At 51.6% G+C, this 115,343-nt stretch carries 91 protein-coding genes, 1 tRNA gene and 5 pseudogenes (2 of these 97 only partly in view); 56 read left to right on the forward strand and 41 right to left on the reverse strand.

Translation table 11 applies throughout. The annotated features are described in order from the left end of the window. The 3 genes in view from glpC to glpA are tightly spaced (each overlapping or abutting the next) and all read right to left on the reverse strand, a layout consistent with a single transcriptional unit that may run on beyond the window. Positions 1-904: the 5' portion of an anaerobic glycerol-3-phosphate dehydrogenase subunit GlpC gene (gene glpC / locus ACU8XX_RS07850; protein ID WP_001000379.1), read on the reverse strand. The gene continues 287 nt to the left of window position 1, outside the view; the window shows 904 of its 1,191 coding nt (coding positions 1-904); it begins with the start codon at positions 902-904; its stop codon lies off the left edge, out of view. Then, a complete protein-coding gene (glpB, locus tag ACU8XX_RS07855; protein ID WP_001209902.1) occupies positions 901-2,160 on the reverse strand; it encodes a glycerol-3-phosphate dehydrogenase subunit GlpB in 1,260 nt (419 codons plus the stop codon). The genes glpC and glpB overlap by 4 nt, the downstream gene beginning before the upstream one ends. Then, entirely contained in the window at positions 2,150-3,778 is a 1,629-nt protein-coding gene (gene glpA / locus ACU8XX_RS07860; RefSeq protein ID WP_000857257.1) for an anaerobic glycerol-3-phosphate dehydrogenase subunit A, read from the reverse strand. Before glpA ends, glpB begins: the two co-directional genes overlap by 11 nt. Positions 3,779-4,050: 272 nt before the next feature. Between glpA and glpT the strand changes: the two genes are divergently transcribed. Both glpT and glpQ read left to right on the forward strand, forming a co-directional pair. Continuing rightward, on the forward strand, positions 4,051-5,409 hold the full coding sequence (glpT, locus tag ACU8XX_RS07865; protein WP_000948732.1) for a glycerol-3-phosphate transporter: 1,359 nt from the start codon (positions 4,051-4,053) through the stop codon (positions 5,407-5,409). Positions 5,410-5,413: 4 nt separating this feature from the next. Next, positions 5,414-6,490 (forward strand): glycerophosphodiester phosphodiesterase, encoded by a 1,077-nt coding sequence (gene glpQ, locus ACU8XX_RS07870; RefSeq protein WP_001638145.1) that lies wholly within the window; start codon positions 5,414-5,416, stop codon positions 6,488-6,490. A 41-nt stretch (positions 6,491-6,531) separates the two neighbouring features. Here the strand turns inward: glpQ and ACU8XX_RS07875 are convergent. After that, a pseudogene (locus ACU8XX_RS07875) lies at positions 6,532-6,774 on the reverse strand (LysR substrate-binding domain-containing protein); the annotation flags it as partial. Between ACU8XX_RS07875 and ACU8XX_RS07880 the strand changes: the two are divergent. Next, positions 6,769-6,873: pseudogene (locus ACU8XX_RS07880) on the forward strand (hypothetical protein); the annotation flags it as partial. The pseudogenes ACU8XX_RS07875 and ACU8XX_RS07880 overlap by 6 nt on opposite strands. Positions 6,874-6,952: 79 nt before the next feature. Further along, positions 6,953-7,603: a lipopolysaccharide kinase InaA gene (gene inaA / locus ACU8XX_RS07885; protein ID WP_000301049.1), complete on the forward strand. Its 651-nt coding sequence runs from the start codon at positions 6,953-6,955 to the stop codon at positions 7,601-7,603. A gap of 53 nt (positions 7,604-7,656) precedes the next feature. Here the strand turns inward: inaA and yfaE are convergent, their stop codons facing one another. The 3 genes from yfaE to nrdA all read right to left on the reverse strand — a co-directional run bounded on the left by yfaE (position 7,657) and on the right by nrdA (position 11,568). Continuing rightward, positions 7,657-7,911 (reverse strand): ferredoxin-like diferric-tyrosyl radical cofactor maintenance protein YfaE, encoded by a 255-nt coding sequence (gene yfaE / locus ACU8XX_RS07890; protein WP_000135039.1) that lies wholly within the window; start codon positions 7,909-7,911, stop codon positions 7,657-7,659. Further along, positions 7,911-9,041: a class Ia ribonucleoside-diphosphate reductase subunit beta gene (gene nrdB / locus ACU8XX_RS07895; protein WP_000332037.1), complete on the reverse strand. Its 1,131-nt coding sequence runs from the start codon at positions 9,039-9,041 to the stop codon at positions 7,911-7,913. The genes yfaE and nrdB overlap by 1 nt, the downstream gene beginning before the upstream one ends. 241 nt (positions 9,042-9,282) lie before the next feature. Beyond that, positions 9,283-11,568, reverse strand: coding sequence for a class 1a ribonucleoside-diphosphate reductase subunit alpha (gene nrdA, locus ACU8XX_RS07900; protein WP_001075164.1), 2,286 nt, complete (start codon positions 11,566-11,568; stop codon positions 9,283-9,285). Between the two features lie 127 nt (positions 11,569-11,695). Between nrdA and ypaB the strand changes: the two genes are divergently transcribed. Both ypaB and yfaL read left to right on the forward strand, forming a co-directional pair. Continuing rightward, positions 11,696-11,839 (forward strand): protein YpaB, encoded by a 144-nt coding sequence (gene ypaB, locus ACU8XX_RS07905; protein WP_001753443.1) that lies wholly within the window; start codon positions 11,696-11,698, stop codon positions 11,837-11,839. 424 nt (positions 11,840-12,263) lie between these two features. Beyond that, the gene (gene yfaL, locus ACU8XX_RS07910) at positions 12,264-16,016 is read left to right on the forward strand and encodes an AIDA-I family autotransporter adhesin YfaL/EhaC (protein WP_240765441.1); all 3,753 of its coding nucleotides are present in this window, start codon (positions 12,264-12,266) and stop codon (positions 16,014-16,016) included. 127 nt (positions 16,017-16,143) lie between these two features. Here the strand turns inward: yfaL and ubiG are convergent, their stop codons facing one another. Then, on the reverse strand, positions 16,144-16,866 hold the full coding sequence (gene ubiG, locus ACU8XX_RS07915; protein ID WP_000990753.1) for a bifunctional 2-polyprenyl-6-hydroxyphenol methylase/3-demethylubiquinol 3-O-methyltransferase UbiG: 723 nt from the start codon (positions 16,864-16,866) through the stop codon (positions 16,144-16,146). 146 nt (positions 16,867-17,012) lie between these two features. Here ubiG and gyrA point away from each other — a divergent pair, with 146 nt between their 5' ends. From gyrA to ACU8XX_RS07945, 6 genes are all read left to right on the forward strand, one after another. Next, entirely contained in the window at positions 17,013-19,640 is a 2,628-nt protein-coding gene (gene gyrA, locus ACU8XX_RS07920) for a DNA topoisomerase (ATP-hydrolyzing) subunit A (protein WP_001281254.1), read from the forward strand. Positions 19,641-19,788: 148 nt separating this feature from the next. Beyond that, on the forward strand, positions 19,789-21,477 hold the full coding sequence (locus tag ACU8XX_RS07925; RefSeq protein ID WP_021575256.1) for a DUF2138 domain-containing protein: 1,689 nt from the start codon (positions 19,789-19,791) through the stop codon (positions 21,475-21,477). Further along, on the forward strand, positions 21,474-22,097 hold the full coding sequence (locus tag ACU8XX_RS07930) for a DUF1175 domain-containing protein (RefSeq protein WP_001295211.1): 624 nt from the start codon (positions 21,474-21,476) through the stop codon (positions 22,095-22,097). The genes ACU8XX_RS07925 and ACU8XX_RS07930 overlap by 4 nt, the downstream gene beginning before the upstream one ends. A 23-nt stretch (positions 22,098-22,120) precedes the next feature. Next, entirely contained in the window at positions 22,121-26,635 is a 4,515-nt protein-coding gene (locus ACU8XX_RS07935) for an alpha-2-macroglobulin family protein (RefSeq protein WP_199270879.1), read from the forward strand. Next, on the forward strand, positions 26,636-28,285 hold the full coding sequence (locus ACU8XX_RS07940) for a YfaQ family protein (RefSeq protein WP_001104537.1): 1,650 nt from the start codon (positions 26,636-26,638) through the stop codon (positions 28,283-28,285). Positions 28,286-28,289: 4 nt separating this feature from the next. Continuing rightward, positions 28,290-29,066: a YfaP family protein gene (locus ACU8XX_RS07945; RefSeq protein ID WP_001225852.1), complete on the forward strand. Its 777-nt coding sequence runs from the start codon at positions 28,290-28,292 to the stop codon at positions 29,064-29,066. A gap of 73 nt (positions 29,067-29,139) precedes the next feature. Here the strand turns inward: ACU8XX_RS07945 and atoB are convergent, their stop codons facing one another. The 6 genes and pseudogenes from atoB to atoS form a co-directional block, all read right to left on the reverse strand. Continuing rightward, the gene (gene atoB / locus ACU8XX_RS07950; protein WP_000786544.1) at positions 29,140-30,324 is read right to left on the reverse strand and encodes an acetyl-CoA acetyltransferase; all 1,185 of its coding nucleotides are present in this window, start codon (positions 30,322-30,324) and stop codon (positions 29,140-29,142) included. A 30-nt stretch (positions 30,325-30,354) separates the two neighbouring features. Next, entirely contained in the window at positions 30,355-31,677 is a 1,323-nt protein-coding gene (locus tag ACU8XX_RS07955; RefSeq protein ID WP_016242277.1) for a TIGR00366 family protein, read from the reverse strand. Then, complete coding sequence (atoA, locus tag ACU8XX_RS07960) at positions 31,674-32,324, reverse strand: acetate CoA-transferase subunit beta (protein WP_000339065.1); 651 nt, start codon at positions 32,322-32,324, stop codon at positions 31,674-31,676. Before atoA ends, ACU8XX_RS07955 begins: the two co-directional genes overlap by 4 nt. Then, positions 32,324-32,986, reverse strand: coding sequence for an acetate CoA-transferase subunit alpha (gene atoD, locus ACU8XX_RS07965; protein ID WP_000850540.1), 663 nt, complete (start codon positions 32,984-32,986; stop codon positions 32,324-32,326). Before atoD ends, atoA begins: the two co-directional genes overlap by 1 nt. Before the next feature lie 195 nt (positions 32,987-33,181). Next, positions 33,182-34,566 (reverse strand): annotated as a pseudogene (gene atoC, locus ACU8XX_RS07970) (acetoacetate metabolism transcriptional regulator AtoC). Next, a complete protein-coding gene (gene atoS, locus ACU8XX_RS07975) occupies positions 34,563-36,389 on the reverse strand; it encodes a two-component system sensor histidine kinase AtoS (RefSeq protein WP_000559135.1) in 1,827 nt (608 codons plus the stop codon). Before atoS ends, atoC begins: the two are co-directional and overlap by 4 nt. A gap of 166 nt (positions 36,390-36,555) precedes the next feature. On the opposite strand from atoS, the gene rcsC reads away from it, so the two are divergent. After that, positions 36,556-39,405: a two-component system sensor histidine kinase RcsC gene (rcsC, locus tag ACU8XX_RS07980; protein WP_000876026.1), complete on the forward strand. Its 2,850-nt coding sequence runs from the start codon at positions 36,556-36,558 to the stop codon at positions 39,403-39,405. A gap of 199 nt (positions 39,406-39,604) precedes the next feature. Here rcsC and rcsB read toward each other — a convergent pair whose 3' ends face one another. Both rcsB and rcsD read right to left on the reverse strand, forming a co-directional pair. Further along, entirely contained in the window at positions 39,605-40,255 is a 651-nt protein-coding gene (gene rcsB, locus ACU8XX_RS07985; protein ID WP_001061917.1) for a response regulator transcription factor RcsB, read from the reverse strand. Between the two features lie 16 nt (positions 40,256-40,271). Continuing rightward, complete coding sequence (gene rcsD, locus ACU8XX_RS07990) at positions 40,272-42,944, reverse strand: phosphotransferase RcsD (protein WP_001249083.1); 2,673 nt, start codon at positions 42,942-42,944, stop codon at positions 40,272-40,274. 738 nt (positions 42,945-43,682) lie between these two features. Between rcsD and ompC the strand changes: the two genes are divergently transcribed. The 6 genes from ompC (at position 43,683) to mqo (ending at position 51,327) form a co-directional block, all read left to right on the forward strand. Then, entirely contained in the window at positions 43,683-44,789 is a 1,107-nt protein-coding gene (gene ompC, locus ACU8XX_RS07995; protein ID WP_000865597.1) for a porin OmpC, read from the forward strand. Positions 44,790-44,900: 111 nt separating this feature from the next. Next, entirely contained in the window at positions 44,901-45,956 is a 1,056-nt protein-coding gene (gene apbE / locus ACU8XX_RS08000; protein ID WP_000406064.1) for an FAD:protein FMN transferase ApbE, read from the forward strand. A 73-nt stretch (positions 45,957-46,029) separates the two neighbouring features. Next, on the forward strand, positions 46,030-47,094 hold the full coding sequence (gene ada / locus ACU8XX_RS08005; RefSeq protein ID WP_000710375.1) for a bifunctional DNA-binding transcriptional regulator/O6-methylguanine-DNA methyltransferase Ada: 1,065 nt from the start codon (positions 46,030-46,032) through the stop codon (positions 47,092-47,094). After that, complete coding sequence (gene alkB, locus ACU8XX_RS08010) at positions 47,094-47,744, forward strand: DNA oxidative demethylase AlkB (RefSeq protein ID WP_000884957.1); 651 nt, start codon at positions 47,094-47,096, stop codon at positions 47,742-47,744. Before ada ends, alkB begins: the two co-directional genes overlap by 1 nt. Positions 47,745-47,819: 75 nt before the next feature. Continuing rightward, positions 47,820-49,463: a microcin J25 efflux ABC transporter YojI gene (gene yojI, locus ACU8XX_RS08015; RefSeq protein WP_000422181.1), complete on the forward strand. Its 1,644-nt coding sequence runs from the start codon at positions 47,820-47,822 to the stop codon at positions 49,461-49,463. A gap of 217 nt (positions 49,464-49,680) precedes the next feature. Further along, positions 49,681-51,327 carry a malate dehydrogenase (quinone) gene (gene mqo / locus ACU8XX_RS08020; protein ID WP_000758069.1) on the forward strand — a complete coding sequence of 549 codons (1,647 nt, stop codon included), beginning with the start codon at positions 49,681-49,683 and terminating at the stop codon, positions 51,325-51,327. 377 nt (positions 51,328-51,704) lie between these two features. On the opposite strand, the gene eco is transcribed toward mqo, so the two are convergent. Together eco and yojO are read right to left on the reverse strand one after the other, a co-directional pair. Continuing rightward, entirely contained in the window at positions 51,705-52,214 is a 510-nt protein-coding gene (gene eco, locus ACU8XX_RS08025; protein ID WP_023157469.1) for a serine protease inhibitor ecotin, read from the reverse strand. A 113-nt stretch (positions 52,215-52,327) separates the two neighbouring features. Continuing rightward, positions 52,328-52,492 (reverse strand): protein YojO, encoded by a 165-nt coding sequence (yojO, locus tag ACU8XX_RS08030; protein WP_001296837.1) that lies wholly within the window; start codon positions 52,490-52,492, stop codon positions 52,328-52,330. A gap of 108 nt (positions 52,493-52,600) precedes the next feature. On the opposite strand from yojO, the gene napF reads away from it, so the two are divergent. Genes napF through ccmH form a run of 15 tightly spaced genes read left to right on the forward strand, consistent with a single transcriptional unit; the run spans position 52,601 to position 64,740 of the window. Next, entirely contained in the window at positions 52,601-53,095 is a 495-nt protein-coding gene (gene napF, locus ACU8XX_RS08035) for a ferredoxin-type protein NapF (RefSeq protein WP_000686723.1), read from the forward strand. Then, positions 53,085-53,348 carry a chaperone NapD gene (napD, locus tag ACU8XX_RS08040; RefSeq protein ID WP_000557378.1) on the forward strand — a complete coding sequence of 88 codons (264 nt, stop codon included), beginning with the start codon at positions 53,085-53,087 and terminating at the stop codon, positions 53,346-53,348. The genes napF and napD overlap by 11 nt, the downstream gene beginning before the upstream one ends. Next, on the forward strand, positions 53,345-55,831 hold the full coding sequence (napA, locus tag ACU8XX_RS08045; protein WP_000778067.1) for a periplasmic nitrate reductase subunit alpha: 2,487 nt from the start codon (positions 53,345-53,347) through the stop codon (positions 55,829-55,831). The genes napD and napA overlap by 4 nt, the downstream gene beginning before the upstream one ends. Positions 55,832-55,837: 6 nt before the next feature. Next, on the forward strand, positions 55,838-56,533 hold the full coding sequence (gene napG, locus ACU8XX_RS08050; RefSeq protein ID WP_000091291.1) for a ferredoxin-type protein NapG: 696 nt from the start codon (positions 55,838-55,840) through the stop codon (positions 56,531-56,533). Then, on the forward strand, positions 56,520-57,383 hold the full coding sequence (gene napH / locus ACU8XX_RS08055) for a quinol dehydrogenase ferredoxin subunit NapH (RefSeq protein WP_000013508.1): 864 nt from the start codon (positions 56,520-56,522) through the stop codon (positions 57,381-57,383). The genes napG and napH overlap by 14 nt, the downstream gene beginning before the upstream one ends. Then, on the forward strand, positions 57,380-57,829 hold the full coding sequence (napB, locus tag ACU8XX_RS08060; protein WP_000835174.1) for a nitrate reductase cytochrome c-type subunit: 450 nt from the start codon (positions 57,380-57,382) through the stop codon (positions 57,827-57,829). Before napH ends, napB begins: the two co-directional genes overlap by 4 nt. A 9-nt stretch (positions 57,830-57,838) precedes the next feature. Then, entirely contained in the window at positions 57,839-58,441 is a 603-nt protein-coding gene (napC, locus tag ACU8XX_RS08065) for a cytochrome c-type protein NapC (RefSeq protein ID WP_000528376.1), read from the forward strand. A 12-nt stretch (positions 58,442-58,453) separates the two neighbouring features. Then, positions 58,454-59,077 (forward strand): cytochrome c biogenesis heme-transporting ATPase CcmA, encoded by a 624-nt coding sequence (ccmA, locus tag ACU8XX_RS08070; RefSeq protein ID WP_000525588.1) that lies wholly within the window; start codon positions 58,454-58,456, stop codon positions 59,075-59,077. Then, positions 59,074-59,736: a heme exporter protein CcmB gene (gene ccmB, locus ACU8XX_RS08075; protein ID WP_077759925.1), complete on the forward strand. Its 663-nt coding sequence runs from the start codon at positions 59,074-59,076 to the stop codon at positions 59,734-59,736. The genes ccmA and ccmB overlap by 4 nt, the downstream gene beginning before the upstream one ends. Positions 59,737-59,777: 41 nt before the next feature. Beyond that, positions 59,778-60,515: a heme exporter protein CcmC gene (ccmC, locus tag ACU8XX_RS08080; protein WP_001295447.1), complete on the forward strand. Its 738-nt coding sequence runs from the start codon at positions 59,778-59,780 to the stop codon at positions 60,513-60,515. After that, positions 60,512-60,721, forward strand: coding sequence for a heme exporter protein CcmD (gene ccmD / locus ACU8XX_RS08085; RefSeq protein WP_000186540.1), 210 nt, complete (start codon positions 60,512-60,514; stop codon positions 60,719-60,721). Before ccmC ends, ccmD begins: the two co-directional genes overlap by 4 nt. Next, complete coding sequence (gene ccmE / locus ACU8XX_RS08090; protein WP_001026418.1) at positions 60,718-61,197, forward strand: cytochrome c maturation protein CcmE; 480 nt, start codon at positions 60,718-60,720, stop codon at positions 61,195-61,197. The genes ccmD and ccmE overlap by 4 nt, the downstream gene beginning before the upstream one ends. Next, a complete protein-coding gene (ccmF, locus tag ACU8XX_RS08095) occupies positions 61,194-63,137 on the forward strand; it encodes a cytochrome c-type biogenesis heme lyase CcmF (protein ID WP_000982457.1) in 1,944 nt (647 codons plus the stop codon). The genes ccmE and ccmF overlap by 4 nt, the downstream gene beginning before the upstream one ends. Beyond that, positions 63,134-63,691, forward strand: coding sequence for a thiol:disulfide interchange protein DsbE (gene dsbE, locus ACU8XX_RS08100; protein ID WP_000824441.1), 558 nt, complete (start codon positions 63,134-63,136; stop codon positions 63,689-63,691). The genes ccmF and dsbE overlap by 4 nt, the downstream gene beginning before the upstream one ends. Beyond that, positions 63,688-64,740 (forward strand): cytochrome c-type biogenesis thiol:disulfide oxidoreductase CcmH, encoded by a 1,053-nt coding sequence (gene ccmH, locus ACU8XX_RS08105; RefSeq protein WP_240765445.1) that lies wholly within the window; start codon positions 63,688-63,690, stop codon positions 64,738-64,740. Before dsbE ends, ccmH begins: the two co-directional genes overlap by 4 nt. Before the next feature lie 210 nt (positions 64,741-64,950). Here the strand turns inward: ccmH and narP are convergent, their stop codons facing one another. Next, complete coding sequence (narP, locus tag ACU8XX_RS08110) at positions 64,951-65,598, reverse strand: nitrate/nitrite response regulator protein NarP (protein ID WP_001113637.1); 648 nt, start codon at positions 65,596-65,598, stop codon at positions 64,951-64,953. Positions 65,599-65,917: 319 nt separating this feature from the next. On the opposite strand from narP, the gene yejO reads away from it, so the two are divergent. Continuing rightward, positions 65,918-68,509 carry an autotransporter YejO gene (gene yejO / locus ACU8XX_RS08115; RefSeq protein WP_000554226.1) on the forward strand — a complete coding sequence of 864 codons (2,592 nt, stop codon included), beginning with the start codon at positions 65,918-65,920 and terminating at the stop codon, positions 68,507-68,509. A 102-nt stretch (positions 68,510-68,611) separates the two neighbouring features. Here the strand turns inward: yejO and ACU8XX_RS08120 are convergent. The 3 genes from ACU8XX_RS08120 to ACU8XX_RS08130 all read right to left on the reverse strand — a co-directional run bounded on the left by ACU8XX_RS08120 (position 68,612) and on the right by ACU8XX_RS08130 (position 70,770). Next, a tRNA-Pro gene (locus tag ACU8XX_RS08120) sits at positions 68,612-68,688 on the reverse strand. Between the two features lie 74 nt (positions 68,689-68,762). After that, a complete protein-coding gene (yejM, locus tag ACU8XX_RS08125; RefSeq protein ID WP_000256203.1) occupies positions 68,763-70,523 on the reverse strand; it encodes an LPS biosynthesis-modulating metalloenzyme YejM in 1,761 nt (586 codons plus the stop codon). A 19-nt stretch (positions 70,524-70,542) separates the two neighbouring features. Next, complete coding sequence (locus tag ACU8XX_RS08130) at positions 70,543-70,770, reverse strand: YejL family protein (protein WP_001135667.1); 228 nt, start codon at positions 70,768-70,770, stop codon at positions 70,543-70,545. Positions 70,771-70,951: 181 nt separating this feature from the next. On the opposite strand from ACU8XX_RS08130, the gene yejK reads away from it, so the two are divergent. After that, positions 70,952-71,959 carry a nucleoid-associated protein YejK gene (gene yejK / locus ACU8XX_RS08135; protein WP_000050793.1) on the forward strand — a complete coding sequence of 336 codons (1,008 nt, stop codon included), beginning with the start codon at positions 70,952-70,954 and terminating at the stop codon, positions 71,957-71,959. Positions 71,960-72,097: 138 nt separating this feature from the next. On the opposite strand, the gene rplY is transcribed toward yejK, so the two are convergent. Both rplY and ACU8XX_RS08145 read right to left on the reverse strand, forming a co-directional pair. After that, the gene (gene rplY, locus ACU8XX_RS08140) at positions 72,098-72,382 is read right to left on the reverse strand and encodes a 50S ribosomal protein L25 (protein WP_000494183.1); all 285 of its coding nucleotides are present in this window, start codon (positions 72,380-72,382) and stop codon (positions 72,098-72,100) included. A 124-nt stretch (positions 72,383-72,506) separates the two neighbouring features. Then, positions 72,507-74,267 carry a DEAD/DEAH box helicase gene (locus ACU8XX_RS08145; RefSeq protein ID WP_000578061.1) on the reverse strand — a complete coding sequence of 587 codons (1,761 nt, stop codon included), beginning with the start codon at positions 74,265-74,267 and terminating at the stop codon, positions 72,507-72,509. A gap of 148 nt (positions 74,268-74,415) precedes the next feature. Between ACU8XX_RS08145 and rsuA the strand changes: the two genes are divergently transcribed. The 3 genes from rsuA (at position 74,416) to ACU8XX_RS08160 (ending at position 77,006) form a co-directional block, all read left to right on the forward strand. After that, a complete protein-coding gene (gene rsuA, locus ACU8XX_RS08150; RefSeq protein WP_001234850.1) occupies positions 74,416-75,111 on the forward strand; it encodes a 16S rRNA pseudouridine(516) synthase RsuA in 696 nt (231 codons plus the stop codon). Between the two features lie 27 nt (positions 75,112-75,138). Then, positions 75,139-76,329, forward strand: a complete 1,191-nt coding sequence (gene bcr, locus ACU8XX_RS08155) for a multidrug efflux MFS transporter Bcr (protein WP_000213361.1) — start codon at positions 75,139-75,141, stop codon at positions 76,327-76,329. Positions 76,330-76,661: 332 nt separating this feature from the next. Further along, positions 76,662-77,006 carry a YejG family protein gene (locus tag ACU8XX_RS08160; protein ID WP_000202798.1) on the forward strand — a complete coding sequence of 115 codons (345 nt, stop codon included), beginning with the start codon at positions 76,662-76,664 and terminating at the stop codon, positions 77,004-77,006. A gap of 3 nt (positions 77,007-77,009) precedes the next feature. Here the strand turns inward: ACU8XX_RS08160 and yejF are convergent, their stop codons facing one another. The 5 genes from yejF to ACU8XX_RS08185 form a co-directional block, all read right to left on the reverse strand. Further along, the gene (gene yejF, locus ACU8XX_RS08165) at positions 77,010-78,599 is read right to left on the reverse strand and encodes a microcin C ABC transporter ATP-binding protein YejF (RefSeq protein ID WP_000194927.1); all 1,590 of its coding nucleotides are present in this window, start codon (positions 78,597-78,599) and stop codon (positions 77,010-77,012) included. Position 78,600: 1 nt separating this feature from the next. Next, a complete protein-coding gene (locus ACU8XX_RS08170; RefSeq protein WP_000088916.1) occupies positions 78,601-79,626 on the reverse strand; it encodes an ABC transporter permease in 1,026 nt (341 codons plus the stop codon). Next, complete coding sequence (locus ACU8XX_RS08175; protein WP_000501604.1) at positions 79,626-80,720, reverse strand: microcin C ABC transporter permease YejB; 1,095 nt, start codon at positions 80,718-80,720, stop codon at positions 79,626-79,628. Before ACU8XX_RS08175 ends, ACU8XX_RS08170 begins: the two co-directional genes overlap by 1 nt. Next, a complete protein-coding gene (locus tag ACU8XX_RS08180) occupies positions 80,721-82,535 on the reverse strand; it encodes an extracellular solute-binding protein (RefSeq protein ID WP_000637034.1) in 1,815 nt (604 codons plus the stop codon). A gap of 81 nt (positions 82,536-82,616) precedes the next feature. Further along, on the reverse strand, positions 82,617-84,173 hold the full coding sequence (locus ACU8XX_RS08185) for a cyclic di-GMP phosphodiesterase (RefSeq protein WP_000470560.1): 1,557 nt from the start codon (positions 84,171-84,173) through the stop codon (positions 82,617-82,619). Between the two features lie 132 nt (positions 84,174-84,305). On the opposite strand from ACU8XX_RS08185, the gene ACU8XX_RS08190 reads away from it, so the two are divergent. Further along, positions 84,306-85,003 (forward strand): IS1-like element IS1A family transposase gene (locus tag ACU8XX_RS08190; protein WP_103215986.1). Its coding sequence is split into 2 segments (ribosomal slippage): positions 84,306-84,555 and positions 84,555-85,003, totalling 699 coding nucleotides; the frame shifts between segments, so codons are not numbered across the junction. A 127-nt stretch (positions 85,004-85,130) separates the two neighbouring features. On the opposite strand, the gene mepS is transcribed toward ACU8XX_RS08190, so the two are convergent. The 4 genes and pseudogenes from mepS to ACU8XX_RS08210 all read right to left on the reverse strand — a co-directional run. Further along, complete coding sequence (gene mepS, locus ACU8XX_RS08195; protein ID WP_000241011.1) at positions 85,131-85,697, reverse strand: bifunctional murein DD-endopeptidase/murein LD-carboxypeptidase; 567 nt, start codon at positions 85,695-85,697, stop codon at positions 85,131-85,133. A 411-nt stretch (positions 85,698-86,108) separates the two neighbouring features. Further along, positions 86,109-86,822: a Kdo(2)-lipid A phosphotransferase gene (gene lpxT / locus ACU8XX_RS08200; RefSeq protein WP_089640287.1), complete on the reverse strand. Its 714-nt coding sequence runs from the start codon at positions 86,820-86,822 to the stop codon at positions 86,109-86,111. 38 nt (positions 86,823-86,860) lie between these two features. Beyond that, entirely contained in the window at positions 86,861-87,847 is a 987-nt protein-coding gene (gene yeiR / locus ACU8XX_RS08205) for a zinc-binding GTPase YeiR (RefSeq protein WP_000198822.1), read from the reverse strand. A 117-nt stretch (positions 87,848-87,964) separates the two neighbouring features. Beyond that, positions 87,965-89,122, reverse strand: a pseudogene (locus ACU8XX_RS08210) (mannitol dehydrogenase family protein); the annotation flags it as partial. Positions 89,123-89,179: 57 nt separating this feature from the next. Between ACU8XX_RS08210 and ACU8XX_RS08215 the strand changes: the two are divergent. Further along, a protein-coding gene (locus ACU8XX_RS08215) for an IS1-like element IS1A family transposase (protein ID WP_103215986.1) occupies positions 89,180-89,877 on the forward strand; the annotation gives its coding sequence in 2 pieces (ribosomal slippage) (positions 89,180-89,429 and positions 89,429-89,877; 699 coding nt in all). 15 nt (positions 89,878-89,892) lie between these two features. On the opposite strand, the pseudogene ACU8XX_RS08220 reads toward ACU8XX_RS08215, so the two are convergent. Then, a pseudogene (locus ACU8XX_RS08220) lies at positions 89,893-90,207 on the reverse strand (mannitol dehydrogenase family protein); the annotation flags it as partial. Between the two features lie 222 nt (positions 90,208-90,429). Then, entirely contained in the window at positions 90,430-91,002 is a 573-nt protein-coding gene (gene yeiP, locus ACU8XX_RS08225) for an elongation factor P-like protein YeiP (protein ID WP_001136827.1), read from the reverse strand. Between the two features lie 154 nt (positions 91,003-91,156). On the opposite strand from yeiP, the gene ACU8XX_RS08230 reads away from it, so the two are divergent. After that, a complete protein-coding gene (locus ACU8XX_RS08230; protein ID WP_001446648.1) occupies positions 91,157-91,411 on the forward strand; it encodes a YkgJ family cysteine cluster protein in 255 nt (84 codons plus the stop codon). Here the strand turns inward: ACU8XX_RS08230 and setB are convergent. Beyond that, positions 91,408-92,589 carry a sugar efflux transporter SetB gene (gene setB, locus ACU8XX_RS08235; RefSeq protein WP_112034023.1) on the reverse strand — a complete coding sequence of 394 codons (1,182 nt, stop codon included), beginning with the start codon at positions 92,587-92,589 and terminating at the stop codon, positions 91,408-91,410. The genes ACU8XX_RS08230 and setB overlap by 4 nt on opposite strands. Before the next feature lie 367 nt (positions 92,590-92,956). Between setB and fruB the strand changes: the two genes are divergently transcribed. The 6 genes from fruB to ACU8XX_RS08265 all read left to right on the forward strand — a co-directional run bounded on the left by fruB (position 92,957) and on the right by ACU8XX_RS08265 (position 100,401). Then, the gene (fruB, locus tag ACU8XX_RS08240) at positions 92,957-94,087 is read left to right on the forward strand and encodes a fused PTS fructose transporter subunit IIA/HPr protein (protein ID WP_000487232.1); all 1,131 of its coding nucleotides are present in this window, start codon (positions 92,957-92,959) and stop codon (positions 94,085-94,087) included. Beyond that, positions 94,087-95,025 carry a 1-phosphofructokinase gene (gene fruK, locus ACU8XX_RS08245; RefSeq protein WP_000091263.1) on the forward strand — a complete coding sequence of 313 codons (939 nt, stop codon included), beginning with the start codon at positions 94,087-94,089 and terminating at the stop codon, positions 95,023-95,025. Before fruB ends, fruK begins: the two co-directional genes overlap by 1 nt. Before the next feature lie 16 nt (positions 95,026-95,041). After that, a complete protein-coding gene (gene fruA / locus ACU8XX_RS08250) occupies positions 95,042-96,733 on the forward strand; it encodes a PTS fructose transporter subunit IIBC (RefSeq protein ID WP_000854465.1) in 1,692 nt (563 codons plus the stop codon). 456 nt (positions 96,734-97,189) lie between these two features. Then, positions 97,190-98,131 carry a pseudouridine kinase gene (locus ACU8XX_RS08255; protein WP_001207098.1) on the forward strand — a complete coding sequence of 314 codons (942 nt, stop codon included), beginning with the start codon at positions 97,190-97,192 and terminating at the stop codon, positions 98,129-98,131. Continuing rightward, a complete protein-coding gene (gene psuG / locus ACU8XX_RS08260; protein WP_001293147.1) occupies positions 98,119-99,057 on the forward strand; it encodes a pseudouridine-5'-phosphate glycosidase in 939 nt (312 codons plus the stop codon). Before ACU8XX_RS08255 ends, psuG begins: the two co-directional genes overlap by 13 nt. 93 nt (positions 99,058-99,150) lie before the next feature. Beyond that, positions 99,151-100,401, forward strand: a complete 1,251-nt coding sequence (locus ACU8XX_RS08265) for a NupC/NupG family nucleoside CNT transporter (protein WP_014641002.1) — start codon at positions 99,151-99,153, stop codon at positions 100,399-100,401. A 67-nt stretch (positions 100,402-100,468) separates the two neighbouring features. Here ACU8XX_RS08265 and ACU8XX_RS08270 read toward each other — a convergent pair whose 3' ends face one another. Next, positions 100,469-101,167, reverse strand: coding sequence for a transcriptional regulator YeiL (locus tag ACU8XX_RS08270; protein ID WP_000658603.1), 699 nt, complete (start codon positions 101,165-101,167; stop codon positions 100,469-100,471). Between the two features lie 129 nt (positions 101,168-101,296). Between ACU8XX_RS08270 and rihB the strand changes: the two genes are divergently transcribed. Continuing rightward, the gene (gene rihB, locus ACU8XX_RS08275; RefSeq protein ID WP_000415455.1) at positions 101,297-102,238 is read left to right on the forward strand and encodes a ribosylpyrimidine nucleosidase; all 942 of its coding nucleotides are present in this window, start codon (positions 101,297-101,299) and stop codon (positions 102,236-102,238) included. A 99-nt stretch (positions 102,239-102,337) separates the two neighbouring features. Continuing rightward, the gene (locus ACU8XX_RS08280; RefSeq protein ID WP_000382943.1) at positions 102,338-103,588 is read left to right on the forward strand and encodes a NupC/NupG family nucleoside CNT transporter; all 1,251 of its coding nucleotides are present in this window, start codon (positions 102,338-102,340) and stop codon (positions 103,586-103,588) included. Positions 103,589-103,643: 55 nt separating this feature from the next. On the opposite strand, the gene ACU8XX_RS08285 is transcribed toward ACU8XX_RS08280, so the two are convergent. The 3 genes from ACU8XX_RS08285 to ACU8XX_RS08295 all read right to left on the reverse strand — a co-directional run bounded on the left by ACU8XX_RS08285 (position 103,644) and on the right by ACU8XX_RS08295 (position 106,716). After that, positions 103,644-104,732 (reverse strand): sugar kinase, encoded by a 1,089-nt coding sequence (locus ACU8XX_RS08285; protein ID WP_000999819.1) that lies wholly within the window; start codon positions 104,730-104,732, stop codon positions 103,644-103,646. A gap of 3 nt (positions 104,733-104,735) precedes the next feature. Next, entirely contained in the window at positions 104,736-105,593 is an 858-nt protein-coding gene (gene nfo / locus ACU8XX_RS08290; protein ID WP_000873890.1) for a deoxyribonuclease IV, read from the reverse strand. Positions 105,594-105,666: 73 nt separating this feature from the next. Continuing rightward, the gene (locus ACU8XX_RS08295) at positions 105,667-106,716 is read right to left on the reverse strand and encodes a YeiH family protein (RefSeq protein ID WP_000182053.1); all 1,050 of its coding nucleotides are present in this window, start codon (positions 106,714-106,716) and stop codon (positions 105,667-105,669) included. A 98-nt stretch (positions 106,717-106,814) separates the two neighbouring features. Here ACU8XX_RS08295 and yieE point away from each other — a divergent pair, with 98 nt between their 5' ends. From yieE to cirA, 3 genes are all read left to right on the forward strand, one after another. Then, positions 106,815-107,696 carry a DNA-binding transcriptional regulator YeiE gene (gene yieE, locus ACU8XX_RS08300; RefSeq protein WP_121869138.1) on the forward strand — a complete coding sequence of 294 codons (882 nt, stop codon included), beginning with the start codon at positions 106,815-106,817 and terminating at the stop codon, positions 107,694-107,696. Positions 107,697-107,900: 204 nt separating this feature from the next. Further along, positions 107,901-109,370, forward strand: a complete 1,470-nt coding sequence (lysP, locus tag ACU8XX_RS08305; RefSeq protein WP_000253273.1) for a lysine-specific permease — start codon at positions 107,901-107,903, stop codon at positions 109,368-109,370. Between the two features lie 293 nt (positions 109,371-109,663). After that, on the forward strand, positions 109,664-111,655 hold the full coding sequence (gene cirA / locus ACU8XX_RS08310; RefSeq protein ID WP_000489247.1) for a catecholate siderophore receptor CirA: 1,992 nt from the start codon (positions 109,664-109,666) through the stop codon (positions 111,653-111,655). 31 nt (positions 111,656-111,686) lie between these two features. Here cirA and yeiG read toward each other — a convergent pair whose 3' ends face one another. Beyond that, entirely contained in the window at positions 111,687-112,523 is an 837-nt protein-coding gene (yeiG, locus tag ACU8XX_RS08315) for an S-formylglutathione hydrolase (protein WP_000425438.1), read from the reverse strand. A gap of 257 nt (positions 112,524-112,780) precedes the next feature. Between yeiG and folE the strand changes: the two genes are divergently transcribed. The 3 genes from folE to galS all read left to right on the forward strand — a co-directional run. Then, the gene (gene folE / locus ACU8XX_RS08320) at positions 112,781-113,449 is read left to right on the forward strand and encodes a GTP cyclohydrolase I FolE (protein WP_001139613.1); all 669 of its coding nucleotides are present in this window, start codon (positions 112,781-112,783) and stop codon (positions 113,447-113,449) included. Positions 113,450-113,465: 16 nt separating this feature from the next. Beyond that, complete coding sequence (gene yeiB, locus ACU8XX_RS08325; protein ID WP_000440919.1) at positions 113,466-114,623, forward strand: DUF418 domain-containing protein YeiB; 1,158 nt, start codon at positions 113,466-113,468, stop codon at positions 114,621-114,623. Between the two features lie 141 nt (positions 114,624-114,764). Further along, a protein-coding gene (gene galS, locus ACU8XX_RS08330) for an HTH-type transcriptional regulator GalS (RefSeq protein ID WP_000628659.1) crosses the window boundary here: on the forward strand, positions 114,765-115,343 show its 5' portion. Its footprint extends 462 nt past the window's final position; the window shows 579 of its 1,041 coding nt (coding positions 1-579); it begins with the start codon at positions 114,765-114,767; its stop codon lies beyond the right edge, outside the window.

Here is a 115,343-nt window from a genome sequence, read left to right on the forward strand (position 1 = left end):
CCATATGGCACGGAGTGTGATAAACCACTTTCAGCGGCAGCGGTTTCAGCGGTAACGTTTTGCCTTCGTCCAGCTTGCGCCACAGCCAGCGGGTTGCCAGTTCGATATGATCGCGCAAGCCTTTGTTGTCGACATTCAGCACTTCCGGGTATTCGTCGCGCAGGGCAAATGTACAGGTTGAGGAGGTGGCAATCACCGGAATGCCTTTTACTCCCACAGCTTCGCGGATCGACTCTACATTCGTAATTGCCTGTTTGCGTGCTTTATCGGTAAAGCCGTTGGCGATTAGCGGTACGCCGCAGCATTTTTCTTTGCTGAGCAGTTGTACACCGGTACCCATTGCGTTGAGCACTTTAATTAAATCTTTACCTAACTGCGGATGGTTGTAGTTAACGAAGCAGCCGTGAAAGAAAGCGACCTGGTCTTTATATTGTGCTTGCTGAGCCGCCACGCTGCGATACCAGCGACGGAACGTGCCGAAGGAGTATTTCGGTAGCGTGCGGCGATGATCGATTTTTAACGCCGCATCAAGCAGCTGCCGCACCGGTTTCAGCGAGGTAGCGGTGTTGACGATTGGTGCGAACGGCGTGGAAACGCTACCCATCAGGTCGGTATGACTCAACACAAAATTACGCAGCGACGGGCGCGTGGTGTCATATTTTGCCCGCGCGCGCTGGATAATATCGCCAATCTTCACATCGGACGGGCAGGCGACTTCACAACGTTTGCAGTTGATGCAATATTTCAGCGCCTCGTCATACAGTGCGCCATCTTTCAAACGCAGACGCTCGCCATCCGGCCCGGCTTGTTTTGGCCCTGGATAACCGGGATTCACCCGGCTCACCGGGCAGGCGGTGGTGCAGACGGTGCACTTAATGCAGTTTTCGAAGCTGGTGTCGTTCATTGTTGGCCTCCTGCGCGTTGGGCAATCTGTTGAGCGGCATGTAAAGCACTGACGGCACAAACACCGCCGCCGCATCCCTGGGCGATGGGATCAAATCCGCCCAGCACCGAACCGATGGCAAACAGGTTCTCAATGGTTTGCCCTGCCTGCGACGGGCGTAGCGTCTCATCAGTGGTTACACCGAACTGCTGCCACGGTTGCGGCGCAAAAAAATCGCCCTTATACCATTCACCCCGCGTGGCGGTTTGTAGCACATCAAGGCCGAGAATCGGCTCGCGAATGCCGTTACGTTCCGCTACCAGTCCGCCACTAAAGAAACTGCCGCTGGCGAGAACCGCGAAACGTGGACGTAGCGGAATATCGGCGTGATTGCGGGTCCAGATTTCATTCACTACGCCATTTTTACAGGTCACTTTTTTCACTTCATCGCCCGGCATCCACACGCCACCCTGGTGCACAAACTGGCGCTGTAACTGGTTTTGCAGACGAATGCCCAGCACGGAAGGCGGCAGCGTTGGCAAAAGCATCAGTGAACAAGGTAGTTTTTCATTCAACCAACGCCACAGTTTGTCATCGGCCAGGCCGAAGCAGGCGGGCATCAGGATCATTTCGCAGGTATTGGCGACAGGAATAAGCGCATCAAGTAACAGCGGCCAGTTTTCTTCATTATCAAGGAAACGGGCGATATTCACAGCGCGAAATTCGGTGGCGTTATTGCGCAGGACATCCAGTTCCGGCAGCTCTATTTCTGCGGTTTCAACCGAAAGATCCAGTTCGCGCAACGAAGCCGCCGCAAGATGCGCCTGAAAATCCATCAGGCCGCTTATCCCGACCACACATATTTTCTTCGCGGGCAACGGCCAGACGGGGACTTCTGGCGAACTTAGCCAGGTAGAGCGCAGAGTGCCGAGCGGCGTAATCCGCTGGTGAGCCAGTTCTACGCTGCCCTGCAATTGCGCACCGCTTTCAGCGATTAATGCCTGCGCCTGGCAAGCGAGATCGAGCACGCGTTGTGGCCCGAGAAGGGAGTAAGGATGTGCAGGTGCCTGCTGACGCAAAGATTCCAGTCCACTGTGAATGTCTGCCACGGGTTGACCATCTGGCAGATGGCTCAGCAAATCCAGCGAACCGGATGAGAAATGCAACGCGCTTTGACCACGCGTGACAATGGCACAGCGCAGGCCGTGTTTTTGCAGTTGCAGGCCACAGAGTAATCCGGCGAGGCCGCCGCCCATAATGACAGTATCAAAGCGCATCTTTCTGCTCCTTCTCCAGACCACACAATCCCTGATAAACCCAGCGGGTAAATTCGCTTTCGCGCAGTGCATCTCCCCAGGCGATGGGTTGCACGCCTTTCCAGCGTTCGTTAAGGAAGGTGGAAAGTTGCTCGATAGATTGCGCGGACGTCGTGACGTTAAAACGTTGCAGCAGTCCGGCAGCGCGGCAGGCGCAGAGTTCGCCCTGGCAGGTGCCCATCCCCACACGGGTACGACGGCGTAAATCCAGCAGGCTATTAACGTTTAAATTTTCTACCGCGTACTGCACTTCACCCGCAGTTACCGCTTCGCACTCACATACCAGGCTACGGTGCAGACGGCCTTCGCTCAGCCAGGCAGGCGTGCGATCGCCATGACGATAAACCGCAGAACCGCGCAGCGGGGCAGGCAGGGAGATGACTTTACGCAAGGTAACTTCAGCGGGTTCTTGTGAACCAGGCAGTGCCAGATCGGCAGTCGTACAGGGGCGCGTGTTGCCCAGTTTGCGGCATACCGCGTCGGTAGCCCATTCAGCCATCAGCCGATAGGTCATCAGTTTGCCACCGGTGATGGTGATAAATCCGTCCAGACCATCGCGTTCAGCATGGTCGAGCAGCACGATGCCACGGCTGACGTTACGTCCGCTCGGGTCGTCATCGCTGGCAACCAGCGGGCGCACGCCAGAATAGGCCCGCAAAATGCGCGTTTTCGCCATCACGGGGGCCAGTTTTTCCCCTTCACGCAGCAGAATATCAACCTCTTCTGCCGTCACTCGATTATCGTCAATCTCGTTGTAATCAATACGTAAAGAGGTGGTACCAATCAGCGAAATGGTATCGCCAGGCACCAGAATATCGGCGTCGGAAGGTTTACGGCAGCGGTTGATCACATGCTGGTTAATGCGGTGATCCATGATCAGCAGCGATCCTTTCGCCGGGAACATGCGAATGCGCAGATCGGCATATTCGGCAATGTGTTGCCCCCAGATCCCAGCGGCATTAACCACGACAGGTGCATGAAGGGCCTGAGTTTCGCCGGTGAGATGGTTACGTACACGAACACCGCACACCGTCGCGCCTTCACGAATCAGCCCCGTGACTTCATGAGCGGTAAGGATAACGGCACCGTGTTCTTTGGCATCCAGCATGTTTGCTGCGGTCAGACGAAATGGATCAACGGTGCCATCCGGAACTTTCACCGCGCCAATCAGTGCCGGGTTAACGGCAGGTTCGATAATGCGCGCTTGCTGCGGGTCTATAGCTTCTGCGCTGATCCCTGCTTCTTCGCAGGCGCGAATAAAAGTGGCCTGGAAGGAGAGGTCATCTTCCGGCAGGGTGATAAACAGGCCGTTGGTTGGTTCAACGCAGTGACGTGCAATGCGTTTCAGGATCTGGTTTTCACTAATGCATTCGCGGGCCGATTCCGCATCGGTTACCGCATAGCGCGCACCGCTGTGCAGCAGGCCGTGGTTACGCCCGGTGGCACCGGTTGCGATGTCGTGGCGCTCAACCAAAATCACGCGCAGCCCGCGCAGGGCACAGTCGCGGGCAATCCCGGCTCCCGTTGCGCCGCCGCCAATGATAATCACGTCACTTGATTGCGAGTCGCGAGTTTTCATTGTTATCCCTCTGAAGTTCGTTTTTTACCATTTAGCCATAGTAAAAACATGAATTGTTTGATTTCGCGCATATTCGCTCATAATTCGAAAGTGAAACGTGATTTCATGCGTCATTTTGAACATTTTGTAAATCTTATTTAATAATGTGTGCGGCAATTCACATTTAATTTATGAATGTTTTCTTAACATCGCGGCAACTCAAGAAACGGCAGGTTCTCTCACTGAATCAGGCTGTTAATCATAAATAAGACCACGGGCCACGGAGGCTATCAATGTTGAGTATTTTTAAACCAGCGCCACACAAAGCGCGCTTACCTGCCGCGGAGATCGATCCGACTTATCGTCGATTGCGCTGGCAAATTTTCCTGGGGATATTCTTTGGCTATGCGGCTTACTATTTGGTTCGTAAGAACTTTGCGCTTGCTATGCCTTATCTGGTTGAGCAGGGATTCTCACGCGGTGATTTAGGTTTTGCCCTTTCGGGGATCTCGATTGCTTATGGATTTTCGAAATTCATCATGGGTTCGGTATCGGATCGCTCGAATCCGCGCGTTTTCCTGCCCGCAGGTTTGATTCTGGCGGCGGCAGTGATGTTGTTTATGGGCTTTGTGCCATGGGCGACGTCGAGCATTGCGGTGATGTTTGTACTGTTGTTCCTCTGCGGTTGGTTCCAGGGGATGGGGTGGCCGCCGTGTGGTCGTACTATGGTGCACTGGTGGTCGCAGAAAGAACGTGGCGGCATTGTGTCAGTGTGGAACTGTGCGCACAACGTCGGTGGTGGTATTCCGCCGCTGCTGTTCCTGCTGGGGATGGCCTGGTTCAATGACTGGCATGCGGCGCTCTATATGCCTGCTTTCTGCGCCATTCTGGTGGCATTATTCGCCTTTGCGATGATGCGCGATACCCCGCAATCCTGTGGCTTGCCGCCGATCGAAGAGTACAAAAATGATTATCCGGACGACTATAACGAAAAAGCGGAACAGGAGCTGACGGCGAAGCAAATCTTCATGCAGTACGTACTGCCGAACAAACTGCTGTGGTATATCGCCATCGCCAACGTGTTCGTTTATCTGCTGCGTTACGGCATCCTCGACTGGTCACCGACTTATCTGAAAGAGGTTAAGCATTTCGCGCTGGATAAATCCTCCTGGGCCTACTTCCTTTATGAATATGCAGGTATTCCGGGCACTCTGCTGTGCGGCTGGATGTCGGATAAAGTCTTCCGTGGCAACCGTGGGGCAACCGGCGTTTTCTTTATGACACTGGTGACCATCGCGACTATCGTTTACTGGATGAACCCGGCAGGTAACCCAACCGTCGATATGATTTGTATGATTGTTATCGGCTTCCTGATCTACGGTCCTGTGATGCTGATCGGTCTGCATGCGCTGGAACTGGCACCGAAAAAAGCGGCAGGTACGGCAGCGGGCTTTACCGGGCTGTTTGGTTACCTGGGCGGTTCGGTGGCGGCGAGCGCGATTGTTGGCTACACCGTGGACTTCTTCGGCTGGGATGGCGGCTTTATGGTAATGATTGGCGGCAGCATTCTGGCGGTTATCTTGTTGATTGTTGTGATGATTGGCGAAAAACGTCGCCATGAACAATTACTGCAAAAACGCAACGGAGGCTAATGGCATGAAATTGACGCTGAAAAACCTTAGCATGGCGATCATGATGAGCACTATAGTCATGGGAAGCAGTGCAATGGCGGCGGACAGCAACGAAAAAATAGTCATCGCCCATCGCGGTGCCAGTGGATATTTGCCGGAGCATACGCTGCCAGCAAAAGCGATGGCGTATGCGCAGGGAGCGGATTATCTGGAACAGGATTTGGTGATGACCAAAGACGACAATCTGGTTGTTCTGCATGACCATTACCTCGATCGTGTTACTGATGTTGCCGATCGTTTCCCGGATCGGGCGCGCAAAGACGGTCGTTACTACGCGATAGATTTCACGCTGGATGAAATTAAGTCGTTGAAATTTACCGAAGGTTTCGATATTGAAAACGGTAAAAAAGTGCAGACTTATCCGGGGCGTTTCCCAATGGGTAAGTCCGACTTCCGGGTGCACACCTTTGAAGAAGAGATTGAATTTGTTCAGGGGTTAAATCACTCTACCGGGAAAAATATCGGTATTTATCCAGAAATCAAAGCGCCGTGGTTCCATCATCAGGAAGGGAAGGATATTGCGGCAAAAACGCTGGAAGTGCTGAAGAAATATGGTTACACCGGTAAGGACGATAAAGTTTATTTGCAATGTTTTGATGCTGATGAGCTGAAGCGTATTAAGAATGAGCTGGAACCCAAAATGGGCATGGAGCTCAATTTGGTACAGCTGATTGCCTATACCGACTGGAATGAAACGCAGCAGAAACAGCCGGACGGAAGCTGGGTTAATTACAACTACGACTGGATGTTTAAGCCGGGTGCCATGAAACAGGTGGCGGAATATGCAGATGGTATTGGTCCGGATTACCATATGTTGATTGAGGAGACATCGCAGCCGGGTAATATCAAACTCACTGGCATGGTGCAAGATGCTCAGCAGAACAAGCTGGTAGTGCATCCTTATACCGTGCGGTCAGATAAACTGCCTGAATACACAACTGATGTGAATCAGTTATATGATGCTCTGTATAACAAAGCGGGTGTAAATGGGTTGTTTACTGATTTCCCTGATAAGGCAGTAAAATTTCTTAATAAAGAGTAATGTTACTGCAGGATGGCGTTCATGCGCCATCCTGTCTCATATCAAATTTTTCCAATCGCCACTAATTGTTCCATGCACATTTGTAGTAAAAACAGTGGACTGCCTTCTACCGGCTTTTCTTTAGCCAGCAACGAAATCTGTCGATAGAAAGTTGGTTCGAGAGGAACGGAACACAATTCACCTGCAATGCGTTTCAGCGTTAACTCTGGTTGTAAGGCGATGCCTAATCCCTGTCGAATAAAATTCATCGCTGTATCCGCCTGATTAAATTCACATTTTATCTGCTGGGCGCACTATTAGTGGTAGTGGCTGGTGGAATCTATGCGCTGCAAATGAAGGGTAAAAGCGGTGTCAAGCTAGTAGTGGCAAAAGAAATTCATTAATACGACACGTTTCATTAAGATTTTCCTCAGGTAACCACCTATAGTCATTGTCGTTAATAAAAACGACAGGCGATAGGGTATGGCAGTTTCAGCAAAGTACGACGAATTTAATCACTGGTGGGCAACAGAGGGCGACTGGGTTGAAGAGCCTAACTATCGCCGTAATGGTATGAGCGGGGTGCAATGCGTCGAGCGCAACGGCAAAAAGCTGTATGTAAAGCGCATGACGCATCATCTGTTTCATTCCGTACGTTATCCGTTCGGCCGACCGACGATTGTCCGTGAGGTTGCGGTAATTAAAGAACTGGAGCGGGCCGGTGTCATCGTGCCGAAGATCGTTTTTGGTGAAGCGGTGAAAATTGAGGGTGAATGGCGTGCGTTGCTGGTGACTGAAGATATGGCGGGGTTCATCAGCATTGCTGACTGGTATGCCCAGCATGCAGTATCGCCTTATTCTGACGAAGTACGGCAAGCCATGTTGAAAGCAGTGGCGCTGGCGTTTAAGAAAATGCATAGCATTAATCGTCAGCATGGCTGTTGTTATGTTCGCCATATCTATGTGAAAACAGAAGGTAAGGCAGAAGCTGGTTTTCTTGACCTGGAGAAAAGTCGTCGCCGCTTGCGTCGCGATAAAGCGATTAATCATGACTTCCGCCAGCTGGAAAAATATCTGGAGCCAATCCCCAAAGCGGACTGGGAGCAGGTGAAAGCGTATTACTACGCCATGTAATCGTTGTAGGCCAGATAAGACGCATAAGCGTCGTATCTGGCGCTAGTACCCGATCACAACTCGATTTCAATATCGCCTTTTGCCCGGCAACAACAGGGCAAAATTTCCCCCGGCTGAATAAAGGCTAACGGTTCGGCAATCCAGTCAACCTGACCTGCAACCAGGCGTGTGCGACAGGAGCCGCAGTAACCTTCGCGACACTGGTACTCAACCGCCACATTGTGGGATTCCAGCGCTGCCAGAAGAGAAGGGTGTTCATCCTGGCACAGCAGTTGTGTGCCAGTGATGCGCAGGGTAACGCGGGCCATCAGAGCTGGAAGTTACTCAAATCGTCGGTGTCCACTTCCGAGTCAATCTGCCCGACCAGATAAGAACTGACTTCCACTTCCTGCGGAGCAACCTGCACGTTATCAGACACCAGCCAAGTGTTGATCCACGGGATCGGGTTGGAGCGCGTCTGGAACGGCAGATCCAAACCGACTGCCTGCATACGGATATTGGTGATGTATTCAACGTACTGGCAGAGAATGTCTTTATTCAGACCAATCATCGAACCGTCGCGGAACAGATAATCCGCCCAGTCTTTCTCCTGTTGAGCTGCCTGAACAAACAGGTCATAGCACTCCTGCTTACACTCTTCGGCAATTTCCGCCATCTCAGGATCGTCCGCGCCGCTGCGCAGCAGATTCAGCATATGCTGGGTGCCGGTCAGGTGCAGGGCTTCGTCGCGGGCAATCAGGCGAATAATTTTGGCGTTGCCTTCCATCAATTCGCGTTCTGCAAATGCGAAGGAACAAGCAAAGCTGACGTAGAAACGAATCGCTTCCAGCGCGTTAACGCTCATCAGGCAGAGATACAGTTTTTTCTTCAGCTCGCGCAGACTAACGGTCACAGTTTTACCGTTAACGGTGTGGGTACCTTCGCCCAGCAGATGCCAGTAGCTGGTCATTTCGATCAGCTCATCGTAATAGCTGGAGATCCCTTCCGCACGTTTCTGGATCTGCTCGTTGGTGACGATATCGTCAAACACAACAGACGGATCGTTAACGATATTACGAATGATATGAGTATAGGAACGGGAATGAATCGTTTCTGAAAACGCCCAGGTTTCGACCCAAGTCTCCAGTTCCGGGATCGAGATCAGCGGCAGCAGTGCCACGTTCGGGCTACGGCCCTGAATGGAATCCAGCAGTGTCTGATATTTCAGGTTGCTGATAAAGATGTGTTTTTCGTGTTCAGGCAGTGCCTGGTAATCGATACGGTCGCGAGAAACGTCAACTTCTTCCGGACGCCAGAAGAAAGAGAGCTGCTTTTCGATCAGCTTTTCGAAGATGTCATATTTTTGCTGATCGTAGCGAGCCACGTTGACCGGCTGACCAAAGAACATCGGTTCTTTGAGCTGATCATTTTTCGTCTGTGAAAAGGTGGTATATGCCATGAGTGTGTCCTGTTGGGAGTTTAATGCCGGATAAGGCATTTTACGCCGCATCCTGTGCCTGATGCGACGCTGGCGCGTCTTATCAGGCCTACAAATCCGAGCCGTAGAGCCGTAGGCCGGATAAGGCGTTCACGCTGCATCCGGCACCCGGAGCCTGATGCGACGCTGGCGCGTCTTATCAGGCCTACAAACCGAGCCGTAGGCCGGATAAGGCGTTTACGCCGCATCCGGCATCTCAATATCAGATCTTACATGCGCCGCTTTCGCAGCCATCGTCCTGGATTGACGGCACCAGATCGTCTTGTGCGTCTTCAGCGCCGTCACGGGTGTTCTGATAATACAGTGTTTTGACCCCGAATTTGTAGGCGGTGAGCAGGTCTTTCAGCAACTGCTGCATCGGCACTTTTCCTGACGGGAAGCGTGACGGATCGTAGTTGGTGTTGGCAGAGATCGACTGATCGATAAATTTCTGCATGATACCCACCAGTTGCAGATAACCATCGTTACCCGGCATTTCCCACAGCAGCTCATAGGCGTCGTGCAGGTGCTCGTAGTCCGGCACCACCTGGCGCAAAATACCGTCTTTCGACGCTTTGATGCTGACGTAACCGCGCGGCGGTTCAATACCGTTAGTGGCGTTAGAGATCTGCGAAGAAGTCTCGGACGGCATCAGAGCAGAAAGCGTGGAGTTACGCAGACCGTGCGTTTTGATTGACTCACGCAGAGCTTCCCAGTCGTAATGCAGCGGCTCATTAGCGATGGTATCCAGATCTTTCTTATAGGTATCGATCGGCAGGATCCCTTTCGCGTAAGTGGTTTCGTTAAACCACGGGCACGCGCCTTGCTCTTTCGCCAGCTCATTAGAGGCTTTCAGCAGGTAATACTGAATGGCTTCGAAGGTTTTATGCGTCAGGTTGTTGGCGCTGCCGTCGGAGTAGCGTTTACCGTGCTTCGCCAGGTAGTAAGCGAAGTTGATCACACCAATACCCAGCGTACGACGACCCATCGCTCCACGTTTGGCGGCCGGGATCGGGTAATCCTGATAATCCAGCAGCGCGTCAAGTGCACGAACCGCCAGAATTGCCAGCTCTTCCAGTTCATCCAGGTTATTAATTGCGCCCAGGTTGAAAGCAGACAGCGTACACAGCGCGATTTCACCGTTCTCGTCGTTGACGTCGTTCAGCGGTTTGGTCGGCAGGGCTATCTCCAGGCACAGGTTAGACTGACGCACTGGCGCGATGGCCGGATCAAACGGGCTATGGGTATTGCAGTGGTCAACGTTCTGAATATAGATACGACCGGTAGACGCACGTTCCTGCATCATCAGCGAGAACAGCTCAACGGCTTTCACACGCTGCTTGCGGATGCTGTCGTCTTTCTCATATTTGGTATACAGACGTTCAAACTCTTCCTGATCGGCGAAGAACGCGTCGTACAGCCCCGGTACGTCGGACGGGCTGAACAGGGTGATATCTTCACCTTTCAGCAGACGGGTATACATCAGTTTGTTGATTTGTACCCCGTAGTCCATATGACGCACGCGGTTGCCTTCCACACCACGGTTGTTTTTCAACACCAGCAGGCTTTCCACTTCCAGATGCCACATCGGGTAGAATAGCGTTGCCGCACCGCCGCGCACACCGCCCTGAGAGCAGGATTTCACCGCTGTCTGGAAATGTTTGTAGAACGGAATGCAGCCGGTATGGAACGCTTCACCACCGCGAATCGGGCTACCCAGCGCACGAATACGCCCGGCGTTGATGCCGATCCCGGCACGCTGGGAAACGTATTTAACAATCGCGCTGGAGGTGGCGTTGATGGAATCCAGGCTGTCACCGCACTCGATCAGTACGCAGGAGCTGAACTGACGAGTCGGGGTACGCACGCCGGACATGATTGGCGTCGGCAGCGAAATTTTAAATGTGGAAACCGCGTCGTAAAAACGCTTCACATATTGCAGGCGCGTTTCACGCGGGTAGTTCGAGAACAAGCACGCGGCAACCAGAATATAAAGGAACTGGGCGCTCTCATAGATTTCGCCGGTCACGCGGTTCTGTACCAGATATTTGCCTTCCAGCTGCTTAACGGCAGCATAAGAGAAGGTCATATCACGGTCGTGATCGATAAAGGTGTCCATCTGCTTGAACTCTTCTTCCGTGTAGTCTTCCAGCAGATGATTATCGTATTTGCCCATCTCGACCATTTTCACCACGTGGTCGTACAGCGCAGGCGGCTCAAACTGGCCGTAGGCTTTTTTACGCAGGTGGAAGATCGCCAGGCGCGCGGCGAGATACTGATAATCCGGCGCATCACGGGAGATCAGGTCTGCGGCAGCCTTGATAATGGTTTCGTGGATGTCAGAGGTCTTGATACCGTCATAAAACTGAATGTGGGAGCGCAGCTCGACCTGGGAAATCGAAACGTTATGCAGTCCTTCTGCCGCCCAATCCAGAACGCGATGGATTTTGTCGAGATTGATGCGCTCTGTGCTACCGTCGCGCTTTGTCACCAGCAGATTCTGATTCATGTATGTCGTACCTGTTTTTGGAATTCTTTCCGCAATAGTTTCATGCAGACTACCTGTAGTACGGGAAGCTGCTTAGAACACTATATATAGGGGGTATGTTTGGGATTCACTGCAAGATAGTGTGAAAATGACCCTCTTGCAAGTGCATAACTTTGTGGATAACTCAGGAAGGAAAAAGTGGCTTTCGCGCACCTTAGGTCAGACAAGGTGTCCGGGAAAGTCAATGGGAAGAGAAAAATTTGTTAAAAATAACTGTTCGGCGATTTCTTGAACGGCATAATAGGTTAGATAAATTGATATAGATGGTTTATTAATCTTTTTGCTAATGATTGCAAAAATTGATCTAAGCACGAGTCATCACATAATCTGATGTATCAGTTGTGGTCAATATATAAGCGAATGTAAGAGATTGTTGATGGCGAAATGGTTGTTTTCTATTCGGTTATTGTTAAATGCTAAGCCATTTTGTTAATTTACCTTATATTATAAGAAAATTATTCATGACTTTAATTTAGTTTAAATATAACTGATATCCCTGAAGGTTATTAACTTGAATTATGACGCACTGATATTATTCATCAAATAATAACAAAATAGCCATTGCACCGGGTTGAACAATTTACAAAAGAAAGATATTCCATATCGTATAATGCGATTAAATACGCCGTCTTATAGAAAATGATGGTTAGATTAATATGCGGATTATCTTTCTACGCAAGGAGTATTTATCTTTACTCCCGTCAATGATTGCATCTCTTTTCTCTGCTAACGGTGTCGCGGCGGTCACTGATTCATGCCAGGGATATGATGTCAAAGCGAGTTGTCAGGCCAGCAGGCAAAGCCTTTCAGGCATTACGCAGGACTGGAGTATCGCTGATGGGCAATGGCTGGTTTTTTCGGATATGACCAATAACGCCAGCGGTGGGGCCGTATTTTTGCAACAAGGAGCGGAATTTTCACTATTACCAGAAAATGAAACTGGAATGACTCTGTTTGCCAATAACACCGTTACAGGAGAATATAATAACGGCGGGGCCATATTTGCTAAAGAAAACTCAACGCTGAATCTTACTGATGTTATTTTTTCCGGTAACGTCGCAGGCGGCTATGGTGGCGCAATCTATTCTTCTGGTACTAACGATACTGGTGCCGTCGATTTACGTGTCACTAACGCCATGTTTCGCAATAACATCGCTAATGATGGCAAAGGTGGCGCAATTTATATCATTAATAATGACGTTTATTTAAGTGATGTTATTTTTGATAACAACCAGGCATATACATCAACAAGTTACAGTGATGGCGATGGCGGGGCAATCGATGTTACCGATAATAATAGCGACAGCAAGCATCCTTCAGGTTATACGATAGTAAATAACACTGCCTTTACAAATAACACTGCCGAAGGTTATGGCGGGGCGATATATACCAATAGCGTGACGGCTCCCTATCTTATTGATATTTCTGTTGATGACAGCTACAGCCAGAACGGAGGCGTGTTAGTCGATGAGAACAATAGCGCAGCAGGCTATGGAGATGGTCCTTCCTCTGCGGCGGGTGGCTTTATGTATCTCGGCTTAAGTGAAGTTACCTTTGATATTGCCGACGGAAAAACGCTGGTTATTGGCAATACAGAGAATGACGGAGCTGTTGACTCTATTGCTGGTACCGGGTTAATCACCAAAACAGGTTCCGGCGATCTGGTACTTAATGCAGATAACAATGACTTTACTGGTGAGATGCAGATTGAAAACGGTGAAGTTACCCTGGGCCGCAGCAACTCCCTGATGAATGTCGGCGATACGCATTGCCAGGACGATCCGCAAGACTGCTACGGTCTGACGATAGGGAGTATTGATCAGTATCAGAATCAGGCTGAGCTAAACGTTGGCTCGACCCAACAAACTTTTGTGCACGCATTGACGGGCTTTCAGAATGGCACTTTAAATATCGATGCTGGTGGCAACGTTACTGTTAATCAGGGCAGTTTTGCTGGCATCATCGAAGGTGCTGGTCAGCTCACCATTGCGCAAAACGGCAGCTACGTGCTGGCAGGGGCGCAGTCGATGGCGCTAACCGGCGATATAGTCGTTGATGATGGTGCGGTGCTTTCGCTGGAAGGCGACGCGGCAGATCTTACCGCTCTCCAGGACGATCCGCAGTCGATCGTGTTAAACGGCGGTGTGCTCGATCTCTCTGATTTCTCCACCTGGCAGAGCGGCACATCATACAACGATGGCCTTGAAGTCAGTGGCAGCAGCGGAACGGTTATCGGCAGTCAGGATGTGGTAGATCTTGCAGGTGGCGACAATTTGCATATCGGCGGCGACGGGAAAGATGGCGTCTACGTGGTGGTCGATGCGAGCGACGGGCAGGTAAGTCTGGCAAACAATAATAGTTATTTGGGCACAACACAAATCGCCTCCGGTACGCTGATGGTGAGCGACAACTCGCAGCTTGGAGATACCCACTATAACCGCCAGGTTATCTTTACCGATAAGCAACAAGAAAGCGTGATGGAGATTACCTCCGACGTTGACACGCGTTCAGATGCGGCAGGCCACGGACGTGATATTGAAATGCGCGCCGACGGTGAAGTGGCAGTTGATGCGGGGGTAGACACGCAGTGGGGCGCACTGATGGCTGACAGCAGCGGGCAGCATCAGGATGAGGGTAGCACATTGACTAAAACGGGGGCTGGTACACTGGAGCTGACCGCCAGCGGTACAACGCAGTCGGCGGTACGTGTCGAAGAAGGCACCCTGAAAGGTGATGTTGCTGATATCCTTCCTTATGCTTCGTCACTGTGGGTTGGTGATGGGGCAACGTTCGTTACTGGCGCGGATCAGGATATTCAGTCAATTGATGCTATTTCCAGCGGCACTATCGACATCAGCGATGGTACGGTTTTGCGCCTGACCGGGCAGGATACTTCCGTCGCCCTTAATGCCTCACTATTTAACGGCGATGGGACGCTGGTGAATGCCACCGATGGTGTGACGTTGACAGGTGAGCTTAATACCAACCTTGAAACTGACAGCCTGACTTATCTTTCCAACGTGACGGTTAATGGCAATCTGACCAATACGTCCGGTGCGGTTAGCCTGCAAAATGGCGTCGCTGGCGATACGCTGACGGTAAACGGTGATTATACCGGCGGCGGTACGCTACTGCTCGATAGCGAATTAAACGGCGATGACTCGGTAAGCGATCAATTGGTGATGAACGGTAATACTGCTGGCAACACAACTGTGGTGGTTAACTCCATTACAGGGATTGGTGAGCCGACATCGACAGGCATTAAAGTGGTTGATTTCGCAGCTGATCCCACGCAGTTTCAAAACAATGCGCAGTTCAGTCTGGCAGGCAGCGGCTACGTCAATATGGGAGCGTATGACTACACGCTGGTGGAAGATAACAACGACTGGTATCTGCGATCGCAAGAAGTAACGCCGCCATCGCCACCTGATCCAGACCCGACTCCCGATCCTGATCCCACGCCGGATCCTGATCCAACACCCGACCCGGAACCTACGCCTGCTTACCAGCCGGTGTTGAATGCCAAAGTTGGCGGTTATCTCAATAACCTGCGGGCGGCAAATCAGGCGTTTATGATGGAGCGACGCGATCACGCAGGTGGCGATGGTCAGACGCTGAATTTACGTGTTATCGGCGGAGATTATCATTACACAGCAGCGGGGCAACTGGCTCAACATGAAGACACTTCTACGGTGCAACTTAGCGGCGATCTGTTTAGCGGGCGCTGGGGCACGGATGGCGAGTGGATGCTTGGGATTGTTGGTGGCTACAGCGATAACCAAGGCGACAGCCGCTCGAATATGACCGGAACTTGCGCCGATAACCAGAACCACGGTTATGCCGTTGGGCTGACATCAAGCTGGTTTCAGCACGGTAATCAGAAGCAAGGGGCCTGGCTGGATAGCTGGCTGCAATACGCGTGGTTTAGCAATGATGTTTCCGAACAAGAAGATGGCACAGATCATTACCACTCGTCGGGGATTATCGCCTCGCTGGAGGCGGGGTATCAGTGGTTACCGGGGCGTGGTGTGGTGATTGAACCGCAGGCGCAGGTGATTTATCAGGGCGTGCAGCAGGATGATTTTACCGCCGCTAACCGTGCGCGCGTGTCACAATCGCAGGGTGATGATATTCAGACGCGGCTGGGTTTACACAGCGAATGGCGTACCGCTGTTCATGTCATACCAACATTAGATCTGAATTATTATCACGATCCCCATTCGACGGAAATTGAAGAGGATGGCAGCACTATCAGTGACGATGCGGTGAAGCAACGGGGTGAAATAAAAGTGGGAGTCACGGGCAATATCAGTCAGCGAGTGTCCCTGCGCGGCAGCGTGGCGTGGCAGAAAGGGAGTGATGATTTTGCCCAGACGGCAGGGTTTTTGTCGATGACGGTGAAATGGTAATCACTGTCTAGTCGGCACGGTTGCCGGATGCGGCGTAAACGCCTTATCCGGCCTACGGGGAGCATTTGTAGGCCTGATAAGACGCGGCAAGCGTCGCATCAGGCATTGGCGCGGCCAAACATCAACCTCACTTATTCTGCGTGTGCAGCATATAGTTCACATCCACGCCGGGGCCGAGTTTAAAAGTATTAGTGATCGGGTTGTAATGCAGCCCAGTGATATGCCGCTCTTTTAAACTGGTCTGATCCACCCAGCCCAGCAATTCTGCCGGTTTAATAAACTTCTTCACATCATGCGTGCCTTTGGGCACCATGCGCAAAATATATTCCGCACCAACCACCGCCATCAGCCATGACTTGCCGTTGCGGTTAAGTGTCGAGAAAAAGACATCGCCGCCTGGTTTCACCAGTTGCGCACAGGCTCTGACCACTGACTGCGGATCGGGGACGTGCTCCAGCATCTCCATGCAGGTCACCACATCATACTGCCCGGCATGTTTTGCCGCGTGCTCTTCCACGGTTTCCTGCACATAATCCACCTGAATGCCGCTTTCCAGCGCGTGCAGTTTTGCCACCTGCAATGGCTCAAAGCCCATATCCAGACCGGTCACCGTCGCGCCTTCGCGCGCCATACTCTCGGCCAGAATGCCGCCGCCACAACCGACATCGAGCACCTTTTTGCCAAATAAACCGCCAGCACGCTCGGCAATATAGCCCAGACGCAGCGGGTTAATGCGGTGCAACGGTTTGAACTCACCTTCAAGATCCCACCAGCGGGAGGCGACGGCTTCAAATTTAGCGATCTCTTCGTGGTCTACGTTATGGTTTTCCGGCGATTTTTCGGCATTCATTGGCACTTCTACTCCGTAATTGGCAAGACAAACGAGTATATCAGGCATTGGATGTGAATAAAGCGTATAGGTTTACCTCAAACTGCGCGGCTGTGTTATAATTTGCGACCTTTGAATCCGGGATACAGTAGAGGGATAGCGGTTAGATGAGCGACCTTGCGAGAGAAATTACACCGGTCAACATTGAGGAAGAGCTGAAGAGCTCCTATCTGGATTATGCGATGTCGGTCATTGTTGGCCGTGCGCTGCCAGATGTCCGAGATGGCCTGAAGCCGGTACACCGTCGCGTACTTTACGCCATGAACGTACTAGGCAATGACTGGAACAAAGCCTATAAAAAATCTGCCCGTGTCGTTGGTGACGTAATCGGTAAATACCATCCCCATGGTGACTCGGCGGTTTATGACACGATCGTCCGTATGGCGCAGCCATTCTCGCTGCGTTACATGCTGGTAGACGGTCAGGGTAACTTCGGTTCCATCGACGGCGACTCTGCGGCGGCAATGCGTTATACGGAAATCCGTCTGGCGAAAATTGCCCATGAACTGATGGCCGATCTCGAAAAAGAGACGGTCGATTTCGTTGATAACTATGACGGCACGGAAAAAATTCCCGACGTCATGCCAACCAAAATTCCTAACCTGCTGGTGAACGGTTCTTCCGGTATCGCCGTAGGTATGGCAACCAACATCCCGCCGCACAACCTGACGGAAGTCATCAACGGTTGTCTGGCGTATATCGATGATGAAGACATCAGCATTGAAGGGCTGATGGAACACATCCCGGGGCCGGACTTCCCGACGGCGGCAATCATTAACGGTCGTCGCGGTATTGAAGAAGCTTACCGTACCGGTCGCGGCAAGGTGTATATCCGCGCTCGCGCAGAAGTGGAAGTTGACGCCAAAACCGGTCGTGAAACCATTATCGTCCACGAAATTCCGTATCAGGTAAACAAAGCGCGCCTGATCGAGAAGATTGCGGAACTGGTAAAAGAAAAACGCGTGGAAGGCATCAGCGCGCTGCGTGACGAGTCTGACAAAGACGGTATGCGCATCGTGATTGAAGTGAAACGCGATGCGGTCGGTGAAGTTGTGCTCAACAACCTCTACTCCCAGACCCAGTTGCAGGTTTCTTTCGGTATCAACATGGTGGCATTGCACCATGGTCAGCCGAAGATCATGAACCTGAAAGACATCATCGCGGCGTTTGTTCGTCACCGCCGTGAAGTGGTGACCCGTCGTACTATTTTCGAACTGCGTAAAGCTCGCGATCGTGCTCATATCCTTGAAGCATTAGCCGTGGCGCTGGCGAACATCGACCCGATCATCGAACTGATCCGTCATGCGCCGACGCCTGCAGAAGCGAAAACTGCGCTGGTTGCTAATCCGTGGCAGCTGGGCAACGTTGCCGCGATGCTCGAACGTGCTGGCGACGATGCTGCGCGTCCGGAATGGCTGGAGCCAGAGTTCGGCGTGCGTGATGGTCTGTACTACCTGACCGAACAGCAAGCTCAGGCGATTCTGGATCTGCGTTTGCAGAAACTGACCGGCCTTGAGCACGAAAAACTGCTCGACGAATACAAAGAGCTGCTGGATCAGATCGCGGAACTGTTGCGTATTCTTGGTAGCGCCGATCGTTTGATGGAAGTGATCCGCGAAGAGCTGGAGCTGGTTCGTGAACAGTTCGGTGACAAACGTCGTACTGAAATCACTGCCAACAGCGCAGACATCAACCTGGAAGATCTGATCACTCAGGAAGATGTGGTCGTGACGCTCTCTCACCAGGGTTACGTTAAGTATCAGCCGCTTTCTGAATACGAAGCGCAGCGTCGTGGCGGGAAAGGTAAATCTGCTGCACGTATTAAAGAAGAAGACTTTATCGACCGACTGCTGGTGGCGAATACCCACGACCATATCCTGTGCTTCTCCAGCCGTGGTCGCGTCTATTCGATGAAAGTTTACCAGTTGCCGGAAGCCACTCGTGGCGCGCGCGGTCGTCCGATCGTCAACCTGCTGCCGCTGGAGCAGGACGAACGTATCACCGCGATCCTGCCGGTGACCGAGTTTGAAGAAGGCGTGAAAGTCTTCATGGCGACCGCTAACGGTACTGTGAAGAAAACCGTCCTCACCGAATTCAACCGTCTGCGTACTGCCGGTAAAGTGGCGATCAAACTGGTTGAAGGCGATGAGCTGATCGGCGTTGACCTGACCAGCGGCGAAGACGAAGTAATGCTGTTCTCCGCCGAAGGTAAAGTGGTGCGCTTTAAAGAGTCTTCCGTCCGTGCGATGGGCTGCAACACCACCGGTGTGCGCGGTATCCGTTTAGGCGAAGGCGATAAAGTCGTTTCTCTGATCGTACCGCGTGGCGAAGGGGCAATCCTCACCGCAACGCAAAACGGTTACGGTAAACGTACCGCAGTGGCGGAATACCCAACCAAGTCGCGTGCGACGAAAGGGGTTATCTCCATCAAGGTTACCGAACGTAACGGTTTAGTGGTTGGCGCGGTGCAGGTAGATGACTGCGACCAGATCATGATGATCACCGATGCTGGTACGCTGGTGCGTACTCGCGTTTCGGAAATCAGCATCGTGGGCCGTAACACTCAGGGCGTGATCCTCATCCGTACTGCGGAAGATGAAAACGTAGTGGGTCTGCAACGCGTTGCTGAACCGGTTGACGAGGAAGATCTGGACACCATCGATGGCAGTGCCGCGGAAGGAGACGATGAAATCGCTCCGGAAGTGGACGTTGACGACGAGCCAGAAGAAGAATAATTTTACTTCTTCATGCCAAAAGGGAGCTATCTCCCTTGTTTGAATTGAAAAGTCCAGGCTGCAAAGTCTGGGCTTTTGTCGTATTAGGGCACGGTAAAGTTTGGCTGTGCCCGTAAAAAATGGCTGGCTATACACAAGGAATGTGGCAATGAGTGGTGAAAAAAAGGCGAAAGGCTGGCGGTTCTATGGTCTTGTAGGTTTTGGCGCAATAGCACTGCTTTCCGCTGGCGTCTGGGCGTTGCAATATGCTGGCAGTGGGCCAGAAAAAACGTTGTCGCCGCTGGTGGTGCACAACAATCTGCAAATCGATCTCAATGAGCCGGACCTCTTTCTCGACAGCGACTCTCTGAGCCAGCTTCCCAAAGATCTCCTCACCATTCCGTTTCTCCACGATGTTCTGAGCGAAGATTTCGTTTTCTATTATCAGAATCATGCCGATCGTCTGGGCATTGAAGGCAGCATTCGTCGTATTGTCTATGAACACGATCTCACGCTGAAAGATAAGCTCTTTTCGTCACTCTTAGATCAGCCCGCGCAGGCAGCGCTGTGGCACGATAAACAAGGCCATCTTTCACATTATATGGTGCTGATCCAGCGCAGTGGTTTAAGCAAACTGCTGGAGCCATTGTTGTTTGCCGCTACCAGCGACAGCCAGTTAAGCAAAACGGAAATCAGTAGCATCAAGATAAATAGTGAAACTGTTCCTGTTTATCAGTTGCGCTATAACGGCAATAACGCCCTGATGTTCGCGACTTATCAGGACAAGATGCTGGTGTTTTCCAGCACGGATATGTTGTTTAAAGATGATCAGCAGGATACCGAAGCCACGGCGATCGCAGGTGATTTGTTGAGCGGCAAAAAACGCTGGCAAGCAAGCTTTGGCCTGGAAGAGCGTACTGCCGAAAAAACGCCAGTACGCCAGCGCATCGTAGTCAGCGCCAGGTGGCTGGGGTTTGGCTACCAGCGGTTAATGCCTTCTTTTGCTGGCGTACACTTCGAAATGGGTAACGACGGCTGGCACAGTTTTGTGGCGTTAAATGATGAATCCGCCAGCGTAGATGCCAGTTTCGATTTTACGCCGGTATGGAACAGTATGCCTGCCGGAGCCAGCTTCTGTGTGGCGGTGCCGTATTCACACGGTATTGCCGAAGAGATGCTTTCGCACATCAGCCAGGAAAACGACAAGCTGAATGGGGCGTTAGACGGTGCCGCGGGGCTGTGCTGGTATGAAGACTCAAAATTGCAAACCCCGCTGTTTGTCGGTCAGTTTGATGGCACTGCCGAACAGGCGCAATTGCCAGGGAAACTGTTTACGCAAAATATTGGTGCGCACGAAAGCAAAGCGCCAGAAGGTGTTTTGCCGGTAAGCCAGACTCAGCAGGGCGAAGCGCAAATCTGGCGTCGCGAAGTGAGTTCCCGATACGGCCAGTATCCGAAAGCGCAGGCGGCGCAACCCGATCAATTAATGTCGGATTATTTTTTCCGTGTGTCGCTGGCGATGCAAAACAAAACGCTGCTTTTCTCCCTCGATGACACGCTGGTTAATAACGCGCTGCAAACACTGAATAAAACCCGCCCGGCAATGGTGGATGTAATACCCACTGATGGCATCGTTCCGCTCTATATCAATCCACAAGGAATAGCGAAACTGCTGCGTAACGAAACGTTGACCAGTCTGCCGAAGAATCTCGAACCGGTTTTTTATAACGCCGCACAAACTTTATTAATGCCGAAGCTGGACGCTTTATCTCAACAACCGCGTTATGTCATGAAGCTGGCCCAGATGGAACCCGGTGCCGCCTGGCAGTGGCTACCCATAACCTGGCAGCCGCTATGAGGCACGGGCTGCTGGCGCTGATTTGCTGGCTGTGTTGTGTTGTTGCCCATAGCGAAATGCTGAATGTCGAACAATCCGGGCTGTTTCGCGCCTGGTTTGTACGCATTGCACAAGAACAGCTCCGCCAGGGGCCAAGTCCACGCTGGTATCAGCAGGATTGTGCGGGCCTGGTGCGATTTGCGGCGAACGAGACGCTGAAAGTTCACGACAGTAAATGGCTAAAAAGTAACGGTTTATCTAGCCAGTATTTGCCGCCAGAGATGACGCTAACACCTGAACAGCGTCAACTGGCGCAAAACTGGAATCAGGGGAACGGGAAAACCGGCCCCTATGTGACCGCGATTAATTTGATTCAGTACAACAGCCAGTTTATTGGCCAGGACATAAACCAGGCGCTGCCTGGCGATATGATTTTTTTCGATCAGGGCGATGCCCAGCACTTAATGGTCTGGATGGGGCGTTACGTCATCTACCACACCGGAAGCGCCACGAAAACTGACAACGGAATGCGCGCAGTCAGTCTGCAACAACTTATGACATGGAAGGACACCCGATGGATACCCAACGATTCCAATCCCAATTTCATTGGCATTTATCGTTTAAATTTTCTGGCGCGATAGCAGCGTGCTTGTCCCTGTCTCTTGTGGGAACAGGGCTTGCTAATGCTGATGATTCGCTTCCTTCCAGCAACTATGCGCCGCCTGCCGGGAGAACATTCTTTTTGCTTGCTGACAGCAGTTTTAGCAGCAGTGAAGAGGCGAAAGTGCGACTGGAAGCGCCGGGGCGTGATTATCGGCGCTATCAGATGGAAGAGTACGGCGGCGTGGACGTTCGCCTGTATCGTATTCCTGACCCGATGGCATTTTTGCGCCAGCAGAAAAAACTGCATCGCATTGTGGTGCAACCGCAATATCTGGGCGACGGGTTGAACAATACGCTAACCTGGCTGTGGGATAACTGGTACGGCAAATCTCGCCGCGTGATGCAGCGTACTTTCTCTTCTCAGTCACGGCAGAATGTGACTCAGGCGTTACCCGAATTACAGCTCGGCAATGCCATTATTAAACCTTCCCGTTATGTACAGAACAACCAGTTTTCCCCGCTGAAAAAATATCCCCTGGTGGAACAGTTCCGTTATCCACTATGGCAGGCTAAACCGTTCGAGCCGCAGCAAGGGGTAAAACTGGAAGGCGCATCCAGCAATTTCATCTCGCCGCAGCCGGGTAACATTTATATTCCTCTCGGCCAACAAGAGCCGGGACTGTACCTCGTCGAGGCGATGGTTGGTGGGTATCGGGCGACGACGGTGGTGTTTGTTTCCGATACCGTGGCGCTTAGCAAAGTGTCAGGCAAAGAGCTTCTGGTGTGGACCGCGGGTAAAAAACAGGGTGAAGCGAAGCCCGGCTCAGAGATCTTGTGGACTGACGGTCTTGGCGTGATGACCCGCGGTGTGACCGATGACAGCGGTACCTTGCAGTTACAACATATATCGCCAGAACGTTCATACATTCTGGGTAAGGATGCTGAAGGCGGCGTTTTTGTCTCCGAGAACTTCTTCTACGAAAGCGAAATCTACAACACCCGCTTGTATATTTTTACCGATCGCCCGCTATATCGCGCAGGCGATCGTGTCGATGTTAAAGTGATGGGCCGCGAGTTCCACGATCCGTTGCATTCATCCCCCATCGTCAGCGCCCCGGCGAAGCTTTCGGTGCTGGACGCTAACGGCAGTCTGTTGCAAACCGTCGATGTCACGCTGGATGCGCGCAATGGCGGGCAGGGAAGTTTCCGCCTGCCAGAAAATGCCGTAGCCGGAGGTGATGAGTTACGTCTTGCTTACCGCAATCAGGTCTATAGCAGCAGTTTTCGCGTGGCAAACTACATCAAGCCACATTTCGAGATTGGTTTAGCTCTCGCCAAAAAAGAGTTCAAAACTGGCGAAGCGGTCAGCGGCAAACTGCAACTTCTCTACCCGGATGGCGAGCCGGTAAAAAATGCCCGCGTGCAGTTAAGTTTGCGCGCTCAGCAATTATCAATGGTCGGTAACGATTTGCGTTATGCCGGACGTTTCCCCGTGTCGCTGGAAGGCAGCGAAACGGTGTCCGACGCCAGCGGTCATGTGGCGTTAAATCTCCCCGCCGCCGATAAACCGAGCCGCTATTTGTTAACCGTCTCCGCCAGTGACGGCGCGGCGTATCGCGTCACCACCACCAAAGAGATCCTCATTGAACGCGGTCTGGCGCATTACTCATTAAGTACTGCCGCACAATACAGTAATAGCGGCGAGTCGGTTGTGTTCCGTTATGCCGCGCTGGAATCTTCAAAACAGGTTCCTGTTACGTATGAATGGTTGCGTCTCGAAGACCGCACGAGCCATAGCGGAGAGCTACCGTCAGGCGGCAAATCCTTTACCGTCAATTTCGCTAAACCTGGCAACTACAATCTGACATTACGCGATAAAGACGGCTTAATTCTCGCTGGGTTAAGTCATGCCGTCAGCGGTAAGGGCAGCACGGCGCATACTGGTACGGTAGATATCGTGGCGGATAAAACGCTGTACCAGCCAGGCGAAACCGCGAAGATGCTGATTACCTTTCCGGAGCCAATTGATGAAGCATTATTGACGCTGGAACGCGATCGCGTGGAACAGCAGTCGCTGCTTTCGCATCCGGCAAACTGGCTAACGCTACAACGTTTAAACGATACCCAGTATGAAGCCCGGGTTCCAGTGAGCAATTCCTTTGCGCCTAACATCACTTTTTCGGTGCTGTATACCCGTAACGGTCAGTACAGTTTTCAGAACGCCGGGATCAAAGTTGCCGTTCCCCAGCTGGATATCCGGGTGAAAACGGACAAAACCCATTACCAGCCTGGTGAACTGGTCAATGTCGAATTAACCTCGTCGCTGAAAGGTAAACCTGTTTCTGCGCAGCTAACGGTAGGCGTGGTCGATGAAATGATCTACGCGCTGCAACCAGAAATCGCGCCGAATATCGGCAAATTTTTCTATCCGCTGGGGCGTAACAATGTGCGTACCAGCTCCAGTCTGTCGTTTATCAGCTACGACCAGGCGCTCTCCAGCGAGCCGGTTGCGCCTGGCGCAACTAACCGCAGCGAGCGGCGAGTAAAAATGCTTGAACGTCCACGGCGTGAAGAGGTGGATACCGCGGCATGGATGCCGTCACTCACAACCGATAAACAAGGCAAAGCGTATTTCACGTTCCTGATGCCTGATTCGTTAACCCGCTGGCGTATCACCGCGCGTGGGATGAACGGCGACGGGCTGGTCGGGCAGGGGCGTGCTTATCTGCGTTCGGAAAAAAATCTCTACATGAAGTGGAGTATGCCAACGGTGTATCGCGTGGGCGACAAACCGGCGGCAGGACTGTTTATCTTCAGTCAGCAGGATAACGAACCGGTGGCGCTGGTGACTAAATTTGCAGGCGCTGAGATGCGCCAGACGCTGACGCTGCACAAAGGGGCGAATTATATTTCGCTGACGCAGAATATTCAGCAATCTGGCTTGTTAAGTGCAGAACTGCAACAAAATGGGCAAGTGCAGGACAGCATTAGCACAAAACTGTCTTTTGTGGATAACAGCTGGCCCGTTGAACAGCAGAAAAATGTCATGCTCGGTGGTGGCGATAACGCGCTGATGTTGCCCGAGCAGGCGAGCAATATCCGGCTACAAAGTAGTGAAACGCCGCAGGAGATTTTCCGCAACAATCTTGATGCGTTAGTCGATGAACCGTGGGGTGGCGTAATCAACACCGGTAGCCGTCTGATCCCGCTCAGTCTCGCCTGGCGTTCGCTTGCCGATCATCAAAGTGCCGCCGCTAACGACATTCGTCAGATGATTCAGGATAACCGTCTGCGGCTGATGCAACTGGCGGGGCCCGGAGCGCGCTTTACCTGGTGGGGTGAAGATGGCAATGGTGACGCCTTCCTTACGGCATGGGCATGGTACGCCGACTGGCAGGCCAGCCAGGCGATCGGCGTAACGCAACAACCGGAATACTGGCAGCATATGCTCGACAGCTACGCGGAGCAGGCAGATAACATGCCGTTATTGCATCGGGCGCTGGTGCTGGCATGGGCGCAGGAGATGAATTTGCCGTGCAAAACGTTGTTGAAAGGGTTGGATGAAGCTATCGCCCGGCGCGGAACTAAAACTGAAGATTTCTCTGAGGAAGACACCCGCGATATCAATGATAGCCTGATCCTCGATACACCGGAGTCTCCACTGGCAGATGCGGTGGCAAACGTCTTAACCATGACGTTGCTGAAAAAAGCGCAGTTGAAGTCCACGGTGATGCCACAGGTTCAGCAATATGCGTGGGATAAAGCGGCAAACAGCAATCAGCCGCTGGCGCACACGGTTGTGCTGCTTAATAGCGGTGGCGACGCTACCCAGGCGGCCGCTATTTTAAGTGGTTTGACCGCTGAGCAATCCACTATTGAACGCGCGCTGGCCATGAACTGGCTGGCGAAATATATGGCGACAATGCCTCCGGTTGTGTTGCCTGCGCCTGCGGGCGCATGGGCCAAACATAAGTTAACTGGAGGGGGCGAATACTGGCGTTGGGTTGGTCAGGGTGTGCCGGACATTCTCTCTTTTGGTGACGAATTATCGCCGCAAAATGTGCAGGTCCGCTGGCGTGAACTGGCAAAAACGGCTCAACAAAGTAACATTCCGGTAACCGTTGAACGCCAGTTGTATCGGCTTATCCCTGGTGAAGAAGAGATGAGCTTTACTCTGCAACCGGTGACCAGCAATGAGATTGACAGCGATGCGCTGTATCTCGATGAAATCACGCTTACCAGCGAGCAGGATGCAGTTCTGCGCTACGGTCAGGTGGAAGTACCGCTCCCACCGGGAGCCGACGTTGAGCGCACAACATGGGGCATTTCGGTCAATAAACCCAACGCCGCGAAACAACAGGGGCAATTGCTGGAAAAAGCACGTAATGAAATGGGCGAACTGGCCTATATGGTGCCGGTGAAAGAACTGACGGGAACGGTCACTTTCCGCCATTTGCTGCGTTTCTCGCAAAAAGGGCAATTCGTTCTGCCTCCTGCTCGTTATGTGCGTTCCTATGCACCTGCGCAGCAAAGTGTTGCGGCAGGGAGTGAATGGACCGGGATGCAGGTGAAATAAGTGAACTGGCGCAGAATCGTCTGGCTATTGGCGTTGGTTACTCTGCCAACGCTTGCGGAGGAGACGCCGTTACAACTGGTGCTGCGCGGTGCGCAGCACGATCAACTGTATCAGCTGTCGTCATCAGGCGTGACCAAAGTCTCAGCATTACCTGACTCGCTCACCACGCCGTTAGGGAGTTTGTGGAAACTGTATGTTTACGCCTGGCTGGAGGATACCCATCAACCGGAGCAGCCCTACCAGTGTCGCGGAAACTCCCCGGAAGAGGTTTATTGTTGTCAGGCTGGGGAGAGCATAACGCGCGATACCGCGCTGGTACGTTCCTGTGGGCTCTATTTTGCGCCGCAGCGGTTGCATATTGGCGCAGATGTGTGGGGGCAATACTGGCAACAGCGTCAGGCACCTGCGTGGTTAGCGTCTCTTACAACGCTGAAGCCAGAAACCTCGGTAACGGTTAAATCGCTGCTCGATTCATTAGCGACGTTACCTGCGCAAAACAAAGCTCAGGAAGTCTTACTGGATGTGGTGCTGGACGAGGCGAAAATCGGTGTCGCATCCATGCTCGGTAGTCGGGTACGGGTGAAAACCTGGAGCTGGTTTGCCGATGATAAACAGGAAATCCGCCAGGGTGGTTTTGCTGGCTGGTTAACCGATGGTACACCGCTGTGGGTTACTGGCAGTGGCACCAGCAAAACGGTACTAACCCGTTATGCGACGGTGCTTAATCGGGTTTTGCCAGTGCCGACGCAGGTTGCCAGTGGGCAATGTGTAGAGGTGGAGCTGTTTGCCCGCTATCCGCTGAAGAAAATCACAGCGGAAAAGAGTACGACGGCAGTAAAACCCGGCGTACTTAATGGGCGCTATCGTGTGACGTTTACTAATGGTAACCACATTACGTTTGTCAGCCACGGTGAGACGACCTTACTGAGCGAAAAGGGCAAACTGAAATTGCAGTCACATCTCGATCGTGAAGAGTACGTTGCCAGAGTTCTGGATCGCGAGGCGAAAAGTACGCCCCCTGAGGCAGCGAAAGCCATGACCGTGGCGATTCGCACTTTTTTACAGCAAAACGCCAATCGGGAAGGCGATTGCCTGACCATCCCTGACAGCAGCGCCACGCAGCGTGTTTCGGCTTCGCCAGCTACGACGGGGGCGCGAACGATGGCCGCCTGGACGCAGGATCTCATCTATGCGGGCGATCCGGTTCATTATCATGGCAGTCGCGCTACCGAAGGGACGCTTTCCTGGCGGCAAGCCACGGCCCAGGCGGGGCAGGGAGAGCGTTACGACCAGATACTCGCGTTTGCTTATCCCGACAACAGCCTTAGCCGCTGGGGAGCGCCACGCTCAACCTGCCAGTTATTACCCAAAGCGAAAGCCTGGCTGGCGAAAAAAATGCCGCAGTGGCGGCGTATATTACAAGCTGAGACGGGGTACAACGAACCAGACGTGTTTGCGGTTTGCCGTTTAGTCTCAGGTTTCCCCTATACCGATCGGCAGCAGAAACGGCTGTTTATTCGTAACTTCTTTACGCTTCAGGATCGGCTGGATTTAACCCATGAGTATCTGCACCTGGCCTTTGATGGTTATCCCACCGGGCTTGATGAGAACTATATCGAAACGCTGACCCGACAATTATTAATGGACTAATGCTATGCGAAAGATTTTTCTTCCGTTGTTACTGGTGGCGCTTTCGCCTGTCGCTCACAGTGAAGGTGTGCAGGAAGTCGAGATTGATGCACCGCTCTCAGGCTGGCATCCGGCAGAGGGCGAAGATGCCAGTTTTTCACAATCGATCAATTACCCGGCGTCGTCCGTCAACATGGCAGATGATCAAAATATCTCAGCGCAGATCCGCGGCAAAATAAAGAATTATGCTGCGGCGGGTAAAGTTCAGCAGGGCCGGCTGGTGGTCAACGGTGCCAGTATGCCGCAGAGAATTGAATCCGATGGTTCATTTGCACGCCCTTATATTTTCACTGAAGGCAGCAACAGCGTGCAGGTCATCAGCCCGGATGGGCAAAGCCGACAAAAAATGCAGTTTTACTCAACGCCGGGTACAGGAACGATTCGTGCACGTTTACGGCTGGTTCTCTCGTGGGATACGGACAATACCGACCTCGACCTTCACGTTGTTACGCCCGATGGCGAACACGCCTGGTACGGTAACACCGTGCTGAAAAACAGTGGTGCACTGGATATGGATGTCACGACGGGGTACGGACCCGAGATTTTCGCCATGCCCGCGCCAATTCACGGGCGCTATCAGGTGTATATCAACTACTATGGTGGGCGCAGCGAAACGGAATTAACCACCGCCCAACTGACGCTGATCACCGATGAAGGATCGGTCAATGAGAAACAGGAAACATTTATTGTACCGATGCGTAATGCTGGCGAGCTGACGCTGGTGAAAAGTTTTGACTGGTGATTAATGGGGTTACCTTCGCCGTCGATGTTCAAGAAAACACCCGATAACTTTCGCTATCGGGTGTTTTTATTGATTAATTCAACCGTTCAATCACCATCGCAATTCCCTGGCCGCCGCCAATGCACAGTGTTGCCAGCCCCAGCGTTTTATCGCGTGCCTGCATGGCATGTAATAGTGTGACCAGAATACGAGCACCACTGGCACCGATAGGATGCCCGAGCGCGATGGCCCCGCCGTTGACATTCACTTTCTCAGAATCAAAGCCCAGGTTTTTCCCAACGGCAAGGAACTGTGCAGCAAATGCTTCATTAGCCTCAATGAGATCAATATCCGCCAGTTGCAGCCCCGCCAGTTGTAACGCTTTTTGCGTGGCAGGTACTGGCCCCATACCCATCAATGCGGGGGGCACGCCACCGCTGGCATAACTTTTAATGCGAGCCAGGGGGGTAAGGCCTGCTGCCAGCGCCGCAGATTCTTCCATAATCACCAGAGCGGCAGCACCGTCGTTAATACCAGACGCGTTCCCGGCGGTAACTGTTCCTGCTTTATCGAAGGCCGGGCGCAATGCGCCTAACGCTTCAGTCGTAGAATCCGCTTTCGGGAATTCGTCTTGACTGAAGACGAAGGTTTTCTTCCGAGTGACAACATTTACCGGGACGATTTCGGCTGTAAAAGCACCGGACTCAATTGCGGCTGCCGCTTTACGCTGTGAATGTAGCGCCAGTTCATCCTGCATTTCTCGGGTAATTCCGTACTCTTTGGCCACGTTCTCGGCGGTAATCCCCATATGATAACCATGGGTGGCGCACATCAGACCATCGCGCAGGATTACGTCATAAACCTGTCCGTCTCCAAGACGATAACCAGAGCGTGCTTTTGCATCGAGTAAGTAGGGCGCTAAACTCATATTTTCCATACCCCCCGCCACAATGCTTTGCGCCTGACCTGCCTGAATTGCCTGGGCGGCAAGCGCCACACTTTTAAGACCCGAACCACATACTTTATTGACCGTGAATCCGCACACCGTTTCTGCCAGCCCGCTTTTTAACAGTGCCTGACGCGCCGGATTTTGCCCCAGCCCGGCTTGCAACACGTTACCCATAATCACTTCATCAACGTGTTGTGAATCGATTTTTGCACGTTCAATGGCGGCTTTAATTACTGTCGCCCCCAGGTCGATGGCGCTGGTGGAAGCGAGTGAACCGTTAAAACTACCGATAGCAGTACGTACCGCACTGACGATGACACAATTTTTCATTTTATATTCCTTCTGTTTGTAGGGTTGCCGTCAGAACAGCGTTAAACCAATGACGAAAATGACACCGGAGAAGAGCAGGGCAGTGATGCAGTAGCCCATGATGTCGCGGACACCGAGTCCGGCGATTGCCAGTGCTGGCAGTGCCCAGAATGGTTGTGCCATGTTCATCCATTGCTCGCCGTAGGCGATCGCCATTACCGATTTACCGAGATCAGCGCCCAGCGCCTGGGCTGCGGGTATCACGAAAGGTCCCTGAATAACCCAGTGACCGCCGCCAGACGGAACGGCGAAGTTAATCAGTGCAGAACTAAAAAAGGTCATTACCGGGAAGGTGTCTTTGTTTGCAACATTGATGAAGAATTCGGTAATGAGTCCGCCCAGACCGGAATGCTCCATCATCAGTTGGATCCCAGCGTAGAAGGGGAATTGCACCAGAATACCGGCGGTACTGCGTGCTGCCGCGCTGATAGCACGCATATAAGCCATTGGCGTTTTATGTAGCAGCAGACCCGCAATCATAAACATCAGGTTGACGGTATTGATGGTGATGTTGAAGCCATGTTCGCTGAAGTACATCGCCAGGTAAGCGATACCGAGTGCGCCGATGATCAACGTCAGAATGCGGCTTTCTTCCAGTCGCTCGGACGGTGGAGCATCTTTCGGTAGCTGCTTTTGAAAATCAGCCTCTTCCATGAGTAGTTTTGGATCGATACTCACCACGTCAGACGGTTTTAGCATCATCATGCGGGTGATAAATGGCATCACCACAATCAACGCCACAGTGATGAAAATGTTAAAACCACTGAACAGAGTATCGCCCACCGGGATCAGCCCGGCGATATGCTCAACCGGGTTGCCCGGTGTTGCAGCCAACAGAGGCATTGATCCAGAGAAGCCGCCACCCCAGGTGAGAAAACCAATGTAGGCGCAGGCAATGAGCAACGGATAATCAGAACCGGGGACTCGCCGGGCGACTTCACGGGCAAACATTGCGCCGACAACCAAACCAAATCCCCAGTTGATGACACAAGCGACTGAACCGAAGAAAGTGACCAGCATGACGCCCTGTACGGGCGTCTTTGCGGCGGAGGCGGCAGTACGCAGCAAACTTTTCACCGGAGCAGAGCTGGCAAGGGCATGACCGGTAACGATGATAAGCGCCATCTGCATACCAAACGCCAGCAAGTTCCAGAAACCGTCACCCCACATTTTCACCATGCTGATCGGCGTTTGTGGTGTTAACCAAAGCGCGATCACGAATGTTAGCAATGTCAGCAACATGGCAAAGATCAGTGGATCGGGAAGCCACCGGCTGACAAAACGCGTCATAAAACGCGATATGCGACCAATCATAAATCACCCCGTTGCGTATTCAGATCGGCGGCGACTTCAAACCGAGCTTCTGTTTTGGCACGCACGGTGGCTAAATCACACCCGTCGGCAATTTCGGTGAGCCACATTTTGCCGTCAATAAAACGAAAGACAGCCAGTTCAGTAACCAGCATATGCACCGCATGTTGCGCAGTGAGTGGCATGGTGCAGCGGCGCAAAATTTTTGCTGAACCATCTTTGGCGCAATGTTCCATGGCGATGATCACTTTGCGCGACCCGGTCACCAGATCCATCGCGCCACCCATACCGGGCACCATTTTCCCAGGCACTACCCAGTTCGCGAGGTTTGCTTCTTCGTCTACTTGCAAACCGCCGAGCACGCAGGCATCAATATGACCGCCACGGATTAGCGCAAATGACATGGCGCTATCAAACATGGCTGCACCGGGTAAAACACCGCACGGTTGCCCGCCAGCGTTCACCAGATCTGGATGCGCTGTCGTGACCGGGCCTAAACCGAGGAAGCCGTTTTCCGATTGCAGAGTGATATGAATACCCTCCGGTAAATAATTGGCGACCATTGTGGGTAAACCGATCCCTAAGTTAACGATGTCACCATCACGAAGCTCTTGCGCCACACGGCGCGCAATACGTTGTTTCGCATCCATTATTTGCTCTCCTGTGAAACGATGATGTGGTCGATAACGGCACCAGGGGTGACAATATGGTCAGGTTGCAGCTCGCCGGTTTCGACCAGTTCATCTGGCTCTACCAGCGTGATATCAGCCGCAAGGGCTATCAGGGGGTTAAAGTTGCGGGCGCTAAGTTGATAGGTCAGGTTGCCAAGTGTGTCGCAACGATGAGCGCGAATTAGCGCCAGGTCGGCGCGCAGTGGGCGTTCGAGCAGCCAGGTTTTACCGTCGAGTGTCAGTGTCTGTTTGCCTTCCTCTACGACGGTGCCGACACCCGTTGGGGTGAGAAAACCACCAAGTCCAGCTCCACCACAGCGAATTTGCTCGATTAGCGTACCTTGCGGCACCAGAACGACGTCCATCTCACCAGATATCATGCGCCGACCTGTTTCCGGGTTGGTGCCGATATGTGAAGCAATCACTTTGCGGACTCGACCATTGACGATGAGCGGACCGATGCCGGTATCAACAAACGCGGTATCATTGGCTATCAATGTCAGGTCGCGAACACCAGATTCCAGTAATGCTTCAACCAGGCGGGATGGAGTGCCAATCCCCATAAATCCGCCCACCATGATGGTCATGCCGTCACGAAAGAAGCCGGTGGCGTCTTGTAATGTCATCAATTTTGTTTTCATTTTTTATCCCTCTTGCATACACCGTTGTGGGTACAGTCAGGCAATAGCAAGGGGAGTGCCAGAATGAGATTATTGGATTTAGTTATTCAACTAATTGAATATGAAGGGATAAATTGGATGGGGATTTATAAGGAGAATGAGCGGCTATGCAGAAAATTGCGCACTGTGCAAATTTCTGCATAGCAAGTTTTGGTGTTATACATCCGCCGGATCGATACCGTATTCCTGGAGTTTATACATCAATGCACGGCGACTGATGCCCAGCATTAAAGCAGTGCGGGTTCGGTTTCCTTCTTGTTGTTCCAGCACTTCCATAATGATGCGTTTTTCGACGCGTTTAATTTCCTCTTTTAAATTACGCTCACCGACAGGGGCTGTTTTTACCTCGCCAGCATTACAGACTGGCTGACGAATCTGTGGCGGAAGATCCTCAGAAAAAATGATCGGGCCTGAATTCATCACGACGGCGCGTTCAATAACGTTGGAAAGCTCTCGAATATTTCCCGGCCATGACCAGGCGGTAAGCAGTGACATTGCCATCGGATCGATGTCGATAATATCGCGCTGATTCTCACTACTGAATTTTTGCAAAAAGTGATTAGCTAACAGGGAAATATCTTCCCGGCGATCGCGCAGAGGCGGCAGTATTAAATGAATAACGTTAAGGCGATAAAAGAGATCTTCACGGAAGGTGCCTTCTTTTACCATTGCCTGCAAGTCGCGGTTGGTGGCAGCAATGATGCGGATATCAACTTTTATGGTCTGATGGCCGCCAATCCGTTCAAATTCCCGTTCCTGTAGAATGCGTAGTAATTTGGCTTGTAGTACCAGCGGCATTTCGCCAATTTCGTCGAGGAGCAGAGTACCTTCGTTGGCTCGTTCAAATAATCCCTGACGCAAGGTTTGTGCACCAGTAAATGCACCTTTTTCATGACCAAACAGTTCACTTTCGAGCAACGATTCCGGCAGCGCCGCGCAGTTGACTTTAATGAACGGCCCCTTTGCCGCCGCGAATTGTAGTGAATCGCTCTGGCAATCAACTCTTTCCCGGTGCCGCTTTCACCGCTAATCAAGACGCTGGCCTGAGAAAGGGCAATTTTGGCGGTGTCTTTGCAGATGTCCATCATCGCCGGGCTGTTGGTGAGAATGTGCCCCCATTGCCAGCTGGTGCTCAGTGCCTGGTGCAGATGACGGATCTCTTTTTTCATTGACTGGAGTTGTAAAGCGCGCTGAACGATTAAATTCAACTCATCGAGATCAAACGGTTTAATAACATAGTCGAAGGCTCCGCAGCGTAGCGCTTCGACGGCGGTTTCCACTTCCGCATAGGCCGTCATCAGAATAACGGGTGTCCGGGTCTCATGGCTGCGCATCTCCTTTAGTGCCTTGATGCCGTCCATCTCTGGCATGCGGATATCCATCAACACCACATCAGGGTGAATATCGGCAAACAGGTGTAATGCTGTGCGTCCGTTGTTCGCACAATGTGTTTCGAATCCTTGTAGTGCAAAAGCGGTGCTCAGCATACGGCGAACATTATCTTCATCATCCACAATAAGGATGCGATTAATAGCAGTCATACAGTCTGATTTCCCTGCGGGTTGATCGGTAAAATAAGCGTGAAGGTTGCGCCGTAGCCCGGCAAACTGGCGACGCGAATATCACCCTGATGGGCATTAATGATGCGTTGACTTAACGCCAGACCAAGCCCGGTTCCTGAGGCTTTGGTGGTGAAAAAGGGATCGAAGATCTTTTTTTGCAGCGAGAGATCAATGCCACAGCCGTTGTCCTCTATCGAAATGGCCTGTTGTGAGTCGCTGTATTGCCAGGTTTGAATGCGAATTTTCCCTCGTGCGCTGATAGCCTGGACGGCATTGATCAGGATATTCAGTAGTACCTGTTTGAGCAGTTCACGATCGGCGTTAATCGGGCTTAATTCATTATCCAGTTCGCTTATGAAGTCGACCCGCGCTTGTACGCCGGCGGTTTGTACCAGTACCAGAGTTTCTTCAACCAATGCATTGAGGCTGACTTGTTGCCATTGACTGTGGCGTGGACGTGAAAATTCGAGCAATTGCTGAATAACTTTGTTAATTGAATCGATTTCTTTGAGTACTACGGACAGATATTCCTGATGTATTGGGTCACTGGTTTGTTGGCGCAAGATCTGTACATAACCACGAATAGCCGTTAACGGATTACGTACTTCATGCGCGACGCCAGCCATCAGCTCACCCAGTGTGGCGAGGCGTTCTGCTTGCGCCATGCGGCGCTGGGTTTCTTTGCGGGCAGTTAAATCAGAGAAAATCACCAAAGCACCTATCATTTCACCGTGCGTGTTATGAATACGACTGGTAGTGACACTGAGTTCAATGGTGCGGTCACGACCTGGAAAACTGATCTCCAGCGCCACATGTTCGGTGCCATGTTCCAGCGTATCCAGTACTGGACTGTAGAACTGAGTATTGTCGAACAACATGGAGTAAGGCTGCCCTACCAGTTCATGGCGTTGATAGCCAGTGATAACTTCTGCTGCTGGGTTCATGGTGGTTACATCACCCTGGCGGTCAATGGCAATGACGCCATCGGCAGCGTTTTCAATAATCAGATCGTTAAGTGTCCGCGTTTCACGCAGTGCCTGGGCGAGGTTATTAACACTCTGACTGATTTGCCCCATTTCACCGGGCAATTGTGGTAATCGAGTGGGAATATTTTGTGCCAGAGTCGAGAGGCCATCGGTGATGATATCAATATTGGCGCTCAGGCGACGGGAGAAAAGGACAATCAACAGCAGGCTTATCAGCAAACCGGCGGTGAGCACAATGATAATCCTCACATCCATTTTCCAGGCCTGGCGGCGAATATCTTCGGTTAATTCATTGGCCCAGATATAGCCGAGGATTTCACCATTACGCTCAATGGGGATCATTGAATTCAAAATATCGCCGCGCACCTGCCTGCCTGAATAAACCAAAGGGGTATTTGTACGCATGACTTCGCGACCTGGGTGATCTGCGGCAATGGTAACGCCGACATTATTCTGATATAGCGCTGAAGGCGCGTAGGTGATTATCGCATCCAGCGTTTTGTTGTAATAACCAGCGCCGATGCCAGGGAAGGCGTGAGTGATATTTTCGGTAATGGGGGCAAGTTCTGCATTTAATGCGCGGATACGCTCCTCACGCGGTAAGTCGATGTAGAGATCGTAGCGATTGCCTAGCGCCTGATTAAGCAGGTTGACCACGGCAGAAAGTTTTTTCTCTTTTTCAGATAAGACTGCTGAACGTCCTTCCGTTTCTACGATATAACCAATAGTAAGCGTTGGGACAATGACCATCAGGATTGCCATCAGGATCATTTGATTGCGTAAGCGGCGTGGATAAATCCACTTCATATAATGCATGCTGAAATCCACTAGTCTTGTCCGGTATATGACGATTATCAGAGGTTAAGGTGATGATTTCTCGGCGGTGTATCATATTCCAGAGAAGAGAGAACATTGCGGTAACACGCTTTTACCGCTACCTTAACCACACTCCATCGGTCACCTGAGGCGGAGCTTCGCCCCTTTGAAATACCTTGCTTCTTTTCGTACAACCCTGAAAGCCTCGCGCTACATGTTCAGAGCATTGGCGTTAGTGCTCTGGCTGTTGATTGCTTTTTCATCCGTTTTTTACATCGTTAATGCGTTACATCAGCGAGAATCGGAAATTCGTCAGGAATTTAATCTGAGTTCCGATCAGGCTCAGCGCTTTATTCAACGCACCTCTGATGTGATGAAAGAGCTGAAGTACATCGCCGAAAATCGCTTATCGGCAGAGAACGGTGTGCTTTCCCCGCGTGGACGAGAAACGCAGGCGGATGTGCCTGCGTTTGAACCGCTGTTTGCCGACTCCGATTGTTCCGCGATGAGTAACACCTGGCGAGGTTCTCTGGAGTCATTGGCGTGGTTTATGCGCTACTGGCGCGATAATTTTTCTGCGGCTTACGATCTCAACCGGGTATTTTTAATCGGCAGTGATAACCTCTGCATGGCCAATTTCGGTCTGCGTGATATGCCAGTGGAACGCGATACCGCGTTGAAAGCTTTGCATGAACGCATCAATAAATATCGAAATGCACCACAAGATGATAGCGGCAGTAACCTCTACTGGATCAGCGAAGGTCCGCGCCCTGGCGTCGGGTATTTTTACGCGTTGACGCCAGTTTATCTGGCGAACCGGTTGCAGGCGCTTTTGGGTGTCGAGCAGACCATCCGGATGGAAAACTTTTTCTTACCGGGTACGTTGCCGATGGGGGTTACCATTCTTGATGAAAATGGTCATACCCTGATTTCGCTTACCGGACCAGAAAGTAAAATTAAGGGCGATCCTCGCTGGATGCAGGAACGCTCCTGGTTTGGCTATACGGAAGGGTTCCGGGAGCTGGTGCTGAAGAAAAATCTGCCACCCTCATCGCTAAGCATCGTGTATTCGGTGCCGGTTGATAAGGTGCTGGAACGCATTCGCATGTTGATCCTTAACGCAATTTTGCTGAATGTGCTTGCCGGAGCTGCATTGTTTACTCTCGCACGGATGTACGAGCGACGTATTTTCATTCCGGCGGAAAGCGACGCCCTGCGACTGGAAGAACATGAGCAGTTCAATCGCAAGATTGTCGCCTCCGCGCCAGTGGGTATCTGCATTTTGCGTACCGCTGATGGCGTCAATATTTTAAGTAACGAACTGGCGCATACCTATCTCAATATGCTTACGCATGAGGACCGCCAACGACTGACGCAAATTATCTGTGGGCAGCAGGTCAATTTTGTTGATGTCCTGACCAGCAACAATACCAATCTGCAAATCAGCTTCGTCCATTCGCGCTATCGTAATGAAAACGTGGCCATTTGTGTGCTGGTGGATGTTTCTTCGCGCGTGAAGATGGAAGAGTCGTTGCAGGAGATGGCACAAGCAGCGGAACAGGCGAGCCAGTCAAAATCGATGTTCCTTGCCACCGTCAGTCATGAGCTGCGAACGCCGCTGTATGGCATTATCGGTAACCTGGATCTGTTGCAAACCAAAGAGTTACCGAAAGGCGTCGATCGGCTGGTGACGGCAATGAACAACTCTTCCAGCCTGTTGTTGAAAATTATCAGCGATATTCTCGATTTCTCGAAGATTGAATCGGAACAGTTGAAGATCGAACCGCGTGAGTTTTCACCGCGTGAAGTGATGAACCACATCACCGCCAACTATTTACCGCTGGTGGTACGCAAGCAGTTAGGCTTGTACTGCTTTATTGAACCGGATGTGCCAGTGGCCTTAAATGGCGACCCGATGCGTTTACAGCAGGTCATCTCCAACCTGTTGAGTAACGCCATAAAATTCACCGATACCGGCTGTATAGTTTTGCATGTCCGCGCTGATGGCGATTATCTCTCTATCCGTGTTCGCGATACCGGCGTGGGGATTCCGGCGAAAGAAGTGGTGCGCTTGTTTGATCCCTTCTTCCAGGTCGGAACGGGCGTACAGCGAAACTTCCAGGGGACCGGTCTGGGTCTGGCGATTTGTGAAAAACTGATCAGCATGATGGACGGCGATATCTCGGTAGATTCAGAACCGGGAATGGGCAGCCAGTTTACCGTGCGTATTCCGTTGTACGGCGCTCAGTACCCGCAGAAAAAAGGCGTGGAAGGGTTGAGTGGTAAACGCTGCTGGCTGTCGGTCCGCAATGCGTCGCTCTGTCAGTTCCTGGAAACCAGTTTGCAGCGCAGCGGCATCGTCGTTACAACATACGAAGGGCAGGAACCGACTCCCGAAGATGTGTTAATTACTGACGAGGTAGTGAGTAAAAAATGGCAGGGTAGAGCGGTAGTGACCTTCTGTCGTCGCCATATTGGTATTCCGCTGGAGAAAGCGCCAGGGGAGTGGGTACACAGTGTGGCTGCCCCGCATGAGCTACCGGCATTGTTGGCGCGTATTTATTTGATCGAGATGGAGAGCGACGATCCTGCTAACGCTCTGCCGTCGACGGACAAAGCGGTCAGCGATAATGACGATATGATGATTCTGGTCGTGGATGATCATCCGATTAACCGACGTCTGCTGGCAGATCAGTTGGGATCGTTGGGCTATCAATGTAAAACCGCGAATGATGGTGTCGATGCGCTTAATGTACTTAGCAAGAATCATATTGATATCGTGCTTAGCGACGTCAACATGCCAAATATGGATGGTTACCGCTTGACGCAACGCATTCGTCAGTTGGGACTGACGTTGCCGGTAATCGGAGTAACTGCTAATGCGTTGGCTGAAGAGAAGCAGCGGTGTCTGGAGTCCGGTATGGACAGCTGCCTGTCGAAGCCGGTAACGCTGGATGTGATAAAACAGACGCTGACGGTATATGCCGAGAGGGTCAGGAAATCGCGGGAATCGTAGGACGGATAAGGTGTTTATGCCGCATCTGGCATTCAGTGCAAATGCCAGATGCGACGCTGACGCGTCTTATCTGGCCTACTTTAATGTAATCTGTTGAAATAATGGGAATCGTAGGCCGGATAAGGCGTTTACGCTGCATCCGGCAATCGGTGCAAATGCCAGATAAGACACTAACGCGTCTTATCTGGCCTACAGATGATTAGTCTTTATCTGCCGGACTTAAGGTCACAGAAGAGAGATAATTCAGCAGGGCGATATCGTTCTCGACACCCAGCTTCATCATCGCAGATTTCTTCTGGCTACTGATGGTTTTAATACTGCGGTTCAGCTTTTTAGCGATCTCGGTCACCAGGAAGCCTTCCGCAAACAGGCGCAGAACTTCACTCTCTTTTGGCGAGAGACGCTTGTCACCGTAACCACCAGCACTGATTTTTTCCAACAGGCGAGAAACGCTTTCCGGGGTAAATTTCTTCCCTTTCTGCAGCGCGGCGAGAGCTTTCGGCAGATCGGTCGGTGCACCTTGTTTCAGCACGATCCCTTCGATATCCAGATCCAATACCGCACTAAGAATCGCCGGGTTGTTGTTCATGGTCAGAACAATAATCGACAGGCTTGGGAAATGGCGCTTGATGTACTTGATTAAGGTAATGCCATCGCCGTACTTATCGCCAGGCATGGAGAGATCGGTAATCAACACATGCGCATCCAGTTTCGGCAGGTTGTTGATCAGTGCTGTAGAGTCTTCAAATTCGCCGACAACATTCACCCACTCAATTTGCTCAAGTGATTTGCGAATACCGAACAAGACTATCGGATGGTCATCGGCAATAATTACGTTCATATTGTTCATGTAATAGGCTACCTTGCTACAGCAAGCTCTTGACATAACTGTCAATGTCGCTGATGTATTTTTCTATTCCTGGAACATCCTTCTCACGAATCAGATGTTCCAGCGTTTCACATAACTGCTTGCCGGGTACCAGATTTAGCATGGCAAATACGCCTTTAAGACGATGAGCCGTTTGGGCTAACGCAGCAAAGTCACTGGTTGCTGCTTCAGTATACAGCCTCTTAACATCATCCGGTACTGTGTCTACAAAGAGCGCATAATAGCCGCTGGCATGGAGTTGCGCATTTTCATCTCCGCCCAGAGGCGATTCTGTCACCTCTTCCTGCGCCAGTTGCACTTCAATTAATTGTAAGACCGCTTCCTGCATAGCGTTGCTCATATTGAAGTTGACGCACAATTGACCAGGCCCAATTTCCCGTACGCCAGACTCATCATCGCTTAAAAGCAAGCCAGAGGCAGTAAGATTAGACGGATTATCCGTTAAAAAGATATCATAATCTTGACTAATTAATCTTTCATCGGGTGTGATACAGGTTGCACCCCAATTTTCTAACTGGCGAGTGACAATATTCCGAATTTCTGCCGAAGTAACATCCACCATTACGCAGACATCATCCAGTAAACGCTCTTCTTCCTCTTCAACTTCCGGGTCAGCTGCGAGCATTTTGATATGCACAGAGTAGCGTGTACCAAGCCCATCCCGCGTTTTGATGTTTAAATGACCGCCCAGTTTACGTGCCAGTTGATCGCTCAGCCAGAATGCCAGCGGGTCCGCCTTGCCATAGCGATCGTTTTGGGTCTGGTTGATAAACGGGAAGTGCAAATTATCCATTTCATGAATGCTTACGCCTTCTCCGGTGTCCAGAATGCGGAACGTCAGGCGGTCTTCGGAGGACTCATCCTGATCAACCTCAAGGGTGATTTTTCCCAATTGCGTTGAGGTCACGGCATATTGCATCAGTAGCAGCAAAATACGTCGTAAGGCATCGCGATCGCCGCGGCGCATATCGTGTGCTTTCAGATGATTGTTAATCAGCAGTTGCAGACCTTTACGCTTGATGGCAGGCAACACTGAAGGGACAACTTCATCAATTAAATCCTGCACGGAGAACAGCACCGTCTCACTTTTCCAGCTATCGTCCGCAAGCATGTTCGCTAACTGTATTTCATCGACCAGCCGCACCAGCACATCTGCCTGATTCGCCAGTTGTTTGCTTTCCGGGGCATTGAGTTTAGCCGCGCTCTCCGCCAGGGACTGTGCGGGTTCTTTCAGCGCATCGCCAATGTTTTTCATAAAGGTCATCCGCCCCTGCTGGTTTTTCTCATACAGACGCTGCGCCTGCTTGAGTTTCTTGTTTACCAGCACTTCGCGATCCTGATCGCGAATAATGAAAATTTGTGTGCGCGGCGCGACCTGGCTGCGGAACATGCGGATCTCATACAGCTCGTTATTGATCGTCGCCTGAATAATCCCCTGATGCTGTTCCGCCATGGTGGTGATGTTTTGCAGATTCAAATGCGGCAGCAAATGATCGGCAATTTTGTTACTTATGACAGTGCGGTTCGATTCCTGATCGTGAACCAGCAGGCCGAGCGGCAGCAGTGAGACTATCTCTTCATTGATTGCCCGTAAAATGCGCAATTCGTTATTGACCGCCGTGCTGGGGACGTTTTCTGTACTGCGGCTGGAGAAATGGCGGAATGTGGTATAGCCAAATAACGCCAGCGCCAGCAAACCGATGTTCAGCAGCAGTGGCAGCAGAATGTTTTGCAACGTATCCAGCAATAAGGTGCCATAAGGAACCTGCCAGACCAGGCGCATATCGGTAGAGTTGAGTGCCGAGGAGATTTCAATCTTCGTACTGTTAAAGTGGATACTGACGCTATCCGTCCCTTCTTTCTCATTATCATTGTTTCCCGTTGCCGTCGCGTCTGGCTCAAGGCGGAAACTGTCCAGCGGCATACCCGGTGGGATCAAATCATTAATCGGCAGATCAAAAGCCACGACCGTTGCCAGATGTCCTGGCTGGTTAAAGGTAGTACGCAATGTAAAGTAATGACCGTTCTGCCAGGCCAGGCGGCGCATGTTAGAAAAGCTTTCGCGTTCATCGAGGGCGTTGGCCTGTTGCAACATCTCTGCACGACGTGAATCAACAATGTCGCTGACGGTCGATTCTTTAAATCCGGAGGTGAGATCTTTAAGGGGTAGGGTTGAGATCAGCACCAGACTGTTATCCTGACCATTCAGGTAATACATCGACCACGGTACATTTTCTGCGCCCCACAATGTATCCAGATAAGTGGACATCCGCTGAGTCATCTCAAGCGTTGAGTTGTCGTGAGAGCCAAAGATTAACGCTTCCGTTTTGCGGCGTGGTTTCTCCAGATAGTAGACATCCTGTTTCAGGCGCGTCTCTTGTAAACCTTCGCCGGAGGAGGGGGAGGTCGTCGCGGCAATGTTGTCGTAGATCTGCCAGGTCACGTAACGCCAGTTATCGACGCGCTTTTGGATAGCATGGGTAATGTCGACAATCTGGTAACTTTTATCTTTCAGCCAGGCGTTAACGGCGCTTTGTACCATTACACCCATCGTCACCAGTAACACAATGATCAACAGTAAAAAGAAGCGGGTAATGCTCCCCGGTAGGAGTGAAAAGCGGGTCGTGGCCGTTGTCTCTTTCTGACGCATTCGTGTTTATGACCTGTTAAAACTTCGCGAAGTGATAGGGCAGTATAAAGGGTACAGTGTGAAATTCCAGACTCTTACCTGATTGATGATTCTCTATTCTCCCGTGATATTTATCATCCTGCATTGGGGGAAATAGATGTACAAGCGCCATTTTGCTGTACAAATAACCTACAAAAAGCCCAACAAAAATAATTGCAAATAAACAAAGATTGCTGGAAATTATGCGGATGTTAATTATTTGTGAAATAGTTAACAAGCGTTATAGTTTTTCTGTGGTAGCACAGAATAATGAAAAGTGTGTAAAGAAGGGTAAAAAAAACCGGATGCGAGGCATCCGGTTGAAATAGGGGTAAACAGACATTCAGAAATGAATGACGGTAATAAATAAAGTTAATGATGATAGCGGGAGTTATTCTAGTTGCGAGTGAAGGTTTTGTTTTGACATTCAGTGCTGTCAAATACTTAAGAATAAGTTATTGATTTTAACCTTGAATTATTATTGCTTGATGTTAGGTGCTTATTTCGCCATTCCGCAATAATCTTAAAAAGTTCCCTTGCATTTACATTTTGAAACATCTATAGCGATAAATGAAACATCTTAAAAGTTTTAGTATCATATTCGTGTTGGATTATTCTGCATTTTTGGGGAGAATGGACTTGCCGACTGATTAATGAGGGTTAATCAGTATGCAGTGGCATAAAAAAGCAAATAAAGGCATATAACAGAGGGTTAATAACATGAAAGTTAAAGTACTGTCCCTCCTGGTCCCAGCTCTGCTGGTAGCAGGCGCAGCAAACGCTGCTGAAGTTTACAACAAAGACGGCAACAAATTAGATCTGTACGGTAAAGTAGACGGCCTGCACTATTTCTCTGACAACAAGTCAGAAGACGGCGACCAGACCTATGTACGTCTTGGTTTCAAAGGCGAAACTCAGGTTACTGACCAGCTGACCGGTTACGGCCAGTGGGAATATCAGATCCAGGGCAATACCTCTGAAGACAACAAAGAAAACTCCTGGACCCGTGTGGCATTCGCAGGTCTGAAATTCCAGGATGTAGGTTCTTTCGACTACGGTCGTAACTACGGCGTTGTTTACGACGTAACTTCCTGGACCGACGTACTGCCAGAATTCGGTGGCGACACCTACGGTTCTGACAACTTCATGCAGCAGCGTGGTAACGGCTTCGCGACCTACCGTAACACCGACTTCTTCGGTCTGGTTGACGGTCTGAACTTTGCTGTTCAGTACCAGGGCAAAAACGGTAGCGTAAGCGGCGAAGGCATGACCAACAACGGTCGTGGCGCTCTGCGTCAGAACGGCGACGGTGTCGGCGGTTCTATCACTTATGATTACGAAGGCTTCGGTATCGGTGCTGCAGTTTCCAGCTCCAAACGTACTGATGCTCAGAACACCGCTGCTTACATCGGTAACGGCGACCGTGCTGAAACCTACACTGGTGGTCTGAAATACGACGCTAACAACATCTACCTTGCTGCTCAGTACACCCAGACCTACAACGCAACTCGCGTAGGTTCCCTGGGTTGGGCGAACAAAGCACAGAACTTCGAAGCTGTTGCTCAGTACCAGTTCGACTTCGGTCTGCGTCCGTCTGTAGCATACCTGCAGTCTAAAGGTAAAAACCTGGGTGTCGTTGCTGGTCGTAACTACGACGACGAAGATATCCTGAAATATGTTGATGTTGGTGCGACCTACTACTTCAACAAAAACATGTCCACCTACGTTGACTACAAAATCAACCTGCTGGACGACAACCAGTTCACTCGTGACGCTGGCATCAACACTGATAACATCGTAGCTCTGGGTCTGGTTTACCAGTTCTAATCTCGATGGATATCGAACAAAGGGCCTGCGGGCCCTTTTTTCATTGTTTTCAGCGTACAAACACAGTTTTTTGGTGTACTCTTGCGACCGTTCGCATGAGGATAATCACGTATGGAAATAAGCTTTACCCGCGTGGCACTGCTGGCTGCCGCGCTCTTTTTTGTTGGTTGCGATCAAAAACCACAACCCGCCAAAACCCACGCTACTGAAGTTACCGTTCTTGAAGGCAAAACCATGGGTACCTTCTGGCGTGCCAGCATCCCGGGCATTGATGCCAAACGCAGTGCCGAACTTAAAGAAAAGATTCAGACCCAGCTGGACGCCGACGATCAGCTGCTTTCGACCTATAAAAAAGATTCCGCGCTGATGCGCTTTAACGATTCGCAAAGTTTATCGCCGTGGCCGGTAAGTGAAGCGATGGCCGATATCGTCACCACCTCGCTGCGCATTGGCGCGAAGACCGATGGCGCGATGGATATAACCGTCGGGCCGCTGGTGAATCTGTGGGGCTTTGGCCCGGAACAACAGCCGGTTCAAATTCCGAGCCAGGAACAGATCGATGCGATGAAAGCCAAAACCGGCTTACAGCACCTGACGGTCATCAATCAGTCGCATCAGCAATATCTGCAAAAAGACCTGCCGGATTTATATGTCGATCTCTCCACCGTCGGCGAAGGCTATGCGGCCGATCATTTGGCACGCTTGATGGAGCAGGAAGGGATTTCCCGCTATCTGGTGTCGGTGGGCGGCGCGCTGAACAGCCGTGGTATGAACGGTGAAGGCCTGCCGTGGCGGGTAGCGATTCAAAAACCAACCGATAAAGAAAACGCGGTTCAGGCTGTGGTGGATATCAACGGTCATGGGATTAGCACCTCTGGCAGCTACCGTAACTATTACGAACTGGACGGCAAACGTCTTTCCCATGTTATCGATCCGCAAACCGGGCGTCCCATCGAACACAATCTGGTATCCGTGACGGTGATTGCTCCGACGGCGCTGGAAGCCGATGCCTGGGATACTGGCTTGATGGTACTCGGGCCGGAGAAAGCTAAAGAGGTTGTTCGCCGGGAAGGGCTGGCGGTTTATATGATCACCAAAGAAGGCGATAGCTTTAAAACCTGGATGTCACCACAGTTTAAAAGCTTCCTTGTCAGCGAAAAAAATTAAAGCGCAAGATTGTTGGTTTTTGCGTGATGGTGACCGGGCAGCCTAAAGGCTATCCTTAACCAGGGAGCTGATTATGAAAAAAGCCACATGCTTAACTGACGATCAACGCTGGCAATCTGTCTTAGCCCGCGACCCGAATGCCGACGGCGAATTCGTTTTCGCCGTGCGTACCACAGGCATCTTTTGCCGTCCGTCTTGCCGCGCCAGACATGCTTTGCGGGAAAACGTCTCCTTCTACGCAAATGCCAGCGAGGCACTCGCCGCTGGCTTTCGCCCCTGCAAACGTTGTCAGCCAGAAAAAGCCAATGCCCAGCAACATCGGTTGGATAAAATCACCCACGCGTGTCGACTGCTGGAACAGGAAACGCCTGTAACGCTGGAAGCCTTAGCCGACCAGGTGGCGATGAGTCCATTTCATCTACATCGGTTGTTTAAAGCGACTACCGGAATGACGCCTAAAGCCTGGCAACAGGCCTGGCGCGCTCGCCGTTTGCGCGAATCGCTGGCGAAAGGGGAGAGCGTGACGACGTCTATTCTTAACGCCGGATTCCCCGACAGCAGCAGTTACTATCGCAAAGCTGACGAAACGCTGGGCATGACGGCTAAACAATTCCGTCACGGTGGCGAAAATCTGGCGGTGCGTTACGCGCTGGCTGATTGTGAGCTGGGTCGTTGCCTGGTGGCAGAAAGCGAGCGGGGGATTTGCGCGATATTGCTGGGCGATGATGACGCGACACTAATCAGCGAGTTGCAGCAGATGTTTCCCGCTGCCGACAACGCGCCTGCCGATCTGATGTTTCAGCAACATGTGCGTGAAGTGATCGCCAGCCTCAATCAACGCGATACGCCGCTGACGTTACCGCTGGACATTCGCGGCACTGCTTTTCAGCAACAAGTCTGGCAGGCACTGCGCACGATACCTTGCGGTGAAACCGTCAGTTATCAGCAACTGGCTAACGCCATCGGCAAACCGAAAGCGGTACGGGCCGTTGCCAGCGCCTGTGCCGCCAACAAGCTGGCTATCATAATACCCTGTCATCGGGTGGTCCGTGGTGATGGCACACTTTCCGGTTACCGCTGGGGCGTGTCGCGTAAAGCGCAACTGCTGCGCCGCGAAGCTGAAAATGAGGAGAGGTAATGTTGGATCTGTTTGCCGATGCTGAACCGTGGCAAGAGCCACTGGCGGCTGGTGCGGTAATTTTACGGCGTTTTGCTTTTAACGCTGCGGAGCAACTGATCCGCGATATTAATGACGTTGCCAGCCAGTCGCCGTTTCGCCAGATGGTCACCCCCGGGGGATATACCATGTCGGTGGCGATGACCAACTGTGGGCATCTGGGCTGGACGACCCATCGGCAAGGTTATCTCTATTCGCCCATTGATCCGCAAACAAATAAACCGTGGCCCGCCATGCCACAAAGCTTTCATGATTTATGTCAACGTGCGGCTACGGCGGCGGGCTATCCAGATTTCCAGCCAGATGCTTGTCTTATCAACCGCTACGCTCCTGGCGCGAAACTGTCGCTGCATCAGGATAAAGACGAACCGGATCTGCGCGCGCCAATTGTTTCTGTTTCTCTGGGCTTACCCGCGATTTTTCAATTTGGTGGCCTGAAACGTAATGATCCGCTCAAACGTTTGTTGTTGGAACATGGCGATGTGGTGGTATGGGGCGGTGAATCGCGGCTGTTTTATCACGGTATTCAACCGTTGAAAGCGGGGTTTCATCCACTCACCACCGACTGCCGCTACAACCTGACATTCCGTCAGGCAGGTAAAAAAGAATAAAAATAAGAATTATTATTGCTGTGCGCGCGAAGATGTTTAAACTGCGGGCTGTAATTCATTGTCCGGGTTTTCTGCATGGAACTTCTTGTACTTGTCTGGCGGCAGTATCGCTGGCCATTTATCAGTGTGATGGCGCTAAGCCTCGCCAGTGCGGCATTAGGCATTGGCTTAATTGCTTTTATCAATCAGCGCCTTATCGAAACGGCGGATACCAGTCTGCTGGTGTTGCCGGAGTTTCTTGGATTATTACTGCTGTTGATGGCAGTCACTCTCGGATCGCAACTGGCGCTCACCACTTTGGGGCATCACTTCGTTTACCGACTGCGTAGTGAATTTATCAAGCGGATTCTGGATACCCACGTCGAGCGCATTGAACAACTCGGTAGCGCCTCGTTGCTGGCGGGATTAACCAGCGATGTGCGCAATATCACCATTGCTTTTGTGCGTCTTCCGGAACTGGTGCAGGGGATCATTCTCACTATCGGTTCCGCGGCGTATCTGTGGATGCTGTCGGGCAAAATGTTGCTGGTAACGGCTATCTGGATGGCGATCACCATCTGGGGTGGTTTTGTACTGGTGGCGCGGGTGTACAAACATATGGCGACCCTGCGTGAAACCGAAGACAAGCTGTATACGGATTTTCAAACTGTACTCGAAGGGCGCAAAGAGCTGACTCTGAACCGGGAACGCGCCGAGTATGTGTTTAACAACCTCTACATCCCCGATGCGCAAGAGTATCGCCACCATATTATCCGCGCAGACACCTTCCATCTTAGCGCCGTGAACTGGTCAAACATCATGATGCTGGGCGCAATCGGCCTGGTGTTCTGGATGGCGAACAGTCTCGGTTGGGCTGATACCAACGTTGCCGCGACCTATTCGTTGACGCTTTTATTCCTGCGTACGCCGCTGCTTTCGGCGGTTGGCGCATTGCCGACGCTGCTGACGGCGCAGGTGGCGTTTAACAAGCTGAACAAATTCGCGCTCGCGCCTTTCAAAGCAGAGTTTCCGCGCCCGCAGGCGTTTCCCAACTGGCAAACGCTGGAGCTGCGTAACGTGACGTTTGCTTATCAGGATAACGCGTTTTCCGTTGGTCCGATTAATCTCACCATCAAACGTGGCGAGCTGCTGTTTCTGATTGGCGGCAACGGTAGCGGAAAATCGACGCTGGCGATGTTGTTGACGGGCTTGTATCAGCCACAAAGCGGCGAAATCTTGCTGGATGGCAAACCTGTCAGCGGCGAACAACCGGAAGATTATCGCAAACTGTTTTCGGCAGTGTTTACCGATGTCTGGCTGTTTGATCAACTGCTGGGGCCGGAGGGTAAACCCGCTAACCCGCAACTGGTTGAGAAGTGGCTGGCGCAGCTGAAAATGGCTCATAAGCTTGAGTTAAGCAACGGGCGTATTGTTAACCTGAAGTTATCAAAAGGGCAGAAAAAACGCGTGGCGCTGTTGCTGGCGCTGGCAGAAGAACGCGATATTATCCTGCTGGATGAATGGGCGGCGGATCAGGATCCACACTTCCGTCGTGAGTTTTATCAGGTGTTGCTGCCGCTGATGCAGGAGATGGGTAAAACTATTTTCGCCATCAGTCATGATGATCATTACTTTATCCACGCCGACCGCCTGCTGGAAATGCGCAACGGGCAACTTAGAGAGCTGACGGGCGAAGAGCGCGATGCCGCTTCGCGTGATGCCGTTGCCCGGACGGCATAATATTACGACGCTGACCTGGCGGACTGCTGCCGTCAGGTCAATATGCTAAAAATCCCTTCATTTCTAATAACCCTATAATTAATCAACGAAATTATAATGTTTCTAAAATTAGAATATAATTTATAAACATTATTTAAATGTTGTTACTTAAGTGTTACCGTTGATGCCGCGCAAATCTCACCTGCAATAAAGCGACTAAAAGTAAGGCATTAACAAGATGAAAAAAGTGACTGCCATGCTCTTCTCGATGGCCGTGGGGCTTAATGCCGTTTCGATGGCGGCAAAAGCGAAAGCGTCCGAGGAGCAGGAAACTGATGTACTGTTGATTGGCGGCGGCATTATGAGCGCCACGTTGGGGACCTATTTACGCGAGCTGGAGCCTGAATGGTCGATGACCATGGTGGAGCGCCTGGAGGGTGTCGCGCAGGAGAGTTCGAACGGCTGGAATAACGCCGGAACCGGGCATTCTGCACTGATGGAACTGAACTACACCCCGCAAAACGCCGATGGCAGTATCAGTATTGAAAAAGCAGTCGCCATTAACGAAGCATTTCAGATATCCCGCCAGTTCTGGGCGCACCAGGTCGAGCGCGGCGTGCTGCGTACTCCGCGTTCATTTATCAATACCGTTCCGCATATGAGCTTTGTCTGGGGCGAGGATAACGTTAATTTCCTGCGCGCCCGTTACGCCGCGTTGCAACAAAGCTCGCTGTTTCGCGGTATGCGTTACTCTGAAGATCACGCGCAGATCAAAGAGTGGGCACCGTTAGTGATGGAAGGGCGCGATCCGCAACAGAAAGTGGCAGCCACGCGTACGGAAATTGGTACCGATGTGAACTACGGCGAGATCACCCGCCAGTTAATTGCTTCCTTGCAGAAGAAATCTAACTTCTCGCTGCAACTCAGCAGCGAAGTCCGCGCCCTAAAGCGTAATGACGATAACACCTGGACCGTTACCGTTGCCGATCTGAAAAATGGCACTGCACAGAACATTCGTGCCAAATTTGTCTTTATCGGCGCGGGCGGTGCGGCGCTGAAGCTGTTACAGGAATCGGGGATTCCGGAAGCGAAAGACTACGCCGGTTTCCCGGTGGGCGGACAGTTCCTTGTTTCGGAAAACCCGGACGTGGTTAATCACCATCTGGCGAAGGTTTACGGTAAAGCATCCGTTGGCGCACCACCGATGTCGGTTCCGCATATCGATACCCGCGTTCTGGACGGTAAACGCGTAGTGCTGTTTGGGCCATTTGCCACCTTCTCAACCAAATTCCTCAAAAACGGTTCATTGTGGGATCTGATGAGTTCCACCACCACCTCTAACGTGATGCCGATGATGCACGTCGGGCTGGATAATTTCGATCTGGTGAAATATCTGGTGAGTCAGGTGATGTTGAGTGAAGAGGATCGTTTTGAAGCGTTGAAAGAGTACTATCCGCAGGCGAAAAAAGAGGACTGGCGTTTGTGGCAAGCGGGGCAGCGCGTGCAGATTATCAAGCGTGATGCCGAGAAAGGTGGCGTACTGCGTCTGGGTACTGAAGTGGTCAGTGACCAGCAAGGGACCATTGCCGCGCTGCTGGGGGCATCGCCAGGGGCGTCAACTGCCGCGCCGATTATGTTGGATCTGCTGGAAAAAGTATTTGGCGATCGCGTTTCCAGCCCGCATTGGCAGGCTACGTTGAAAGCGATCGTTCCGTCTTATGGACGCAAGCTGAACGGTGATGTAGCGGCAACAGAACGCGAGTTGCAGTACACCAGCGAAGTGCTGGGGCTGAAATACGACAAGCCGCAGGCAGCAGATAGTACGCCGAAACCGCAGTTGAAACCGAAACCCGTTCAAAAAGAAGTGGCGGATATTGCGTTGTAATGATGTGCCACATCCGGCATGGTATGCCGGGGATGTGGCGTATGCTGATAAGACGCGCCAGCGTCTTATCAGGCAACCGGCTCGGGCGTTAGATGTCGGATGCGGCGTAACCGCCTTATCCAACCTACGGGGTGGAGCACTTCACAGCGGTGTAGGCCTGATAAGACGCGCCAGCGTCGCATCAGGCAACCGGCTTGGGCGTTAGATGTCGGATGCGGCGTAACCGCCTTATCCGACCTACGGGGTGGAGCACTTCACAGCGGTGTAGGCCTGATAAGACGCGTCAGCGTCGCATCAGGCAACCGGCTCGGGCGTTGGATGTCGGATGCGGCGTGACCGCCTTGTCTGACCTACGGGGTGCCGCACTTCACGGCAGTTTAGCGAACTACCGCGTTGTCAATTTTCTCTTCCGCCTTCCAGACGCGGTACTTCACATCTACATTGTCTGGCGTATACACCACGATCGGCAGCTTGCTGTTGTAACGCAGCATTCCAGCATCGCCCAGATACGCGGTGACAAATTTCTTCTCTTTCTTGCCATCCGGGCAGGCCATCATCGTGGAAACCGGCGAGCTAACTTTATTAAAGACATAATAATCATAGCCCCAGCCTTCCAGCGTTTTGCTTTCCAGCTTTCCGCCGAGACGATGCAAATTGCAATCGACTTCCAGCGTCTGACCGATTAACAGTTCTACTTTCAGGGTAGATTCATCTTCTTGCGGGGTTAACTGAATCACCTGACGCTTCATCCCTTTTTCAGCTTGTGGATAAGGCGCGATTTTTTCCAGTGGCTGGACGCTTTCTGCCGCCCAGGCGGAAGTGGTAGCGAAAGCGGCAAACAATACTGCAGGTAGAATGGTCTTCATTTTTTTGCTTTCCTTCTTCATTTATAGGTTTTCACCGATGATGTCGCTGAAGGTTAACATATTCATCAGATTTATTAATTTGCTTTATGAATAACTTAAAGAACATTCAGACAATTTTACCTGCTCTTTTAGTGTTAAATTCTGATGAGGGAGCAAACCAGCAGAAATATCTCTGGTGAATTAATCGCTATATAAATATGTTTATAACCATTTGAAATGTGAGCAAAAGCCCGTTTTTGCCACGCTTCCCGCCACTCTTTTGATCCTGCTACAGGTTTTACCCCGATCGGGGTATGCATCTTTGACACATCCTTTAATATCTTAGCGGCTATAAAAATGGCTTATTAATTATGCGGTTTATTTGGTCGCTCTCAATTTTCAGAGCGCGTTAATGATGGAAGGTCAATGTGAAGATTGATGCATCCCGTCGGGGCATACTCACTGGTCGCTGGCGCAAAGCCAGTAACGGTATCCGTCCGCCCTGGTCCGGTGATGAATCTCATTTTCTGACCCATTGCACCCGTTGCGACGCCTGTATTAATGCTTGTGAAAACAACATTCTGCAACGCGGCGCGGGCGGCTATCCGAGCGTTAATTTCAAAAATAACGAGTGCAGCTTCTGTTACGCCTGCGCGCAGGCTTGCCCCGAATCGCTATTTTCTCCGCGCCACACCAGAGCCTGGGATTTGCAGTTCACCATTGGGGACGCGTGCCTGGCGTATCAGTCAGTTGAATGCCGCCGCTGTCAGGATAGCTGTGAGCCAATGGCAATTATCTTTCGCCCGACGCTCTCCGGGATCTACCAGCCGCAACTTAATAGCCAACTTTGCAACGGATGTGGAGCATGTGCAGCCAGCTGTCCGGTATCAGCCATAACTGCGGAGTATCTCCATGCACACTAACTGGCAAGTTTGCAGCCTGGTCGTGCAGGCCAAAAGCGAACGAATTTCAGACATCAGCACCCAACTGAACGCCTTTCCCGGCTGTGAAGTTGCTGTCAGCGACGCGCCGAGCGGTCAGTTGATTGTGGTGGTGGAAGCAGAAGACAGCGAAACGCTGATCCAAACCATTGAGTCAGTACGCAACGTAGAGGGCGTGCTGGCGGTGTCGCTGGTTTATCACCAGCAGGAAGAGCAAGGTGAGGAAACACCATGAAACTCAGTCGTCGTAGCTTTATGAAAGCTAACGCCGTTGCGGCCGCTGCGGCGGCTGCCGGTCTCAGCGTGCCGGGCGTTGCCCGCGCCGTTGTTGGTCAGCAGGAAGCCATTAAATGGGATAAAGCGCCGTGCCGTTTCTGCGGTACTGGTTGCGGCGTTCTGGTCGGAACGCAGCAGGGGCGTGTGGTGGCCTGTCAGGGCGACCCGGACGCACCGGTTAACCGTGGCCTGAACTGCATTAAGGGCTATTTCCTGCCCAAGATCATGTACGGTAAAGACCGTTTGACGCAGCCGCTGCTGCGTATGAAAAACGGTAAATATGACAAAGAAGGCGAATTTACCCCAATCACCTGGGATCAGGCCTTCGATGTGATGGAAGAGAAATTCAAAACCGCCCTGAAAGAAAAAGGACCGGAATCGATCGGTATGTTCGGTTCTGGTCAGTGGACTATCTGGGAAGGTTATGCCGCGTCCAAGCTGTTCAAAGCGGGCTTCCGTTCGAACAACATCGACCCGAACGCACGTCACTGTATGGCGTCGGCAGTAGTTGGCTTTATGCGTACCTTTGGTATGGATGAGCCGATGGGCTGCTATGACGACATCGAGCAGGCTGACGCGTTTGTGCTGTGGGGCGCTAACATGGCGGAGATGCACCCGATCCTCTGGTCACGCATCACTAACCGTCGTCTCTCTAACCAGAACGTCACCGTGGCGGTGCTTTCTACCTACCAGCATCGTAGCTTCGAGCTGGCGGATAACGGCATCATCTTTACGCCGCAATCTGACCTGGTGATCCTGAACTACATCGCCAACTATATCATTCAAAACAATGCGATAAATCAGGACTTCTTCAGCAAGCACGTTAACCTGCGCAAAGGGGCGACGGACATCGGCTACGGTTTACGTCCGACCCATCCGCTGGAAAAAGCAGCGAAGAATCCGGGTTCTGACGCCTCCGAACCGATGAGCTTTGAAGATTACAAAGCCTTCGTTGCCGAGTATACGCTGGAAAAAACTGCCGAAATGACCGGCGTGCCGAAAGACCAGTTAGAACAACTGGCGCAGCTGTATGCCGATCCGAACAAGAAAGTCATCTCCTACTGGACGATGGGCTTCAACCAGCATACTCGTGGCGTGTGGGCCAACAACCTGGTCTACAACCTGCACCTGCTGACCGGCAAAATTTCCCAGCCGGGTTGCGGTCCGTTCTCCCTGACCGGGCAGCCTTCCGCGTGTGGTACTGCGCGTGAAGTGGGCACCTTTGCTCACCGTCTGCCTGCGGACATGGTGGTGACTAACGAGAAACATCGTGATATCTGCGAGAAGAAGTGGAATATCCCGAGCGGCACCATTCCGGCGAAAATCGGTCTGCATGCGGTAGCACAAGACCGTGCGCTGAAAGACGGCAAGCTGAATGTTTACTGGACCATGTGTACCAACAACATGCAGGCCGGGCCGAACATCAATGAAGAGCGTATGCCGGGCTGGCGCGATCCGCGCAACTTCATCATCGTCTCCGATCCGTATCCGACAGTCAGTGCGCTGGCCGCCGACTTGATCCTGCCGACCGCAATGTGGGTAGAGAAAGAGGGCGCTTACGGTAACGCCGAACGCCGTACTCAGTTCTGGCGTCAGCAGGTACAGGCACCGGGCGAAGCGAAATCGGATCTCTGGCAGTTAGTTCAGTTCTCCCGCCGCTTCAAAACTGAAGAAGTATGGCCGGAAGAGCTGCTGGCGAAGAAACCGGAACTGCGTGGCAAAACGCTGTACGAAGTTCTGTATGCCACCCCCGAAGTGAGCAAATTCCCGGTATCCGAACTGGCGGAAGATCAGCTGAACGATGAATCCCGCGAGCTGGGCTTCTATCTGCAAAAAGGGCTGTTCGAAGAGTACGCATGGTTTGGTCGCGGTCACGGTCACGATCTGGCACCGTTCGATGACTACCACAAAGCGCGCGGTCTGCGCTGGCCGGTGGTGAACGGTAAAGAAACGCAGTGGCGTTACAGCGAAGGTAACGACCCGTACGTGAAAGCGGGCGAAGGCTACAAGTTCTACGGTAAACCGGATGGCAAAGCGGTGATCTTCGCGCTGCCGTTCGAACCGGCGGCGGAAGCACCGGATGAAGAGTACGACCTGTGGCTCTCTACCGGACGCGTCCTGGAGCACTGGCACACCGGCAGTATGACTCGCCGTGTGCCGGAACTGCACCGCGCCTTCCCGGAAGCGGTCCTGTTTATTCACCCGCTGGATGCGAAAGCGCGCGATCTGCGCCGTGGCGACAAAGTGAAAGTGGTTTCTCGCCGTGGCGAAGTGATCTCGATTGTTGAAACGCGCGGTCGTAACCGTCCGCCACAGGGCCTGGTGTACATGCCGTTCTTCGACGCCGCACAGCTGGTTAACAAACTGACGCTGGATGCGACCGATCCGCTCTCGAAAGAGACGGACTTCAAGAAGTGCGCGGTCAAACTGGAGAAGGTGTAAGCCATTATGTCCCGGTCAGCGAAACCTCAAAATGGTCGCCGCCGCTTTCTGCGCGATGTCGTTCGCACAGCAGGCGGGCTGGCTGCCGTGGGTGTGGCGCTGGGGTTACAACAGCAAACCGCACGCGCATCTGGCGTGCGGTTGCGCCCGCCCGGAGCCATAAACGAGAACGCCTTTGCCAGTGCCTGTGTGCGTTGCGGTCAGTGTGTTCAGGCTTGCCCTTACGACACCTTAAAACTGGCGACGCTGGCTTCTGGCCTGTCGGCGGGCACGCCATATTTTGTCGCACGGGATATTCCTTGCGAAATGTGTGAGGACATTCCGTGCGCCAAAGTGTGCCCAAGCGGTGCGCTGGATCGTGAGATTGAATCGATCGACGACGCGCGGATGGGGCTGGCGGTACTGGTGGACCAGGAAAACTGTCTCAACTTTCAGGGGCTGCGCTGCGATGTTTGTTATCGCGAATGCCCGAAAATTGATGAGGCCATCACCCTGGAGCTGGAGCGCAACACGCGTACCGGTAAGCACGCCCGCTTTCTGCCGACGGTTCACAGCGACGCCTGTACCGGTTGCGGTAAGTGCGAAAAAGTATGCGTGCTGGAACAACCGGCAATCAAGGTGTTACCGCTGTCACTGGCGAAAGGGGAGTTAGGTCACCATTACCGCTTCGGCTGGCTGGAGGGGAACAATGGCAAATCGTAAACGTGACGCCGGGCGCGAGGCGCTGGAGAAAAAAGGCTGGTGGCGCAGTCACCGTTGGCTGGTGTTACGTCGCCTTTGTCAGTTCTTCGTGCTGGGGATGTTTTTGAGCGGTCCGTGGTTTGGTGTGTGGATCTTGCACGGCAACTACAGCAGTAGCCTGTTATTCGACACCGTTCCGCTGACCGATCCGCTGATGACGCTGCAAAGTCTTGCCAGTGGTCATCTGCCTGCCACGGTGGCGTTGACCGGTGCGGTGATTATCACCGTGCTCTACGCCCTGGCAGGAAAGCGATTATTTTGCAGCTGGGTCTGCCCGCTGAACCCGATTACCGACTTAGCAAATTGGTTACGCAGGCGCTTTGACCTCAATCAGTCTGCGACGATCCCTCGCCACATTCGCTACGTGCTGTTGGTGGTCATTCTGCTGGGATCGGCCTTAACCGGCACGCTCATCTGGGAATGGATCAACCCCGTTTCCCTGATGGGGCGTAGCCTGGTAATGGGCTTCGGCAGCGGCGCGCTGCTTATTCTCGCGCTGTTTTTATTTGATCTACTGGTCGTTGAACACGGCTGGTGCGGGCACATTTGTCCGGTTGGCGCGCTGTATGGCGTGCTGGGTAGCAAAGGTGTGATTACCGTTGCGACCACCGATCGGCAGAAATGTAACCGCTGTATGGATTGTTTTCATGTTTGCCCGGAACCGCATGTACTACGTGCCCCGGTGCTGGATGAACAAAGCCCGGTGCAGGTCACCAGCCGCGATTGCATGACGTGCGGTCGCTGCGTGGATGTCTGTTCTGAGGATGTATTTACAATAACTACACGATGGAGTTCGGGAGCGAAATCATGAAAAGCCATGACCTGAAGAAAGCGCTGTGTCAATGGACGGCGATGCTGGCCCTGGTGGTAAGCGGCGCGGTTTGGGCGGCTAATGGCGTCGATTTTAGCCAGTCGCCGGAAGTATCCGGGACGCAGGAAGGGGCCATTCGGATGCCAAAAGAGCAGGATCGGATGCCGCTGAACTATGTGAATCAGCCGCCAATGATCCCGCATAGCGTTGAAGGTTATCAGGTAACGACCAATACCAACCGCTGCTTGCAGTGCCACGGTGTCGAAAGCTATCGCACCACTGGCGCGCCGCGTATCAGTCCTACTCACTTTATGGACAGCGACGGCAAAGTGGGCGCGGAAGTGGCTCCGCGTCGTTATTTCTGTCTGCAATGTCACGTACCGCAGGCCGATACCGCGCCAATCGTGGGGAATACCTTTACCCCATCAAAAGGTTACGGGAAATAAGAGGTTATTATGGGAAATTCTGACCGTAAGCCTGGTCTGATTAAGCGCCTGTGGAAATGGTGGCGTACCCCCAGCCGTCTGGCGCTGGGGACGCTGCTGTTGATCGGTTTTGTTGGCGGCATCGTCTTCTGGGGTGGCTTTAACACCGGGATGGAAAAAGCCAATACCGAAGAGTTCTGCATTAGCTGCCACGAAATGCGCAACACGGTGTATCAGGAATACATGGATTCCGTGCACTACAACAACCGTAGCGGCGTCCGTGCGACCTGTCCGGATTGTCACGTTCCGCACGAGTTTGTGCCGAAGATGATACGCAAGCTCAAAGCAAGTAAAGAGCTGTATGGTAAAATTTTTGGCGTTATTGACACGCCGCAGAAATTTGAAGCTCATCGTCTGACGATGGCACAGAATGAGTGGCGGCGCATGAAGGACAATAACTCGCAGGAGTGCCGTAACTGTCACAACTTCGAGTATATGGATACAACCGCCCAGAAATCGGTTGCCGCGAAGATGCATGACCAGGCGGTGAAAGATGGGCAAACCTGTATTGATTGCCATAAAGGGATAGCGCACAAGCTGCCCGATATGCGTGAAGTCGAGCCAGGTTTTTAACAGGGTTATTGCGTGGGTATGCTTGAAGCCAGAGAGTTACTTTGTGAGCGGGATGAACGAACCTTATTTAGTGGCTTGTCATTTACGCTGAACGCAGGAGAGTGGGTACAAATCACCGGTAGCAACGGCGCGGGGAAGACAACGCTTCTCCGTTTGCTGACGGGGTTGTCTCGCCCTGACGCAGGCGAGGTTCTCTGGCAAGGGCAGCCCTTGCATCAGGTACGCGACAGCTACCATCAAAACCTGTTATGGATAGGCCATCAGCCGGGGATCAAAACCCGGCTGACGGCGTTAGAAAATCTGCACTTTTATCATCGCGATGGCGATACCGCACAATGTCTGGAAGCCCTGGCGCAGGCCGGGCTTGCCGGATTCGAAGATATTCCTGTAAATCAGCTCTCGGCCGGGCAACAACGCCGCGTCGCTTTAGCGCGTCTGTGGCTGACCCGTGCCACGTTATGGATCCTCGACGAGCCTTTTACCGCGATTGACGTTAACGGCGTCGATCGTCTGACCCAGCGTATGGCGCAGCATACGGAGCAGGGGGGGATTGTGATTCTGACTACCCACCAGCCGCTCAACGTTGCTGAAAGTAAAATTCGCCGCATTTCACTGACGCAAACGAGGGCCGTATGATGTTCTGGCGCATTTTCCGTCTTGAGCTGCGCGTAGCGTTTCGCCATAGCGCCGAAATCGCCAACCCGCTGTGGTTCTTCCTGATTGTAATTACCCTTTTTCCGCTCAGTATCGGTCCGGATCCGCAACTGCTGGCGCGTATTGCACCGGGCATTATCTGGGTTGCTGCGCTGCTTTCATCCTTGCTGGCGCTGGAACGATTGTTCCGTGACGATTTGCAGGACGGCAGTCTTGAACAATTGATGTTGTTGCCGTTACCCTTGCCCGCCGTTGTGCTGGCGAAGGTGATGGCGCACTGGATGGTAACCGGTCTGCCGTTACTCATCCTTTCGCCCCTGGTAGCAATGCTACTGGGAATGGATGTTTATGGCTGGCAAGTGATGGCGCTGACGCTGCTGCTGGGAACGCCTACGCTTGGCTTTCTCGGTGCACCGGGCGTGGCGCTGACAGTGGGACTTAAGCGCGGTGGTGTGCTGCTCAGCATACTGGTGTTACCGCTGACTATCCCATTACTCATCTTTGCCACCGCCGCGATGGACGCGGCTTCTATGCATTTGCCCGTTGACGGGTATCTGGCAATTTTAGGCGCGTTGCTGGCAGGCACCGCGACTTTAAGTCCTTTTGCGACGGCGGCAGCGTTACGAATCAGCATTCAATAACGCTGGATTACTGATTTTTGTTCGAGTCTGGTATCGAAACTATGTGGAAAACACTGCATCAACTGGCGATCCCACCACGGCTGTATCAAATCTGTGGCTGGTTTATACCGTGGCTGGCAATTGCCAGTGTGGTCGTGCTTACCGTCGGCTGGATCTGGGGATTCGGCTTTGCTCCGGCTGATTATCAGCAGGGAAATAGCTACCGCATTATCTACCTGCATGTGCCTGCGGCGATCTGGTCGATGGGCATTTATGCATCAATGGCGGTGGCGGCGTTTATTGGCCTTGTCTGGCAGATGAAAATGGCCAACCTGGCGGTGGCGGCGATGGCCCCCATTGGTGCCGTGTTTACCTTTATTGCCCTGGTTACCGGCTCTGCATGGGGAAAACCGATGTGGGGCACCTGGTGGGTATGGGACGCACGCCTGACTTCTGAACTGGTGCTGCTGTTTTTGTATGTGGGTGTGATCGCCCTGTGGCACGCCTTCGACGACCGCCGTCTGGCGGGCCGTGCGGCAGGTATCCTGGTGCTGATTGGCGTGGTGAATCTGCCGATTATTCATTACTCCGTGGAGTGGTGGAACACCCTGCATCAGGGATCAACGCGGATGCAGCAAAGTATCGATCCGGCGATGCGTTCGCCGCTGCGCTGGTCGATTTTTGGCTTCCTGCTGCTGTCTGCCACGCTGACGCTGATGCGGATGCGTAATTTGATTTTGCTGATGGAAAAACGCCGTCCGTGGGTGAGTGAACTGATACTGAAAAGAGGCCGTAAATGACCCCTGCATTTGCTTCCTGGAATGAATTTTTCGCAATGGGCGGTTACGCCTTTTTTGTCTGGCTGGCGGTGGTGATGACCGTTATTCCGCTGGTGGTTTTGGTCGTGCACTCGGTGATGCAACATCGCGCAATTCTGCGTGGCGTGGCGCAACAGCGGGCGCGTGAGGCGCGTTTACGTGCTGCGCAACAGCAGGAGGCTGCATGAATATTCGCCGTAAAAACCGCTTGTGGATTGCCTGTGCCGTGTTGGCAGGGCTGGCGCTGACTATCGGTCTGGTGCTATATGCGCTGCGCTCGAATATCGATCTCTTTTATACGCCGGGGGAAATTCTCTACGGCAAGCGTGAAACTCAGCAAATGCCGGAAGTCGGTCAGCGTCTGCGCGTTGGCGGGATGGTGATGCCGGGTAGTGTGCAGCGCGATCCCAATTCGCTGAAAGTGACCTTCACCATTTACGATGCTGAAGGCTCAGTGGATGTCTCTTACGAAGGCATTTTGCCGGATCTGTTCCGTGAAGGGCAGGGCGTTGTGGTGCAGGGCGAACTAGAAAAAGGCAATCATATCCTCGCGAAAGAAGTGCTGGCGAAACACGATGAAAACTATACGCCGCCAGAAGTTGAGAAAGCGATGGAAGCTAACCACCGTCGCCCGGCGAGTGTTTATAAGGACCCAGCATCATGATGCCAGAAATTGGTAACGGACTGCTGTGCCTGGCGCTGGGAATTGCGCTGCTGCTGTCCGTGTATCCGCTATGGGGCGTGGCGCGCGGAGATGCGCGCATGATGGCGTCTTCCCGCTTGTTTGCCTGGCTGCTGTTTATGTCTGTGGCTGGCGCATTTCTGGTGCTGGTCAATGCTTTCGTGGTCAACGACTTCACCGTCACCTATGTTGCCAGCAACTCCAATACCCAGCTTCCGGTGTGGTATCGCGTGGCGGCTACCTGGGGCGCGCATGAAGGCTCGCTACTGCTGTGGGTGCTGCTGATGAGCGGCTGGACCTTTGCGGTGGCGATTTTTAGTCAGCGTATTCCGCTGGATATTGTGGCCCGTGTACTGGCGATAATGGGGATGGTCAGTGTCGGCTTTTTGCTGTTCATTCTCTTTACCTCTAACCCGTTCTCTCGCACGTTGCCGAACTTCCCGATTGAAGGTCGCGATCTTAACCCGCTATTGCAGGATCCGGGGCTGATCTTCCATCCGCCTCTGCTTTATATGGGGTACGTGGGTTTCTCGGTGGCGTTTGCTTTTGCCATTGCTTCTTTGCTGAGCGGGCGTCTGGACAGCACTTATGCGCGTTTTACTCGTCCGTGGACGCTGGCAGCGTGGATCTTCCTGACGCTCGGCATCGTGCTCGGTTCCGCATGGGCCTATTACGAACTCGGCTGGGGTGGCTGGTGGTTCTGGGATCCGGTAGAAAACGCCTCGTTTATGCCGTGGCTGGTGGGGACTGCGCTGATGCACTCACTGGCGGTCACTGAACAACGCGCCAGCTTCAAAGCGTGGACATTACTGCTGGCAATCAGTGCCTTCTCGTTGTGTCTGTTGGGGACTTTCCTCGTGCGTTCCGGCGTGCTGGTATCGGTACACGCGTTTGCGTCTGATCCGGCGCGCGGTATGTTTATCCTCGCCTTTATGGTGCTGGTGATTGGCGGTTCGCTGCTGCTGTTTGCCGCGCGTGGACACAAAGTTCGCTCACGCGTAAACAATGCGCTGTGGTCGCGGGAATCTTTGCTGTTAGCGAACAACGTTTTGCTGGTCGCCGCGATGCTGGTGGTATTACTGGGGACGCTGCTGCCGCTGGTGCACAAGCAACTGGGACTGGGCAGTATTTCGATTGGCGAACCGTTCTTCAACACCATGTTTACCTGGCTGATGGTGCCGTTTGCGCTACTGCTGGGTGTCGGTCCTCTGGTGCGCTGGGGGCGCGATCGCCCACGTAAAATCCGCAATTTATTGATTATCGCCTTCATCTCTACGCTGGTGCTGTCTCTGCTGTTGCCGTGGCTGTTCGAAAGCAAAGTTGTGGCAATGACGGTGCTCGGCCTGGCAATGGCCTGCTGGATTGCGGTGCTGGCAATTGCGGAAGCTGTGCTGCGTATTTCACGCGGCACGAAAACCACCTTCAGTTATTGGGGGATGGTGGCTGCTCACCTGGGGCTGGCAGTGACAATTGTTGGCATTGCCTTTAGTCAGAACTACAGCGTTGAGCGTGATGTGCGCATGAAGTCCGGCGATAGCGTCGATATTCATGAATATCGCTTCACCTTCCGTGATGTCAAAGAGGTGACTGGCCCGAACTGGCGTGGCGGTGTGGCGACTATCGGCGTAACGCGCGATGGCAAGCCGGAAACGGTGCTGTATGCGGAAAAACGTTATTACAACACTGCCGGGTCGATGATGACCGAAGCGGCAATTGACGGCGGCATCACGCGTGACCTGTACGCGGCCCTCGGTGAAGAGCTGGAAAACGGCGCGTGGGCCGTGCGTCTTTACTACAAACCATTTGTTCGCTGGATTTGGGCGGGCGGGCTGATGATGGCGTTGGGCGGACTGCTGTGTCTGTTTGATCCTCGCTATCGTAAGCGCGTGAGTCCGCAAAAAACTGCGCCGGAGGCCGTATGAAGCGCAAAGTATTGTTAATTCCGTTGATTATCTTCCTGGCGATTGCCGCGGCGCTGCTGTGGCAGCTGGCGCGTAATGCCGAAGGGGATGATCCGACCAATCTGGAATCGGCGCTCATTGGCAAGCCTGTGCCGAAGTTTCGTCTCGAATCACTGGACAATCCGGGGCAGTTTTATCAGGCGGATGTGCTGACTCAGGGCAAACCAGTACTGCTTAACGTCTGGGCGACCTGGTGTCCGACCTGCCGTGCGGAACATCAATATCTGAATCAGCTTTCAGCGCAGGGCATTCGCGTGGTCGGCATGAACTATAAAGACGATCGCCAGAAGGCAATCAGCTGGCTGAAAGAGCTGGGCAATCCTTACGCGCTAAGCCTGTTTGATGGCGACGGCATGTTAGGGCTGGATCTCGGTGTCTATGGCGCGCCAGAAACCTTCCTTATTGACGGCAACGGTATCATTCGCTATCGCCATGCGGGCGATCTCAATCCTCGCGTCTGGGAAGAAGAGATCAAGCCGCTGTGGGAGAAATACAGTATGGAGGCCGCACAATGAGGTTTTTATTGGGCGTGCTGATGCTGATGATCTCCGGCTCAGCACTGGCGACCATCGACGTGTTGCAGTTTAAAGATGAAGCACAGGAACAACAGTTCCGTCAGCTCACTGAAGAACTGCGCTGCCCGAAATGCCAGAACAACAGCATTGCCGATTCCAACTCGATGATTGCCACCGACCTGCGTCAGAAAGTGTATGAACTGATGCAGGAAGGTAAAAGTAAAAAAGAGATTGTCGATTATATGGTGGCGCGTTACGGCAACTTCGTCACTTACGATCCGCCGTTAACGCCGCTGACCGTGCTGCTGTGGGTGCTTCCGGTAGTGGCTATTGGCATTGGCGGTTGGGTCATATACGCCCGCTCGCGGCGTCGGGTACGCGTAGTGCCGGAAGCGTTTCCTGAACAAAGCGTGCAGGAAGGTAAGCGTGCCGGATATATTGTTTATCTGCCGGGTATTGTGGTGGCGTTAATTGTGGCTGGCGTCAGCTACTACCAGACTGGCAATTATCAGCAGGTGAAAATCTGGCAGCAGGCCACGGCACAGGCTCCGGCGTTGCTGGACAGGGCGCTGGATCCGAAAACCGATCCGCTCAACGAAGAAGAGATGTCGCGTCTTGCGCTGGGGATGCGTACTCAACTGCAAAAAAATCCGGGAGATATAGAAGGCTGGATTATGTTGGGCCGCGTTGGCATGGCGCTGGGTAACGCTAGTATCGCCACCGATGCATACGCTACTGCGTATCGCCTCGATCCGAAAAACAGCGATGCCGCACTGGGTTATGCTGAAGCGTTGACACGTTCATCTGATCCCAACGACAACCGCCTCGGTGGTGAACTGCTGCGCCAGTTGGTGAGAAGCGACCCCAGCAATATCCGTGTGTTAAGCATGTATGCGTTTAATGCCTTTGAGCAGCAGCGATTTGGCGAAGCCGTTGCCGCGTGGGAGATGATGTTGAAACTCTTACCTGCCAACGATACTCGCCGTGCGGTGATTGAACGTAGTATCGCGCAGGCGATGCAACATTTGTCGCCGCAGGAGAGTAAATAAAAAGAGGCCCGATGGTGATGCCATCGGGCTAGACTGTTGACAAAGTGCGCTTAGTTTATGCCGGATGCGGCGTGAACGCCTTATCCGGCCTACAAAATTGTGTAAATTCAATAAATTGATCGATCCACGTAGGCCTGATAAGCGTAGCGCATCAGGCAGTTTTGCGTTTGTCATAAATCTCAGCCCGATGATAAATCCATCGGGCTATTTTTATTGTGCCCCGCGTTGTTGCAGGAACAGAATGGTGGCCGCCACGCGTGAGCGGACATTGAGTTTGCGCAGCAGATTGCGAATATGTACTTTTACTGTCTGCTCTGAAATATTCAACACCGAGGCAATCTGTTTATTTGACAGCCCCTGTGCCAGCTCGTGCAGAACATCCAGCTCGCGCTCCGTCAGCACGCTGAAGGGATCTTCTTCCGCGCCAAACATTTCACGTTCACGTAAGTACTGATTGACGCGTTCGCTAAAGACTTTGCTGCCTTTCGCTCCAGCACGAATTGCTTCCAGCAATACTTCCGGGTCGCTGTCTTTCAACAGATAACCGTCTGCGCCTGCGTCTATCAGCGCAAAGACATCGCTGGAGGCATCTGATACGGTCAGGATAATAATTTGCGCGGTAACGCCATCCCTGCGCAAGGCATTGAGGGTATCCAGGCCACTCATACCTTTCATATTGAGATCCAGCAAGATCACGTCGATATCCAGTCTATTCGCCAGATCGATCGCGCTCGCGCCGTCGCCCGCTTCGGCGACCACTTCAAAGCCAGGATCAAGCTCCAGTAACTGACGAACACCGCGTCGCATAAGTGGATGATCATCCACAATCATCACCTGAAAAGGCGTTGCTTCAGGCATAGTAGTCTCCTGAGGTTTTATTAGAATCATTATGTTTGAGCGTAGCGTTGGTAACGCTACCAGGCGCGTGAATGTTACCCCATTTTATGTATGGACATGTAGTGAAAACTACAACCTTGTCGTTCGCTTTGGCATCATTTTCATTATAAAGACGGAATTTTGCATCAGCTTCTCATCAAGAAAAACAACTAAAAAATCAATCACAATACTTGTGCATTTCTTTAAACAGTTTTTAAAAACTGACTCCGGGTATGGAGCTATGGGTATTTTCTGTACCCAATGCTTTTAACTGCAATTAATTTCATAGGATGAAAGCTCAATGCATCAATCTGGTTCTGTTTCTCTTTGTCGTTCCGCAATATCTGTTCTGGTGGCTACAGCGTTATATTCACCCATAGCATTGGCATCAACAGTTGAGTATGGTGAGACAGTTGATGGTGTTGTCCTGGAAAAAGATATCCAGCTGGTTTATGGGACCGCCAATAATACGAAAATCAATCCTGGCGGAGAACAGCATATAAAAGAATTTGGTGTAAGTAATAATACTGAAATTAACGGAGGGTATCAGTACATTGAAATGAATGGCGCCGCAGAATACTCAGTATTAAATGACGGTTATCAAATTGTTCAAATGGGTGGCGCGGCAAACCAGACTACGCTCAATAATGGTGTGCTACAGGTTTATGGCGCAGCGAATGATACCACGATTAAAGGCGGGCGCTTAATCGTTGAAAAAGATGGGGGGGCCGTCTTTGTCGCTATCGAAAAGGGAGGACTACTGGAGGTTAAAGAGGGGGGATTTGCATTTGCGGTAGATCAGAAAGCAGGCGGTGCTATTAAAACAACCACGCGGGCCATGGAGGTATTCGGAACAAACCGTCTCGGTCAGTTCGATATCAAGAATGGTATTGCTAATAATATGTTGTTGGAAAACGGCGGAAGTTTGCGAGTTGAAGAAAATGACTTCGCTTATAATACCACTGTAGATAGTGGCGGCTTACTGGAGGTTATGGATGGCGGGACTGTAACTGGCGTTGATAAAAAAGCAGGCGGAAAATTAATTGTCTCAACGAATGCGCTGGAAGTGAGTGGTCCAAACAGTAAAGGCCAATTTAGTATAAAAGATGGTGTGTCAAAAAATTATGAACTGGATGATGGTTCCGGGCTCATTGTTATGGAGGACACGCAGGCCATTGATACTATCCTTGATAAGCATGCCACTATGCAATCGCTGGGAAAGGATACTGGTACGAAAGTGCAGGCAAATGCGGTATATGATCTCGGTCGATCATATCAGAATGGAAGTATCACGTATTCCTCAAAAGCCATCTCTGAAAATATGGTTATCAACAATGGCCGCGCTAACGTCTGGGCTGGCACAATGGTTAACGTTTCAGTCAGAGGGAATGATGGCATTCTTGAGGTCATGAAGCCGCAAATAAATTATGCACCCGCAATGTTGGTGGGTAAGGTAGTGGTTTCTGAGGGCGCTTCTTTTAGAACGCATGGTGCCGTGGATACCAGCAAAGCGGACGTTTCGCTCGAAAATAGCGTATGGACCATCATTGCCGATATCACTACGACGAACCAAAACACCCTCCTCAACTTAGCCAACCTTGCGATGTCTGACGCAAATGTGATTATGATGGATGAGCCAGTGACTCGTTCATCAGTGACGGCAAGTGCGGAAAATTTCATTACGTTGACCACCAATACCCTGTCGGGAAACGGCAATTTTTATATGCGTACCGATATGGCTAATCATCAGAGCGATCAGCTCAACGTCACCGGTCAGGCAACAGGTGATTTCAAAATATTCGTGACGGACACCGGTGCCAGCCCGGCAGCAGGAGATAGCCTTACACTGGTAACAACGGGCGGCGGTGATGCTGCATTTACGTTGGGCAATGCCGGAGGCGTTGTTGATATCGGTACGTATGAATATACCTTGCTGGATAATGGCAACCATAGCTGGAGTCTGGCAGAGAATCGCGCGCAAATTACCCCTTCAACCACTGATGTGCTGAATATGGCGGCCGCACAACCGCTGGTATTTGATGCAGAACTGGACACCGTGCGTGAGCGTCTTGGTAGCGTAAAAGGCGTTAGTTACGATACGGCGATGTGGAGTTCGGCAATTAACACCCGCAACAACGTGACCACTGATGCGGGAGCTGGTTTTGAGCAAACATTGACGGGCCTGACGCTCGGTATCGATAGCCGTTTCTCCCGTGAAGAAAGCAGTACAATTCGCGGCTTGATCTTTGGTTACTCTCATTCTGATATTGGTTTTGATCGCGGCGGCAAAGGTAATATCGATAGCTATACCCTGGGGGCTTATGCCGGTTGGGAGCATCAGAACGGTGCCTATGTTGATGGGGTGGTGAAAGTTGACCGTTTTGCCAACACCATCCATGGCAAGATGAGTAATGGGGCAACAGCGTTTGGCGATTACAATAGTAACGGCGCGGGTGCTCATGTTGAGAGCGGGTTCCGTTGGGTTGACGGATTGTGGAGTGTTAGACCCTATCTGGCCTTTACCGGCTTTACCACAGATGGTCAGGACTACACGTTATCAAACGGCATGCGCGCGGATGTGGGAAATACCCGGATATTACGCGCTGAAGCGGGAACGGCGGTAAGCTATCACATGGACCTGCAAAACGGTACGACGCTGGAACCCTGGCTGAAAGCGGCCGTGCGTCAGGAATACGCCGATTCTAACCAGGTGAAAGTTAATGACGATGGCAAATTTAATAATGATGTGGCTGGAACCAGTGGCGTTTATCAGGCTGGGATAAGGTCATCGTTTACCCCGACGTTAAGCGGTCATTTGTCAGTCAGCTATGGCAATGGCGCAGGGGTAGAATCGCCGTGGAATACTCAGGCGGGTGTGGTCTGGACGTTCTGATAACAGAAAATAAACAGGCTGTGATGTGTCACGGTCTGTTTATCGAATTAATTGCAGATATAAAAAAACCAACCGTAAGGGTTGGTTTTTTCTTGGGATTTTTGGTCGGCACGAGAGGATTTGAACCTCCGACCCCCGACACCCCATGACGGTGCGCTACCAGGCTGCGCTACGTGCCGACTCGTGGCTGCTAATACTACCGTTTTCCACACCGATTGCAAGTAAGATATTTCGCTAACTGATTTATAATTAATCAGTTAGCGATAAAACGCTTCTCGTCTGTCAGCACTTGCAATAACAAACTTAACTGTGGTTTTTCATCTTTCACTCTTTCACCACGTAAGTTGTAAGTGCGGTATTTACCGTTATTGTTCAGCACCAGCGTCTTTTTCGGGGTGGTAATTGCCAGCGTATCGTTATCCGCTGCGGTAACCCAGTAATGACGGCGTTGAGGGTTGAACAAATCCTGACCTTGCGAATATTCGCTGGCAGGTGTGCTGACATGTAGCAGGCGTTGCATCAGCGTCGTCATCAGATCGGTATGATCCGTCAGAGCATTAATACGCTGCGCCGGCGTGCCTGGCCAGTGAATCACTAATGGTACCTGCAGATGACCGTGGGACCAGTCAAAGGTTTCTTCCTCTTCGCTCAGTGGAATACCCCGACCGGCAGTGATAATCACTACCGTATTGTCCAGTTTGCCAGAATCACGCAGTGCATTGAGCACGCGGTTGATCTGGTCATCGACATTGCCTGCCGCCCGGCTATATTTCCGTGCAAATGCCTGCTGATTGCTGTCGTCAATGTTAGTACCATTGAAAGAAACCCACGAGAACCAGCGGTTATCTTCTTGTGCGTAGCGTCCCAGCCAGTTGATCCACTGCGTGGCGGTCTGCTCGTCGGATTGGGTGCGTACGCTCGGCATCGAGAAATCTGACAACAATGCCTGGCGATACAGCGGGCTGGTAAAGCCATCTGATGAGAATAACCCCAGCTGATAGCCTTGCTGATTAAGCGCAGTAATTAATGCCGCAGGCGTACGGGTCGACAGAATGCCGTCCATATAGCTCGGCGAGATGCCATAGAACAGGCCAAAGATGCCGTTGTCTGTAGTGTTGCCGGAGCTCATATGGCGCGTGAACGAAATATTTTGCTCAGCAAAACCTGCCAGCGCAGGCATCTGCTTCTCGAAGCGTGAGTAGTTCAGGCCATCGACAGTAATCAACAGCACATTCTGCCCGGTGCCCATATCGCGATAGCGCAGTTCGCTTAACGGATACTGAACGGAAACGGCGTCTGGATTACCTTGCTCAATAAGACGGCGTTGATACTCCTGCGCATCAAGCAGACCATGCTTCTCAAGAAAACGTCGCGCCGTCATCGGGTACGAAAGCGGCAGGTTAGCGCGCTGCATGGTGATCGGGCGATAGAAGTTGGCATCGGCCCAGATATACACCACATGCGAGGCGATAAAGGCGATAAATAAGAATGCGGCCAGCGGGCGCGCGAAGCGTCGACGACGCGTCAGGCTGCGCAGCTTTTGCCAGCTCCACGTCGCAAACACCAGTTCAAGCAATAAAATAACCGGCACGCTGATGAACATCAGCTGCCAGTCGCGCGCCATCTCATTTTCGTCTGGGTTGATAACCAGTTGCCAGACGATGGGATTAAGATGGAGATGGAAACGAGTAAAGACTTCGCTATCGATCAGTAATAGCGTCATTCCCGCCGTTGCCAGAATGACGGACAAAAACCTCATCAGCCTCTGGGAGCCGACGATAAAGGTCAGCGGGAAGAGGATCAGCAAGTAGGTGGCGAACACCAGGAAGCTGAAATGGCCGATAATGCTTACGTAGGAATAAATGCGACCAGCAAGCGTTGTCGGCCAGTCGGCGATAAACAGGTAACGGCTGCCAATGACGAGCGAAAGCAGAATATTGAACAGTGCAAACCAGTGCCCCCAACTGACCATCTGGGAGACTTTTTCACGGTAGCGCTGACGATGAGTTACCATAACCTGTTATCTGTTTCCCTTAGTGCGCTTTGTCTTCGTTGATAGAGGACTGTAAGGCGCGGGCAAAAGAGTTGGCAATTGCCTGGCGTTGGGCCGGGGCAATGCTGGTGTTGATAAGGTTAGTGACCATGTTGCCTAACACCATCAGGGAAAGGTCGGTCGGAGCCTTATGTTTTTCCAGTACGTTGAGCAGCTCTGCGAGCAATTGTTCAACCTGTTCATCACTGTAGCGGGAAATTTGTGGCATAAATCGAAATCAGTTAGTTGATGAAAGGGCAACATATTACCGTAGCAACGGTTTTTTTTCTGCTTTTTTATGCGTTAAATCATTCTCGTTACGCTGCCTTCTGTAAAATGACCGCCATCTTTTATTGCGTCGCTTAACCGGCGGTGGTTGAATACCGCCCGGTCTTAAAGGAGAGTTTATCATGAGTCTGGATATCAACCAGATTGCTCTGCACCAGCTTATCAAGCGTGATGAGCAGAACCTTGAGCTGGTGTTGCGCGATTCATTGCTGGAACCGACAGAAACCGTCGTTGAGATGGTGGCAGAACTGCATCGGGTCTATAGCGCCAAAAATAAAGCTTACGGCTTGTTTAGCGAAGAGAGTGAACTGGCGCAGACGCTGCGCTTACAGCGTCAGGGCGAAGAGGACTTCCTGGCATTTAGCCGCGCGGCAACCGGCCGCCTGCGTGACGAATTAGCGAAATATCCTTTTGCTGACGGTGGATTCGTGCTGTTTTGCCACTATCGCTATCTGGCGGTGGAGTATTTGCTGGTGGCAGTTCTGAGCAACCTGAGCAGTATGCGCGTTAACGAAAATCTCGACATCAACCCAACCCATTATCTTGATATCAATCATGCGGATATTGTTGCGCGTATCGATTTAACCGAATGGGAAACCAATCCAGAGTCCACCCGCTATCTCACTTTCCTGAAAGGGCGAGTAGGGCGCAAAGTGGCGGATTTCTTTATGGATTTCCTCGGGGCCAGCGAAGGGTTAAACGCGAAAGCGCAAAACCGTGGGCTGTTGCAAGCGGTTGATGATTTCACTGCCGAAGCACAACTGGATAAAGCAGAGCGACAGAACGTGCGCCAGCAGGTTTATAGCTACTGTAATGAGCAGCTGCAGGCAGGCGAAGAGATCGAACTGAAATCGCTGTCGAAAGAGCTGGCAGGCGTAAGCGAAGTGAGCTTCACGGAGTTTGCGGCTGAAAAAGGCTACGAACTGGAAGAGAGCTTCCCGGCAGACCGTAGCACACTGCGTCAGTTGACGAAGTTTGCCGGTAGCGGCGGTGGCTTGACTATTAACTTTGATGCGATGCTGTTAGGTGAACGCATCTTCTGGGATCCAGCAACCGATACCTTGACCATTAAAGGCACGCCGCCGAATTTGCGCGACCAATTGCAGCGCCGGACGTCTGGCGGCAATTAATCGGTTTTGTGTTCTGAATGCCAGATGCGGCGTGAACGCCTTATCTGGCCTGCAAAAAATAGCAATACCGTAATCAGGCATAATCTGCAGATACAAAAAACCCCGCCGGAGCGGGGTTTTTTACAACTTATTCAGCAATTAAGCGCGAACGAAGTCGATGTGCTGCAGCTTCGGTTTGTACGGGTGACGCTGTACGTCCTGAGCTTTAACTTTGATTTCTTTACCGTCAACAACGATGGTCAGAACTTCGCTGTAGAATTCAGCTTTAGCTTGCATGTTCATGACTTTGTCGTGATCCAGCTCGATAGCCAGCGGCGCTTCTTTGCCACCGTAGATGATTGCCGGGAACTTGTTAGCGGCACGCAGGCGGCGGCTCGCACCCTTACCCTGCTCTTTACGTACTTCTGCGTTGATAGTAAACATTTCTTTCTCTCTTAAATTAATCCTGCTACAGGCGACCCAGCAACAGGTAAGTGATCTGCTTTGCGTATGCAAAAGCGGGCGAGATTCTATACTCAATCGCCTTATACATCAATCAAAACTACCATTAACCGCGTAATTCGTGCGCCAGACGAAAACGACCTTCGTAATCGAACACTTTTTCACGCACCTGCCAGTACTGGCCTTTCATGCGGGCGACGACAAAATCCGGGTGTCGCAATAAGGCTTGCTGGGCGAGGATATCGGCGGCGGTGATCCAGCGCAGCGGGATGCCCGGTGTGCGCGTATGCGGGCGGATAAAAAGCTGCTCGAAGGCGGTACGCTGGGCAGGTGTTTGCAGACGGAAACGCTCACTCACATCCGCGCCGTCTTCATCGTAATAGGTGATTTTCAACCATTCGCCTTTCTCGTCGTGCCCATGTTGCAAAGACATGCCGCTACAGCGTAATACCAGCGCGTCTTTCAGTCGTAGCGCCGCTTTTAACATATCGTCCGGATCAACCAGTACGGTGTCACATTCGCGGCAGCGGCGGGCGGCAATATCGTTTTCCGCGTTACATTGCGGGCAATTTTTAAAACGGAAACGGAAGTCACATTGTTCGCGATGACCGTCGTCATCTTCAAACCATCCCTGACAGCGACGACCAAAGTGTTCAATCAATGTCCCGTCGGCGGTCGTTTTCCCCCAAAAGGTGTTGGCAAAACCGCAGGCAGGGCAGAAAACCTGTACCGGAACGTTGTCACTTTTGCCTTTTGGTGTACCAACTTCCGGCGCGTAGAGATCGTGAGGATTACCCGCATAATCAAGAATTAAGCAATCAGTCTTGCCCGGAGCGAGACGCAGACCGCGCCCGACAATTTGTTGGTAAAGACTCACTGATTCGGTAGGGCGCAGAATGGCGATAAGATCGACGTGCGGGGCGTCAAATCCGGTGGTCAGTACCGCGACGTTGACCAGATAGCGAAAACGCTGGGCTTTAAAATTTTCAATTAACACATCGCGCTCAGCGCCGGGGGTGTCGCCAGTAATCAGTGCTGCATCTTCGGCAGGCAGTAATCCCACAATCTCTTTTGCGTGTTCAACCGTCGCGGCAAAAATCATCACCCCTTTGCGCGTTGCAGCAAACTCCATAATCTGGCTGATGATGTGCGGGGTAATACGTTGTTGTTTTTTCAGCTCACGGTTGAGATCGGCTTCGCTGAACAGCCCGTTACTCTGTGCCTGCAAGCGGCTGAAATCGTATTGCACTACTGGCATATCCAGTCGTTCTGGCGGCGTCAGATAGCCGTGTTTAATCATATAACGCAGCGGCAGCTCATAAATGCAGTCACGGAAAAGGGCTTTCTCATCGCCGCGTACCATGCCGTGATAATGAAACTGGTAGATCCAGCCTTTGCCCAATCGAAAAGGCGTGGCAGTCAGCCCCAGCAGGCGTAAGTGGGGATTCACTTTTGTCAGGTGAGTGAGGATTTGCTGATACTGGCTCTCTTCATCGTCACCAATACGGTGACATTCATCGACAATCAACAGCGAAAATTCACCCTGAAAGGCATCAAGATTACGGGCGACAGACTGCACGCTGCCAAATACCACTTTACCGTGGCTCTCTTTGCGCTTTAGCCCGGCGGCAAAAATATCGGCTTCCAGCCCCAGCGCCTGATACTTTGCATGGTTTTGCGCCACCAGTTCTTTAACGTGTGCCAGCACCAGCACGCGACCACGAGCCAGCCGTGCCAGTTCCGCTATCACCAGGCTTTTACCTGCGCCGGTGGGCAGCACGATAACGGCAGGGGTTTTATGACGACGAAAATGGTTGAGCGTGGCATCCACGGCTTCTTGCTGATATGGGCGAAGTGTAAAAATCATGGTCTCGCGTAGGTAGATTATTCTGCTAATAGTATGCCATGGATCTTTTTCCCTTGAGGGATGTTATTAGACCGCTATACTGGGCAGACAACAGTTCAGATTTTCGGGTCAATGCCCGACCTCCGTTTTTACAGGCAAAATCACACACATGCGACTTGATAAATTTATCGCACAGCAACTCGGCGTTAGCCGTGCTATTGCCGGGCGTGAAATCCGCGGCAATCGTGTCACCGTCGATGGCGAAATCGTCCGTAATGCAGCGTTCAAACTGCTTCCTGAACATGATGTCGCTTACGATGGCAACCCGCTGGCGCAGCAACACGGTCCACGTTACTTCATGCTCAATAAGCCTCAGGGCTATGTTTGCTCCACGGACGACCCTGATCACCCAACGGTGCTCTATTTTCTTGATGAACCGGTAGCGTGGAAACTGCATGCGGCGGGGCGGTTGGATATTGATACCACCGGTCTGGTGCTGATGACTGATGATGGTCAGTGGTCGCACCGCATTACTTCTCCGCGCCATCATTGCGAGAAGACCTATCTGGTGACACTGGAATCACCTGTAGCTGACGATACGGCAGAGCAATTTGCTAAAGGCGTGCAGCTGCATAACGAAAAAGATCTCACTAAGCCTGCGGTGCTGGAAGTGATTACCCCAACGCAGGTTCGTCTGACCATCAGCGAAGGGCGTTATCATCAGGTGAAACGCATGTTCGCCGCCGTGGGTAACCACGTGGTTGAGCTGCATCGTGAACGTATTGGCGGTATTACGCTGGATGCTGATTTAGCCCCCGGTGAATATCGTCCGTTAACTGAAGAAGAAATTGCCAGCGTCGTCTAACTTTTCAATGACTTTCAGGAGCCCGTTGTGACCACCCGACAGCATTCGTCGTTTGCTATTGTTTTTATCCTTGGCCTGCTGGCCATGTTGATGCCGCTGTCGATTGATATGTATCTGCCCGCGCTACCGGTAATTTCAGCGCAGTTTGGCGTACCGGCGGGCAGTACGCAGATGACCCTCAGTACTTATATTCTGGGCTTTGCGTTGGGGCAGTTAATCTACGGGCCGATGGCAGACAGCTTCGGGCGTAAGCCGGTGGTGCTCGGCGGTACGCTGGTGTTTGCCGCCGCCGCGGTGGCGTGTGCGTTGGCAAACACCATCGATCAGCTGATTGTGATGCGTTTCTTCCACGGGCTGGCTGCGGCTGCGGCCAGCGTGGTCATTAACGCCCTGATGCGCGATATTTACCCGAAAGAAGAGTTCTCGCGGATGATGTCGTTTGTCATGCTGGTGACAACCATTGCACCGCTGATGGCACCGATAGTTGGCGGCTGGGTGCTGGTGTGGCTGAGCTGGCATTACATCTTCTGGATCCTGGCATTAGCGGCGATTCTGGCTTCGGCAATGATTTTCTTCCTGATTAAAGAAACCTTACCACCGGAGCGTCGTCAGCCATTTCACATTCGTACCACTATTGGTAACTTTGCGGCGCTGTTCCGCCATAAACGTGTCCTGAGCTACATGCTTGCCAGTGGTTTCAGCTTTGCCGGGATGTTCTCATTCTTAAGCGCCGGACCGTTTGTTTATATTGAAATTAACCACGTCGCGCCGGAAAACTTTGGTTATTACTTTGCGCTAAACATTGTTTTTCTGTTCGTGATGACCATCTTTAACAGCCGCTTCGTCCGCCGCATTGGCGCGTTAAATATGTTCCGCTCGGGGTTGTGGATACAATTTATTATGGCAGCGTGGATGGTCATCAGTGCGCTGCTGGGGCTGGGATTTTGGTCGCTGGTGGTTGGCGTTGCGGCGTTTGTGGGCTGCGTGTCGATGGTGTCATCCAATGCGATGGCGGTCATTCTTGATGAGTTTCCCCATATGGCGGGAACGGCATCTTCGCTGGCAGGAACCTTCCGTTTTGGCATAGGGGCAATTGTTGGCGCATTGCTTTCTCTTGCGACCTTTAACTCTGCATGGCCGATGATTTGGTCAATTGCATTCTGCGCAACCAGCTCCATTCTCTTCTGTCTGTACGCCAGTCGGCCGAAAAAACGGTGATCTATTGCACAACGAGGAAGCTAAAAGGCTTCCTTTGTTGATGCATGTCAACCACAAATCTATCATTCCCCCGATATATGTTTATTTTATGTAAAATCAATTTATGTAAAAAGTCACATCATTGTAGTTAAAAAGGTTGAGTTAGATCGCAGAAACGGGTACATATAGCCCCGCAAACGTGACCACGCCCGCAGATATTACTTAAATCAGAGCCATAGAGGCCACGCAGGCGAGGCATCAATCTTTACGATCTGTATAAAGACGGATTGTTGATGATGTGTTAAAATTGATGTAAACAAATTGTGAAGTGAATGTGCTTCCGGGGAAAATAAGTGACTTCATTACAACTCTCAATCGTCCATCGACTGCCGCAGAACTATCGCTGGTCTGCTGGTTTCGCAGGTTCGAAGGTTGAACCGATTCCGCAAAATGGACCGTGCGGTGACAACAGCCTGGTGGCGCTTAAATTGCTTAGCCCGGATGGTGATAATGCATGGTCGGTGATGTATAAACTAAGCCAGGCGTTAAGCGACATCGAAGTTCCATGTTCGGTGCTGGAGTGTGAAGGTGAGCCGTGCCTGTTTGTAAATCGCCAGGACGAGTTTGCTGCAACATGCCGATTGAAAAATTTTGGTGTGGCAATTGCCGAACCCTTTTCAAACTACAATCCTTTTTAAGCGTCAGCTCAACGCCAGTAGCTGACGCGTATACTCCTGCTGCGGTGTGGCAAACACGCGCGCGCACGGTCCTTGTTCCACTACTTCCCCTTGTCGCAGTATGATAACCTGATGACATAACGCGCGGACAACGTGCAAATCGTGGCTGATAAACAAATAGGCCAGTTGATGCTTTTGTTGCAATGATTTCAATAGCGTCAATATTTGCGCCTGTACCGTTTTGTCGAGTGATGATGTCGGTTCATCAAGTATGATCAGCGAGGGCTTAAGAATTAATGCCCTGGCAATCGCAATACGTTGTCGCTGACCACCAGAGAACTCCGCCGGATAACGGTGGCGTGTTTCAGGATCTAATCCCACTTCATGCATCACGGCTATCACTTGTTGTTCGCGTTGTGCGGCAGAAAGCGTCGGCTGGTGAACCCGTAAGCCTTCCTCAATAATCTGCAAAACGTTGAGTCGTGGGTTGAGCGAGGAGTTTGGATCCTGAAATACCACCTGAATGCGATGACGAATAGGTAACAGCTGGCGGCGATTTAAATTTTGCAGTGGCTGACCGTCAAAGATGATGCTGCCCTGAGAATTAATCAGTCGCAGCAGCGCCAGTCCCGTCGTACTTTTCCCGGAACCGGACTCGCCCACTAAACCCAGTGTTTCACCCGCTCGTAGCGTAAAACTGATGTTTTTCACCACCACATTATGATCCACAATGCGCTTCAAAATCCCTTTGCGAATGGGGAAGGCAACCTGAAGCTGTTCAACATCCAGCAACGTTGAGGCAGGTTCTGGCAACGGCACTGGATCGCCTGACGGTTCACTGTTGAGTAGCTTTTGTGTGTAAGGATGAGTGGGTGATGCAAATAGCGTAGCGGCGTAATTTTGCTCGACACAGCGACCGTTTTGCATTACCGCCACGCGGTGGGCCAGTTTTCTGACAATGCTGAGGTTATGAGTAATAAACAGCATGCCCATATTCAGCTCGCCTTGCAGTTCGCGCAACAGCTGTAAAATCTGCGCCTGGACAGAGACGTCCAGTGCGGTGGTCGGTTCATCGGCAATTAATAATTCCGGTCGCGTTAACAGCGCCATCGCAATCATCACCCGCTGCCGTTCGCCGCCGGAGAGCTGATGCGGATAATCTGTCAGCCGTTTTGCCGCCTGGCGGATACCAACGCGATCAAGGCAGTTAAGAATTTCGCCACGAGCCGCTTCCCGACGCATCCCGCGGTGGAGTGAAAGCACTTCATAAAGCTGTTTTTCCAGGGTATGCAATGGATTTAACGACACCATCGGTTCCTGAAAAATCATGGCGATCTTATTACCGCGTACACCGCGCAACGTTTGATCGCTGGCGTGAAGCAGCGATTCGCCATGAAAACGAATATCGCCGGAGAGATATTCAACCGGCGGGGAAGGGAGCAGGCGTAAAATTGACAGCGCGGTAACGCTTTTGCCTGAACCTGACTCACCCACCAGCGCCAGCGTTTCGCCAGCCTCAATCTGTAGTGAAACATCATTGACTACTGTACGTACGGTTTGCTGATGGCGAAAACCCACCGACAAATTTTCAATCGCTAACAGAGTTTGCGTCATGCTACACCGCCTTATTAGGATCAAATGCGTCGCGGACGGCTTCACCAATAAAGATCAGCAAAGACAATAATATCGCCACCGACAAGAAGGCGGTGATCCCAAGCCACGGGGCCTGAAGGTTATTTTTCCCTTGTAACAGCAGTTCACCGAGTGACGGTGAACCGAGCGGTAGACCGAAGCCGAGGAAATCGAGCGAGGTCAGGGTGGTTATCGAACTACATAAAATAAACGGTAAAAAGGTGAGGGTCGCGACCATGGCATTAGGCAACATATGACGCAGGATGATACTGCGATCGCTGACGCCAAGCGCCTGTGCCGCACGAATGTAGTCGAAATTACGAGTACGTAAAAACTCCGCCCGCACCACGCCGACCAGACTCATCCAGCCAAACAAGACAGTAATTGCCAGCAGCCACCAGAAGTTAGGCTGTACGACGCTGGAAAGTAAAATAATCAAAAACAGCGTCGGCATCCCCGACCATACTTCAATAAAGCGTTGTCCCCAGAGATCGACTTTACCGCCGTAATAGCCTTGTAGCGCCCCCGCCAGCACGCCCATCACGCTGGAACAGAGAGTCAGCATCAGGCCAAACAGAACCGAGATCCGCGTGCCATAGAGAATGCGTGCCAGCACATCGCCGCCGTTGGCATCCGTTCCCAGCCAGTTTTGCCGGGAGGGTGGAGAAGGGAAGGGCTTATCGGTAGCAAAGTTGATACTGGTAGCACCAAAGCGAATCGGTGCCCACAGTACCCAGCCGTTATTTTCCAGCCGTTGTTTCAGCCACGGGTCCTGATAATCAGCCTGACTTGCCAGCGGGCCGCCAAAATCGCTTTCGCTGTAGTTTTTCAATAACGGGAAATACCAACTGCCGTCATAACGCACCAGCAACGGTTTATCGTTGGCGATAAGTTCAGAACACAAACTCAAACCAAACAAGACGAGGAAAATCCATAACGACCAGTAGCCGCGACGGTTATGACGAAAACGCGCCCAACGGGCCTGATTGACGGGGCTGAGTCGCGACATTAACGTCCCTCAAAATCAATACGCGGATCAACCAGCGTATAGCTGATATCACTGACAATATTCAGCAGCAGGCCAATCAGGGTGAAAATATACAAGGTACCAAACATTACAGGATAATCGCGCGAGACGGTCGCTTCGTAGCCCAGTAAGCCCAGACCATTGAGTGAAAACATCACCTCAATCAGCAGCGAGCCGGTAAAAAACATGCTGATAAACGTCGCCGGAAAACCGGCAATCACCAGCAGCATGGCGTTGCGGAACACATGTTTCCAGAGAATATTTTTTTCACTTACCCCTTTCGCACGCGCGGTCACCACGTATTGCTTGCGCACTTCATCAAGGAATGAGTTTTTTGTCAGCATGGTCAGCGCCGCAAAGCCACCAATCACTGTCGCCAGCACCGGCAGCGTGATATGCCACAGATAATCGGTGATTTTCTGATACCACGGCAGCGAATCAAAGTTAGCGGAAACCAGGCCGCGTAGAGGGAACAGGTCGAAATAGCTGCCGCCCGCGAAGAAGACAATCAGCAGGATGGCAAACAAAAAGGCCGGAATGGCGTAGCCGATGATGATAAATGCGCTACTCCAGACGTCAAAGCGGCTCCCATTATAAACAGCTTTGCGAATGCCTAACGGAATCGACACCAGATAGATAATCAGCGTGCTCCACAATCCGAGGGTGATGGAAACCGGCAGACTGTCTTTAATCAGCGTCAGCACCGAGGCGCTGCGAAACAGGCTATCGCCAAAATCAAAGCGGATGTAGTCCCAGAGCATTTTGAAGTAACGTTCGTGGATCGGCTTATCAAAACCGTAGCGATGAGTGATCTCAGCGATCACTTCTGGATCTAATCCGCGTCCGCCACGGTAATTACTGTCGCTGATATTGCCGACACCCGTTTGCGCATGGCTGGCACGAACACCTTCACCGCCTGCGCCGGGTAATACTCCGGCATTACCAAACTCAATGGCGGCGATGGCCTGGTCGACCGGACCGCCAGGCGCAATTTGCACGATGAAAAAGTTGATGGTGATAATCGCCCATAATGTTGGGATCACCAGCAACAGACGGCGAATCAGGTAAGCGCCCATCTACTCTCCCTGTTTGCTGGCGGACGGCAGTTTGGCCGCTTTATTGACGTCATACCACCAGGTATCGATACCGAGGCTATAGATGGGGCGCACGGCCGGCTGGGAGAATTTATCCCACCAGGCGAGACGGTCTTCCGCCATGTACCACATTGGCAGCATGTAATAATTCCACGTTAATACGCGATCCAGTGCTCGCCCCAACGGCAGTAATTTTTCTTTATTTCCCTGCGCGGCAATAATTTGGTTGATCAGCGAGTCGATAACCGGGCTTTGCACGCCGGGGGCATTATAAGTGGAATTGATATATTCCGATGACCAGGAAATCTGTAAATCGGAACTGGGCCACGGCATCGCCCGCCATACGCGCGGCATCATGTCATAGTCGCGACTGCGCATGCGGTTAGTGATTTGCGAGTTATCCACCTTGCGAATGTCCATGTTGATACCCAGCCGTTGCAGGCTGTGCTGGAACGGCAATACCCACTGACTATTGCTGCTTGCGGGAAGCAATAATTCAAAGCTGAGTGGCTGACCCGTTGTGGCATTAACGCGTTGCTGACCCTTCAGCACCCAGCCCGCTTCGTTGAGAAGTTTGTCGGCTTTTAACAGGTTGTCACGATCGTAGCCATCGCCTTTGGATACCGGCGGCTGGTAGATTTGTGTGAAGACTTCTGACGGTAGATCTTTTTTCATTGGTGCCAGAAGCACCAGCTCCGCGGCGTCGGGGTAATTTCTGGCCGCGTATTCGGTATTCTGAAAATAACTGTTCGTGCGACTCCAGGCATTGTAAAACAACGCCTTGTTCATCCATTCAAAGTCAAAGGCGAGAGTGATAGCTTCCCGGACCCGGCGATCGCTGAATACCGGACGTTGGATATTAAACGCCAGCCAACGCGTATCCTGGGCTGATTCGTTCTTTTGCTCATCTTTGATGATGTATTTTTTATCGAAATTTTTACCGGTATAACGCGTGGCCCAGTTTTTGGCGTCGTTTTCCATACGCAAATCAAAGGCACCTGCTTTAAACGCTTCAAAGGCGACATTATCATCGAGGTAATAATCGTAGCGAATGGTGTCGAAATTCCAGCGTCCACGGTTTACCGGTAAGTTTGCTGCCCAGTAATCTTTCACACGGGAATAGACAATATTTTGCCCCATTTTCCAGGACGTAACGCGGTACGGACCACTGGCAAGCGGAGGCGTGGCGAGCGGGTCGCTAAGTTTGTGATCCTTCCAGTACTTTTCTGGAAATACCGGCAGCGAAAACAGACTCAGCATATCTTCTTTGCCGGGTTTAGCTAACTCAATGCGCACGGTTAACGGTGCAATGGCTTTGACGGTGGTGCCTTTGTAGACCAGACGAAATTGCGGCACGCCTTCGGTCATAAATTTTTGAAAAGTAAACTCTACATCGCGGGCAGTAATGGGCGAACCATCATGAAAACGGGCGCGCGGATTAATAGCGACCTCCACCCAGGAATAATCGTCAGCATAGCGTGCACTTTCAGCAATCAGCGGGTAATAACTGCCTGGTTCGTCATCGGAAGTCGTAAATAGCGTGTCGTACAACTGCTCGGTGCGTGCGCCCGGGTTGCCGCGCAGTGCATAGCGGTTGAAATTATCGAAGGTGCCGAGGGCTGACAACGTTATCTGCCCACCTTTTGGCGCGGCGGGGTTCACATAATCAAAATGGTTGAAATTAAATGCGTACCGGGGTTCGCCCAGCACGGCAAAGGCATAGCTTTCCTTGATAGCCTGCGCCTGCGCACCGAAGGTGAACAGGGCGATAAACAGCAGCAGTATGCGCACAATCATCTGCAACGGATTTCCTTTTACTCATCATTAGCCGCAATCCGGCATGCTTTCACTATGAATAATAAGGGACGTAAGCACACCTTACCACTGCGGCGTATACGGTTTCTTCAGCCAGCGAACAAAATCGTCCAGCGGTAACGGGCGACTAATCCAGTAGCCTTGCATGAAATTAACGCCGCGTTCGCTTAGCCATCGCGCCTGTTCCGGCGTTTCGACCCCTTCAGCAACCGTCAGCATATTGAGGCGTTTCGCCAGCGTCAGCACCGCGTCAAGTACGGGTGAAGTGATCGTTTCCGTACCGATGGCGTTGATAAATCCACGGTCAATTTTCAGATAATCGAGCGTAAAACGCTCAAGATAGATAAGCGCGCTGTGCCCGGTGCCGAAGTCATCAATAGCAATTTCTACGCCGACCGAGTGCAGCCAGGCGAAGAGTTGTGTGGCTTCTTGCTCTTTCAACATATCGCGCTCGGTAATTTCCAGCACAATCTGGAAATGGTGTGCGGGCAGGGAAGTGAGCAGTTTCTGGATATCTGCTTTAAAGCTTTCGCTGTGCAGATGGTCCGGCGCAATGTTAATACCAAATTTGACGCCTACCGGCAGCACTTTTTCTAATTCTGCGGCATCGCGGGCAATTAACTCAAACAGGTGCTGAGTCAGCGGCACAATCATCTTTTGCGATTCGGCAAAGTTAATGAAGGCATCCGGGGGAATTTCTCCCGCGACAGGATGCCGCCAGCGTAGCAGTACTTCCAGGCCCGTTACTCGCAAAGCTTGTGTATCCACCACCGGTTGATACGCCACGTAAAATTGTTCGCGCTTGATGGCGGTCATGATTTCTCTGCCGGGGCGCATACGTACGCTCATCAGGTAATAGCAGAGCAGGCCAACGACAGTTCCACTCATGCCGCCCAGTAAAAATGCGTACCACACATCGTTCCATGTCCAGTCATCTGCATAAAGCCGAACGGTCAGAGGAATGCCCGCAATTTTAGTTTCACGGACTGGCATGTCGGTTAATTCGTTAACGTTCATCAAACGTGAAGAAAAGGTAGATAGCGCAGTATTGCCAATAATGAGGGCGACGCCATCGTAATCTTCCTGCCGTGAACTATAAAAGAGTGAAGGCGTCAGGTTGAGATTCAGAGCGGCAAAGACGCCGCTATTTTTCAGCAAAGGGTTGCGATACCAGATGACGATTGCGGGTTTGTTCGGCACCATCGGCGTGCCGGGTAAGATCGCCATATCGACGTTTTTATTAATGTCGAGCGCCGGAATCAATTCATTGAGTGGAATGTCCATCTCACCGGTCGCAGATGAACAGAATGTTTTTTTATCTTTCACCAGCACAAACGTTCGGACATTCATGCTAAACGCTGCGCGGGCGGTCAGTTCGGGGTTAGCTTGCTGGCAGGTATCTAAGGTCAGCGGCTGGAGCCGGTCAGTAGTGGATTTCAGGTCGGCAAAATAGGTATCGAGATACTTTTGTACGTCGGTAATCAGTGTGTCGTATTTGACTTCGTGCTTATGCCAGGCCACTAAAAACTGAAGGCAACTCACCAGTATCGCAATCATTACGCCTGCAACAATGCAGGTAAGCAGGAGCTTACGTCCAAAATTGGGAGCGCGTATGAACATGATTCCGTTAATTTCCTGAAATTACGACAACATTTAAAAGATAACAATGACCGGACTATAGCCTGGATCAAGACGCGGGTGATGCTGCCAACTTACTGATTTAGTGTATGATGGTGTTTTTGAGGTGCTCCAGTGGCTTCTGTTTCTATCAGCTGTCCCTCCTGTTCAGCTACTGACGGGGTGGTGCGTAACGGCAAAAGCACCGCCGGACATCAGCGCTATCTCTGCTCTCACTGCCGTAAAACATGGCAACTGCAGTTCACTTACACCGCTTCTCAACCCGGTACGCACCAGAAAATCATTGATATGGCCATGAATGGCGTTGGATGCCGGGCAACAGCCCGCATTATGGGCGTTGGCCTCAACACGATTTTACGTCACTTAAAAAACTCAGGCCGCAGTCGGTAACCTCGCGCATACAGCCGGGCAGTGACGTCATCGTCTGCGCGGAAATGGACGAACAGTGGGGCTATGTCGGGGCTAAATCGCGCCAGCGCTGGCTGTTTTACGCGTATGACAGGCTCCGGAAGACGGTTGTTGCGCACGTATTCGGTGAACGCACTATGGCGACGCTGGGGCGTCTTATGAGCCTGCTGTCACCCTTTGACGTGGTGATATGGATGACGGATGGCTGGCCGCTGTATGAATCCCGCCTGAAGGGAAAGCTGCACGTAATCAGCAAGCGATATACGCAGCGAATTGAGCGGCATAACCTGAATCTGAGGCAGCACCTGGCACGGCTGGGACGGAAGTCGCTGTCGTTCTCAAAATCGGTGGAGCTGCATGACAAAGTCATCGGGCATTATCTGAACATAAAACACTATCAATAAGTTGGAGTCATTACCCAAGACGCGGAAACATCATTTTCTCTAATGAATGAAAACAAAAAAGCACTGCCTAAGCAGTGCTTTCAGTTAACTCGTCAGGATAGCCAAGGGATTGCATCCAAACGGTTTATTAGCTGCGGCTGAGAACCCGGCGTGCTTCGTTGTAACGCTTCTTCCAGTACGGTTCATTCATGCTGGAAATAATAACACCACTGCTGGTGGAAGCATGGACAAACTGATTGTTGCCGATATAAATACCGACATGGCGTCCCGTTGAACCGGCACGGAACAGAACTAAATCACCCGTACGCAAATTACTGCGGGAAACAGATTTACCCATTTCCTGCTGTTCGTAAGTCGAACGCGGAAGTTCTAAGCCAAATTGCTCACGGAATGTACGCTGTACGAAACCAGAACAATCGATACCTTTTTTAGTGCTGCCGCCCAGACGATAACGTACGCCTTTCCAGTCAGCATACTGATCCATAATTCGCGATTTTACGTCGACATTACGAACCAGGTTTTCAAATTCATCCTGAGAAGCTTGCAGTGATGATGTTTCACTACCCACTGCACGTGTCTCAGGATGCATATTCTTTGCGGTGTTATTTGCACTACATGCAGAAAGCAGAACCGCTACTGCAATCGCGGGAATCCCGCGCAAGATATATCTCAAAATCGGTTGAGATTTGACCATGTTGTTTGTTTTCCCTTGAAGTCCTTAACGACAAATATCGTTATAAAAAAATGCCAAGCGACACGAGACTAATTACCTGGGCATGTTGAAACAATTCCTTAAGGCCAAATCTGTGGACTAACGCACAAAATTATATGCTGTGAGGATAATCTACCGCCGAGGCAAAACGAGTTCGAGATTACCCGATTGATGCGGTCTTGGCGAGCGGTTTTGCATGATTTTTTATAAGAAAAAGTGATACAGAAAGTTAATAAGCGGGATTGGTCAATTAAAGTACGATTGAGTGAAACGCATGCAATCCATTCATTTACTTAGAGAATGATTTTTGCGCGCGATGGATGAAAGCACGGTGCGCATCATCAGGATTATCCTCACTATAAAAATAAGCCTGATGATGTTAATTACTGTGAGTTATTTGTTTTGGAAATGTTTGTTTTTTCCCGGTAGTGATTTGTCAAAAAAGGTGATTAATCGATCACTTAATGGCGTCAGCAACACCCAGGGCAAACCGATCAATATCACGGTCATCGAACCGACAATGATGTCAGTAAACCAGTGTGCGCCAATCATTACTCTGGGAAATGCAAAAACCACAAAAATAATAAGGGCGATAAGGCCTGCAACTTTGCCGAAATAACGCCACATGAATGCCGAAAAAATAAGCAGCATCATGCCGTGATCGCCGGGAAAGCTATCTCGTGAGGCATCTTTCGTGGGAACAGAGAGCAGTTCGCTGACGCGGTTAATATCGGTAAAAGTCAATGTTGGGCTGGCCCGTTTTACAGGAATTAATGCCTGACCCAGCTGGTTTAATACCACTGCAGTTAATAGCATGACCAGACCCATAATCACGATACGTCGTCTGCCAGGGGCGTTTTCTTTCAGCCAGAAACCCAGCATCAACATTCCCATCGCCAGCAGAGAACAACCGTCGAAAGCGCGATTGTTGGTCAATGCAACCAGCCACAAAAAGCCCTTACTTTCGACCAGTTTCTGATTAAAGAAATAAAAAATATCCGCATCAATCGGCAACCAGAATCCATGATTAACGGGAATATACCAGGAAAGAAACAGCGCGAGGCCGACAATATTCAACAACACTATTTGCGGCAAATTTTTAATCATATTTTCTCTAATTATCTTACTGAAAAACGCAGGCAACCTTACGCGGTAGTCGCTAAACGAAGCTTCAACAGCGCGCTCTGTAAGGCATTCCAGTCAGCTTCGCTGCTGGAAATCAGCTCAATACGGCTGTCCGGTGGCGCAACGTTTTGCGTTTCAATGTGCAGGTCATCGCCCTGACGGTTGATTCGTACCAGCCCTTCGGGAATACGCAGCACGCCTTTGACGCGTTCCACCGGTGCAAGTCGCGCCCATTCCAGAATGCCAATGGTGTCGAATACCGTATCAGCGTCGAATATCCAGCCGCAGGCCTGATATCCTTGCCCGCTGTTCAGACTGCGACGCCAGCGTTGATGCTCTGGCAGGCTTAACGCTGCTAACCCTTTTTTCACGACATGCTGATGAGAATGCGCGGCGCTGGCGGGCAACTCGGCTAAATTGCGACGCGGCAAATCCAGAAGATGACCGTCAACTTTCCCATGCTCACTGTGAATTAATTGTCGATCGCCACCATTTTGCTGCCACCAACGCTGTAGCGCTTGCTCACTTTCGGGCGTCGCACGGTCGGATTTATTGGCGACAATGATGTCTGCGGCAGCCAGCTGGTCACGGAAGTTTTCATTGCTGGCGCTTTTTTCGTCCAGCAGCAGGCGTGGATCGAGAATGCACAAGGTGGCGCGCAGATCTATCCACGGTTCATAGACTGGTGCGGTTAACAGATCGAGGATCTGTTTCGGATGGCCCAGCCCGGTCGGCTCTATCAACAAGCGGTCTGGTTTTCCCTGACGCAGTAAGGTATTCAACCCTACCTGCATGGGTAAACCATTAACGCAGCACATGCAGCCGCCGGGGATCTCTTTCAGCAATGCGCCGCTATCGGCGAGCAAAGCACCATCAATTCCGACTTCCCCAAATTCATTAACCAGTACCGCCCATTTTTCGTTGGGATCTTTATGGGCTAACAGATGAAGAATCGACGTGGTTTTCCCGCTGCCGAGAAAACCGGTGATGAGGTTGGTCCTGGTCACAACGGCTCCGCAATACTCTGGTAAGTTAACTGAGCGTTAATCCTGGCTAAAAAAGGCAGAAAAGAGAAGGGGAGAGCGGACGAAGGTGAGCTTCATCCGCTTTAACCGCAGAAATCGTTAAATTTTGAGGGTGTTTAATAGCGCCTGATGTGCGCCGAATTGTACGATTTGTTGCCAGGCTTGTTCGATGGCCTGCACAAAATGCGGGTTATCTGGCAGATCATCACCGAAAACTTCACGCAGGGAAAGCAGGGCGGTTACGCGTTGTTCACTGCTGCTGCCCGCAACAAGTTCGCGAATTTTATCGCTAAGCGGATCGCGAACATCAATGGCATTTCCGGCATCATCAACGCCGCTGACGTAACGCATCCAGCCTGCAACGCCTAATGCCAGCAACGACCAGTCCGTTTCGCGCCCCTGATGTATGCGAATACCTGCCAGCATGCGTTGCGGTAATTTCTGGCTGCCATCCATCGCGATTTGCCAGGTCTTATGTTTCAGCGCCGGATTAGCAAAACGTGCAATTAACTTATCCGCATATTGTGTTAAATCGACATCTTTAATTTGCAGTGTCGGCGCTTGCTCATCCAGCATTAATGTTCTGGCGGCATGGCGAAATGCGCGATCCTGCATGCAATCACTGATATGGGCGAATCCTGAGAGGTAACCCAGATAAGCGAGAAAAGAGTGGCTGCCATTAAGCATCCGCAGTTTCATCTCTTCCCATGGCAGGACATCATTCACCATTTGTACACCTGCGACTTCCCAGGCAGGACGCCCAGCGACGAAGTTATCTTCCACCACCCACTGGATAAACGGTTCGCAGCTAATCGCGCAGGGATCATTCACCCCCAGATGCTGGCTGATTTCCACCAGTGATTCGTCGGTTGCAGCCGGAACAATGCGGTCGACCATGGTTCCCGGAAAACTGACGTGCTCTTTTATCCACCCGGCGAGTTCTGGCGAACGTTTTTCTGCCATTCCCAGCACCGCGTTTTTCACCACATGACCATTGTCGGGAATATTGTCGCAGGAGAGCACGGTAAACGGTGTAAGGCCGCGCTCACGGCGGCGTTTCAGTGCTTCGACGAGAATACCCGGTGCGGAGTGAGGTTCTTCAGGGGTTTGTAGATCGTGAATAATCCGCGGATTACTGGTGTCGAGTGCACCGGTGGCCGGGTCAATACAATAGCCTTTTTCGGTAATCGTCAGGGAAACAATTGCCACCTGTGGCTCGCAAAATTTCTCAATAATTGCCGCTAAGGAATCCAGTTTTGGGTGATGCTGCCAACTTACTGATTTAGTGTATGATGGTGTTTTTGAGGTGCTCCAGTGGCTTCTGTTTCTATCAGCTGTCCCTCCTGTTCAGCTACTGACGGGGTGGTGCGTAACGGCAAAAGCACCGCCGGACATCAGCGCTATCTCTGCTCTCACTGCCGTAAAACATGGCAACTGCAGTTCACTTACACCGCTTCTCAACCCGGTACGCACCAGAAAATCATTGATATGGCCATGAATGGCGTTGGATGCCGGGCAACAGCCCGCATTATGGGCGTTGGCCTCAACACGATTTTACGTCACTTAAAAAACTCAGGCCGCAGTCGGTAACCTCGCGCATACAGCCGGGCAGTGACGTCATCGTCTGCGCGGAAATGGACGAACAGTGGGGCTATGTCGGGGCTAAATCGCGCCAGCGCTGGCTGTTTTACGCGTATGACAGGCTCCGGAAGACGGTTGTTGCGCACGTATTCGGTGAACGCACTATGGCGACGCTGGGGCGTCTTATGAGCCTGCTGTCACCCTTTGACGTGGTGATATGGATGACGGATGGCTGGCCGCTGTATGAATCCCGCCTGAAGGGAAAGCTGCACGTAATCAGCAAGCGATATACGCAGCGAATTGAGCGGCATAACCTGAATCTGAGGCAGCACCTGGCACGGCTGGGACGGAAGTCGCTGTCGTTCTCAAAATCGGTGGAGCTGCATGACAAAGTCATCGGGCATTATCTGAACATAAAACACTATCAATAAGTTGGAGTCATTACCCAGTTTTGCATTAAGGCATTCGTGAACGGCACCGACAATTATCACCTGATTGCCGTCCGCACCTTTCTCCAGCACGGTATATAAATGGTTCTGTGCGCGGAGCTGGCTCATCAGTTGATCACCGCTGAACAAGCTGATTTCACAGATCCCCCAGTCGCCGCCCTGGGCATTCAGCACACGATCGGTCAGTAACGCCTGATGAGCGCGGTGAAAGGCGCCAAAGCCAAAATGAACGATACGTGATTGCAACTGCTGGCGATCGTAGCGTGGAGCGTGTACATGATGCGGGAGCGTAACGGAGGCAATTGTCTTCATAGGAGTCACGTCTTAGTAACGATAAATTAACAATGACAGTGTAAAGTTATATGACAGCAATTGAAATTGGTCTGGATTGTTAAAGCGATGAAGTGTGAGGGCGATCAATCAACGAGTGAAAATTGAGGGCGTAAGGTGTTCAGGAAGCGCAAAATAGAAGATTGGTATAATAAATTAAAAAAGGGACAGCCTGAGCTATCCCTTTTCTGCATGCGGCTGAAGTTAGTCAGCACGCCCCATATAACGGCGTTCTTCGATATGGATACGAATTTTTTCGCCCGGGCTTAAGTATTCTGGTACCTGAATCACCAGACCAGTGCTCAATGTCGCCGGTTTGTTACGGGCGCTGGCAGATGCCCCTTTGATGCCTGGTGCGGTTTCAACGATTTCCAGATCAACGGTCTGCGGCAGCTCAAGCGCCAGCAGTTGACCGTCCCAGGTCAGCACCTGCATGTCCGGCATGCCGCCCTCTGGCATAAACAGCAACTCTTCTTCAATCTGATCTTTGGTGAAGGTATACGGGGTATAGTCTTCTTTATCCATAAAGACATATTCGTTGCCATCGACATAGGAGAAGTCAACGTAACGGCGGGTCAGCGTCACGGTGTCAACGATATCATCACCTTTGAAACGCTCTTCTACTTTCAGCCCGGTACGGACATCAGAAAAACGCATTTTGTACAGCGTAGCGGCACCGCGGGCAGTGGGCGACTGAATATCAATATCCTTAACCAGCAGCAGTTTGCCGTTGTAATTCAGTACCATACCTTTTTTAATTTCGTTCGCTCTTGGCATCGAAAAATTCCTGTAGTCGAAAATGTCAAAAATATCGCGACAAAGTACTCGCGACGGGCCTTTCGGGCAAGTGGTATTCGCACTTTTGCTGGTGCAAAAAAGGTGGTACTGTGCGCGCTCATCAATCCGGTGGTTAACCTTAAGAGAACAACGTATGGAATGCCGTCCGGGTTGCGGGGCGTGTTGCACTGCCCCTTCAATTTCCAGCCCTATTCCCGGTATGCCAGATGGCAAGCCCGCCAATACGCCCTGCATTCAGCTTGATGAACAGCAACGCTGTAAAATTTTCACCTCGCCACTGCGACCGAAAGTCTGTGCAGGCTTACAAGCCAGTGCTGAAATGTGCGGTAACTCGCGTCAGCAGGCCATGACCTGGCTTATCGATCTGGAAATCCTGACCGCGCCTTAAACATCTTTAATCCGCAGTAAGCAAAACAGAGTGGCGATAATCATCACCATCGCAAACCAGAACACAGCGTGATAATTCCAGATCTCGGCGATGATGCCCGCCACTGATCCTGCGATGATCCAGCCCACGCGCGACGTGTTGGTATAGAGCGTGGTGGCTGAACCTGCCTGACCGGGCATCAAATCCTGAAAATAGAGCATCCCGATGCCACCCAGAATGCCAATAAAAATAGCATTTAGCAGCTGCAAGCCCAACAGAATGACAGGTGAATGCGCCATCAGCATTCCTGCGTAAAAACAGACGCCACCCACGGCAGCAACGCGCATTAAGAAACGCTTACCCAGACGTTTGGCGAAATATCCGGCAATCAACATGGTCGGGATTTCCAGCCCGGCGGCGGTCCCCATCATCACACCGGCCAGTTTCTCGGGAAGATGCAGTTCGTTGATAATAAATAGCGGCATGTTGATGATGTACAGGCTGTTCGAGCCCCACATCAATGTACAAATGACAAACAGCAGCAGCGTATCGCGACGGTTACGGCGCGGCGCTTCAATCGTGCCGGTCGCCAGCGGAAGCTCTTTTTGCATCGACGGTAAAAACAGCCACACCATCACGCCGCAAACAATAAACGCTACCGCTGCGCTCAGATACATTACCGTAAAGCTGAAACCCATCGCTAAGGCATAAGCCAGCGGTGGACCAATGACCCATGCCAGTGAAACCTGAGCGCGTAAAAAAGAACTGAACATCACCGCCTCACGTCCGGTTTTGTCGGCATGTTCACGGGCAAGGGCAAACATTTGCGGGTTAGCGGTCGAGCCAAAGCTGCTAAGAAAGACGCCAACGAATAGCAAAACAAAGTAGTTGCGATTCCAGGCAAAAAGGGTGCAGGCCAGCACGCCTAACAGGCAGCAAAAGACAATCAGCGATTTGCGATCGCCGCGCTTATCAGAGCGCCCGGCGAGAAACTGACTTACCAGAATCCCAATGACAGCGCTGCCGGTAAAGAAGAATCCCACCATCGCCGGACGGGCATGTACTTCATCGGTAAGAAAAATACTGAGTGTCGGGGTTTGCAGAGCGCCCGCAATACCGGTGAGAAAGGCAACGATTAAAAACGCCGTCGAGGTCAGGTCAAACGATTTCGCGCTGGAGACTGCGGGGGAGTTATGCATGCTGGTCGATCACTGGAAGAGGAAGACGCGGAGTTTACGCTGCTTGTCAGAAAATAAACAGACAGCGAAATCAAAAGCGCCACGAATAATCAAAATGCCATTTCACTGTTGCTGATTGGCTGCTGACGCTGCTGAAATGAAATTGCTGATAACGGATTTTCCCATCAGCAATTAGGAAAAATGGCAAAAAATTGTGCAGCACATCAAACTTTTGCTCATAACTTTACGGCTTTCCTTGCGTGCTGAAACAGAAGTATTATGCTTTCTTGAAACGTTTCAGCGCGATCTTGTCTTTAACCCTAAGCCAGGTTGGCGCTTTTTTTCTCATAGAGGCTGAATCGTTTCAATTCAGCAAGAGAGGAGAACTATGTTCCAGTTATCCGTACAGGACATCCATCCGGGCGAAAAGGCCGGAGACAAAGAAGAGGCGATTCGCCAGGTCGCTGCGGCGCTGGTGCATGCCGGTAATGTAGCAGAAGGCTACGTCAATGGCATGCTGGCGCGCGAGCAGCAAACCTCAACGTTCCTCGGCAATGGTATTGCTATTCCACACGGCACCACCGACACCCGCGATCAGGTGCTGAAAACGGGCGTTCAGGTATTTCAGTTCCCGGAAGGCGTCACCTGGGGTGACGGTCAGGTAGCGTACGTGGCGATCGGTATTGCTGCCAGCTCGGATGAACATCTGGGCCTGCTACGCCAGCTGACCCACGTACTGAGCGATGATTCCGTTGCTGAACAACTGAAGTCAGCAACAACAGCAGAAGAACTTCGCGCATTGCTGATGGGCGAAAAGCAGAGTGAGCAGCTGAAGCTCGACAACGAAATGCTGACGCTGGATATCGTCGCCAGCGATCTGCTGACTCTTCAGGCGCTGAACGCTGCGCGTCTGAAAGAGGCGGGGGCAGTTGACGCCACTTTCGTCACCAAAGCCATCAATGAACAACCGCTGAACCTCGGACAGGGTATCTGGCTGAGCGATAGCGCCGAAGGCAATCTGCGTAGCGCGATTGCGGTAAGCCGTGCGGCAAATGCTTTTGATGTGGACGGCGAAACGGCAGCCATGCTGGTGAGTGTGGCGATGAATGACGATCAGCCCCTCGCGGTTCTTAAGCGTCTCGCTGATTTGTTGCTCGACAATAAAGCTGACCGCTTGCTGAAAGCGGATGCGGCAACGTTGCTGGCGCTGCTGACCAGCGATGATGCGCCGACCGACGACGTGTTAAGCGCGGAGTTTGTGGTGCGCAATGAACACGGCCTGCATGCTCGTCCAGGTACCATGCTGGTCAATACCATTAAACAATTTAACAGTGATATTACCGTGACAAACCTTGATGGCACCGGCAAACCGGCAAACGGACGTAGTCTGATGAAAGTTGTGGCACTTGGCGTTAAGAAAGGTCATCGCCTACGCTTTACCGCCCAGGGTGCAGATGCTGAACAGGCGCTGAAAGCAATCGGCGACGCTATCGCTGCTGGTCTTGGGGAGGGCGCATAATGAGCAGACGTGTTGCTACTATCACCCTTAATCCGGCTTATGACCTTGTTGGTTTCTGCCCGGAAATTGAACGCGGCGAAGTGAACCTGGTGAAAACCACCGGTCTGCATGCGGCGGGTAAAGGCATCAACGTGGCCAAAGTATTAAAAGACCTGGGAATTGATGTCACCGTTGGCGGCTTCCTCGGTAAAGACAATCAGGATGGTTTTCAGCAACTGTTCAGCGAGCTGGGCATTGCCAACCGTTTCCAGGTTGTACAGGGGCGCACTCGAATTAACGTTAAGCTGACGGAAAAAGACGGCGAAGTGACCGACTTCAACTTCTCGGGTTTTGAAGTCACCCCCGCCGACTGGGAACGCTTTGTGACTGATTCTCTGAGCTGGCTCGGTCAGTTCGATATGGTCTGTGTCAGCGGAAGCTTACCGTCAGGCGTCAGCCCGGAAGCGTTCACCGACTGGATGACTCGCCTGCGTAGTCAGTGTCCTTGCATTATCTTTGATAGTAGCCGTGAAGCGTTAGTAGCAGGTTTGAAAGCGGCACCGTGGCTGGTGAAACCTAACCGCCGCGAGCTGGAAATCTGGGCAGGCCGTAAACTGCCTGAAATGAAAGATGTGATTGAAGCTGCGCATGCGCTGCGTGAACAAGGTATCGCGCATGTTGTTATTTCACTGGGTGCCGAAGGCGCGCTTTGGGTTAATGCCTCCGGCGAATGGATCGCCAAACCACCGTCAGTCGATGTCGTAAGCACCGTTGGCGCAGGGGATTCTATGGTTGGTGGCCTGATTTATGGCTTGCTGATGCGTGAATCCAGTGAACACACACTGCGTCTGGCGACAGCTGTTGCAGCCCTGGCGGTAAGTCAAAGCAATGTGGGTATTACCGATCGTCCGCAGTTGGCCGCAATGATGGCGCGCGTCGACTTACAACCTTTTAACTGACAGCAGGAGAGGCATAATGAAAACGCTGCTGATTATTGACGCTAATCTCGGTCAGGCACGCGCCTATATGGCGAAGACCCTGCTGGGCGCGGCGGCGCGAAAAGCAAAACTGGAAATCATCGACAATCCGAACGACGCTGAAATGGCGATTGTTCTCGGTGATTCCATCCCGAATGACAGCGCGCTGAACGGTAAAAATGTCTGGCTGGGTGATATTTCCCGGGCAGTTGCGCACCCTGAGCTGTTCCTGAGTGAAGCCAAAGGCCATGCGAAACCTTACACTGCGCCGGTCACTGCGACAGCACCGGTTGCCGCCAGCGGTCCGAAACGCGTAGTTGCGGTGACTGCTTGCCCGACTGGCGTAGCACACACCTTTATGGCGGCTGAAGCCATTGAAACCGAAGCGAAAAAACGTGGCTGGTGGGTGAAAGTTGAAACCCGTGGTTCTGTTGGCGCGGGTAATGCAATCACTCCCGAAGAAGTCGCAGCAGCGGATCTGGTGATTGTGGCGGCAGATATCGAAGTGGATCTGGCGAAATTTGCTGGTAAACCGATGTATCGCACCTCTACCGGTCTGGCGCTGAAGAAAACCGCGCAGGAACTGGATAAAGCGGTTGCTGAAGCAACGCCGTATGAACCGGCGGGCAAAGCTCAAACGGCGACCACTGAAGGTAAGAAAGAGAGTGCAGGCGCTTATCGTCACTTGCTAACGGGCGTCTCTTACATGCTGCCGATGGTCGTTGCTGGTGGTCTGTGTATCGCGCTTTCTTTTGCTTTTGGTATCGAAGCGTTTAAAGAGCCGGCTACGTTGGCAGCGGCGCTGATGCAGATTGGTGGTGGTTCAGCCTTTGCGCTGATGGTGCCGGTACTGGCAGGTTATATTGCCTTTTCCATTGCCGATCGTCCGGGCCTCACGCCGGGTCTGATTGGCGGTATGCTGGCGGTCAGCACCGGTTCTGGCTTCATTGGTGGTATTATTGCGGGCTTCCTGGCTGGTTACATTGCGAAGTTAATCAGTACGCAATTGAAACTGCCACAGAGTATGGAGGCGCTGAAACCGATCCTGATCATTCCGCTAATTTCCAGTCTGGTGGTCGGTCTGGCGATGATCTACCTGATCGGTAAACCGGTTGCTGGCATTCTCGAAGGGCTGACTCACTGGCTGCAGACCATGGGGACTGCGAATGCGGTTCTGCTGGGGGCGATCCTCGGTGGCATGATGTGTACTGACATGGGCGGTCCGGTAAACAAAGCAGCGTACGCATTCGGTGTGGGTCTGCTGAGTACTCAAACCTATGGCCCGATGGCGGCGATTATGGCGGCAGGTATGGTGCCACCGCTGGCAATGGGTCTGGCAACAATGGTGGCGCGTCGCAAATTCGACAAAGCGCAGCAGGAAGGTGGCAAAGCCGCTCTGGTATTGGGACTGTGCTTCATTTCGGAAGGTGCAATTCCGTTTGCTGCTCGTGATCCGATGCGTGTGCTGCCGTGCTGTATCGTGGGTGGGGCGCTGACTGGCGCAATCTCAATGGCGATTGGTGCGAAACTGATGGCACCGCACGGTGGTCTGTTTGTTCTGCTGATCCCTGGCGCGATTACGCCGGTATTGGGTTACCTGGTAGCAATTATTGCCGGTACGCTGGTGGCGGGTTTGGCCTATGCCTTCCTGAAACGTCCGGAAACACAAATAGTAGAAAAAAACGCATAATTTATCTTCATTATCGGGGATGAGACATCTCTGCCCCGATGATGACAAACGCAAAATTGCCTGATGCTCTATGCTTATCAGACCTACATGAACCCTGCAATATATTGAATTTTTGCGCTTTTGTAGGTCGGATAAGGCGTTTACGCCACATCCAGGATGAACAAAGCGCGCGTTGTCAACAATCTGGAGGGCAGAAACATCTCTGCCCTTTTTCTTGCCTGCCATATTGTGTGTTACACATCACAACTTTCTCTTTTGTTGCTGCATAAATAGACAAACTTTGTGACCGCCTTCATATCTGGCCGATTTCGTTTTTTCTGATCGATTTACATTACGTTAAATATGCTTATTATGAACATGTGTTTAAATATGAACATGTGCTCTAATAGTCTTATTGACTGTAATGACTATTTTACCCAATTTCTTCGTTGGCAATTTATTGCCAGGGGGCGTGCTATGCGCGAAAAGGACTACATAGTAATTATTGGTTCGGCGAATATTGATGTGGCTGGGTATTCACATCATCCATTGAATTATGCGGATTCGAATCCCGGAAAAATTAAATTTACCCCAGGTGGCGTGGGAAGGAATATCGCTCATAATCTGGCGTTACTGGGGAAAAATGCCTGGCTTTTAAGTGCAGTAGGTGGTGATTTTTATGGGCAATCATTACTGGCGCAAACTAATCAATCCGGTGTTTATGTCGATAAATGCTTAATTGTTCCGGGTGAGAATACATCCAGCTATTTATCACTGCTCGATAATACAGGAGAAATGCTTGTCGCGATAAATGATATGAGTATTAGTGACTGTATTTCTGCAGAATTTCTTGCCCAGCATCAGGAGTTTATTCGCGGTGCAAAGGTTATTGTCGCGGATTGCAACCTTAGTGAAGAGGCGCTGGTCTGGGTTCTGGAAAATAGCGGGGAAACGCCTGTATTTATTGATCCGGTATCGGCATGGAAATGCGTCAAAATCCGCGATCATCTGAGCAAAATCCATACGTTAAAACCTAACCGTCTTGAAGCCGAAACGTTGAGCGGAATTGCACTTTCCGGACGTGAAGATGTCGCAAAGGTCGCCGCCTGGTTTCATCAACACGGCCTGAACCGCCTGGTGCTGAGCATGGGAGGGGATGGCGTTTACTACAGTGATATCAACGGTGAAAGTGGGTGGTCGGCCCCTATTAAAACGAATGTCATCAATGTTACTGGGGCAGGCGACGCCATGATGGCGGGGCTGGCCTCCTGTTGGGTAGACGGTATGCCGTTTATCGATTCTGTTCGATTTGCGCAGGGATGTTCGTCAATGGCACTTGCCTGTGAATATACCAATAACCCTGAATTATCAATTGCCAATGTTACATCGTTAGTGGAGAACACAGAATGTCTGAATTAACTCTGTCCCCTGAATTATTACAAATATCCGCTGAAGTACAGGATGCTTTAAAAAATAAAAAACCGGTTGTTGCGCTGGAATCGACCATAATTTCTCACGGAATGCCATTCCCACAAAATGCCCAAACCGCAATTGAAGTAGAAGAAACAATTCGTAAACAGGGCGCAGTACCAGCCACTATCGCCATTATTGGCGGTGTGATGAAAGTGGGCTTAAGTAAAGAAGAAATCGAATTGCTGGGTCGTGAAGGGCATAACGTGACCAAAGTTAGTCGTCGCGATTTACCTTTTGTTGTTGCCGCCGGAAAAAATGGCGCAACCACTGTAGCTTCAACGATGATTATTGCGGCGCTTGCCGGAATTAAAGTATTTGCCACCGGGGGAATTGGTGGTGTGCATCGCGGGGCGGAACATACCTTCGATATTTCTGCCGATTTGCAAGAACTGGCAAATACTAATGTCACCGTTGTTTGTGCCGGGGCGAAATCTATTCTCGATTTAGGATTAACCACTGAGTATTTAGAAACCTTCGGTGTGCCGTTAATTGGCTATCAGACTAAAGCGCTGCCTGCGTTTTTCTGCCGTACCAGCCCGTTTGACGTCAGCATTCGTCTCGACAGCGCCAGTGAAATTGCCCGTGCAATGGCGGTGAAATGGCAAAGCGGGCTGAACGGTGGCCTCGTGGTAGCGAACCCGATCCCGGAACAGTTTGCGATGCCAGAACACACTATCAATGCGGCGATCGATCAGGCGGTAGCTGAAGCTGAAGCGCAGGGTGTTATTGGTAAAGAAAGTACGCCATTCCTGCTGGCGCGTGTTGCGGAGCTAACCGGCGGTGATAGCCTGAAATCCAATATTCAACTGGTCTTTAATAACGCCATTCTGGCGAGCGAAATTGCCAAAGAATATCAGCGTCTCGTGGGTTAATTTCTGGCGGGCAGAAAGCCGTCGCCCGTACTCATCAAACATACCAAAACCTGGCGCTGACGCCGGGTTTACTGGCATGAAGGGAAAATCATTATGGATATAATGAGAAGTGTTGTGGGGATGGTGGTATTGCTGGCAATTGCCTTTGTGTTGTCGGTAAATAAAAAGAGCATCAGCTTGCGCACGGTTGGCGCTGCGCTGCTGCTGCAAATTGCCATTGGTGGCATCATGCTCTATTTTCCCCCGGGAAAATGGGCAGTAGAGCAGGCGGCATTGGGCGTCCATAAAGTGATGTCCTACAGTGACGCAGGAAGTGCCTTTATTTTTGGTTCGCTGGTCGGTCCCAAAATGGATGTTCTGTTTGACGGTGCGGGCTTTATCTTCGCCTTTCGCGTACTCCCGGCGATTATTTTCGTTACTGCGCTCATCAGTCTGCTGTACTACATTGGCGTGATGGGGCTGCTGATTCGCATCCTTGGCAGCATTTTCCAGAAAGCTCTTAACATCAGCAAAATCGAATCTTTTGTCGCAGTCACAACTATTTTCCTCGGGCAAAATGAGATCCCGGCGATCGTTAAACCGTTTATCGATCGCATGAATCGCAACGAGTTGTTTACCGCAATTTGTAGCGGGATGGCGTCCATTGCTGGTTCGATGATGATTGGTTATGCCGGAATGGGCGTACCAATTGACTACCTGTTAGCGGCATCGCTGATGGCGATCCCAGGTGGTATTTTGTTTGCACGTATTCTTAGCCCGGCCACCGAGCCTTCGCAGGTCACATTTGAAAATCTGTCGTTCAGCGAAACGCCGCCAAAAAGCTTTATCGAAGCGGCGGCGAGCGGTGCGATGACCGGGCTGAAAATCGCCGCTGGTGTAGCGACGGTGGTAATGGCGTTTGTCGCAATTATTGCGCTGATCAACGGCATTATTGGTGGAGTTGGCGGCTGGTTTGGTTTTGCCAATGCCTCTCTGGAAAGTATTTTTGGCTATGTGCTGGCACCGCTGGCGTGGATCATGGGTGTGGACTGGAGTGATGCCAACCTTGCGGGTAGCCTGATTGGGCAGAAACTGGCGATTAACGAATTCGTCGCTTACCTGAGTTTCTCCCCATACCTGCAAACGGGCGGCACGCTGGAAGTGAAAACCATTGCGATTATCTCCTTTGCGCTTTGTGGTTTTGCTAACTTTGGTTCTATCGGTGTTGTCGTTGGGGCATTTTCGGCTATTTCGCCAAAACGTGCACCGGAAATCGCTCAGCTTGGTTTACGGGCGCTGGCAGCAGCAACGCTTTCCAACCTGATGAGCGCGACCATTGCCGGGTTCTTTATTGGTTTAGCTTGAGTTTCATTGCCGGATGTACTCGCTTATTAAGCGTTGCATCCGGCAATCGCGCTATTGCAAATAATTTTTACTGCATCATCCCGGAGAATTTATTCTCCGGGTCCATCTCCAGCGCCAGTCCTGACAACTGCTTTCTGTTTTTAATGAGATACCCTTTCTTGCTTTTAATTAATAAACCGTCGTGAATGAATTGCGCGAGAACATATAAAAGATGTCGATAAGAAACGCCTAAATACTCTGCCGCTTGCGTATGCTTTTCGTGATAAAGATCACCTTCTTGTGAGAGTAATATAAATGCTGCCAGGCGATTCACTAACGGAAATGATTGATTCTGAGTTAAAGAAACAATATTACGATAATTTTTATGACTTAAGGTGACGCAAAGTTTTCGTAAAAATAGCGTGTCGTTTAATAACAGCGGGCGGTAATGTTTCATAGAGAGCGCAAGGCACCAACACTCTTCAATAGCCTGCACCGCACGCGGTTCATGGTCTTTGTCGATTAACTCAATCTCACCAATAAAACAGGGGGCGGCAAAGAAATCGATCAGCGACACGCGACCATTAGCTAGCGTGGCGTAAAGCCTGGCGCGGCCTCGCGTCAGGTAAAACAGCCAGGACGGCTGTTGCCCTTCCTGCACAATGTAGTCACGCGCTAAAAAATGAAACAGCCGCGTATCGGCTGAAACATCCGTTGAAAAGCAATCCTTAAACGCGGATTCACTCATCAATTGCTGCTTAAGATCATTATTGTGGATTTCTTTCACGATGTTTATCCGCTATGAGATTTCTCATATTTAGCATACGTACGCTGTTGTTAAGATTCAATCATCGGCCCGGTCGAACTTTCTTTGCTGTAGAAAAAATAACGCAACTGGAAACAGAGGAAATAAACAATGGAAAAGAGAAAAATTATTCTGGATTGTGATCCGGGTCATGATGATGCTATTGCAATGATGATGGCAGCGAAACATCCGGCAATAGATTTATTAGGCATCACTATTGTAGCGGGTAATCAGACGCTTGATAAAACATTAATTAATGGCCTGAATGTTTGCCAGAAACTGGAGATTAATGTTCCGGTTTATGCGGGGATGCCGCAGCCCATTATGCGTCAACAAATCGTTGCCGATAATATTCACGGTGAAACCGGACTGGATGGTCCGGTATTCGAGCCGCTGACCCGCCAGGCAGAAAGTACCCATGCGGTGAAATACATCATTGATACCCTGATGGCAAGCGATGGCGATATCACTCTGGTGCCGGTTGGTCCGCTTTCAAATATCGCGGTGGCAATGCGTATGCAACCCGCGATCCTGCCCAAAATCCGTGAAATTGTGCTAATGGGCGGCGCTTACGGTACAGGCAACTTCACCCCATCTGCTGAGTTCAACATCTTTGCTGACCCGGAGGCCGCACGCGTGGTGTTCACCTCCGGCGTTCCATTAGTGATGATGGGCCTCGATCTTACCAACCAGACCGTTTGCACCCCGGATGTGATTGCTCGGATGGAAAGGGCTGGCGGCCCTGCCGGAGAGCTGTTCAGCGACATCATGAACTTCACTCTCAAAACGCAGTTCGAAAACTACGGCCTGGCTGGCGGCCCGGTGCACGACGCCACCTGCATCGGTTATTTGATTAACCCTGATGGCATTAAAACCCAGGAGATGTACGTCGAAGTGGACGTTAACAGTGGCCCTTGCTATGGGCGTACCGTCTGCGACGAGCTGGGCGTTCTTGGCAAGCCCGCCAATACCAAAGTCGGCATCACTATTGATACCGACTGGTTCTGGGGATTAGTCGAAGAGTGCGTACGTGGCTACATAAAAACCCATTAAGTGTTGATAACAAGCCGGGTCAGTATCGCAAGATGCAGGCCCGGCTATTTATGATGGGCAGAGAGCCGTCGCCCAAAATGACATGAAGAGATAATAACTATGGATGTCATGAGAAGTGTTCTGGGAATGGTGGTATTACTGGCTATTGCGTTTTTGCTGTCAGTAAACAAAAAGAAGATCAGCCTGCGTACCGTTGGCGCGGCGTTAGTGTTACAGGTCGTGATTGGCGGCATAATGCTTTGGTTACCGCCAGGGCGTTGGGTCGCAGAAAAAGTCGCTTTTGGCGTCCATAAAGTGATGGCGTACAGCGACGCGGGTAGCGCATTTATCTTCGGTTCTCTGGTCGGACCGAAAATGGATACCTTATTTGATGGCGCAGGATTTATCTTTGGTTTCAGGGTGTTACCGGCAATTATCTTCGTCACCGCGCTGGTGAGTATTCTCTACTACATCGGTGTGATGGGGATCTTAATTCGAATTCTCGGCGGTATCTTCCAGAAAGCATTAAATATCAGCAAGATCGAGTCATTCGTCGCGGTCACTACCATTTTCCTCGGGCAAAACGAAATTCCGGCAATCGTCAAACCCTTTATCGATCGGCTGAATCGCAATGAATTATTTACAGCGATTTGCAGCGGTATGGCCTCGATTGCTGGTTCGACAATGATTGGTTACGCCGCACTGGGCGTGCCTGTGGAATATCTGCTGGCGGCATCGTTAATGGCGATCCCCGGCGGGATCTTGTTTGCCCGCCTGTTAAGCCCGGCTACGGAATCTTCGCAGGTTTCCTTTAATAACCTCTCTTTCACCGAAACACCGCCAAAGAGCATTATTGAAGCCGCTGCAACAGGGGCAATGACCGGGCTGAAAATCGCCGCAGGTGTGGCGACAGTGGTGATGGCATTTGTTGCAATAATTGCGTTGATTAACGGTATTATCGGCGGTGTTGGCGGCTGGTTTGGTTTTGAACATGCTTCGCTGGAGTCGATTTTAGGTTACCTGTTGGCCCCATTGGCGTGGGTGATGGGGGTTGACTGGAGTGATGCAAATCTTGCCGGGAGTTTGATTGGGCAGAAGCTGGCGATCAATGAATTTGTCGCTTATCTCAATTTCTCGCCATATCTGCAAACGGGTGGCACTCTGGATGCTAAAACCGTGGCGATTATTTCTTTCGCGTTGTGCGGTTTCGCTAACTTTGGTTCTATCGGGGTGGTGGTGGGGGCGTTTTCTGCGGTTGCGCCACACCGTGCGCCGGAAATCGCCCAGCTTGGTTTACGCGCGCTGGCGGCGGCGACACTTTCTAATCTGATGAGTGCCACCATTGCCGGGTTCTTTATTGGTTTAGCGTAGTGCGCAATTTATGAGCCGGATAAGATGCGGTCAAGCGTCGAATCCGGCAACATTGTTACACCATTGGCACTAATGAAAGCGCGTTATCGGCAGACAGGGTAGGGTTGTTTAAGCTGCCGCTGGCGCGCGAAATTGCCGCGCAGGCTACCGCAAAACGGGCGCTGTCGCGGAAACTGTATCCTTCAAGAAAGCTATATACCAGGCCCGCCATAAAACCATCGTCAGCACCAAAACTGTCTACTGTCGTATGCGCTGGCGCGGTCAGCAAAAATTGTTCTCCATCCTTATCGCTGCAAAATACAGATTCATCTTTCAGATAAACAAAAATGCGTTTAACACCTTGTTGATGCAGCGAATTTACAGCTCTGATGCGATCGTTGTCGTCTTTAATCGGTTGCCCCCACAAAATTTCCAGTTCATTTTGTGTTGGTTTCAGAGTGTGGATCCGGCTGTACCAGTTTTTTACTTTGTTTGCTTTAAATTCGGAAACGGTATCGACAAACATCGGAATTTCATCAGCAATGGTAAAGACCCACTCCAGGGCTTCAGGTGTGAGATTACAATCAGCCAGCACCACACCAGCATGGCGAATCAAGTCCCGTGAAGTATTGAGCAGTTGAGGCGTTAGCTGTTGCAGAATATGTGTGTCATTGATTGCCAGGATAGTTTCTTCCTGCTTATTAGCGATAGCGAGATAAGTTGCAGTGCTGTGTCCATGCAGACGAATGCAGTTTGAAACGTTCACGCCCGCGCGGCGCGTTTCTTCCAGTAATGTCTCGCCGTAAAAATCGTTGCCAATAGCTGATATTAAATGCACATCCCGACCAAGCAGAGCCAGGTTATGCGCGATATTACGTCCGACGCCGCCTGCGGAACAGTGAACAGAACCTGGATGAGAGGCTGCTTGCGGGTAACGGATATCCGCCATTCCGCGAATATCCATATTGATTGCACCCACAACCACACAGTAATCCTGCTCGGTAAGGATATATCCTTTGCCTTTAATCAAACCCTTGCGCATCAAATCCATAATATGAGCGGCAACACGTGAGCGGCTGATTTGCAGAATATCGGCGATTTCATTCTGTTGAATCAGCGGGTTACGCCGTAAAATTTTAAGAATCTGCTTTTCCCTGTCGTTCATCGATCAGGCCACCGCTTTTTCAGTTTGTTGCGCTTTCAGCCAGGCGATCTCTTCTGCCCAGATATCCGGGTTGATGGTTTCAAGGATCAGCGGAATGCCGTCGAAACGGTCGTCTTGCATGATCCAGCGGAACGCATCATGACCGATATTGCCTTCACCGAGGCTATGATGGCGGTCAACGCGGCTGCCAAAGGTACTTTTCGCATCGTTAAGGTGCATCCCGCGCAGATACTTAAAGCCGACAATACGGGCAAAATCAGCGAACGTTTTTTCGCATTCGGCTGGAGTACGCAAATCATACCCGGCAGCGAAAGCATGGCAGGTATCAATGCAGACGCCGACACGGGATTTATCTTCCACGCCGTCGATAATCGCCGCGAGATGTTCGAATTTAAACCCTAAGTTACTGCCCTGACCGGCGGTGTTTTCAATCACCGCTGTTACACCTTGAGTTTTATCCAGCGCAATGTTGATGGATTCGGCAATACGCGCAAGGCAATCCTCTTCTGAAATCTGCATCAGATGGCTGCCAGGGTGGAAGTTGAGCAAAGAAAGCCCCAGTTGTTCGCAACGCTGCATTTCATCTATAAAGGCATCGCGCGATTTTTCCAGAGCTTCAGTGACCGGATGTCCGAGGTTAATCAGATAGCTGTCGTGGGGAAGAATTTGCGCCGATGTGTAGTGATATTTTTCACAGGCCGCTTTGAATTCATCGATGGTTTGCGTCGTGAGCGGTGCGGCACGCCACTGACGTTGGTTTTTGGTGAACAAGGCAAACGCGGTTGCGTCGATTTCGGCGGCGCGAATTGCGGCATTTGCCAGACCGCCAGCAGCACTAACGTGCGCTCCAATGTATTTCATGCGAGGACTCCTGTTAAACCCGCTGGAGGAAAACGGTAATGATAGCGGGTTAACAGGAGCAAGATGTAGTGGTTTATGCGATGACGCTTTGAATCACATAGTTAATCGCACCACCACCAACAATCAGCCAGGCAAACAGTACCAGTGCCATCAGCAGAGGTTTCGCCCCGGCTTTTTTCAGCGCGCTGACGTGAGTGGTCAGACCCAGCGCCGCCATCGCCATTGCCAGCAGGAAGGTATCCAGCGTTACCAGCATGTTCACCACGCTCTGCGGTAACAGGTGGAACGAGTTAAAGATGGCAACGACGATGAACAAGATGGCAAACCACGGAATAGTGATTTTGCTTTTCTCGCCGCTGTTCGCCCCAGACAGCTGTTTAACACGCGCCGCCAGCAGGATGAGGAACGGAGCCAGCATCATCACGCGCAGCATTTTGGAAATAACTGCTGCGTTTTCCGCATCCGGGCTGATGGCATGACCTGCCGCCACCACCTGCGCCACTTCGTGCACAGTAGAACCAATGTAGATACCGAAAGTTTCCGGACTAAACCATTGAGACATCAGCGGATATATCGCCGGGTAGAGGAAAATCGCGACGGTCCCGAAGATAACAACGGTTGCAACAGCCACGGTTACTTTACTGGCTTCCGCTTTCACTACCGGCTCAGTCGCCAGTACCGCGGCAGCACCACAGATACTGCTACCGGCACCGATCAACCAGCTGGTGTGCTTATCCAGACCAAACACTTTCTGCCCCAGGAAGCAAGCCAGCAGGAAGGTACTGGACAGCGTCAACACGTCAATGATGATCCCACTGATACCGACATCGGCAATTTGCGAGAACGTCAGACGGAAGCCATAAAGAATGATACCCAGACGTAATAAATATTGCTTGGCAAACAGCACACCACCGTCACAGCTTTTCCAGATGTGCGGATAGATGGTGTTGCCTAAAACCATCCCCAACAAGATTGCGAGGGTGAGGGCACTAAACCCGGCACCCGCAACCGCGGGAATGGAACCACCCCACAGGGCGACCCCGGTGATAACTGCACTCAGGGCTAACCCCGGAATAAAATGCCACAGTGTACGATGTTGTTTCTGTAAGGTGATATTCGTCATAACCCTCTCCTTTAACCGGGCATAAGGTTACGACTAACTGGTTTAAAAATAAAATTGATTATATATTTATAATTAATCTTTATAAGTGGTAAGCGACTATGCACATCACCCTCCGGCAGTTGGAAGTTTTTGCAGAAGTATTGAAAAGTGGATCAACCACCCAGGCGTCGGTGATGCTGGCGTTGTCGCAATCAGCAGTGAGCGCAGCCTTGACCGACCTGGAAGGGCAGCTTGGCGTGCAACTGTTTGATCGCGTGGGGAAAAGACTGGTTGTTAATGAACACGGGCGGCTGCTCTATCCGCGTGCGTTGGCATTGCTTGAACAGGCGGTTGAAATCGAACAACTGTTTCGCGAAGACAACGGCGCGATTCGTATCTATGCCAGTAGTACCATCGGTAACTACATTCTGCCTGCAGTTATCGCCCGTTATCGCCATGATTATCCGCAGTTGCCGATTGAACTTAGCGTTGGGAATAGCCAGGACGTGATGCAAGCGGTGCTGGATTTCCGCGTTGATATTGGCTTTATTGAAGGACCGTGCCACAGCACTGAAATCATTTCTGAACCGTGGCTGGAAGACGAGCTGGTGGTTTTCGCCGCGCCGACTTCGCCGTTGGCCCGTGGTCCGGTCACCTTAGAACAGCTGGCCGCTGCGCCGTGGATCCTGCGTGAACGCGGTTCCGGCACGCGGGAGATTGTCGATTATCTGTTGCTGTCACATTTACCGAAGTTTGAGATGGCGATGGAATTAGGTAACTCCGAGGCAATCAAACATGCGGTGCGTCATGGGTTGGGAATTAGTTGCCTGTCGCGACGTGTGATTGAAGATCAATTGCAGGCAGGCACATTAAGTGAAGTTGCGGTCCCTCTGCCGCACCTGATGCGTACGTTGTGGCGTATACATCATCGGCAAAAACACCTTTCCAACGCGCTACGGCGCTTTCTGGACTATTGCGATCCCGCAAATGTGCCGCGTTAAGTTGCTGTACAAGAACATGCTGGTGCTGTGTCGATTTCGTGACGCAGCGCCTTCAGCATGCATTCGCCAGAAAAGAGATTGGCTGCTTTACTTATAATCCCTGGGCGATCATGAAGGTGTCTTATAACCGTGTATTTCTGCCGGAAGGATTGCCAATCGTCTGCTACAATCGCGCCTCATTTTTAAGATGGATAGCATTTTTGTATGGTTTCCGAAACTAAAACCACAGAAGCGCCGGGCTTACGCCGTGAATTAAAGGCGCGTCACCTGACGATGATTGCCATTGGCGGTTCCATCGGTACAGGTCTTTTTGTTGCCTCTGGCGCAACGATTTCTCAGGCAGGTCCGGGCGGGGCATTGCTCTCGTATATGCTGATTGGCCTGATGGTTTACTTCCTGATGACCAGTCTCGGTGAACTGGCTGCATATATGCCGGTTTCCGGTTCGTTTGCCACTTACGGTCAGAACTATGTTGAAGAAGGCTTTGGCTTCGCGCTGGGCTGGAACTACTGGTACAACTGGGCGGTGACTATCGCCGTTGACCTGGTTGCAGCTCAGCTGGTCATGAGCTGGTGGTTCCCGGATACACCGGGCTGGATCTGGAGTGCGTTGTTCCTCGGCGTTATCTTCCTGCTGAACTACATCTCAGTTCGTGGCTTTGGTGAAGCGGAATACTGGTTCTCACTGATCAAAGTCACGACAGTTATTGTCTTTATCATCGTTGGCGTGCTGATGATTATCGGTATCTTCAAAGGCGCGCAGCCTGCGGGCTGGAGCAACTGGACAATCGGCGAAGCGCCGTTTGCTGGTGGTTTTGCGGCGATGATCGGCGTAGCTATGATTGTCGGCTTCTCTTTCCAGGGAACCGAGCTGATCGGTATTGCTGCAGGCGAGTCCGAAGATCCGGCGAAAAACATTCCACGCGCGGTACGTCAGGTGTTCTGGCGAATCCTGTTGTTCTATGTGTTCGCGATCCTGATTATCAGCCTGATTATTCCGTACACCGATCCGAGCCTGCTGCGTAACGATGTTAAAGACATCAGCGTTAGTCCGTTCACCCTGGTGTTCCAGCACGCGGGTCTGCTCTCTGCGGCGGCGGTGATGAACGCAGTTATTCTGACGGCGGTGCTGTCAGCGGGTAACTCCGGTATGTATGCGTCTACTCGTATGCTGTACACCCTGGCGTGTGACGGTAAAGCGCCGCGCATTTTCGCTAAACTGTCGCGTGGTGGCGTGCCGCGTAATGCGCTGTATGCGACGACGGTGATTGCCGGTCTGTGCTTCCTGACCTCCATGTTTGGCAACCAGACGGTATACCTGTGGCTGCTGAACACCTCCGGGATGACGGGTTTTATCGCCTGGCTGGGGATTGCCATTAGCCACTATCGCTTCCGTCGCGGTTACGTATTGCAGGGACACGACATTAACGATCTGCCGTACCGTTCAGGTTTCTTCCCACTGGGGCCGATCTTCGCATTCATTCTGTGTCTGATTATCACTTTGGGCCAGAACTACGAAGCGTTCCTGAAAGATACTATTGACTGGGGCGGCGTAGCGGCAACGTATATTGGTATCCCGCTGTTCCTGATTATTTGGTTCGGCTACAAGCTGATTAAAGGAACTCACTTCGTACGCTACAGCGAAATGAAGTTCCCGCAGAACGATAAGAAATAAGTTTCCTCCCTTCCTTGCTAAGCCCTCTCAACCGAGAGGGCTTTTTCAATTCCATTTCCCTGACAAATCATGCGGATATAAAATTTAACATTTGGATTGATAATTGTTATCGTTTGCATTATCGTTACGCCGCAATCAAAAAAGGCTGACAAATCAGAGGCTGTTCCGGCTTTCTGGGATGATCACCTGCATAAAAAATAAGTCCACCGCGATGCTGCCGTACGCAAGGGGACGTGAAGAAGATGTGAGCGATAACCCATTTTATTTTCGTAGTTACCTCATGGAGATATGGAATGTTTAGGTTGAACCCTTTCGTACGGGTCGGGCTGTGTTTGTCCGCTATTTCTTGTGCATGGCCTGTGTTAGCGGTCGATGATGATGGCGAAACGATGGTTGTCACTGCATCTTCCGTGGAACAAAATCTTAAAGATGCACCTGCCAGTATCAGCGTCATTACCCAGGAAGACCTGCAGCGAAAACCGGTACAGAATCTGAAGGATGTCCTCAAAGAAGTGCCTGGCGTACAACTGACGAACGAAGGGGATAACCGTAAGGGCGTTAGTATTCGTGGTCTGGACAGCAGCTATACCCTGATTCTCGTCGACGGTAAACGCGTGAACTCCCGCAATGCCGTCTTCCGCCACAATGATTTCGATCTGAACTGGATCCCGGTCGATTCCATCGAACGTATTGAAGTGGTCCGTGGCCCGATGTCGTCGCTGTACGGTTCCGATGCGCTCGGCGGTGTAGTGAATATCATCACCAAAAAAATCGGTCAGAAATGGTCGGGTACCGTTACCGTCGATACCACCATTCAGGAACATCGCGATCGCGGTGACACCTATAACGGTCAGTTCTTTACCAGTGGACCATTAATTGATGGTGTGCTGGGAATGAAAGCTTACGGCAGCCTGGCAAAACGTGAAAAGGATGACCCGCAAAACTCAACGACCACCGATACCGGAGAAACGCCGCGTATTGAAGGATTCTCCAGCCGCGACGGCAATGTCGAATTTGCCTGGACACCGAATCAAAATCACGATTTTACTGCCGGATACGGTTTCGACCGTCAGGATCGTGATTCCGACTCGCTGGACAAAAACCGCTTGGAACGCCAGAACTACTCCGTCAGCCATAATGGGCGTTGGGATTACGGCACCAGCGAACTGAAATACTACGGTGAGAAAGTCGAGAACAAAAACCCTGGCAACAGCAGCCCGATAACTTCCGAAAGCAATACGGTCGACGGCAAATACACGTTGCCGCTGACGGCGATTAATCAGTTTCTCACGGTTGGCGGTGAATGGCGTCACGACAAACTTAGCGATGCGGTGAACCTGACCGGGGGAACCAGCTCCAAAACGTCTGCCAGCCAGTACGCGCTGTTTGTGGAAGATGAATGGCGGATCTTCGAGCCGCTGGCGCTGACGACCGGCGTGCGTATGGACGATCACGAAACCTACGGTGAACACTGGAGTCCGCGTGCCTACCTGGTTTATAACGCCACCGACACCGTAACGGTGAAAGGGGGCTGGGCGACGGCATTTAAAGCACCTTCTCTGTTGCAACTTAGCCCTGACTGGACGAGCAATTCCTGCCGTGGCGCATGTAAGATTGTGGGTAGCCCGGATCTGAAACCAGAAACCAGCGAAAGTTGGGAGCTGGGGCTTTACTACATGGGTGAAGAAGGCTGGCTGGAAGGGGTTGAATCCAGCGTTACCGTTTTCCGTAACGATGTGAAAGATCGTATCAGCATCAGCCGTACGTCTGACGTCAACGCTGCACCGGGCTACCAAAACTTTGTTGGTTTTGAGACGGGCGCTAACGGACGGCGCATACCGGTATTTAGCTACTACAACGTTAACAAAGCTCGTATTCAGGGCGTGGAAACCGAACTGAAAATTCCGTTCAACGATGAATGGAAACTGTCGATCAACTACACCTACAACGATGGTCGTGATGTCAGCAACGGCGAAAACAAACCGCTATCCGATCTGCCGTTCCATACTGCTAACGGTACGCTGGACTGGAAACCGCTGGCGCTGGAAGACTGGTCATTCTATGTTTCTGGGCACTATACCGGGCAGAAACGCGCCGACAGCGCGACGGCTAAAACACCGGGCGGTTATACCATCTGGAATACCGGCGCGGCCTGGCAGGTGACTAAAGACGTCAAACTGCGCGCAGGCGTGCTGAACCTTGGCGACAAGGATCTCAGTCGTGACGACTACAGCTATAACGAAGACGGACGTCGTTACTTTATGGCAGTGGATTATCGCTTCTGATGAGAAGATGCCCGGCGAACCGGGCGGACTTTCACTTCAGTAAATACTGCGCATGGAAGCGCAGGTGATCCTCTATAAAAGAGGCGATGAAGTAGTAACTGTGATCATATCCCGGCTGAATACGCAGCGTCATCGGCCACGCTTTCTGGCGCGCGGCTTCTGCCAGTACCGCAGGTTGCAACTGGTCGGCAAGAAACTGATCATTATCGCCCTGATCGATAAGCGTCGGGATCGCATCCTGCGCGTTACTGGCATACATCAGTGCGCAACTGTCCCATTCCAGCCATGCATTTTTGTCCTCACCTAAATAGCTGCTAAACGCTTTGATTCCCCACGGGACGCTGCACGGATTCACAATTGGCGCAAAGGCCGAAACGCTGGTGTATTTACCCGGATTTTTCAGCGCCATAATCAGCGCACCGTGACCACCCATTGAGTGACCGCTAATGGCGCAGCGGTCGCTGACATTAAATTGCGACTGAACCAGCGCCGGTAATTCATCGCGCAGATAATCATACATCCGGTAATGCGTCGCCCACGGCGGTTGCGTGGCATTAAGATAAAAGCCTGCGCCCTGGCCTAAATCGTAGCCATCGTCGTTGGCAACCTTTTCGCCGCGCGGGCTGGTGTCTGGCATCACCAGTACAATCCCCAGTTCCGCCGCTACCCGCTGGGCACCCGCCTTGGTGGTGAAGTTCTCGTCATTGCAGGTTAACCCGGAAAGCCAGTACAGCACTGGTGGCGGAGTGTGATCACGAGGTGGAGGGAGAAAGATACTGAACGTCATCGGGCAGTTTAAGGTACTGGAGTCGTGTCGCCAGCGTTGCTGCCAGCCTTCAAAACAGCGGTGCTCTTCGAGCATTTCCATGCGTGGCTCCTTGTTGTGTTGTTTGCAATTTCTTCATCATACCGTTTATTCAATGTGCTGTGAGTAACTTTCACTTCCGTATTTGCATAACGATGTTTTAACATCTGCTGATGAAAGGCAGCGGCAATTACAATAATTATCGCTGTGAATACTGGATTATGTGCGCCGCCTCACGCACAATAATCAGGCTGTAAATCAGCTTAATAACTTTGCCCCCACGCAGGGCGGAGGCGTCACACCTGCAGGAGAAATCATAAATGCCATCACTCAGTAAAGAAGCGGCCCTGGTTCATGAAGCGTTAGTTGCGCGAGGACTGGAAACACCGCTGCGCCCGCCCGTGCATGAAATGGATAACGAAACGCGCAAAAGCCTTATTGCTGGTCATATGACCGAAATCATGCAGCTGCTGAATCTCGACCTGGCTGATGACAGTTTGATGGAAACGCCGCATCGCATCGCTAAAATGTATGTCGATGAAATTTTCTCCGGTCTGGATTACGCCAACTTCCCGAAAATCACCCTCATTGAAAACAAAATGAAGGTCGATGAAATGGTCACCGTGCGCGATATCACTCTGACCAGTACCTGTGAACACCATTTTGTTACCATCGATGGCAAAGCGACGGTGGCTTATATCCCGAAAGATTCGGTGATCGGTCTGTCAAAAATTAACCGTATCGTGCAGTTCTTTGCCCAGCGTCCGCAGGTGCAGGAACGTCTGACGCAGCAAATTCTTATTGCGCTACAAACGCTGCTGGGCACCAATAACGTGGCTGTCTCGATCGACGCGGTGCATTACTGCGTGAAGGCGCGTGGCATCCGCGATGCAACCAGTGCCACGACAACGACCTCTCTTGGTGGATTGTTCAAATCCAGTCAGAATACGCGCCACGAGTTTCTGCGCGCTGTGCGTCATCACAACTGATTAAAAGGCAGGAACCATGGAGCGCAACGTCACGCTCGATTTTGTTCGCGGCGTCGCCATTCTGGGGATCCTGCTATTAAACATCAGCGCCTTTGGGCTACCAAAGGCGGCTTATCTTAATCCCGCCTGGTACGGCGCTATTACGCCGCAGGATGCATGGACCTGGGCATTTCTTGATCTCGTCGGCCAGGTGAAATTCCTCACGCTTTTTGCGCTGCTGTTTGGTGCGGGCCTGCAAATGTTGCTGCCCCGTGGCAGACGCTGGATCCAGTCGCGGTTAACGCTGTTAGTCTTGTTGGGCTTTATTCACGGTTTACTGTTCTGGGACGGCGATATTCTGCTGGCTTACGGGCTGGTGGGCTTAATCTGCTGGCGGCTGGTGCGCGATGCGCCATCGGTAAAAAGCCTGTTTAATACAGGCGTCATGCTTTATCTGGTGGGGCTTGGCGTTTTGCTGTTATTGGGGTTGATTTCCGATAGCCAGACCAGCCGCGCCTGGACGCCGGATGCATCGGCTATTTTGTATGAAAAATACTGGAAGCTTCACGGCGGCGTTGATGCGATCAGTAATCGTGCCGATGGTGTTGGCAACAGTTTACTGGCACTGGGCGCACAGTATGGCTGGCAACTGGCTGGGATGATGCTCATTGGTGCCGCATTGATGCGCAGTGGCTGGCTGAAAGGGCAGTTCAGCTTACGTCACTATCGTCGTACTGGTTTTGTGCTGGTGGCGATTGGGGTGATCATTAACCTTCCTGCCATCGCCCTGCAATGGCGGCTGGACTGGGCATATCGCTGGTGCGCCTTCTTACTTCAGATGCCGCGGGAACTGAGTGCGCCGTTTCAGGCGATAGGCTATGCGTCGCTGTTTTATGGTTTCTGGCCGCAATTGAGCCGCTTTAAGCTGGTGCTTGCGATCGCCTGCGTCGGACGGATGGCGCTGACCAACTATCTATTGCAAACGCTGATTTGTACCACGCTTTTTTACCACCTCGGTTTGTTTATGCATTTTGACCGCCTGGAGCTGCTGGCGTTTGTTATTCCGGTATGGCTGGCGAATATCCTCTTCTCTGTTATCTGGCTGCGTTTCTTCCGCCAGGGGCCGGTGGAATGGCTCTGGCGTCAGTTAACTTTGCGTGCTGCCGGACCGGCAATATCTAAAACATCAAGATAACGATCTGGATCACATTCGTTAACAAAACGGCTGTAACCGTTTCCATTGCTGTGACTCGATTCACGAAGTCCTGTATTCAGTGCTGACAAAATAGCCGCCAGCAAGCAGTCATTTACTGCAATCTCATAACAGGTAGTGAATATGATCACCATTCGTGATGTAGCGCGTCAGGCTGGCGTCTCTGTGGCAACGGTTTCCCGGGTGCTCAATAACAGCACGCTGGTCAGTGCCGACACGCGTGAAGCAGTAATGAAAGCCGTGAGTGAGCTGGATTATCGGCCAAACGCCAATGCCCAGGCGCTGGCAACTCAGGTTAGCGACACCATTGGCGTGGTGGTGATGGACGTTTCTGATGCGTTTTTCGGCGCGCTGGTAAAAGCGGTGGATCTAGTCGCTCAGCAGCATCAGAAATACGTGCTAATCGGCAATAGCTATCATGAAGCGGAAAAAGAGCGTCACGCCATTGAGGTGTTAATTCGCCAGCGTTGTAATGCGTTGATTGTTCACTCAAAAGCATTGAGTGACGATGAACTGGCGCAATTTATGGATAACATTCCCGGTATGGTGTTAATCAACCGCGTTGTGCCGGGGTACGCCCATCGTTGCGTTTGCCTGGATAATCTCAGCGGTGCCCGAATGGCGACGCGCATGTTGCTGAATAACGGTCATCAACGTATTGGTTATCTTTCTTCCAGTCACGGCATTGAAGATGACGCCATG

The sequence above is a fragment of the Escherichia sp. MAL-1 genome (genome assembly GCF_052948035.1).

Excerpts from the sequence above, each read along its gene's own strand:
- glpB (WP_001209902.1), bottom strand. The coding sequence starts at position 2,160 with ATGCGCTTTGATACTGTCATTATGGGCGGCGGCCTCGCCGGATTACTC.
- glpA (WP_000857257.1), bottom strand. The coding sequence starts at position 3,778 with ATGAAAACTCGCGACTCGCAATCAAGTGACGTGATTATCATTGGCGGC.
- glpT (WP_000948732.1), top strand. The coding sequence starts at position 4,051 with ATGTTGAGTATTTTTAAACCAGCGCCACACAAAGCGCGCTTACCTGCC.
- glpQ (WP_001638145.1), top strand. The coding sequence starts at position 5,414 with ATGAAATTGACGCTGAAAAACCTTAGCATGGCGATCATGATGAGCACT.
- inaA (WP_000301049.1), top strand. The coding sequence starts at position 6,953 with ATGGCAGTTTCAGCAAAGTACGACGAATTTAATCACTGGTGGGCAACA.
- yfaE (WP_000135039.1), bottom strand. The coding sequence starts at position 7,911 with ATGGCCCGCGTTACCCTGCGCATCACTGGCACACAACTGCTGTGCCAG.
- nrdB (WP_000332037.1), bottom strand. The coding sequence starts at position 9,041 with ATGGCATATACCACCTTTTCACAGACGAAAAATGATCAGCTCAAAGAA.
- nrdA (WP_001075164.1), bottom strand. The coding sequence starts at position 11,568 with ATGAATCAGAATCTGCTGGTGACAAAGCGCGACGGTAGCACAGAGCGC.
- ypaB (WP_001753443.1), top strand. The coding sequence starts at position 11,696 with ATGACCCTCTTGCAAGTGCATAACTTTGTGGATAACTCAGGAAGGAAA.
- yfaL (WP_240765441.1), top strand. The coding sequence starts at position 12,264 with ATGCGGATTATCTTTCTACGCAAGGAGTATTTATCTTTACTCCCGTCA.
- ubiG (WP_000990753.1), bottom strand. The coding sequence starts at position 16,866 with ATGAATGCCGAAAAATCGCCGGAAAACCATAACGTAGACCACGAAGAG.
- gyrA (WP_001281254.1), top strand. The coding sequence starts at position 17,013 with ATGAGCGACCTTGCGAGAGAAATTACACCGGTCAACATTGAGGAAGAG.
- ACU8XX_RS07925 (WP_021575256.1), top strand. The coding sequence starts at position 19,789 with ATGAGTGGTGAAAAAAAGGCGAAAGGCTGGCGGTTCTATGGTCTTGTA.
- ACU8XX_RS07930 (WP_001295211.1), top strand. The coding sequence starts at position 21,474 with ATGAGGCACGGGCTGCTGGCGCTGATTTGCTGGCTGTGTTGTGTTGTT.
- ACU8XX_RS07945 (WP_001225852.1), top strand. The coding sequence starts at position 28,290 with ATGCGAAAGATTTTTCTTCCGTTGTTACTGGTGGCGCTTTCGCCTGTC.
- atoB (WP_000786544.1), bottom strand. The coding sequence starts at position 30,324 with ATGAAAAATTGTGTCATCGTCAGTGCGGTACGTACTGCTATCGGTAGT.
- ACU8XX_RS07955 (WP_016242277.1), bottom strand. The coding sequence starts at position 31,677 with ATGATTGGTCGCATATCGCGTTTTATGACGCGTTTTGTCAGCCGGTGG.
- atoA (WP_000339065.1), bottom strand. The coding sequence starts at position 32,324 with ATGGATGCGAAACAACGTATTGCGCGCCGTGTGGCGCAAGAGCTTCGT.
- atoD (WP_000850540.1), bottom strand. The coding sequence starts at position 32,986 with ATGAAAACAAAATTGATGACATTACAAGACGCCACCGGCTTCTTTCGT.
- atoS (WP_000559135.1), bottom strand. The coding sequence starts at position 36,389 with ATGCATTATATGAAGTGGATTTATCCACGCCGCTTACGCAATCAAATG.
- rcsB (WP_001061917.1), bottom strand. The coding sequence starts at position 40,255 with ATGAACAATATGAACGTAATTATTGCCGATGACCATCCGATAGTCTTG.
- rcsD (WP_001249083.1), bottom strand. The coding sequence starts at position 42,944 with ATGCGTCAGAAAGAGACAACGGCCACGACCCGCTTTTCACTCCTACCG.
- ompC (WP_000865597.1), top strand. The coding sequence starts at position 43,683 with ATGAAAGTTAAAGTACTGTCCCTCCTGGTCCCAGCTCTGCTGGTAGCA.
- apbE (WP_000406064.1), top strand. The coding sequence starts at position 44,901 with ATGGAAATAAGCTTTACCCGCGTGGCACTGCTGGCTGCCGCGCTCTTT.
- ada (WP_000710375.1), top strand. The coding sequence starts at position 46,030 with ATGAAAAAAGCCACATGCTTAACTGACGATCAACGCTGGCAATCTGTC.
- alkB (WP_000884957.1), top strand. The coding sequence starts at position 47,094 with ATGTTGGATCTGTTTGCCGATGCTGAACCGTGGCAAGAGCCACTGGCG.
- yojI (WP_000422181.1), top strand. The coding sequence starts at position 47,820 with ATGGAACTTCTTGTACTTGTCTGGCGGCAGTATCGCTGGCCATTTATC.
- mqo (WP_000758069.1), top strand. The coding sequence starts at position 49,681 with ATGAAAAAAGTGACTGCCATGCTCTTCTCGATGGCCGTGGGGCTTAAT.
- eco (WP_023157469.1), bottom strand. The coding sequence starts at position 52,214 with ATGAAGAAGGAAAGCAAAAAAATGAAGACCATTCTACCTGCAGTATTG.
- yojO (WP_001296837.1), bottom strand. The coding sequence starts at position 52,492 with ATGCATACCCCGATCGGGGTAAAACCTGTAGCAGGATCAAAAGAGTGG.
- napD (WP_000557378.1), top strand. The coding sequence starts at position 53,085 with ATGCACACTAACTGGCAAGTTTGCAGCCTGGTCGTGCAGGCCAAAAGC.
- napA (WP_000778067.1), top strand. The coding sequence starts at position 53,345 with ATGAAACTCAGTCGTCGTAGCTTTATGAAAGCTAACGCCGTTGCGGCC.
- napG (WP_000091291.1), top strand. The coding sequence starts at position 55,838 with ATGTCCCGGTCAGCGAAACCTCAAAATGGTCGCCGCCGCTTTCTGCGC.
- napH (WP_000013508.1), top strand. The coding sequence starts at position 56,520 with ATGGCAAATCGTAAACGTGACGCCGGGCGCGAGGCGCTGGAGAAAAAA.
- napB (WP_000835174.1), top strand. The coding sequence starts at position 57,380 with ATGAAAAGCCATGACCTGAAGAAAGCGCTGTGTCAATGGACGGCGATG.
- napC (WP_000528376.1), top strand. The coding sequence starts at position 57,839 with ATGGGAAATTCTGACCGTAAGCCTGGTCTGATTAAGCGCCTGTGGAAA.
- ccmB (WP_077759925.1), top strand. The coding sequence starts at position 59,074 with ATGATGTTCTGGCGCATTTTCCGTCTTGAGCTGCGCGTAGCGTTTCGC.
- ccmC (WP_001295447.1), top strand. The coding sequence starts at position 59,778 with ATGTGGAAAACACTGCATCAACTGGCGATCCCACCACGGCTGTATCAA.
- ccmD (WP_000186540.1), top strand. The coding sequence starts at position 60,512 with ATGACCCCTGCATTTGCTTCCTGGAATGAATTTTTCGCAATGGGCGGT.
- ccmE (WP_001026418.1), top strand. The coding sequence starts at position 60,718 with ATGAATATTCGCCGTAAAAACCGCTTGTGGATTGCCTGTGCCGTGTTG.
- ccmF (WP_000982457.1), top strand. The coding sequence starts at position 61,194 with ATGATGCCAGAAATTGGTAACGGACTGCTGTGCCTGGCGCTGGGAATT.
- dsbE (WP_000824441.1), top strand. The coding sequence starts at position 63,134 with ATGAAGCGCAAAGTATTGTTAATTCCGTTGATTATCTTCCTGGCGATT.
- ccmH (WP_240765445.1), top strand. The coding sequence starts at position 63,688 with ATGAGGTTTTTATTGGGCGTGCTGATGCTGATGATCTCCGGCTCAGCA.
- narP (WP_001113637.1), bottom strand. The coding sequence starts at position 65,598 with ATGCCTGAAGCAACGCCTTTTCAGGTGATGATTGTGGATGATCATCCA.
- yejO (WP_000554226.1), top strand. The coding sequence starts at position 65,918 with ATGCATCAATCTGGTTCTGTTTCTCTTTGTCGTTCCGCAATATCTGTT.
- yejM (WP_000256203.1), bottom strand. The coding sequence starts at position 70,523 with ATGGTAACTCATCGTCAGCGCTACCGTGAAAAAGTCTCCCAGATGGTC.
- ACU8XX_RS08130 (WP_001135667.1), bottom strand. The coding sequence starts at position 70,770 with ATGCCACAAATTTCCCGCTACAGTGATGAACAGGTTGAACAATTGCTC.
- yejK (WP_000050793.1), top strand. The coding sequence starts at position 70,952 with ATGAGTCTGGATATCAACCAGATTGCTCTGCACCAGCTTATCAAGCGT.
- rplY (WP_000494183.1), bottom strand. The coding sequence starts at position 72,382 with ATGTTTACTATCAACGCAGAAGTACGTAAAGAGCAGGGTAAGGGTGCG.
- ACU8XX_RS08145 (WP_000578061.1), bottom strand. The coding sequence starts at position 74,267 with ATGATTTTTACACTTCGCCCATATCAGCAAGAAGCCGTGGATGCCACG.
- rsuA (WP_001234850.1), top strand. The coding sequence starts at position 74,416 with ATGCGACTTGATAAATTTATCGCACAGCAACTCGGCGTTAGCCGTGCT.
- yejF (WP_000194927.1), bottom strand. The coding sequence starts at position 78,599 with ATGACGCAAACTCTGTTAGCGATTGAAAATTTGTCGGTGGGTTTTCGC.
- ACU8XX_RS08170 (WP_000088916.1), bottom strand. The coding sequence starts at position 79,626 with ATGTCGCGACTCAGCCCCGTCAATCAGGCCCGTTGGGCGCGTTTTCGT.
- ACU8XX_RS08175 (WP_000501604.1), bottom strand. The coding sequence starts at position 80,720 with ATGGGCGCTTACCTGATTCGCCGTCTGTTGCTGGTGATCCCAACATTA.
- ACU8XX_RS08180 (WP_000637034.1), bottom strand. The coding sequence starts at position 82,535 with ATGATTGTGCGCATACTGCTGCTGTTTATCGCCCTGTTCACCTTCGGT.
- ACU8XX_RS08185 (WP_000470560.1), bottom strand. The coding sequence starts at position 84,173 with ATGTTCATACGCGCTCCCAATTTTGGACGTAAGCTCCTGCTTACCTGC.
- mepS (WP_000241011.1), bottom strand. The coding sequence starts at position 85,697 with ATGGTCAAATCTCAACCGATTTTGAGATATATCTTGCGCGGGATTCCC.
- lpxT (WP_089640287.1), bottom strand. The coding sequence starts at position 86,822 with ATGATTAAAAATTTGCCGCAAATAGTGTTGTTGAATATTGTCGGCCTC.
- yeiP (WP_001136827.1), bottom strand. The coding sequence starts at position 91,002 with ATGCCAAGAGCGAACGAAATTAAAAAAGGTATGGTACTGAATTACAAC.
- ACU8XX_RS08230 (WP_001446648.1), top strand. The coding sequence starts at position 91,157 with ATGGAATGCCGTCCGGGTTGCGGGGCGTGTTGCACTGCCCCTTCAATT.
- setB (WP_112034023.1), bottom strand. The coding sequence starts at position 92,589 with ATGCATAACTCCCCCGCAGTCTCCAGCGCGAAATCGTTTGACCTGACC.
- fruB (WP_000487232.1), top strand. The coding sequence starts at position 92,957 with ATGTTCCAGTTATCCGTACAGGACATCCATCCGGGCGAAAAGGCCGGA.
- fruK (WP_000091263.1), top strand. The coding sequence starts at position 94,087 with ATGAGCAGACGTGTTGCTACTATCACCCTTAATCCGGCTTATGACCTT.
- fruA (WP_000854465.1), top strand. The coding sequence starts at position 95,042 with ATGAAAACGCTGCTGATTATTGACGCTAATCTCGGTCAGGCACGCGCC.
- ACU8XX_RS08255 (WP_001207098.1), top strand. The coding sequence starts at position 97,190 with ATGCGCGAAAAGGACTACATAGTAATTATTGGTTCGGCGAATATTGAT.
- psuG (WP_001293147.1), top strand. The coding sequence starts at position 98,119 with ATGTCTGAATTAACTCTGTCCCCTGAATTATTACAAATATCCGCTGAA.
- ACU8XX_RS08265 (WP_014641002.1), top strand. The coding sequence starts at position 99,151 with ATGGATATAATGAGAAGTGTTGTGGGGATGGTGGTATTGCTGGCAATT.
- rihB (WP_000415455.1), top strand. The coding sequence starts at position 101,297 with ATGGAAAAGAGAAAAATTATTCTGGATTGTGATCCGGGTCATGATGAT.
- ACU8XX_RS08280 (WP_000382943.1), top strand. The coding sequence starts at position 102,338 with ATGGATGTCATGAGAAGTGTTCTGGGAATGGTGGTATTACTGGCTATT.
- ACU8XX_RS08285 (WP_000999819.1), bottom strand. The coding sequence starts at position 104,732 with ATGAACGACAGGGAAAAGCAGATTCTTAAAATTTTACGGCGTAACCCG.
- nfo (WP_000873890.1), bottom strand. The coding sequence starts at position 105,593 with ATGAAATACATTGGAGCGCACGTTAGTGCTGCTGGCGGTCTGGCAAAT.
- ACU8XX_RS08295 (WP_000182053.1), bottom strand. The coding sequence starts at position 106,716 with ATGACGAATATCACCTTACAGAAACAACATCGTACACTGTGGCATTTT.
- yieE (WP_121869138.1), top strand. The coding sequence starts at position 106,815 with ATGCACATCACCCTCCGGCAGTTGGAAGTTTTTGCAGAAGTATTGAAA.
- lysP (WP_000253273.1), top strand. The coding sequence starts at position 107,901 with ATGGTTTCCGAAACTAAAACCACAGAAGCGCCGGGCTTACGCCGTGAA.
- cirA (WP_000489247.1), top strand. The coding sequence starts at position 109,664 with ATGTTTAGGTTGAACCCTTTCGTACGGGTCGGGCTGTGTTTGTCCGCT.
- yeiG (WP_000425438.1), bottom strand. The coding sequence starts at position 112,523 with ATGGAAATGCTCGAAGAGCACCGCTGTTTTGAAGGCTGGCAGCAACGC.
- folE (WP_001139613.1), top strand. The coding sequence starts at position 112,781 with ATGCCATCACTCAGTAAAGAAGCGGCCCTGGTTCATGAAGCGTTAGTT.
- yeiB (WP_000440919.1), top strand. The coding sequence starts at position 113,466 with ATGGAGCGCAACGTCACGCTCGATTTTGTTCGCGGCGTCGCCATTCTG.